The organism is Luteimonas sp. gir (genome assembly GCF_037198055.1).
Lineage (GTDB): Bacteria > Pseudomonadota > Gammaproteobacteria > Xanthomonadales > Xanthomonadaceae > Luteimonas > Luteimonas citri_A.
On sequence record NZ_JBBAXQ010000011.1, the window covers coordinates 1 to 110,053 of the forward strand.

Annotated in this window: 108 protein-coding genes and 3 pseudogenes (1 of these 111 cut by a window edge); 50 read left to right on the plus strand and 61 right to left on the minus strand. The window is 68.3% G+C overall.

The genetic code is table 11. The features are described from left to right. Together WAF18_RS13305 and WAF18_RS13310 are read left to right on the plus strand one after the other, a co-directional pair. Positions 1 to 352: pseudogene (locus WAF18_RS13305) on the plus strand (sugar isomerase); the annotation flags it as partial. Then, positions 349 to 1,314, plus strand: a complete 966-nt coding sequence (locus WAF18_RS13310; RefSeq protein ID WP_337245541.1) for a BadF/BadG/BcrA/BcrD ATPase family protein — start codon at positions 349 to 351, stop codon at positions 1,312 to 1,314. The pseudogene WAF18_RS13305 and the gene WAF18_RS13310, both read left to right, overlap by 4 nt. A gap of 39 nt (positions 1,315 to 1,353) precedes the next feature. Here the strand turns inward: WAF18_RS13310 and WAF18_RS13315 are convergent, their stop codons facing one another. Continuing rightward, on the minus strand, positions 1,354 to 2,184 hold the full coding sequence (locus WAF18_RS13315) for a plasmid replication/partition related protein (protein WP_337245542.1): 831 nt from the start codon (positions 2,182 to 2,184) through the stop codon (positions 1,354 to 1,356). Positions 2,185 to 2,342: 158 nt separating this feature from the next. Between WAF18_RS13315 and WAF18_RS13320 the strand changes: the two genes are divergently transcribed. Beyond that, complete coding sequence (locus tag WAF18_RS13320) at positions 2,343 to 3,617, plus strand: acyltransferase family protein (RefSeq protein WP_337245543.1); 1,275 nt, start codon at positions 2,343 to 2,345, stop codon at positions 3,615 to 3,617. A gap of 341 nt (positions 3,618 to 3,958) precedes the next feature. Continuing rightward, the gene (locus WAF18_RS13325; RefSeq protein ID WP_337245544.1) at positions 3,959 to 4,870 is read left to right on the plus strand and encodes a manganese catalase family protein; all 912 of its coding nucleotides are present in this window, start codon (positions 3,959 to 3,961) and stop codon (positions 4,868 to 4,870) included. Between the two features lie 35 nt (positions 4,871 to 4,905). Here WAF18_RS13325 and WAF18_RS13330 read toward each other — a convergent pair whose 3' ends face one another. Both WAF18_RS13330 and WAF18_RS13335 read right to left on the minus strand, forming a co-directional pair. Continuing rightward, positions 4,906 to 5,871 (minus strand): DMT family transporter, encoded by a 966-nt coding sequence (locus WAF18_RS13330; RefSeq protein WP_337245545.1) that lies wholly within the window; start codon positions 5,869 to 5,871, stop codon positions 4,906 to 4,908. 76 nt (positions 5,872 to 5,947) lie between these two features. Further along, positions 5,948 to 6,691: an AraC family transcriptional regulator gene (locus WAF18_RS13335; protein WP_337245546.1), complete on the minus strand. Its 744-nt coding sequence runs from the start codon at positions 6,689 to 6,691 to the stop codon at positions 5,948 to 5,950. A gap of 256 nt (positions 6,692 to 6,947) precedes the next feature. On the opposite strand from WAF18_RS13335, the gene WAF18_RS13340 reads away from it, so the two are divergent. Continuing rightward, complete coding sequence (locus tag WAF18_RS13340; protein WP_337245547.1) at positions 6,948 to 7,631, plus strand: DUF4142 domain-containing protein; 684 nt, start codon at positions 6,948 to 6,950, stop codon at positions 7,629 to 7,631. Positions 7,632 to 7,909: 278 nt separating this feature from the next. Here WAF18_RS13340 and WAF18_RS13345 read toward each other — a convergent pair whose 3' ends face one another. Then, positions 7,910 to 8,470, minus strand: a complete 561-nt coding sequence (locus WAF18_RS13345) for a DUF488 domain-containing protein (protein ID WP_337245548.1) — start codon at positions 8,468 to 8,470, stop codon at positions 7,910 to 7,912. A gap of 99 nt (positions 8,471 to 8,569) precedes the next feature. On the opposite strand from WAF18_RS13345, the gene WAF18_RS13350 reads away from it, so the two are divergent. Continuing rightward, positions 8,570 to 8,980, plus strand: coding sequence for a hemerythrin domain-containing protein (locus WAF18_RS13350; RefSeq protein WP_337245549.1), 411 nt, complete (start codon positions 8,570 to 8,572; stop codon positions 8,978 to 8,980). 37 nt (positions 8,981 to 9,017) lie between these two features. Further along, positions 9,018 to 9,893, plus strand: a complete 876-nt coding sequence (locus tag WAF18_RS13355) for an aldo/keto reductase family oxidoreductase (RefSeq protein ID WP_337245550.1) — start codon at positions 9,018 to 9,020, stop codon at positions 9,891 to 9,893. A gap of 22 nt (positions 9,894 to 9,915) precedes the next feature. Here the strand turns inward: WAF18_RS13355 and WAF18_RS13360 are convergent, their stop codons facing one another. Both WAF18_RS13360 and WAF18_RS13365 read right to left on the minus strand, forming a co-directional pair. Then, positions 9,916 to 10,386 carry a YaiI/YqxD family protein gene (locus WAF18_RS13360; RefSeq protein WP_337245551.1) on the minus strand — a complete coding sequence of 157 codons (471 nt, stop codon included), beginning with the start codon at positions 10,384 to 10,386 and terminating at the stop codon, positions 9,916 to 9,918. Continuing rightward, positions 10,383 to 10,526, minus strand: coding sequence for a hypothetical protein (locus WAF18_RS13365; RefSeq protein ID WP_183425498.1), 144 nt, complete (start codon positions 10,524 to 10,526; stop codon positions 10,383 to 10,385). The genes WAF18_RS13360 and WAF18_RS13365 overlap by 4 nt, the downstream gene beginning before the upstream one ends. 322 nt (positions 10,527 to 10,848) lie before the next feature. Here WAF18_RS13365 and ccoN point away from each other — a divergent pair, with 322 nt between their 5' ends. The 10 genes from ccoN (at position 10,849) to WAF18_RS13415 (ending at position 19,903) form a co-directional block, all read left to right on the plus strand. Then, complete coding sequence (gene ccoN, locus WAF18_RS13370; RefSeq protein ID WP_337245552.1) at positions 10,849 to 12,327, plus strand: cytochrome-c oxidase, cbb3-type subunit I; 1,479 nt, start codon at positions 10,849 to 10,851, stop codon at positions 12,325 to 12,327. Further along, positions 12,324 to 12,959 carry a cytochrome-c oxidase, cbb3-type subunit II gene (ccoO, locus tag WAF18_RS13375; RefSeq protein ID WP_337245553.1) on the plus strand — a complete coding sequence of 212 codons (636 nt, stop codon included), beginning with the start codon at positions 12,324 to 12,326 and terminating at the stop codon, positions 12,957 to 12,959. The genes ccoN and ccoO overlap by 4 nt, the downstream gene beginning before the upstream one ends. After that, entirely contained in the window at positions 12,956 to 13,096 is a 141-nt protein-coding gene (locus WAF18_RS13380; RefSeq protein WP_183425495.1) for a CcoQ/FixQ family Cbb3-type cytochrome c oxidase assembly chaperone, read from the plus strand. Before ccoO ends, WAF18_RS13380 begins: the two co-directional genes overlap by 4 nt. After that, positions 13,093 to 14,034, plus strand: coding sequence for a cytochrome-c oxidase, cbb3-type subunit III (gene ccoP, locus WAF18_RS13385; RefSeq protein WP_183425494.1), 942 nt, complete (start codon positions 13,093 to 13,095; stop codon positions 14,032 to 14,034). Before WAF18_RS13380 ends, ccoP begins: the two co-directional genes overlap by 4 nt. Then, the gene (locus WAF18_RS13390; RefSeq protein ID WP_183425493.1) at positions 14,031 to 14,327 is read left to right on the plus strand and encodes a hypothetical protein; all 297 of its coding nucleotides are present in this window, start codon (positions 14,031 to 14,033) and stop codon (positions 14,325 to 14,327) included. The genes ccoP and WAF18_RS13390 overlap by 4 nt, the downstream gene beginning before the upstream one ends. Positions 14,328 to 14,521: 194 nt before the next feature. Beyond that, the gene (locus WAF18_RS13395) at positions 14,522 to 16,066 is read left to right on the plus strand and encodes a 4Fe-4S dicluster domain-containing protein (RefSeq protein ID WP_337245554.1); all 1,545 of its coding nucleotides are present in this window, start codon (positions 14,522 to 14,524) and stop codon (positions 16,064 to 16,066) included. Continuing rightward, the gene (locus tag WAF18_RS13400; protein WP_337245555.1) at positions 16,066 to 16,563 is read left to right on the plus strand and encodes a FixH family protein; all 498 of its coding nucleotides are present in this window, start codon (positions 16,066 to 16,068) and stop codon (positions 16,561 to 16,563) included. Before WAF18_RS13395 ends, WAF18_RS13400 begins: the two co-directional genes overlap by 1 nt. A 7-nt stretch (positions 16,564 to 16,570) precedes the next feature. After that, positions 16,571 to 18,967 (plus strand): heavy metal translocating P-type ATPase, encoded by a 2,397-nt coding sequence (locus WAF18_RS13405; RefSeq protein WP_337245556.1) that lies wholly within the window; start codon positions 16,571 to 16,573, stop codon positions 18,965 to 18,967. After that, positions 18,964 to 19,191: a cbb3-type cytochrome oxidase assembly protein CcoS gene (gene ccoS / locus WAF18_RS13410; protein ID WP_337245557.1), complete on the plus strand. Its 228-nt coding sequence runs from the start codon at positions 18,964 to 18,966 to the stop codon at positions 19,189 to 19,191. Before WAF18_RS13405 ends, ccoS begins: the two co-directional genes overlap by 4 nt. Next, positions 19,181 to 19,903, plus strand: coding sequence for a sulfite exporter TauE/SafE family protein (locus tag WAF18_RS13415; RefSeq protein ID WP_337245558.1), 723 nt, complete (start codon positions 19,181 to 19,183; stop codon positions 19,901 to 19,903). Before ccoS ends, WAF18_RS13415 begins: the two co-directional genes overlap by 11 nt. Before the next feature lie 19 nt (positions 19,904 to 19,922). On the opposite strand, the gene WAF18_RS13420 is transcribed toward WAF18_RS13415, so the two are convergent. Then, positions 19,923 to 20,879: a glutathione S-transferase family protein gene (locus WAF18_RS13420; RefSeq protein ID WP_337245559.1), complete on the minus strand. Its 957-nt coding sequence runs from the start codon at positions 20,877 to 20,879 to the stop codon at positions 19,923 to 19,925. Between the two features lie 132 nt (positions 20,880 to 21,011). Between WAF18_RS13420 and WAF18_RS13425 the strand changes: the two genes are divergently transcribed. After that, entirely contained in the window at positions 21,012 to 21,971 is a 960-nt protein-coding gene (locus WAF18_RS13425; protein WP_337245560.1) for a glutaminase, read from the plus strand. 42 nt (positions 21,972 to 22,013) lie between these two features. Here the strand turns inward: WAF18_RS13425 and WAF18_RS13430 are convergent, their stop codons facing one another. Beyond that, complete coding sequence (locus WAF18_RS13430; protein ID WP_337245561.1) at positions 22,014 to 23,372, minus strand: glycoside hydrolase family 16 protein; 1,359 nt, start codon at positions 23,370 to 23,372, stop codon at positions 22,014 to 22,016. Positions 23,373 to 23,923: 551 nt separating this feature from the next. Between WAF18_RS13430 and WAF18_RS13435 the strand changes: the two are divergent. Continuing rightward, a pseudogene (locus tag WAF18_RS13435) lies at positions 23,924 to 24,742 on the plus strand (D-hexose-6-phosphate mutarotase); the annotation flags it as partial. Between the two features lie 117 nt (positions 24,743 to 24,859). Then, complete coding sequence (locus WAF18_RS13440; protein WP_337245562.1) at positions 24,860 to 26,983, plus strand: M13-type metalloendopeptidase; 2,124 nt, start codon at positions 24,860 to 24,862, stop codon at positions 26,981 to 26,983. 596 nt (positions 26,984 to 27,579) lie between these two features. On the opposite strand, the gene WAF18_RS13445 is transcribed toward WAF18_RS13440, so the two are convergent. The 7 genes from WAF18_RS13445 to WAF18_RS13475 all read right to left on the minus strand — a co-directional run bounded on the left by WAF18_RS13445 (position 27,580) and on the right by WAF18_RS13475 (position 33,009). Then, entirely contained in the window at positions 27,580 to 28,884 is a 1,305-nt protein-coding gene (locus WAF18_RS13445; protein ID WP_337245563.1) for a TIGR00366 family protein, read from the minus strand. A gap of 144 nt (positions 28,885 to 29,028) precedes the next feature. Next, positions 29,029 to 29,631, minus strand: a complete 603-nt coding sequence (locus WAF18_RS13450) for a nitroreductase family protein (protein WP_337245564.1) — start codon at positions 29,629 to 29,631, stop codon at positions 29,029 to 29,031. A gap of 166 nt (positions 29,632 to 29,797) precedes the next feature. Then, on the minus strand, positions 29,798 to 30,163 hold the full coding sequence (locus WAF18_RS13455) for a glycine zipper 2TM domain-containing protein (protein WP_337245565.1): 366 nt from the start codon (positions 30,161 to 30,163) through the stop codon (positions 29,798 to 29,800). Between the two features lie 123 nt (positions 30,164 to 30,286). After that, positions 30,287 to 31,087 carry an SDR family oxidoreductase gene (locus WAF18_RS13460; RefSeq protein ID WP_337245566.1) on the minus strand — a complete coding sequence of 267 codons (801 nt, stop codon included), beginning with the start codon at positions 31,085 to 31,087 and terminating at the stop codon, positions 30,287 to 30,289. 64 nt (positions 31,088 to 31,151) lie between these two features. Beyond that, positions 31,152 to 31,418 carry a hypothetical protein gene (locus WAF18_RS13465; protein ID WP_255492646.1) on the minus strand — a complete coding sequence of 89 codons (267 nt, stop codon included), beginning with the start codon at positions 31,416 to 31,418 and terminating at the stop codon, positions 31,152 to 31,154. 12 nt (positions 31,419 to 31,430) lie between these two features. Next, positions 31,431 to 31,736: a YkgJ family cysteine cluster protein gene (locus tag WAF18_RS13470; RefSeq protein ID WP_337245567.1), complete on the minus strand. Its 306-nt coding sequence runs from the start codon at positions 31,734 to 31,736 to the stop codon at positions 31,431 to 31,433. A 220-nt stretch (positions 31,737 to 31,956) separates the two neighbouring features. Further along, positions 31,957 to 33,009 (minus strand): ROK family protein, encoded by a 1,053-nt coding sequence (locus WAF18_RS13475; protein ID WP_337245568.1) that lies wholly within the window; start codon positions 33,007 to 33,009, stop codon positions 31,957 to 31,959. 117 nt (positions 33,010 to 33,126) lie between these two features. On the opposite strand from WAF18_RS13475, the pseudogene WAF18_RS13480 reads away from it, so the two are divergent. From WAF18_RS13480 to WAF18_RS13490, 3 genes and pseudogenes are all read left to right on the plus strand, one after another. After that, positions 33,127 to 33,729 (plus strand): annotated as a pseudogene (locus tag WAF18_RS13480) (DUF998 domain-containing protein); the annotation flags it as partial. A gap of 144 nt (positions 33,730 to 33,873) precedes the next feature. Further along, complete coding sequence (locus WAF18_RS13485) at positions 33,874 to 34,050, plus strand: DUF1328 domain-containing protein (RefSeq protein WP_047135909.1); 177 nt, start codon at positions 33,874 to 33,876, stop codon at positions 34,048 to 34,050. Between the two features lie 265 nt (positions 34,051 to 34,315). After that, on the plus strand, positions 34,316 to 34,561 hold the full coding sequence (locus tag WAF18_RS13490) for a DUF2789 domain-containing protein (RefSeq protein ID WP_183425476.1): 246 nt from the start codon (positions 34,316 to 34,318) through the stop codon (positions 34,559 to 34,561). Between the two features lie 182 nt (positions 34,562 to 34,743). On the opposite strand, the gene WAF18_RS13495 is transcribed toward WAF18_RS13490, so the two are convergent. Continuing rightward, entirely contained in the window at positions 34,744 to 35,163 is a 420-nt protein-coding gene (locus WAF18_RS13495; protein WP_337245569.1) for an MliC family protein, read from the minus strand. A 106-nt stretch (positions 35,164 to 35,269) separates the two neighbouring features. Then, the gene (locus tag WAF18_RS13500; protein ID WP_337245570.1) at positions 35,270 to 35,692 is read right to left on the minus strand and encodes an MliC family protein; all 423 of its coding nucleotides are present in this window, start codon (positions 35,690 to 35,692) and stop codon (positions 35,270 to 35,272) included. 211 nt (positions 35,693 to 35,903) lie between these two features. Here WAF18_RS13500 and WAF18_RS13505 point away from each other — a divergent pair, with 211 nt between their 5' ends. Further along, positions 35,904 to 36,335 carry a hypothetical protein gene (locus tag WAF18_RS13505; RefSeq protein WP_337245571.1) on the plus strand — a complete coding sequence of 144 codons (432 nt, stop codon included), beginning with the start codon at positions 35,904 to 35,906 and terminating at the stop codon, positions 36,333 to 36,335. A 141-nt stretch (positions 36,336 to 36,476) separates the two neighbouring features. Here the strand turns inward: WAF18_RS13505 and WAF18_RS13510 are convergent, their stop codons facing one another. Further along, a complete protein-coding gene (locus tag WAF18_RS13510) occupies positions 36,477 to 36,764 on the minus strand; it encodes a DUF3247 family protein (RefSeq protein WP_337245572.1) in 288 nt (95 codons plus the stop codon). Between the two features lie 70 nt (positions 36,765 to 36,834). Then, entirely contained in the window at positions 36,835 to 37,563 is a 729-nt protein-coding gene (locus WAF18_RS13515) for a Crp/Fnr family transcriptional regulator (protein WP_337245573.1), read from the minus strand. Positions 37,564 to 37,760: 197 nt separating this feature from the next. Here WAF18_RS13515 and WAF18_RS13520 point away from each other — a divergent pair, with 197 nt between their 5' ends. Continuing rightward, positions 37,761 to 37,949, plus strand: a complete 189-nt coding sequence (locus WAF18_RS13520) for a hypothetical protein (protein ID WP_337245574.1) — start codon at positions 37,761 to 37,763, stop codon at positions 37,947 to 37,949. A gap of 136 nt (positions 37,950 to 38,085) precedes the next feature. Further along, positions 38,086 to 40,404: an FdhF/YdeP family oxidoreductase gene (locus tag WAF18_RS13525; RefSeq protein WP_337245575.1), complete on the plus strand. Its 2,319-nt coding sequence runs from the start codon at positions 38,086 to 38,088 to the stop codon at positions 40,402 to 40,404. Positions 40,405 to 40,463: 59 nt separating this feature from the next. Here WAF18_RS13525 and WAF18_RS13530 read toward each other — a convergent pair whose 3' ends face one another. From WAF18_RS13530 to WAF18_RS13540, 3 genes are read right to left on the minus strand one after another with little or no spacing between them, the layout of a single operon-like run. Then, positions 40,464 to 41,534 (minus strand): glutathione synthetase, encoded by a 1,071-nt coding sequence (locus WAF18_RS13530; protein ID WP_337245576.1) that lies wholly within the window; start codon positions 41,532 to 41,534, stop codon positions 40,464 to 40,466. After that, positions 41,531 to 42,751, minus strand: coding sequence for a tyrosine/phenylalanine carboxypeptidase domain-containing protein (locus WAF18_RS13535; protein ID WP_337245577.1), 1,221 nt, complete (start codon positions 42,749 to 42,751; stop codon positions 41,531 to 41,533). The genes WAF18_RS13530 and WAF18_RS13535 overlap by 4 nt, the downstream gene beginning before the upstream one ends. Further along, complete coding sequence (locus WAF18_RS13540) at positions 42,748 to 43,605, minus strand: N-formylglutamate amidohydrolase (RefSeq protein WP_337245578.1); 858 nt, start codon at positions 43,603 to 43,605, stop codon at positions 42,748 to 42,750. Before WAF18_RS13540 ends, WAF18_RS13535 begins: the two co-directional genes overlap by 4 nt. Positions 43,606 to 43,766: 161 nt before the next feature. Between WAF18_RS13540 and WAF18_RS13545 the strand changes: the two genes are divergently transcribed. From WAF18_RS13545 to WAF18_RS13555, 3 genes are all read left to right on the plus strand, one after another. Further along, on the plus strand, positions 43,767 to 45,914 hold the full coding sequence (locus WAF18_RS13545; RefSeq protein ID WP_337245579.1) for a S46 family peptidase: 2,148 nt from the start codon (positions 43,767 to 43,769) through the stop codon (positions 45,912 to 45,914). A gap of 19 nt (positions 45,915 to 45,933) precedes the next feature. Then, a complete protein-coding gene (locus tag WAF18_RS13550) occupies positions 45,934 to 46,824 on the plus strand; it encodes a pseudouridine synthase (protein WP_337245580.1) in 891 nt (296 codons plus the stop codon). Positions 46,825 to 46,894: 70 nt separating this feature from the next. Continuing rightward, the gene (locus tag WAF18_RS13555; protein ID WP_337245581.1) at positions 46,895 to 48,454 is read left to right on the plus strand and encodes a calcineurin-like phosphoesterase C-terminal domain-containing protein; all 1,560 of its coding nucleotides are present in this window, start codon (positions 46,895 to 46,897) and stop codon (positions 48,452 to 48,454) included. Between the two features lie 79 nt (positions 48,455 to 48,533). Here WAF18_RS13555 and WAF18_RS13560 read toward each other — a convergent pair whose 3' ends face one another. Both WAF18_RS13560 and WAF18_RS13565 read right to left on the minus strand, forming a co-directional pair. Continuing rightward, positions 48,534 to 49,106 (minus strand): response regulator, encoded by a 573-nt coding sequence (locus tag WAF18_RS13560; protein ID WP_337245582.1) that lies wholly within the window; start codon positions 49,104 to 49,106, stop codon positions 48,534 to 48,536. Further along, on the minus strand, positions 49,103 to 50,344 hold the full coding sequence (locus WAF18_RS13565) for an ATP-binding protein (protein WP_337245583.1): 1,242 nt from the start codon (positions 50,342 to 50,344) through the stop codon (positions 49,103 to 49,105). The genes WAF18_RS13560 and WAF18_RS13565 overlap by 4 nt, the downstream gene beginning before the upstream one ends. Before the next feature lie 107 nt (positions 50,345 to 50,451). On the opposite strand from WAF18_RS13565, the gene ispG reads away from it, so the two are divergent. Next, a complete protein-coding gene (ispG, locus tag WAF18_RS13570; protein ID WP_337245584.1) occupies positions 50,452 to 51,750 on the plus strand; it encodes a flavodoxin-dependent (E)-4-hydroxy-3-methylbut-2-enyl-diphosphate synthase in 1,299 nt (432 codons plus the stop codon). Further along, the gene (locus WAF18_RS13575) at positions 51,740 to 52,447 is read left to right on the plus strand and encodes a phosphatase PAP2 family protein (RefSeq protein ID WP_337245585.1); all 708 of its coding nucleotides are present in this window, start codon (positions 51,740 to 51,742) and stop codon (positions 52,445 to 52,447) included. Before ispG ends, WAF18_RS13575 begins: the two co-directional genes overlap by 11 nt. Positions 52,448 to 52,508: 61 nt before the next feature. On the opposite strand, the gene WAF18_RS13580 is transcribed toward WAF18_RS13575, so the two are convergent. The 15 genes from WAF18_RS13580 to WAF18_RS13650 all read right to left on the minus strand — a co-directional run bounded on the left by WAF18_RS13580 (position 52,509) and on the right by WAF18_RS13650 (position 65,614). Beyond that, entirely contained in the window at positions 52,509 to 53,042 is a 534-nt protein-coding gene (locus WAF18_RS13580; RefSeq protein WP_337245586.1) for a DUF2939 domain-containing protein, read from the minus strand. Between the two features lie 79 nt (positions 53,043 to 53,121). After that, complete coding sequence (locus WAF18_RS13585) at positions 53,122 to 53,808, minus strand: DUF2461 domain-containing protein (RefSeq protein ID WP_337245587.1); 687 nt, start codon at positions 53,806 to 53,808, stop codon at positions 53,122 to 53,124. Beyond that, positions 53,805 to 55,262 (minus strand): exodeoxyribonuclease I, encoded by a 1,458-nt coding sequence (sbcB, locus tag WAF18_RS13590; RefSeq protein WP_337245588.1) that lies wholly within the window; start codon positions 55,260 to 55,262, stop codon positions 53,805 to 53,807. Before sbcB ends, WAF18_RS13585 begins: the two co-directional genes overlap by 4 nt. A 271-nt stretch (positions 55,263 to 55,533) precedes the next feature. Further along, positions 55,534 to 56,913, minus strand: coding sequence for an NAD(P)/FAD-dependent oxidoreductase (locus WAF18_RS13595; RefSeq protein WP_337245589.1), 1,380 nt, complete (start codon positions 56,911 to 56,913; stop codon positions 55,534 to 55,536). Next, positions 56,910 to 58,190, minus strand: coding sequence for a kynureninase (gene kynU / locus WAF18_RS13600; protein ID WP_337245590.1), 1,281 nt, complete (start codon positions 58,188 to 58,190; stop codon positions 56,910 to 56,912). Before kynU ends, WAF18_RS13595 begins: the two co-directional genes overlap by 4 nt. A 44-nt stretch (positions 58,191 to 58,234) precedes the next feature. After that, entirely contained in the window at positions 58,235 to 59,245 is a 1,011-nt protein-coding gene (locus tag WAF18_RS13605) for an amidohydrolase family protein (RefSeq protein ID WP_337245591.1), read from the minus strand. A gap of 55 nt (positions 59,246 to 59,300) precedes the next feature. Further along, positions 59,301 to 59,927 (minus strand): hypothetical protein, encoded by a 627-nt coding sequence (locus WAF18_RS13610; RefSeq protein WP_337245592.1) that lies wholly within the window; start codon positions 59,925 to 59,927, stop codon positions 59,301 to 59,303. A gap of 31 nt (positions 59,928 to 59,958) precedes the next feature. Further along, positions 59,959 to 60,501, minus strand: a complete 543-nt coding sequence (locus tag WAF18_RS13615; RefSeq protein ID WP_337245593.1) for a 3-hydroxyanthranilate 3,4-dioxygenase — start codon at positions 60,499 to 60,501, stop codon at positions 59,959 to 59,961. A gap of 4 nt (positions 60,502 to 60,505) precedes the next feature. Continuing rightward, positions 60,506 to 61,033 (minus strand): RidA family protein, encoded by a 528-nt coding sequence (locus WAF18_RS13620; protein WP_337245594.1) that lies wholly within the window; start codon positions 61,031 to 61,033, stop codon positions 60,506 to 60,508. Continuing rightward, complete coding sequence (can, locus tag WAF18_RS13625; RefSeq protein ID WP_337245595.1) at positions 61,026 to 61,700, minus strand: carbonate dehydratase; 675 nt, start codon at positions 61,698 to 61,700, stop codon at positions 61,026 to 61,028. Before can ends, WAF18_RS13620 begins: the two co-directional genes overlap by 8 nt. 7 nt (positions 61,701 to 61,707) lie before the next feature. Next, entirely contained in the window at positions 61,708 to 63,135 is a 1,428-nt protein-coding gene (locus WAF18_RS13630) for an aldehyde dehydrogenase (protein ID WP_337245596.1), read from the minus strand. A 59-nt stretch (positions 63,136 to 63,194) separates the two neighbouring features. Then, positions 63,195 to 64,004: a DNA-formamidopyrimidine glycosylase family protein gene (locus WAF18_RS13635; RefSeq protein ID WP_337245597.1), complete on the minus strand. Its 810-nt coding sequence runs from the start codon at positions 64,002 to 64,004 to the stop codon at positions 63,195 to 63,197. A gap of 78 nt (positions 64,005 to 64,082) precedes the next feature. Continuing rightward, a complete protein-coding gene (locus WAF18_RS13640) occupies positions 64,083 to 64,868 on the minus strand; it encodes an SDR family oxidoreductase (RefSeq protein ID WP_337245598.1) in 786 nt (261 codons plus the stop codon). Between the two features lie 124 nt (positions 64,869 to 64,992). Continuing rightward, complete coding sequence (locus WAF18_RS13645; protein ID WP_337245599.1) at positions 64,993 to 65,292, minus strand: hypothetical protein; 300 nt, start codon at positions 65,290 to 65,292, stop codon at positions 64,993 to 64,995. A gap of 19 nt (positions 65,293 to 65,311) precedes the next feature. Then, positions 65,312 to 65,614: a hypothetical protein gene (locus WAF18_RS13650; RefSeq protein WP_337245600.1), complete on the minus strand. Its 303-nt coding sequence runs from the start codon at positions 65,612 to 65,614 to the stop codon at positions 65,312 to 65,314. A 131-nt stretch (positions 65,615 to 65,745) separates the two neighbouring features. On the opposite strand from WAF18_RS13650, the gene WAF18_RS13655 reads away from it, so the two are divergent. Then, entirely contained in the window at positions 65,746 to 66,015 is a 270-nt protein-coding gene (locus tag WAF18_RS13655; protein ID WP_337245601.1) for a hypothetical protein, read from the plus strand. Between the two features lie 93 nt (positions 66,016 to 66,108). Here the strand turns inward: WAF18_RS13655 and asnS are convergent, their stop codons facing one another. Then, positions 66,109 to 67,506 carry an asparagine--tRNA ligase gene (gene asnS, locus WAF18_RS13660; RefSeq protein WP_337245602.1) on the minus strand — a complete coding sequence of 466 codons (1,398 nt, stop codon included), beginning with the start codon at positions 67,504 to 67,506 and terminating at the stop codon, positions 66,109 to 66,111. A 114-nt stretch (positions 67,507 to 67,620) separates the two neighbouring features. Here asnS and WAF18_RS13665 point away from each other — a divergent pair, with 114 nt between their 5' ends. The 6 genes from WAF18_RS13665 (at position 67,621) to WAF18_RS13690 (ending at position 73,273) form a co-directional block, all read left to right on the plus strand. Then, positions 67,621 to 67,971, plus strand: coding sequence for an iron-sulfur cluster assembly accessory protein (locus tag WAF18_RS13665; RefSeq protein WP_337245603.1), 351 nt, complete (start codon positions 67,621 to 67,623; stop codon positions 67,969 to 67,971). A 305-nt stretch (positions 67,972 to 68,276) separates the two neighbouring features. Next, a complete protein-coding gene (locus tag WAF18_RS13670; RefSeq protein ID WP_337245604.1) occupies positions 68,277 to 70,019 on the plus strand; it encodes an RHS repeat-associated core domain-containing protein in 1,743 nt (580 codons plus the stop codon). Between the two features lie 4 nt (positions 70,020 to 70,023). Beyond that, a complete protein-coding gene (locus tag WAF18_RS13675) occupies positions 70,024 to 70,455 on the plus strand; it encodes a hypothetical protein (protein ID WP_337245605.1) in 432 nt (143 codons plus the stop codon). A 1,055-nt stretch (positions 70,456 to 71,510) separates the two neighbouring features. Next, on the plus strand, positions 71,511 to 71,945 hold the full coding sequence (locus WAF18_RS13680; protein WP_337245606.1) for a hypothetical protein: 435 nt from the start codon (positions 71,511 to 71,513) through the stop codon (positions 71,943 to 71,945). A 36-nt stretch (positions 71,946 to 71,981) separates the two neighbouring features. Beyond that, the gene (locus tag WAF18_RS13685; protein ID WP_337245607.1) at positions 71,982 to 72,371 is read left to right on the plus strand and encodes a prepilin-type N-terminal cleavage/methylation domain-containing protein; all 390 of its coding nucleotides are present in this window, start codon (positions 71,982 to 71,984) and stop codon (positions 72,369 to 72,371) included. After that, entirely contained in the window at positions 72,368 to 73,273 is a 906-nt protein-coding gene (locus tag WAF18_RS13690; RefSeq protein WP_337245608.1) for a type II secretion system protein, read from the plus strand. The genes WAF18_RS13685 and WAF18_RS13690 overlap by 4 nt, the downstream gene beginning before the upstream one ends. Positions 73,274 to 74,007: 734 nt before the next feature. On the opposite strand, the gene WAF18_RS13695 is transcribed toward WAF18_RS13690, so the two are convergent. From WAF18_RS13695 to cyoA, 5 genes are read right to left on the minus strand one after another with little or no spacing between them, the layout of a single operon-like run. After that, a complete protein-coding gene (locus tag WAF18_RS13695; protein WP_337245609.1) occupies positions 74,008 to 74,760 on the minus strand; it encodes an SURF1 family protein in 753 nt (250 codons plus the stop codon). Between the two features lie 19 nt (positions 74,761 to 74,779). Continuing rightward, entirely contained in the window at positions 74,780 to 75,163 is a 384-nt protein-coding gene (gene cyoD, locus WAF18_RS13700; protein ID WP_183425440.1) for a cytochrome o ubiquinol oxidase subunit IV, read from the minus strand. After that, complete coding sequence (cyoC, locus tag WAF18_RS13705; RefSeq protein ID WP_337245610.1) at positions 75,160 to 75,810, minus strand: cytochrome o ubiquinol oxidase subunit III; 651 nt, start codon at positions 75,808 to 75,810, stop codon at positions 75,160 to 75,162. The genes cyoD and cyoC overlap by 4 nt, the downstream gene beginning before the upstream one ends. A gap of 1 nt (position 75,811) precedes the next feature. Next, a complete protein-coding gene (gene cyoB / locus WAF18_RS13710) occupies positions 75,812 to 77,824 on the minus strand; it encodes a cytochrome o ubiquinol oxidase subunit I (RefSeq protein ID WP_183425438.1) in 2,013 nt (670 codons plus the stop codon). Between the two features lie 42 nt (positions 77,825 to 77,866). Next, positions 77,867 to 79,069 carry a ubiquinol oxidase subunit II gene (gene cyoA, locus WAF18_RS13715; RefSeq protein ID WP_337245611.1) on the minus strand — a complete coding sequence of 401 codons (1,203 nt, stop codon included), beginning with the start codon at positions 79,067 to 79,069 and terminating at the stop codon, positions 77,867 to 77,869. 178 nt (positions 79,070 to 79,247) lie between these two features. On the opposite strand from cyoA, the gene WAF18_RS13720 reads away from it, so the two are divergent. From WAF18_RS13720 to WAF18_RS13740, 5 genes are all read left to right on the plus strand, one after another. Continuing rightward, positions 79,248 to 80,582 carry an MFS transporter gene (locus WAF18_RS13720; RefSeq protein WP_337245612.1) on the plus strand — a complete coding sequence of 445 codons (1,335 nt, stop codon included), beginning with the start codon at positions 79,248 to 79,250 and terminating at the stop codon, positions 80,580 to 80,582. A 397-nt stretch (positions 80,583 to 80,979) separates the two neighbouring features. Further along, positions 80,980 to 81,423 carry a 30S ribosomal protein S6 gene (gene rpsF, locus WAF18_RS13725; protein WP_183425435.1) on the plus strand — a complete coding sequence of 148 codons (444 nt, stop codon included), beginning with the start codon at positions 80,980 to 80,982 and terminating at the stop codon, positions 81,421 to 81,423. A gap of 11 nt (positions 81,424 to 81,434) precedes the next feature. Beyond that, complete coding sequence (gene rpsR, locus WAF18_RS13730) at positions 81,435 to 81,665, plus strand: 30S ribosomal protein S18 (protein WP_047135782.1); 231 nt, start codon at positions 81,435 to 81,437, stop codon at positions 81,663 to 81,665. Positions 81,666 to 81,817: 152 nt separating this feature from the next. Continuing rightward, positions 81,818 to 82,270, plus strand: a complete 453-nt coding sequence (rplI, locus tag WAF18_RS13735; protein ID WP_183425434.1) for a 50S ribosomal protein L9 — start codon at positions 81,818 to 81,820, stop codon at positions 82,268 to 82,270. A 576-nt stretch (positions 82,271 to 82,846) separates the two neighbouring features. Continuing rightward, on the plus strand, positions 82,847 to 84,247 hold the full coding sequence (locus WAF18_RS13740; protein ID WP_047135784.1) for a replicative DNA helicase: 1,401 nt from the start codon (positions 82,847 to 82,849) through the stop codon (positions 84,245 to 84,247). 131 nt (positions 84,248 to 84,378) lie between these two features. Here the strand turns inward: WAF18_RS13740 and WAF18_RS13745 are convergent, their stop codons facing one another. The 3 genes from WAF18_RS13745 to WAF18_RS13755 all read right to left on the minus strand — a co-directional run bounded on the left by WAF18_RS13745 (position 84,379) and on the right by WAF18_RS13755 (position 87,577). Continuing rightward, complete coding sequence (locus tag WAF18_RS13745) at positions 84,379 to 84,849, minus strand: YbaY family lipoprotein (RefSeq protein ID WP_337245613.1); 471 nt, start codon at positions 84,847 to 84,849, stop codon at positions 84,379 to 84,381. Between the two features lie 80 nt (positions 84,850 to 84,929). Continuing rightward, positions 84,930 to 85,784 carry an endonuclease/exonuclease/phosphatase family protein gene (locus tag WAF18_RS13750; RefSeq protein ID WP_337245614.1) on the minus strand — a complete coding sequence of 285 codons (855 nt, stop codon included), beginning with the start codon at positions 85,782 to 85,784 and terminating at the stop codon, positions 84,930 to 84,932. Between the two features lie 11 nt (positions 85,785 to 85,795). Then, positions 85,796 to 87,577 carry a M14 family metallopeptidase gene (locus WAF18_RS13755; RefSeq protein WP_337245615.1) on the minus strand — a complete coding sequence of 594 codons (1,782 nt, stop codon included), beginning with the start codon at positions 87,575 to 87,577 and terminating at the stop codon, positions 85,796 to 85,798. 182 nt (positions 87,578 to 87,759) lie between these two features. Between WAF18_RS13755 and WAF18_RS13760 the strand changes: the two genes are divergently transcribed. From WAF18_RS13760 to WAF18_RS13780, 5 genes are all read left to right on the plus strand, one after another. Then, complete coding sequence (locus tag WAF18_RS13760) at positions 87,760 to 89,382, plus strand: oligopeptide:H+ symporter (RefSeq protein ID WP_255492638.1); 1,623 nt, start codon at positions 87,760 to 87,762, stop codon at positions 89,380 to 89,382. A 24-nt stretch (positions 89,383 to 89,406) separates the two neighbouring features. Beyond that, positions 89,407 to 90,024, plus strand: a complete 618-nt coding sequence (locus WAF18_RS13765) for a rhomboid family intramembrane serine protease (RefSeq protein ID WP_337245616.1) — start codon at positions 89,407 to 89,409, stop codon at positions 90,022 to 90,024. A 115-nt stretch (positions 90,025 to 90,139) separates the two neighbouring features. Next, positions 90,140 to 91,060 (plus strand): hypothetical protein, encoded by a 921-nt coding sequence (locus WAF18_RS13770; RefSeq protein ID WP_337245617.1) that lies wholly within the window; start codon positions 90,140 to 90,142, stop codon positions 91,058 to 91,060. A 368-nt stretch (positions 91,061 to 91,428) separates the two neighbouring features. Next, a complete protein-coding gene (locus WAF18_RS13775) occupies positions 91,429 to 91,638 on the plus strand; it encodes a cold-shock protein (protein ID WP_047135789.1) in 210 nt (69 codons plus the stop codon). 154 nt (positions 91,639 to 91,792) lie between these two features. Next, the gene (locus WAF18_RS13780; protein WP_337245618.1) at positions 91,793 to 92,611 is read left to right on the plus strand and encodes a DUF3298 domain-containing protein; all 819 of its coding nucleotides are present in this window, start codon (positions 91,793 to 91,795) and stop codon (positions 92,609 to 92,611) included. Here WAF18_RS13780 and WAF18_RS13785 read toward each other — a convergent pair. Together WAF18_RS13785 and WAF18_RS13790 are read right to left on the minus strand one after the other, a co-directional pair. Next, positions 92,594 to 93,451: an NAD-dependent protein deacetylase gene (locus WAF18_RS13785; protein ID WP_337245619.1), complete on the minus strand. Its 858-nt coding sequence runs from the start codon at positions 93,449 to 93,451 to the stop codon at positions 92,594 to 92,596. The genes WAF18_RS13780 and WAF18_RS13785 overlap by 18 nt on opposite strands. Positions 93,452 to 94,037: 586 nt before the next feature. Further along, positions 94,038 to 96,191, minus strand: coding sequence for a M3 family metallopeptidase (locus WAF18_RS13790; RefSeq protein WP_337245620.1), 2,154 nt, complete (start codon positions 96,189 to 96,191; stop codon positions 94,038 to 94,040). 263 nt (positions 96,192 to 96,454) lie between these two features. On the opposite strand from WAF18_RS13790, the gene WAF18_RS13795 reads away from it, so the two are divergent. Continuing rightward, the gene (locus WAF18_RS13795; RefSeq protein WP_337245621.1) at positions 96,455 to 96,961 is read left to right on the plus strand and encodes a glutathione peroxidase; all 507 of its coding nucleotides are present in this window, start codon (positions 96,455 to 96,457) and stop codon (positions 96,959 to 96,961) included. Between the two features lie 53 nt (positions 96,962 to 97,014). Here the strand turns inward: WAF18_RS13795 and WAF18_RS13800 are convergent, their stop codons facing one another. The 8 genes from WAF18_RS13800 to WAF18_RS13835 all read right to left on the minus strand — a co-directional run bounded on the left by WAF18_RS13800 (position 97,015) and on the right by WAF18_RS13835 (position 105,266). Continuing rightward, on the minus strand, positions 97,015 to 97,809 hold the full coding sequence (locus WAF18_RS13800; protein WP_337245622.1) for a ferredoxin--NADP reductase: 795 nt from the start codon (positions 97,807 to 97,809) through the stop codon (positions 97,015 to 97,017). Positions 97,810 to 97,917: 108 nt separating this feature from the next. After that, positions 97,918 to 99,594: an AarF/UbiB family protein gene (locus tag WAF18_RS13805; protein ID WP_337245623.1), complete on the minus strand. Its 1,677-nt coding sequence runs from the start codon at positions 99,592 to 99,594 to the stop codon at positions 97,918 to 97,920. Between the two features lie 103 nt (positions 99,595 to 99,697). Then, positions 99,698 to 101,572 carry an ABC transporter ATP-binding protein gene (locus WAF18_RS13810; RefSeq protein ID WP_337245624.1) on the minus strand — a complete coding sequence of 625 codons (1,875 nt, stop codon included), beginning with the start codon at positions 101,570 to 101,572 and terminating at the stop codon, positions 99,698 to 99,700. Positions 101,573 to 101,685: 113 nt separating this feature from the next. After that, a complete protein-coding gene (locus tag WAF18_RS13815) occupies positions 101,686 to 101,922 on the minus strand; it encodes a hypothetical protein (protein WP_183425422.1) in 237 nt (78 codons plus the stop codon). A 106-nt stretch (positions 101,923 to 102,028) separates the two neighbouring features. Next, positions 102,029 to 103,294, minus strand: a complete 1,266-nt coding sequence (locus WAF18_RS13820; RefSeq protein WP_337245625.1) for a hypothetical protein — start codon at positions 103,292 to 103,294, stop codon at positions 102,029 to 102,031. Continuing rightward, positions 103,291 to 103,551: a DUF2249 domain-containing protein gene (locus WAF18_RS13825; protein ID WP_337245626.1), complete on the minus strand. Its 261-nt coding sequence runs from the start codon at positions 103,549 to 103,551 to the stop codon at positions 103,291 to 103,293. The genes WAF18_RS13820 and WAF18_RS13825 overlap by 4 nt, the downstream gene beginning before the upstream one ends. An 87-nt stretch (positions 103,552 to 103,638) precedes the next feature. Next, positions 103,639 to 104,499 carry a pyridoxine/pyridoxal/pyridoxamine kinase gene (pdxK, locus tag WAF18_RS13830; protein WP_337245627.1) on the minus strand — a complete coding sequence of 287 codons (861 nt, stop codon included), beginning with the start codon at positions 104,497 to 104,499 and terminating at the stop codon, positions 103,639 to 103,641. Further along, the gene (locus tag WAF18_RS13835) at positions 104,496 to 105,266 is read right to left on the minus strand and encodes a YggS family pyridoxal phosphate-dependent enzyme (RefSeq protein WP_337245628.1); all 771 of its coding nucleotides are present in this window, start codon (positions 105,264 to 105,266) and stop codon (positions 104,496 to 104,498) included. Before WAF18_RS13835 ends, pdxK begins: the two co-directional genes overlap by 4 nt. Positions 105,267 to 105,493: 227 nt before the next feature. On the opposite strand from WAF18_RS13835, the gene WAF18_RS13840 reads away from it, so the two are divergent. Further along, the gene (locus WAF18_RS13840) at positions 105,494 to 107,008 is read left to right on the plus strand and encodes a fumarate hydratase (protein ID WP_337245661.1); all 1,515 of its coding nucleotides are present in this window, start codon (positions 105,494 to 105,496) and stop codon (positions 107,006 to 107,008) included. A 73-nt stretch (positions 107,009 to 107,081) separates the two neighbouring features. Here WAF18_RS13840 and WAF18_RS13845 read toward each other — a convergent pair whose 3' ends face one another. The 3 genes from WAF18_RS13845 to WAF18_RS13855 form a co-directional block, all read right to left on the minus strand. Continuing rightward, the gene (locus WAF18_RS13845) at positions 107,082 to 108,281 is read right to left on the minus strand and encodes a sterol desaturase family protein (RefSeq protein WP_337245629.1); all 1,200 of its coding nucleotides are present in this window, start codon (positions 108,279 to 108,281) and stop codon (positions 107,082 to 107,084) included. Positions 108,282 to 108,364: 83 nt separating this feature from the next. Next, positions 108,365 to 109,513, minus strand: coding sequence for a phospholipase A (locus tag WAF18_RS13850; RefSeq protein ID WP_337245630.1), 1,149 nt, complete (start codon positions 109,511 to 109,513; stop codon positions 108,365 to 108,367). Continuing rightward, positions 109,510 to 110,053: the 3' portion of a mechanosensitive ion channel domain-containing protein gene (locus WAF18_RS13855; RefSeq protein ID WP_337245631.1), read on the minus strand. 671 nt of this gene lie beyond the right edge of the window; only the last 544 of its 1,215 coding nucleotides appear in the window; its start codon lies off the right edge, out of view; its stop codon occupies positions 109,510 to 109,512. Before WAF18_RS13855 ends, WAF18_RS13850 begins: the two co-directional genes overlap by 4 nt.

Sequence of the window (110,053 nt, forward strand, 5' to 3'; positions counted from 1 at the left end):
CCCCAAGACCTTCGTCAATGCACGCACGCTCGTCGTGGTGTTCGTGTCCAATGACCCGCTGACCCGGCGCTACGATCTCGACCTGCTCGACGAGTTGCGTGGCGATGGCGTGGCCGCGCGCGTGATCGAGGTCACCGCCGCCCAACCGCATGGCCCGGCGCGCGATGCGGTGCCCGTGCCCGGGCTCGCGCGCGCCCACGATCTCGACCTGCTGTGGCCCTATGTCGCCGTGGCGCAGCTGTTCGCCTTTCACGCTTCGCGGGCGCTGGGCGTGCGGCCCGACAGCCCGAATGCACAGGGCACGGTGAACCGGGTCGTGCAGGGCGTGCGCCTGTACCCGCTGGTGCCATGAGCGGCGCGTCCTACTACCTGGGCGTCGATGGCGGCGGCACCAAGACCCGCTTCGTGCTGCTCGATGGCGAAGGCGGCGTGCGCGCCGAGGTCCAGCGCGGCACGGCCTATCACCCGCAGATCGGGCTCGACGGCGTGCGTGCGTTGCTGGCCGACGGCATCGACGCGGTCACCCGGCAGGCGCAGGCGACACCGGACAGGATCGCCTATGCCTTCTTCGGTCTGCCGGCGCATGGCGAGGACGCCGTGGCCACGCCGCAGCTCGATGCGATGCCCGAGGCGCTGCTTGGCCATCGGCGCTATCGCTGCGACAACGACATGGTCTGCGGCTGGGCGGGATCGCTGGCCTGCGCGGACGGCATCAATATCGTCGCGGGCACCGGCTCGATCGCCTACGGCCAGCGGCAGGGACGCCAGGCGCGGGCCGGCGGCTGGGGTGAGGTGTTCTCCGACGAGGGCTCGGCGTACTGGATCGCGATCCAGGGCCTCAACACGTTCTCGCGCATGAGCGATGGCCGGCTGCCGCGCGGCCCCTTGCATGCGGCGCTGCGTGCGCATTTCGATCTCGCCGACGACCTCGATCTGTGTGCGCGGGTGTACGGCGCGCAGGCGTTGACGCGCGACCGGATCGCGCAGCTGTCGCTGCAGGTCGCCCAGGCGGCCGAAGCCGGCGACGAGGCGGCCCGCGCGATCTACGAACGGGCAGGGCAGGAACTGGCGGCGATCATCGATGCGGTGCGCCGCGCGCTCGAATTCGACGATGACGCCCAGGTGCCCGTGACCTGCTCAGGCGGTGCCTTCGGTGCGGGCGCGCTGCTGCAGACGCCATTGGCTGCGGCCTTGCAGGCGACCGGCGTCGACTTCGAACTGCGGGCACCCCGCTACGCGCCGCATCACGGCGCGGCGCTGTATGCGATGCGGCTGGCAGGGCACCCGTTGCCCGGCACGATCGTGGCCCCCTGAGCAGGCGGCCGCAGAGCGCGCCAGCGCCGGCCACGCCGGTCAGCTGCGCAGGCGCAGCAACTGCGCCTGCAGTGTCTCGACCTGGGCGCGCAGTTGCGCGTTCTCGCGCTCGAGCACGTCGACGCGCCGCTGCAATGCGCGCGCGTCCGGGGCGGTGTCGCCCTCGGCGGTCTCGCCGTCCTCACCTTCGCGGGGCGTGCGCGGGCGCTTCTTCGCCTCGCGGGCACGCTTGGCGGCCTGCTTGAGTTCTGCCTTGCCGGCCTGCGCCGCGCTGCGTTGCTCGTCCTCGGGCAGGCTGGCGACCGCGGCGGCGGCGCTGATCGAGATCTCGCCGGCCTTCAGCGCCTCGACCACCTCGGGCGTCGCCTGCGCGTGGATGCGCTCGATCATCATGACCTGGTTGGCGCTGAGCCTGGCCTCGCGCGCCAGATCGGCGCGGGTGGCGGGTACGGGGGTGTCGTCCCACGGCGGACTGTCGTCGTCTTCGGTCGCCGTGGCGGCCTCTTCGCCGCTCGCAGCCGGGGGCGATTCGAGCCGGGCCTGCTGGCGCGCTTCCAGGATCGTGCGCTTGCGCAGCGCGAGCACGCCGCGCTGGTAGTCCGACACGCTGCGCCGGCCCAGGTGCTGCTCGATCATCCACAGGTGGACATCGTCCATCGACTTGAAACGGGTGTTCTGCACGGTCTGGAATGGAATGCCGTGCTTCTGGCAGATGCCGTAACGGTTGTGACCGTCGACGAGCACGTTGCCCCACAGCACCAGCGCATCGCGGCATCCCTCGGCAAGCAGACTGCGCTCCAGCGCCTCGTGCTCGTCGGGCGTCAGCGGATCGATGTAGGCCTTCAGGGCGTCGACGACGACGATGTTCATGCAGCTCCGGGGGCAGCGGGGGGCGCGCATTGTAGGCGGCGTGGCCGGCGCCGGGCAGCGGGCGCCTTCGCGCGGGCGGTGCGGGGCCGGCATGACGCGCTGCGCCGCGGCGCCTGGGTATGCTCGTCGGCGTGCCGAGCCCAGGAGCTGCGCCGCCGATGACGCCGTCTTCCCGCGACCCGTACCCCGATGCGCTGCGCGCCGGCGCCTTGCTGCTGGTCGTGTTCGGGCACTGGATGGCGACCTTGCCGCGCCTGGTCGACGGCGTACTGGTCGACACCGAGCACCTGCTCGCGGCCTGGGACGCGGCCGGCTGGTTGACCTGGATCGTGCAGGTCGTGCCCCTGTTTGTGTTCGTCTCGGCGGCGGTCAGTGCCGACAGCGTGGCCCGGCGGGCGGCGCAGGGCGCGCAGGTGCAATGGTGGGCGGGCCGAGCGCTGGGTCTGGCGCGGCCGACGTTGACCTACCTGGGGGTCCTGACCGCGATCGCGATGTTTTCATGGCTGTCGGGCGGTCATCTGTTGGCGGTATTCGAGCGCTCGCTGACGATCCACTTGTGGTTCCTGTTGATGCTGCTCACCGTGCAGGCGCTGCTGCCCTGGAGTCTGCGCCTGGATGCGCGCCTGGGCCTGGGCGCGGTCGCCGGGCTGGTCGTGGTGGCCGGCATTCTCGACATCGCCCGCGCCGGGGCGACATCGATCGGTGCGCTGCGCACGCTCGGTCAGCTGGCGACCGAGCGGCCGGCCGGCATCGCCTGGCTCAACATGCTGGTGGTGTGGCTGATTCCGCAGCAACTGGGCATCGCGTGGAAGCGCGGGCGCTTCCGCGGGCCGGCGACCGGTGCCGGCCTGCTGCTGCTCGGCGTGGTCTGGCTGGCGCTGGCGATCGCCGCCGGCTATCCGGTCGCGATGGTCGGGGTGACGCTGGCCGGCAACAACATGCTGCCGCCGACGCTGGCATTGATCGGGGTGATGTGGCTGCAGGTGGGCCTGGTGCTGCTGTGCGAGCCGCTGGCGCGGCGCGTGCTCGCAGGCCGTGCGCCGGCGAAGGCGATCGCGGTGCTCGGCGCGCTCGGCATGCCGCTGTATCTGTGGCACAAGCTCGCCGAGCTGCCGGCCGCCTGGCTGGGCGAGCGACTGGGACTGCCGATCGACGCCGGGTTGCCGGGCGAGGCGGGCTTCTGGCTCGGGCGCGCAGGCTGGATTGCGCTGTGCCTGGTGATGGTCGCACCGCTGCTCGCACTGGTCGTGCGTTTCGAACTGCGGCGTGATCGCGATGTGGCGGCGACCGATCGGCGCGTCGATGTGATGCTCGGCGGCGTGGCGTTGTACGCCGGCCTGGGCGCTGCGTTGGGATTGGGCGCGTGGCCGGGCGCCGCGATCGGGACGGTCGCAGTGGCCCTGGCGTCGTGGCGCCTGCGCGCATTGAGGTGACGTGTACTGAGCAGTGCTGCCAGCTTGAACCCTGGGGGCAAAGCGCCATACGCGCGGCATGTGGCGAGCGCGTTCCAGTGACGTCCATTGTGCGCCGGTCCCCGCACGCGTCATGGCGCGGTGGCCGGCATGTGAGCGCCGACGGAGGTGGGATCACGATGCGTGCATGCGTGTCGCAGCGACGCGGTCGAACGGGGCGGGTTGGGGGGTGTCGGCATCGCTGACCCTGCAGTTGTTGCGCCGGATCGCGGTAGGCAGGCGCGCCGCGTACGCGGCCATGATTGTCACGCGACCAGGGTGGGCGCCGACCCATCGAAGCGGCGCCGCCGCAGGAGACCCCGATGTTCATGCACAACAAGCGCCTGCAATACACGGTCCGCGTCGAACGCGGCGATCCCGTCCTGGCCACGCTCATGCTCGAGCAGTTCGGTGGTCCGCAGGGCGAGCTCGCAGCGGCCATGCGCTACTTCACCCAGGCGTTGGCCGAGGACGATCCGGGGCGCAAGGACATGCTCTACGACATCGCCACCGAGGAACTCAGTCATCTGGAGATCATCGGCTCGATCATCGCCATGCTCAACAAGGGCGCCAAGGGCGAACTGGCCGAAGGCATGGAGGAAATGGCCGAGATGCGCGTGCTCAGCGGCAACAGCACCAGCCAGACGGAGGCGATCCTGTACGGGAACGGCCCGGCGCTGGTCAACTCGAGCGGCGTGCCGTGGACGGCGGCCTACATCGACACCATCGGCGATCCGACGGCCGACCTGCGCTCCAATATCGCGGCCGAGTCGCGCGCCAAGCTGGTCTATGAGCGGTTGATCAATGTCACCAACGATCCAGGCATCAAGGACGCACTGATCTTCCTGATGACGCGCGAGGTCGCGCACCAGAAGAGCTTCGAAAAAGCGCTGTATGCGATCAGCCCGAACTTCCCGCCGGGCAAGCTGCCCGGGCATCCTGCTTTCACGGATGTCTATTACGACATGTCGCAGGGCCCAGGCGACCAGGCGGGGCCGTGGAACAGCGGTCCGGCCTGGGACCGCGTCGAGGATCGGCAAGCGCAGGCGGCCGTCGACGGCGGCGACGGCAGTGCATCGGTCGTGGTGAGCGAATCCCAGCAGGCTGCACTGGAGGCGCTTGCCGTGCGCACGCAGTCCGATCCCGGCATCGATCCGCTGACCGGTGCCGAGCTTGGCGCCGGACCCGGTGCCGGCAAGGTTGGGCAGGGCGACGTGGACGACGCTGCGCCTTGAGTGATGCCGCGGTCCGTGTGTCCGGACACGCCGGTTCAGCCTGATGCAGGCACCGACGTGGCCGGTGCGCGGTGCGCGGCCAGGCAGGTGACCACGCTCAGCGCCACCAGCACGAACGCGACGGCCTCCAGCAGCGTGGGCAGGCGGCGTTCCCAGACAAAGCCGTAGAGCAGGGCGAACAGCGTCTCGAACAGGATCATCTGCCCGACCAGGGTCAGCGGCAGCAGGCGGCTCATGCGGTTCCACAGTGCGTTGCCGACCATCGACGCCAGCAAGGCCACGCCGGCGGATACGCCGATCAGCAAGGCCCAGGCCGAGGGCGGCTGCGGCACGCGCGGCAGCGCCCACGCCAGTGGCAGCAGCAGCGCGGTCAGGCCACAGGTGACCACGCCGGTGAGCAGGTTCCACTCGTGGAAGCTGACGTGCTGCAGCCGGGCCAGCCAGCGCGCATTGTTCACCGCAAAGCACGTCCAGGCGGCCAGCGCGCCCACGCCGCACGCCAGCCCCAGCAACTGCCGACCGACGGTGTCCGCCGCCGGCATTGCCAGTGCCTGCCAGCCGATGCACAGCACCCCGGCCGCCGCCAGCAGCAGCGACGGCGCGAGCCGACGCAGCGGCACCGCGCCGTGGTCGCGGCTGCCCACCACGGTGACAGCGACGGGCAGAAAGCCGATGACCAGCGAGGTCATCGCGATGCCGCCCAACTGCACCGCGCTCGCCAGCAGCAGGTAGTAGAGGACGTTGCCGGTGAATGCCAGCCAGACCAGGCCGCGCCATTCCTTGCGACCGAGCAGGCCCACCAGCCGCGTCCAATGCGGTGCAATCAGCAGGATCGAGAACAGGCCATAGAACAGGTAGCGGCCGATGGTCAGGTCCAGCGGCCGGAAGTCGCGTACCAGCGCCGGTGCCAAGAAGACCAGGCCCCACACCGCGCCTGCGCCGATGCCGCAGGCGACGCCGGCGAGGGTGTCGTGTCGGGGACGGGGGCGCGTTATGTCCATGCGCCGCACGATAGGTGCGATCGGAAACGCCGTCTTGACCTGGTCTCGCGTCGTTCTGGGCCGGGGCTCGTGTCCGTCAGCCGCGCGTTTGGCGGCGCAGTTGCGCGGGCGTTTGGCCGTTCGCGCGCCGCATCGCACGGGTCAGCGCGCTCTGGTCGGCGTAACCGCAGCAGTAGGCGACCTCGGCGATCGGCAGCGCCGTGCGCACGAGCAGGTCGCGGGCCCGCCCGAGCCGCAGTGCCGACAGCCAGGCACGTGGCGTGGTGCCCAGTTCCTGCTGAAACAGCGCATGCACACGACTGGCGCTCACGCCGAGCTGGGCGGCCATCGTCTGGGCGGTCCAGGCACGCGCCGGCTGCGCCTCGACTCTCGCCAACAATGGCGCAAGCCGGGCGCGCGGCTGCGGTGGCTCGCCGAGCAGGGTGTCGAGCAGCAGCGGGATCCACAACCCGAGGCGATGCGCGGACAGGTTGCCGCGCAAGGTCAGCGCTTCCATGTAGTCGATGAGGCTGCGCGCTTCGGGGGCCAGCGCGATATAGGGCCGACGCGCCAGACAATCGGCGATCCGGGGGTCGAGGTCGCCGGCGTGCAGATCGAGAATGATCGAGCGATTCGCGGCGTCGCTGATCTGGTCGTGCCGGGCGCCGGCCTCGACGAAGGCACCGAGACTGCGATCGAGCCGGGCCCCGGCCCCGGCGATGTCCATGTGCAACTGGCCGTCGAGAGGCAGCACCACCTGCGCGAAATCGTGGCGATCGACCTGGCTGTCCGCGCCGTAGGAGCGGATGGCGATCGGCAGGGTTGGAGCGGGGAGGGCCATGGGGATGCGCAAGGCGGGACGGGCCGATGCTAGCGCAGGGGCCTGGCACGATGCAGGCCGGACGGCATGCGGAGGTCGTGACCTGCGGGGCGCGACAGGGACCTGTGCACGGCGCGATCGGCGTCCTCGCACGACATGAACGGGGCAGAGGAAGGCGGGTGCGCAGAAAGTGCCGTGGCGCTGGCGCGCGGCTTCACCGCCTGCGGCGGGCATGACGCCCAGCATCGCGGTTCCTGTCCTGCTATGGAGTGCGACCATGAATCTTCGTCCGACCCTGCTGGTGGCTTCGCTCGCGTTCGCGCTGTCGGCATGCGGTGACCGCGCCGCCGATGATCACCAGGCTGCCGCCACACCGGGCACCCCGCCTGCTGCCGGGCCGACCGCCGACGGCAGCGCGGCCATGGGCACCGGCCCGGCCGACACGATGGCCCCAGGCGATGCCCAGACTGGGGCCGGCGCCACGAGTGCACTGGCACCGGCGGATCGCAAGGCGCTGCTGGCAGTGATCGAGGTCGATCGCCACGAGATCGCAGCCGCGCAGGATGCACTGAAGAAAGGCGTCGGCGAGCGCGCGCGCGCGTACGCCGAGCAATTGCGCACCGACCACGAGCGCAGCATGCAGGCCACCCAGGCGATGCTCGACGGCAAAAACGAAAGCGCATCCCCGCAGCCGGCAGCGTCTGACGACCCGGCGCTGACCGCCGAGCGTCGCCAGCACGACACCGAGCGCCAGCGTCTGGAGGGACTCGATGGCGAGGCCTTCGAGACCGCGTGGATCGACGCGATGGTCAAGGGCCACCAGGCCGCACTGGACAAGCTCGATCGCGAGCTGATCCCGCAGGCCAGTGCCGGCGAGGTGCGCAGCCATCTGGAGAGCACGCGCAAGACGATCGCCGGCCACCTCGAGCAGGCCCAGGCGCTGCAGAAGCCCGCGTCCTGAGCTACCCCCACCCCGACCCTCCCCCGCAGGCGGGGGAGGGCGCTTGCAAGCACATCGCCACGGCTGCCGCAGGGGGAGGGTGCTTGCAAGCAGATCGCGACTGCTGCTGCAGGGAGAGGGAGCTTGCAAGCAGATCGCGACGGCTGCTGCAGGGAGAGGAAGCTTGCAAGCACATCGCCACGGCCGCGCTTGCGGGGAAAGGGCTGGCAAGCATGAGGAAGTACCTCCCCCGCGTGCGGGGGAGGTCGGCGCGCCTGGCGCGCCGGGTGGGGGCCGCTCTACGTCTGTCGCCCGAACAAGTCGTCCTGTGGCGGCGCAGGCGCACTGTAGTCCAGTCGTCCATCGACGATGCGCGCGGCTGCGGTCCAGGGATGCGGCTGCGATTTGCCAGGTGCCATCAGGTGCACCACCTCCCAGCCTCGGGCCTTGAAGTCGTCGGCGATCAGGCTGCGATGGCAACTCCACCACATCGCCTCGGCGCACATGCAGGCGGTGCGCTGCGCGTGGGCGAGATCCATCAGCCGCGTGCGGGCCTGGGCGTACTCGGCGGTGTCCATGTAGTCGGCGTAGCCGCGAAAACTGGCGTTGCGCCAGGCTGTGTGCGGCGAATCGGCAAGCGCCCGTCGGCGGCCGCCCAACTCGGGCATCGGCACGAAGACGATGCCGGCTTCGGGCAGGCTATGCGCGAGCGATTGCGCGGAAAAATGCGGATGGCGGCGCGAGCCAGGATGGCGACGGACGTCGACCAGCGCGGTGATGCCGTCGGCGCGCAACATGTCGATGAAGACCTCGATCGGCCGTGTCGAATGACCGATCGTCCACAACTGAGGCGTGTGCATGCAGGCAGGCTAGCGCGTGTCGTGTGGAGGCCGTGCTCAAGCCGTCGGCCCGTCGGCCGCTAACGACAGGCAACCCGCAGGTTTTTTTCGGAGGGTCGGATGGACATCCGCCGCTACCACCATGACCACGGCGAGATCGCCGCCCAGATCGATGCGCTGCGTGCGCTCGCCCATGCCGGCGTCGCCGACAACGCCGAAGCGATCTCCAGCCACATCATCGCCTTCGCCAGCCGCGTCAAGTTCCATCTCGCGGCCGAGGACCAGGTGCTCTATCCCACGCTCGCGCGCGCCGGCGATCCGGCGGTCGCGGCGATGGGCGCGCATTACCAGCAGGAGATGCAGGGGATCGCCGCTGAATTTGCCGAGTTCGTTGGCCAGTGGCGCGTGCCGGCCCGGGTCAAGGCCGACCCGGAGGGCTTCCGTGCCGGCGCCAACACGGTGCTGCGCGGCCTGTTCGAGCGGCTACAGCGCGAGAACCGCGAGCTCTACCCGGCCGCCGAGCACGTTTAGCGGCGCATACTGGCGCCTTCCGACCCGAGAGTGCCGCATGCCCCCGATCGACAACGCCGGTACGTTCCCCTTGGGCGATCGCCGCGTGAAGCGGCTGGGCTATGGCGCGATGCAACTCGCCGGCCCTGGCGTATTCGGACCGCCAAAGGACCATGCCGCAGCACTCGCGGTGTTGCGCGAGGCGGTCGCCCTGGGCGTCGACCATATCGACACCAGCGATTTCTACGGCCCGCATGTCACCAACCGGATCATCCGCGAGGCACTGCACCCGTATCCCGACGACCTGACGATCGTGACCAAGATCGGCGCCCGCCGCGGCGACGACGCGTCTTGGCTGCCCGCGTTCTCGGTCGATGCGCTGACCCAGGCAGTGCACGACAACTTGCGCAACCTCGGCCTCGACGTGCTCGATGTGGTCAACCTCAGGATCATGTTGTCGGCGCACGGTCCGGCGGAAGGTTCGATCGAGGCACCGCTCGCGGTGCTGGCCGATCTGCAGCGACAAGGGCTGGTGCGGCATATCGGCCTGAGCAACGTCACCGCGACCCAGGTGGCGCAGGCGCGCGGAATGGTCGAGGTGGTGTGCGTGCAGAATCTCTACAACATCGCGCACCGCGACGACGATGCGCTGATCGACGCGCTGGCCGCCGACGGTATCGCCTACGTGCCGTTCTTCCCGCTGGGCGGATTCACGCCGCTGCAGTCCTCGACCCTGTCGGCGGTCGCCGATACGCTGGGCGCGACGCCGATGCAGGTCGCGCTGGCCTGGTTGCTGCGCCGCGCGCCGAATCTGCTGTTGATTCCCGGCACCTCATCGGTCGCGCACCTGCGCGAAAACCTGGCTGCCGCGGACCTGGTGCTGCCGGCCGCTGCGGTCGCGACCCTCGACGGCATCGCCGCCGGTTCGGCGTAGCGCATCAGGTCGGGCGGGCCGGTCAGCGTCGCCTGGCCAGCCAGCGGTCGAGCTGCCCGGCGAACGCCTGGCGGTCGCGGGCGTGAAAGGCGGCCGGCCCGCCGGTCTGTACGCCGGCGCCGCGCAGTTCGTCCATGAAGTCGCGGATCGACAGGCGCTCGGCGATGCTGTCGGATGTGAACGGCTGGCCGCGCGGGTCGATGGCCTGGGCGCCCAGCGCGAGCACGCGGGCGGCCAGCGGGATGTCCTGGGTCACCACCAGATCGCCGGCCCTCACGCGGGCGACGATGGCATCGTCAGCGGCATCGGGGCTGCCTTCGACCTGAAGCGCGCGCACGTGGCGCGAGGGTGGGGTGCGCAGCCACTGGTTGGCGACCAGCGTGACCGCGACCTGGGCGCGTTCGGCGGCGCGAAACAGGATGTCCTTGACCGGGCCCGGACAGGCGTCGGCATCGACCCAGATCCGCACGGGATCCGCGGCCGGCGCGGTCACTCGGCGGCGTCGGGCGTGGCCGGTGTGTCGCTGCGGGTCGCGTCGCGCTCGGCGCGCTTCTTGGCGTCCTTCTCGTCTTTCTTCTTCTTCTTGGCGAGTTCGCGCTGGCGTTTTTCGAACGAGTAGTTGGGCTTTGCCATGGGGCCTTCGTGGTTGGACGAGCCCCCAGTGTACCGCCCCGCCCAGAACCGGGGTCCAGAACCGCGGTCAGAGTGCACTTCTCGCTCAACGAGAAGTGCACTCTGACCCCGGTTCTGGATGGGTGCGCTGATCGGTCGCAGATGGGCGGCGAGCGCCGGGCCAGCAAATGAATGGGCGACTGTCTATGATGGGCGCGTTCATGTCCCCCGGCTGCCGGGGCATGGACAGGGCACACCGCTCGCAGGGGCACCTTGATCGAGATCAAGGTAGAGCGACATCACGGGCGCCTAACATTCTTCTATCCAAGAAAGGGGGCGGCGAATGCACGCCATGACTGAAACCTATAATGACAAAGTAGTCCGCCAGTTCGCGGTGATGACCGTGGTCTGGGGCATCGTGGGCATGCTGGTGGGGGTGATCATCGCCGCCCAGCTCTACGCGCCTGCGCTGAATCTCGACATCCCGTGGCTGAGCTACGGCCGTCTGCGTCCGCTGCACACCAATGCGGTGATCTTCGCGTTCGGTGGCTGTGCGCTGTTTGCGACCAGCCTGCACGTGGTCCAGCGCACCTGCCATGTGCGGTTGCTGTCCGACAAGCTGGCCGCCTTCGTGTTCTGGGGCTGGCAGGCGGTCATCGTCGCCGCGGCGATCACCCTGCCGCTGGGCCTGACCCAGGGCAAGGAGTACGCCGAGCTCGAGTGGCCGATCGACCTGCTGATCACCGTGGTCTGGGTCGCCTATGCGGTGCTCTACCTGGGCACGATCGCCAAGCGCCGGGTCAAGCACATCTATGTGGCCAACTGGTTCTTCGCGGCGTTCATCATCGCCGTGGCGCTGCTGCACATCGTCAACAACATCGCGATCCCGGTCGGCCCGCTGAAGTCCTATCCGGTCTACAGCGGTGCGGTCGATGCGATGGTGCAGTGGTGGTACGGCCACAACGCGGTCGGCTTCTTCCTGACCGCCGGCTTCCTGGGCATGATGTACTACTACGTGCCCAAGCAGGCCGGCCGGCCGATCTACTCCTACCGGTTGTCGATCGTGCACTTCTGGGCGCTGATCGCGGTCTATATGTGGGCCGGCCCGCACCACCTGCAGTACACCGCGCTGCCGGACTGGGCGCAGTCGCTGGGCATGGTGTTCTCGCTGATCCTGCTGGCGCCCAGCTGGGGCGGTGCGATCAACGGCGTGATGACGCTCTCGGGCGTGTGGCACAAGCTGCGCACCGATCCGATCCTCAAGTTCCTGATCGTCGCGATCTCGTTCTACATGATCGCCACGTTCGAGGGACCGATGATGTCGATCAAGACCGTCAACTCGCTCTCGCACTACACCGACTGGACCGTGGGCCATGTGCACGCCGGTGCGCTGGGCTGGGTGGCGATGATCTCGATCGGCTCGATCTACGCGCTGATGCCGCGCCTGCTGGGCCTCAAGGAGATGTACTCGACCAAGTGGATCGACCTGCACTTCTGGCTGCACACCGTGGGCGTGGTGCTCTACATCGCCTCGATGTGGATCGCCGGCGTCATGCAGGGCCTGATGTGGCGCGCCACCAATGAGGACGGCACGCTGACCTACAGCTTCGTCGAAGGCCTCAGCGCGACCTATCCGTACTACCTGGTGCGTCTGTTAGGTGGCCTGGTCATCCTGTCGGGCATGTTCCTGATGGCCTTCAACTTCTGGAAGACCTACCGCCAGAGTCAGGTCGTGACGGCCGACCAGCCGGTGCTTCCGCCCGACGTCTCCCACAACCCCGCCCCGGTGGCCGCGCAGGTCTCCGCAGGAGGCCAGGCATGAGCGGCGAAAACAAGAACGCGCACGAGAAAGTCGAGAAGAACGTCGGCTTGATGGCGGTGCTGATTGCGGTGGCGGTGTCGTTCGGCGGTCTGGCCGAGATCGTGCCGCTGATGTACCAGGCCGAGGCCATCGAGCCACTGCCGGGCGTGGAACCGTACCCGGCGCTGGAGCTGGCCGGACGCGACGTGTACGTCCGCGAGGGTTGTTACAACTGCCACTCGCAGATGGTGCGCACGCTGCGCTTCGAGTCCGAGCGCTATGGCCACTACTCGCTGGCCGGTGAGTCGGTCTACGACCGGCCCTTCCAGTGGGGCAGTAAGCGCACCGGGCCGGATCTGGCCCGCGTCGGTGGCCGCTACCCCGACGACTGGCACCGCGTGCATCTGAACAACCCGCGCGACGTGGTGCCCGAGTCGAACATGCCGGCGTACTCGTGGCTGGCCAAGGCCACGCTCGATGGCGAACAGGTCAGCCGCCGCATGCGCGCCCTGCAGCGCCTGGGCGATCCCTACTCGGACGAGCAGGTGGCGCAGGCCGTAGAGGACGTTTCAGGCAAGACCGAACTCGATGCCGTGGTCGCCTACCTGCAGGGCCTCGGTCGCCACGCCCCCAAGGGAGGGGATAGCCAATGATTTCCGGAATCGTCACCGCGATCCTGCTGCTGTGCTTCATCAGCGGCTGGGTCTGGGCGTGGAGCCCGAAGCGCAAAACCGAATTCGAGGCAGCCGCGCAACTGCCGCTGGACGATGACGAGGAGCAGGGGTCATGAGCAACGCTTGGTCGTGGTATGTCATCGCCATCGTGGCGTTGAACATCGTCGGCTGCGTCTGGCTGCTGATCTGGACGTCGCGGCGCCGCCCCGGCGACCCGAAGCCTGATGACACCAGCCATGTCTGGGACGGCGACATCACCGAGTACAACAAGCCGCTGCCCAAGTGGTGGATCAACTTGTTCTACCTGACTGTGGTGTTCGCGATCGGCTACCTGATCTGGTATCCCGGCCTGGGCAACTTCGCAGGCACCAGCGGCTGGACCTCGGCGCGCGAGCACGATGCCGACAAGGCCCGTCGTGATGCACAACTCGAGGAGACCTTCGGTGCATTCGCCGGCAAGCCCCTCGAGCAGTTGGCCGGCGATCCGCGGGCGATGGACCTGGGCCGTTCGATCTTCGTCAACACCTGTGCGGCCTGCCACGGCTCGACTGCGCAGGGCGCACCCGGCTACCCGAACCTGACCGACGATGTCTGGAACTGGGGCGGCGAACCGGAGCGGATCCTGGAGACGGTGCTCGATGGCCGGCAGGGCATCATGCCGCCGCTGGGCTCGGTGCTGGCCGGGATCGGCGGCGATGTCGCGGTGACCCAGACGGCTGCCTATGTGCGGGCGCTGCGTTCGCCGGACCTGGAGCAGACGCTGAGTACCGACTACATGGCGGCACGCGGCGAGCAGCACTTCCAGGGCCTGTGCGTGGCCTGTCATGGCGTCGATGGCAAGGGCAATCAGGCGTTGGGCGCTCCGAACCTCACGGCGCGCAACACCCTGTATCCGAACACGCTCGAGAGCATCCGCCAGACGATCAACGAGGGCCGGCACGGGGTCATGCCCGCGCATCGCGAGCTGCTGGGCGAGACCCGCTCGCGCCTGGTTGCAGCCTACGTCTGGTCGTTGTCCAATAAGCCGGCAGCGGACACCACGGCACGCCAATGACGGATTTCACGGAACCGCGCTTCGACCACCCGCCACGTCCGCTGGCGCAGCGGGTGGGCGCGATTCTGTGGCCGAGCTTCTTCGCGGCGGGCGTGTGCACCATGGTGTTCTTCGCCTTCGTCGATCCGCTCGCGCTTCGCGACATGACCTTCCCGGATCTGTCGATGTCGCGCGAGCTGGGATACACCCTCGGGTTCTTCATGTTCTGGCTGGCGACTGCGGCCTCCAGCCTGTTCACATGGATCCTTCTGCGGCCTGCGAGCCGCTTCAACCGACCGTTGTCGCCGGACTGAGCCGGCGGCAACCCTCGGCGTGGCGCGGTCCGTTGCGCGCTGCGACAACGGGTCGCATTCCGACGCCCTGAACGGGGCGGACAATAGTGTTCATCACCGAACGCTCACGTCGGTCGCACCCCTATCGGTAGCCAGATGAATCGCATCCAGCCCAAGTTCCCCTCGTCCTTCGTCCCGCTGCCGGGAGCGACGACGTGAAGGGGTCGATCCCGCTCGAAGTCGTCGACGACGGCGGTTCTGTCTACCAGAGCGAGCGCAAGGTCTATCCGCGCGATGTATCGGGCCGGCTCAACCGGCTGCGCGTGGCGGCGGTGGTCTGGCTGCTGGGCATGTTCTACGTGTTCCCCTGGCTGCGCTGGGACGGGCGCCAGGCGGTGTTGTTCGATCTGCCGGCGCGCAAGTTCCATGTCTTCGGCCTGACCTTCTGGCCGCAGGACTTCCTGTTTCTGGCGTTGCTGCTGATCATCGCGGCGCTGGCGCTGTTTTTCTTCACCGCGCTCGCCGGGCGCCTGTTCTGCGGCTACGCCTGCCCGCAGACGGTGTGGACCGAAGTGTTCCTGTGGATGGAGCGCTGGACCGAAGGCGACCGCTCCAAGCGGATGAAGCTCGACGCCGGTCCCTGGACCGGTGAGAAGGTAATGCGCAAGGGCGGCAAGCACCTGATCTGGGCGGTGTTCGCGCTGTGGACCGGCTTCACCTTCGTCGGCTTCTTCACCCCGATCACCGACCTGGGCGCGCGCGCGACGACACTGTCGTGGGGCGGCTGGGAAACGTTCTGGGTGCTGTTCTACGCCTTGGCCACCTGGGGCAACGCCGGCTTCCTGCGCGAGCAGGTCTGCAAGTACATGTGTCCCTATGCGCGCTTCCAGAGCGCGATGTTCGACCGCAATACCCTGATCATCGCCTACGACCCGATGCGCGGCGAACCGCGCGGTCCGCGCAAGCGTGGCCTGGGCAGTGTGCTCGAGCGCGGCCGCGGCCTGCTCGACAAGCTGGTCGCCTACGACTACGTGTTCCGCGCCGGGCGCCACCCGTCGGCCGCCAGCCAGAACGCGCAAGCGCGCGGCACCATCACCTGGGACGGCGATCTGGGCGCGATCGAACCGCTGCCCAAGTTCGCCCCCGAGGCGCTGGGCGACTGCATCGACTGCACGATCTGCGTGCAGGTCTGTCCGACCGGCATCGACATCCGCAATGGGCTGCAGTACGAGTGCATCGCCTGCGGTGCCTGCATCGACGCCTGCGACAGCGTCATGGACAAGATGGGCTATCCGCGTGGGCTGATCCGCTACTCCACGCAGAACGCGATCGACGGCAAGGCCACCAAGGTGCTGCGCCCGCGCATCTTCGTCTACGGCGCACTGCTGGTCGCGCTGTGCGTGGCCTGGGCGGTCGGCGTGGGCACCCGCAGCGACCTGATCGTCGAAGTGCTGCGCGACCGCAATGCGCTTTACCGCGAAGCCGGCGACGGCAGCACCGAGAACGCCTACACGCTCAAGCTGGTCAACAAGTCCGACGCGGCGCGCGAATTCCGCATCGTGGTCGAATCCGCGACGCCGGGCATCGAACTGCGCGACAATGCCCAGGCCGTGCCGGTGCGTGCGGAAGAGGTGGTCTCGTTCCCGCTGGTGCTGGTGGCGCCTGAGGATGTGCGGGGCCGCCATGAGGTGCGGTTCGTCGTCGAGGACGGCGACGGCACGCGCCAGACAGTCGACAGCAGCTTCTTTGGACCGATGTGATGAATGACAGCAAGCGCCCGCTGTGGCGGATCCCGGTGATGTGGCTGGTCATCGGCCTGCCGCTGGCCTCCATCGTCGCCGGCGTGGGGCTGGTGGTCATCGCCACCCGTTCGGGCGGCGCCGATGTCGTCAACGATGAGGTCCGCCGCGTTTCGCAGATCCAGACCACCGATCTCGGTCCGGACGCGAAAGCGCAGCAGCTGGGGCTCAGTGCGATCGTGCGGATCGACGAGACGATGGTCGAGGCGATCCCGGCGACCGGCGAGTTCCCGCGCGAGGCGAGCTTGCGATTGCGCCTGCAGCATCCGACCCAGTCGCAGGACGACCTGACGCTGGAGCTGGCACCGACGGACACCGGGTGGCGCTCGACCACGCCGATCGACGACGGCCACGACTGGATCGTGCAGCTGGCACCGGCCGACGGCAGCTGGCGCCTGCAAGGCCGCCTGCCCAAGCAGCAGCACGCCGCCCGCCTGGCGCCGTCGCTGCAGCCCTGATGCAGACGTGAACGCCGCTGCGCAACCCGCACCTGCGGGCTGCTTCCACTGTGGCGAGCCGCTGACCGCGCATGCGGTGCAGGCGCCGATCGACGGCGCCACGCAGGCGTTCTGTTGCGACGGCTGCGCGGCCGCCGCGCAATGGATCCGCCACGCCGATCTTGGCGATTACTACCGCCTGCGCAGTGCGATGCCGGCACCGGTCGGCAACGAGGCGATCGACTTCGGCATCTGGGATCGCGAGGACCTGCTGCGCGAGCACGCCAACCCGGTGCCCGGCGGCCGTGCACTCACGCTGCTGACCGACGGCATGCGCTGCGCCGCATGCGCCTGGCTGATCGACCGCGCATTGCGCCGCGAGAATGGCGTGCTCGATGTCACCGCCAACGCAGTGACCGGCCGCATCCGCATCGCCTGGGACCCGGCGCGCACCGCGCTGTCGAAGGTGCTGCAGCGGCTGGCCGCGCTCGGGTATCGCCCGTACCTGGCCGGCGGCGAGGCGCGCGAGCGCGCCCGGGTGCGCGAGCGCCGGCGCTGGCTGCTGCGCCTGGGCATCGCCGGGCTGGGCACGCTGCAGGCGATGATGTTCGCCGAGGCGCTGTATCTGGATTTCGACCAGCAGATGCCGCACGCCACGCGCGACTTCTTCCGCTGGATCACCTTCCTGGTGTCGACCCCGGTGGTGTTCTACGCCGGCTGGCCGTTCCTGGCGGGCATGGCGCGCGAACTGCGCCAACGTCATGTCGGCATGGACACGCTGATCGCGACCTCGACCCTGCTGGCCTACCTGGCCAGCCTGTGGGAGACGATCCGCGGCGGTACCCACGTCTGGTACGACGCGGCGGTGATGTTCGTGTTCCTGCTGCTGGCCGCGCGCATGCTCGAGCAACGCGCGCGCAACGTCGCCACCGCCCAGGTCGATGCGCTGGCGCGCGCGCGGCCGTCGCTGGCGGTGCGCGAGCGCGCCGACGGCGCACGCGAGTCGGTGCCGGCTGCCGAGCTCGTTGCCGGCGACGTCGTCTGTGTCGCGGCCGGCGATGTCCTGCCCGCCGATGGCGTGCTGCTCGATGGCGAGGCGGTGTTCGAGGAATCGCTGCTGACCGGCGAGTCGGCGCCGGTGCGCCGCGTCGCCGGCGAGCCGCTGTACGCCGGTACGGTCTGCCGCGAGTGGCCGGTGCGGGTACGCGTGACCTGTATCGGCACCGATACGCGGCTGTCGCAGCTGACCCGACTCGTCGAACAGGCGCAGTCGCACCGGCCGCGTCTGGCGCGTCTGGCCGATGGCATCGGCAGCCGCTTCGTCGCCGGTCTGCTGCTGACCGCGCTGGCGGTGTACGTGGGCTGGCGCATCCATGATCCGGCGCGCGCGTTCGAGGTCACGCTGGCGCTGCTGGTGGTCAGCTGCCCCTGTGCGCTGTCGCTGGCGGTGCCCACGGCGCTGGCCACGGCGCACGGCGCACTGGCCCGGCTCGGAGTGCTGGCGACCCGGGCCGATGCGCTGGAGACGCTGGCCAGCGCCACCGATATGGTCTTCGACAAGACCGGCACATTGACCGACACGCGCCCCGAGCTCGACGAGGCGACCGGCTTCGACGGCTTCGATCCGGCGCATGCACTGCGGATCGCGGCTGCGCTCGAACGTGACGCCAATCATCCGATTGCCCGGGCCTTCGCGCACGTTGCTGCCGATGCCGCCGCCGACGCCATGGTGGTGGTGCCGGGGCAGGGCGTGGAGGGGAGCGTCGAGGGCGTGCGCTGGCGGTTGGGCCAGGCGGCGTTCGCTGCAGGACGCGCAGACGATGGCGCGCTATGGCTCGGCGACGGCCACCGCGCGATGGCCAGGTTCACGCTGCGCGAACACGTGCGCGAGGACGCGGCTGCCGCGTTGCAGGGCCTGCGCGAACTGGGTCTGGCGCTGCATCTGGCCAGTGGCGATGCGCAGGCACCGGTCACCGCGCTGGCCGCGCGGCTGGGCATCGACGACGCGCATGCGCGCCAGACGCCGGAGGACAAGCTGGCGCGGGTCCGGGCGCTGCAGGCCGAGGGCCGCACCGTGGCAATGATCGGCGACGGCCTCAACGATGCGCCGGTGCTGGCCGGCGCCGACGTCTCGATCGCGATGGGCGAGGGCGCGTCCTTGGCCCAGCGCGCCGCCGACCTGGTCACCACCGGGCCGACCCTGCGCCGCATCCCGGCGACGATCGCCGTGGCACGGCGCGCCAGGCGGGTCATCCGGCAGAACCTGGGCTGGGCACTGGCTTACAACCTGCTGGCGATTCCGGTGGCGGCGGCCGGGCTGGTGACACCGTGGCTGGCGGCGCTGGGCATGGCATTGTCGTCGCTGCTCGTCACCGCCAATGCGCTGCGCCTGACGCGGGTGCCGGCGACCGGAGAACCGAGATGAGAAGTCTGCTGCTGTTGGTCCCGATCAGCCTGGTGCTGCTCGGCATCGCGATCGCCGCCTTCGTCTGGGCGGTCAGGCGCGGCCAGTTCGACGACATGGACACCCCGGCGCTCGACATCCTGGTCGACGACGACGGCCGCGACGAGGGCGGGCACCTTCGGGACGCGCGGCCCACGCCTGCGCCGCCGGCGGCGTCGCCGCAGGATCGGCCGCGTGCCGATTGACTGGCTGGTGGTGCTGGCCGCGCTGACCAGCGGCCTGCTCGGCGGTCTGCACTGCGCGGCGATGTGCGGCGGCATCGCGACCGGCTTCTCGGCCGCGTCGCCGGCCGGCGGCTGGCCGCATGCGCTGCAGGTCAACCTGGGCCGTGTGGGCGGCTATGTGCTGGCCGGGGCGATCGTCGGTGGCTTCGGCCACGGTCTGGTCGGCGTGTTCGGCAACCCGTGGATCGGCTTCGGGCTGCGCATGTTGCTGGGCGCGGCGCTGGTGCTGGTGGCGCTGCGGCTGTTCGGCCGCGGCGGCTTCGACCTGCTGCGCCGGCCTGGCGCACGCCTGTGGACCTGGTTGCAGCCGCTGCAGCGGCGCCTGTTGCCGGCCGAGACGGCGCCGCGCCGGATCGCGTTGGGCATGCTGTGGGGCTGGTTGCCCTGCGGGCTCAGCCTGAGCCTGCTGACGGTGGCCTGGATGCAGGCCAGCGTGCCGGGCGGCGCGCTGACAATGGCCGCCTTCGGCCTGGGCACCCTGCCGGTGATGCTGCCACTGACCTGGTCGGGCCAGCGCGTGGGCCGGTGGCTGCAGCGCCCGCGGCTGCGCGCGCTGGCGGCGTCACTGGTACTGGCGGCCGGCCTGCTGACGCTGGCTGGCCCGTGGTTGATGCAGGTGCCAGCCTTGCATGGACCGCTGTCGGCGATCGGCTGCGTGCCGCCGCCGCTGTAGCCGCGACGCGTCCGCGGCGCTAGCGTCCGAACGGCGGCACCGGCCCGGCGGGCACGATGCCGGTCGGATTGATCTGCCGGTGGCTCTGGTAGTAGTGCCGCTTGATGTGGTCGAAGTCGACCGTCGGTGCGACCGCCGGGTGGCGGTACAGTCGTTGGGTGTAGGCGAGCAGGGCGGGGTAGTCGATCAGCCGCCGCAGGTTGCACTTGAAGTGGCCGTGGTAGACCGCGTCGAAGCGCAGCAGCGTGGTGAACAGCCGCCAGTCGGCCTCGGTTAGCGTGTGGCCGCACAGGAACGGCTCGCCCGACAGCCGCAACTCCAGCCAGTCGAGGGTCGCGAACACCGCCTCGACGGCCTCGTCGTAGGCCGCCTGTTGAGTTGCGAAGCCCGCCTTGTAGACACCGTTGTTGAGCCCGTCGTAGATGCGCGCATTGACCGCGTCGATCTCCTCGCGCAGGTCGGGCGGGTAGTAGTCGCCCTCGGCCGCGCCGACCTCGTCGAAGGCGCTGTTGAACATGCGGATGATGTCGGCCGACTCGTTGCTGACGATCGTGGCGCGCTGGGTGTCCCACAGCACCGGCACGCTGACCCGCCCGGTGTAGCGCGGGTCGGCGGCGGTGTAGAGCTGCCACACCGTGTCCACGCCGTTGACCCGGTCGGGCACGACACCCGGCCCCTGCGCGAAGGTCCAGCCGTCGTCGGCCATCAGCCAGTGGGTGACCGACAGCCCAATCATGCCCTGCAGGCCCTTGAGTTCGCGGAACAGGGTCGTGCGGTGCGCCCAAGGGCAGGCGCGTGCCACGTAGAGGTGGTAGCGGCCAGGCTGCGCGGCGAACCCGCCTTCGCCAGTGGGACCGGCGCGGCCGTCGACGGTGATCCAGTTGCGGAACTGCGTCTGCGGCCGGGCCAGGCGTCCATCGCCATCGACCAGTCCGTCGTCGTCGCGATGCCAGCGGCCTTCGATCAGCATGCCCATCGTGCGGCGTCTCCAAGCGGTGAGGCCTGCAGTGTGCCGGCTGCGGCATCAAGCGCGCGTGCCCTGAAGCGCGGCGACCCGCGCTTGACGCCTCCATGCGCAGACTGCCTGTCCGCCACCACGAGCCCACCGATGCATAGTCCGCCGCAGAACCCGCACGACCTCTCGGGTCACGACATCCCCGGCATTCTGGCGACGATCGATGCGGAGGTGCGCGCGCGCTTCGATGCGCGTGAGGGCAAGGTCGCCGATTACATCCCGGCGCTGGCCTCGGTGCCACGCGAGCGCTTCGGCATGGCGGTCGCCACGCTCGATGGCGATGTCTACAGCGTCGGCGATGCCCAGGTCCCGTTCTCGATCCAGAGCATCTCCAAGGTGCATACACTCACGCTCGGCCTCGACGCGGCGGGCGATGCGCTGTGGAAGCGGGTCGGACGCGAGCCCTCGGGGGATCCGTTCAACTCGCTGGTGCAGCTCGAACACGAGTGCGGGATCCCGCGCAATCCCTTCATCAACGCCGGCGCGCTGGTCGTGGCCGATGTGCTGCTGTCGCACTACGACGATCCGGAGGCGGCGCTGCTGGCGTTCATGCGCGAGCGTTCGGGCAACGCCGAGGTCGGCCGCGACGAGGAGATCTGGACCTCGGAGCGGCGCAGCGGCTATCGCAACATCGCACTGGCGAATTTCATCCGCAGCTTCGGCAACATCGACAACGAGGTCGACGCCGTGCTCGACCTGTACTTCTTCCAGTGCGCGCTGCGCATGAACTGTGTGGATCTGGCGCGCAGCGTGCGCTACCTGGCCGGCCGCGGCGTGTGTCCGGGCACCGGCACGCGCGTGACCAGCGTCGAGCGCAGCACGCGCATCAATGCGGTGATGATGACCTGCGGCACCTACGACGCTGCGGGCGAGTTCGCCTTCCACGTCGGCCTGCCGGCCAAGAGCGGCGTCGGCGGCGGCATCGTCGCAGTGGTGCCCAATGTGCTCAGTCTGTGCGTCTGGTCGCCGCCGCTCGACGACAAGGGCAATTCGCTGCTCGGCGCATACGCGCTGCACCGCTTCACGCGGATGACCGGACTGTCGGTGTTCTAGGGCATCGCGCGCACCGCCCGGGGACGGTGCGCGCGTTTGCAATCACGGGCTCTGGTAGTAGACGTCGTCGATGAACAGGTCGACCGGCTGGCCGGGCGCATCGCCGGCGAGCATGAAGAACTGCTTGACCGCGTGCAGGTCGAGGTCATGGAACGCCGAGAACGGAATGCTGACTTCGTGCCAGGCGCCGTCGCGGACCAGGCCGTACTGCTGGCCGCCCGGCGCGAAGGGGATCCAGCTGTCGCCGAACGAGGTGTTGATACCGACGCGGAACGGTGCCTGGCTGGCGGTGCGCATGCGGAACTTCAGACTGCCGCCGGCGTAGGCGCCCATGTTGCGCACGTCGGTGATGATGCCCAATCCGAACCAGTTGCCGGGATTGGCGCGGAAGGCCATCAGCTCGTTGCCCTCGAACGGCGCAGCGGCGATCGGGGTCAGGTTGTTCCACAGGAACAGGTCGGTGTTGCTGCCGAAGTCCAGAGCGCCGGCCAGGCCGCTGCGCTCGGTGTACACGCCGAACTGGCCGGCCGGCGTCGCGTTGTTGCTGCCCAGGTACAACTCGCTGTCGGGATGGTCCTGGTAGAGCCGGATCCAGTCGACTTCCATGCGGCCGGGCAGCGGCGCGGTGACATCCTGTGGAGTGTGCACACCGGTGTAGGTGCCGCCGACGGCGATGTTGAGCAGCAGGAAGTGCGGGGCGTGGAACTCGTGCACCTGCGGCCCTTCGACATCGGAGATGTCGAATTCGAAGTACTGCTGGCCGTCGATCGAGACACGGATGAAGTTCGGGTCCCAGGTCAGCTTGTAGATATGGAAGTCCTGATGCAGGGCGACCGGGCTGTCGTACACCGTGGCGTGCGAGGCGTACGAGCCGTTGTAGTCCCAGTGCACGGCGGCGCCGATCCGGCGATTGGCCATGCCGTCGGCGATGGCCTGGGCGGAGCCTGCCTCCATCATGTCGATCTCGCCGCGCGCCGGCCACACGCCGACCGCGCCGAGCATCCAGTAGGCCGGCCACACGCCATTGCCGGCCTCGGGGATCTTGATCCGTGCCTCGAGCGTGCCGTACTTGAACTGCACGCGTCCCTCGGTCTTCAGTCGCGCGGACGTGAACGGGCTGCCATCGAAGTTCTCGCGGCGCGCCTCGATGATCAGACGACCGTTCTCGATGCGCGCGTTCTCCGGGCGGCTGGTGTAGTACTGCATCTCGGCATTGCCCCAGCCACACAGGCCGATCTGGCACCCCGTGCCCACGTCGTAGGTCCAGGTGTTGCCGTCGATCGATGGGCCGTCGAAGTTCTCCTGCCAGACAGGCGCCTGGGCATGTGCGGCGGGGGCGAATGTGGCGGCCGCGCCGAGGCAGGCGACGAGCGGCAGGGCGAACAGGCGTACGCAATCCATGACGGACTCCTTGCATTCGAAAGGGAAGCGGCGCGGCGGGGGACGGCCGGCTTCGAGCCTGCGTGCACTTGACAGCGCTGTCAGCCATCTCGGCCCGCGATGTCGCGTTCCGCGAACGAGATCACGGATTGGCGTCTGCGCCGGGTGAAATCGCGGTTGTGCCTGGGGCGAGCATGTTGCGCGGCAGCACACAGATGCGCAGATGCGCACGTTTCAGGGCCGGTGCGCCGCGCGCAGTCGTGCGGCGCGCTGCACGTCCGGCACGCAGCCAGCTAAGCTGGGCGATCCGACGTTCACCCGTTGCCCCAATGCCGATTCGCTTACTCGTTCTGTGTTGCGGACTGCTCGCCGGATGCGCCGGCGGCAGTGCGTCGCGCGACCCGCGTCCGGCGCAGGAGACCGCCTTGCCGACGACACCGTCCATCTCCGAGACCGCGTTCGCCGTGCCCAGCGGCTATCCAGCCGCACTCGCCGCTGCGGCGACGGCGACCGCGCCGCCCGCATTGCCCGAGGTCGAGGGCCTGCGGCTGGGGCGGCATGCCGGCATCGAGGCACTGTTGGTGGAGACCCCGCTGGCAACGGCGGCGATCGCGCTGCACGGCGGGCATCTGCTGTCGTATGTGCCGGCCGGGCAGGAGGACGCGTTGTGGCTGTCGCCGTCGGCCAAGCCGCCGCCGGATGCGATCCGCGGCGGCACGCCGGTGGTCTGGCCATACTTCGGCCGGCAGGGGCAGACCGGCGAGGTGCCGGCGCATGGCTTCGTGCGCACCGTGCGCTGGCAGGTGCTCGCGGCCTCGCGTGCCGACGACGGCAGCGTCGCCATCGAACTGGCACCGCCCGATTTCCCGGAGCTGGGCCTGCAACTGCGGATGACGTTGCGCATCGGCCAAGCGCTGGAGCAGACGCTGGCGACCACCAACACCGGTGTGCGTCCGGTCGCGATCACTCAGGCGCTGCACACCTACTTCCGTGTCTCCGACGTCGCCCAGGTCCGCGTCCGCGGCCTCGACGGCCTGAGCTATCTCGACAAGAACGACGGCTATGCCGCGCATGCGCAGGCCGGGGACTGGACGCTCGACGACCCACGCGACCCCGGTCGCAGCGACTACATCTACACCGATGCGCCCGGGCGCTACGTCCTCGACGATCCGGGCCTGGGCCGCCGGATCGCGCTCGACGTCGCCGGCAGTCGGTCGCTGGTGGTCTGGAATCCCGGTGCAACGGCCGCGGCGCGCATGGACGACATCGGTCAGGCCTGGCGCGGCTTCCTGTGTCTGGAGGCGGCCAATGCCGGGCCCGATGTCGTCGCGCTGGCGCCCGGTGCCACGCACCGGCTGACCCAGACCGTGCGCGTGCTCGCGGGCGGCTGAGCGCGCGGGTGACCAATGGCCGGGGCACGGCCGCAGCGTGCCCGGTATGCTTGGCAGTCGGCCGCCCGGTATCTCGCCGTTGACGGCTTTCCGACCGTGTTTCGATGGAGATCGCGCTTGAAGAAGACCCTGCTGTCCGCGGCGACCGCCGTGGCGATGACGATGGCGGCCACCGCCGCTGCCCACGACCACCGCTGTCTCGAGGAGACCTGCACGCTGCAGGCGTTGTTCGCGAGCGAGCCCGGCGCTGGCGGCGCCTCCACCTCGGGCGATCCGGTCGCCGCGCAGCGCATGGGCAGTTGGGGCATCGACACCGCCGGCATGGACACCTCGGTGCGGCCGGGTGAGGACTTCTTCGGCTACGTGAGCGGCAACTGGGCCAAGACCACGCAGATCCCGTCCGACAAGTCGAGCTACGGTGCGTTCCTGGTGCTGCGCGATCTGTCGGAGGCGCGCGTGCGTCAGTTGGTCGAGGGCTATGACGTGGCCGACGCTGCGCATCCCGATCGCGCCAAGGTCGCCACGCTCTATGCCGGCTTCATGGACCAGGCCGCGATCGAGGCGCTGGGCGCCCAGCCGCTCGCCCCCAAGCTCGCTGCGATCCGCGCCGCCGGCGACAAGGACGCACTGGCCCGGCTGATGGGTCAGAGCCAGGGCGACTTCGGTCGCAGCTTCTTCGGCCTGGGCGTGTCCGACGACCAGCGCGACCCCGACCGCTACACGCTGTACATGAGCCAGTCGGGCCTGGGTTTGGGCGATCGCGAGATGTACCTGCGTGAGACCTTCGCGCCGCAGCGCGAGCGGTATCAGGCCTACATCGCGCAGATGCTCGAACTGGGCGGCTGGGAGAACCCGCAGCGCAATGCCGAAGCGATCCTCGCGCTGGAGACCAAGATCGCCGAGGCGCACTGGACCCGCGCCGAAAGCCGCGACCGCGACAAGACCTACAACCCGGTCGAGCTGTCGGCGTTCGCCACCACCGCGCCGGGCTTCCCGTGGGCCACGTACTTCGCCGCCGCCGGTGTGCCGCAGGCGCCGCGTGCGGTGGTGCGCCAGAGCACCGCGATTCCGAAATTGGCCGCGATCTTCGGCCAGACCGACGTCGCCACGCTGCAGGCCTGGCAGGCGTTCCACACCATCGACAATGCCGCGCCGCTGCTGTCGAAGGCGTTCTCCGATGCGCGCTTCGAGTTCCGCAACAAGTTCCTGTCCGGCCAGCCCGAGGAGCAGGAGCGCTGGAAGCGCGGCGTGGCGTTCGCCGAGAACACGATGGGCGAGGCGATCGGCCGCGACTACGTCGCGCTGTACTTCCCGGCCGATGCCAAGGCCAAGATGGACGCGCTGGTTGCCAACGTGAAGGTGGCGATGGGCGCGCGGCTCGAGCAGCTCGACTGGATGGGCCCGGCGACCAAGGCTGAGGCGCGCAGGAAGCTTGACGGGTTCGGGCTGAAGATCGGCCATCCCGACGAATGGCGCGACTACAGCGGCCTGGTGGTCGAGCCTGGCGACGTGTTCGGCAATGCCGAGCGCTCGATGGCGTTCGAGTGGGACTACCGCCGCAACCGCCTGGGCAAGGAGGTCGACAAGGGCGAGTGGGGCATGACCCCGCAGACGGTCAACGCCTACTACAACTCGGTCAAGAACGAGATCGTGTTTCCGGCCGCGATCCTGCAGCCGCCGTTCTTCGATCCCGAGGCCGATCCGGCGGTCAACTACGGCGCGATCGGCGGCGTGATCGGCCACGAGATCATCCACGGCTTCGACGACCAGGGCCGCAAGTCCGACGGCGAGGGTGTGCTGCGCGACTGGTGGACGGCCGAAGATGCGGCCAAGTTCGAGGCGCAGGCGGCCAAGCTCGGCGCGCAGTACGAGGCCTACACCTTCCCGCAGCTGCCGGGCATGCACATCAACGGCAAGGTCGCGATGGGCGAGAACATCGGTGACCTGGGCGGTATCACGATCGCGCTGGAGGCCTACCGTCGTTCGCTGGACGGCAAGCCGGCGCCGCAGATCGACGGCTTCAGCGGCGAGCAGCGGCTGTTCATGGGCTGGGCGCAGGTGTGGCGCACGCTGTGGCGTGACGATGCACTGCGCCAGCAGCTGGTCAACGGCACTCACTCGCCGGGCCACATCCGCGCCTTCGCACCGCTGCGCAACGTCGATGCGTGGTACGACGCATTCGACGTGCGCGAGGGCGATGCACTATGGATCGCGCCCGAGGACCGCGTGCGGATCTGGTGACCGCCCGCCCGCAGTGACGGACCCCAAGCCGCCGGACGATCCCCGGCGGCTTTCTCGTATCCGCTCCCGCCCGCGTGTAGTGATCCGATCGACGCCGCGAAGCCCTCCCTGCACGCGTGGAGGTGGCGCGCCGCCCGACGCGCGCAGCGATCCGATCGAGCCCGCGTAAAAGCCTCCCCCGCGTGCGGGGGAGGGTTGGGTGGGGGCACAGGCCGATGCAATGGCGTTCGGCCTGGGCTGCAAAAAGCCCCGGCCCCCACCCGACGCCTTTCGGCGTCGACCTCCACCCGCAAGCGGGGGAGGTGTTGCGCTACGCGACGCGCGCAGCGATCTAATCGAGACTGGGAAAAGCCCTCCCCCGCGTGCGGGGGAGGGTTGGGTGGGGGCACAGGCCGATGCGACGGCGTTCGGCCTTGGTCGCCAAAAGCCCCAGCCCCCACCCGACGCCTTCGGCGTCGACCTCCACCCGCAAGCGGGGGAGGTGGCGCACCACCTGACGCGCACAGCGATCCGATCGAGACTGGGAAAAGCCCTCCCCTGCATGCGGGGGAGGGTTGGGTGGGGGTGCAGGCCGATGCGATGGTGTTCGGCCTTGGTTAGGCGAGCAGCAGCACCGCGCCGATGATCACGCCCGATGCGAACAGCAGCATCAGGCAGTAGCCCATGATGTCCTTGATCTTCAGTCCCGCGATCGCCAGCAGCGGCAACGCGAAAAATGGCTGCAGCATGCTCGTCCACGCATCGCCCCAGGCGACCGCCATCGCCACGCGCGCAAGATCGGCGTCGAGTGCCTGCGCGGCGGGCACCATCACCGGTGCCTGCACCGCCCACTGGCCGCCGCCGGACGGCACGAACATGTTGATCAGGCCGGCGGACAGGAACGTCCACAGCGGCAGCGTCGACGCGCTCGCGAACGAGACGAACCATTCCGACAGCGTCGTGGCCAGCCCCGAGCCGACCAGGATCGCCATGATTCCGGCGTAAAACGGGAACTGCACCACGATGCCGGCACCGCCCTTGATCGCTTCCTGCAGCGCGGCGAGCAATCGGGCGGGCGTGCGATGCAGCACGATGCCCAGCATCAGGAAGCCGTAGTTGACGATGTTGAGATTGAGGCCGCCACCGGTGGCGAAATGGTCGACCAGGTAGACCAGGCCCGCGGCACCGATCGCCAGCGACAGGAGCCAGCCGTGCTCGAGACGCACGGCCGGCGTGGCGTCGTGTGCCAGTGCGGGCGGCGCGGGGTCGTCGGGCGGCGAGAAGAGCACCGCGTCGTGGTCGCTGGGCGTCATCGCGCGGTTGATCAGCGGCACCGCGATCGCCAGCAGCGCGACGATCATCAGGTTGAACGGGGCAAAGATCGTTTCGCTGGTCGGGATCAGCCCCATCGTCTCCTGCAGGAAGTGGCCCTCGGTCGCGATGGTCAACGGGATCGACCCCGATAGCCCGCCATGCCAGACGAGAAAGCCGGAGTAGGCACTGGCGACCAGCAGCCGGTAGTCCACGCGCACATGGCGGGCGACCTCGCGTGCGAACAGTGCGCCGATCACCAGCCCGAAGCCCCAGTTGATCCAGTTGGCAACCAGCGCGACCAGCGTGACGACGACGATCGCGTTGCGCGGCGTGCGGCAGCGCGAGGCCAGCGCAGTGAGCATCCGTGCGACGGGCGGGGTGCGGGCGAGGATGAAGCCGGTCACCAGCACCAGCAGCATCTGCATCGAGAAGCCGAGCAGCTCCCAGAAGCCGTTGCCCCAATGGCGCACGAGCGCCAGGGGCGCTGTGCGTTCGATCGCGAGCGCGGCCACAGCGGCGATCGCAGTGAAGATCAGCACGAAGACGTAGGCATCGGGCAGGTAGCGTTCGACCAGGCGAACGGATAGGCGCGTGGCGCGCTGGAACATGCGGGCGGCTCCGGAACACGGAAAAGCCGCCGACGATACCCTGGGAATGCGGTGCGAGGCGTTGGGACGATGGTCGTAGCCGGTGGGGTCCCCGCCATCGCGATGGCCGCGGCGCCGTCGTTCGACGCCGCAAGCCGGTGGTGCTCAGCCGTGCACGCGGAACCGCACCGCGTCGTCAATGAACGCCTTGTCGCCGAACGGCGCTTCGTTCGAGCCGAACGGCATCTGCGCGCGCAAGGTCCAGCTTGCCGGCAGCGACCACTGCGCAGCCGCGGCAGTGTCGGGCAGCGGGTTGTAATGCTGCAGGCTGGCGCCGATGCCGGCATTGGCGAGCGCGGTCCAGACCGAGAACTGCGCCATCGCACTCGCGTGCTCGGACCACACCGGGAAGTTGTCCGCATAGAGCGGGAACTGCTGCTGCAACCCGCGGACCACGTCCTGGTCCTCGTAGAACAGCACCGTGCCGGCGCCCGCGGCGAAGCTGTCGATCTTCGCCTCGGTGGCGGCGAAGCCGCCGGCCGGGACGATGGCGCGCAGCGCGTCCTTGACGATGTCCCAGAAGGTCTGGCTCTGATCGCCGAACAGGATCACCGCCCGCGAGCTCTGCGAGTTGAACGACGACGGGCTCAGGCGCACGGCCTCCTGGATCAGCTCGGTGGTCGCCTGCTGTGAAATTGGCAGCGTACGCCCGAGGCTGTACTGGCTGCGGCGACGACGCGAGGCTTCAAGGAACGGGTTGCTGGACATGCTGGGCTTTCCTGGTTGAGAGAGAGACGGGCCGCAATGCGGCAACCGGGAAAGTGTGGCGTCAGAGACGCGCGGCGGTAGCGCGGGGGACGGAAAGGATCGTTTCAGGCACAAAAAAGCCGGCATCCCAGAAGGCACGCCGGCTCGTTTGGAGGATGGGCGAGGCTCAGCGATACACGCGATCGCAGCGCGTCTCGACGATGCGGTCGCCGCGGCTTTCCTGGCGGTTGCCCTGGACGTTGCGGCCGATCGCACCACCGGCCACGGCACCGCCGACAGTCGCAAGCTTGCGGCCGTTGCCGCCGCCGATCTGGTTGCCGATCAGGCCGCCGATGACCGCGCCCGCGGCCGTGCCACCGATGCGATTGGGGTCGGAGCTGTTGCGTTGGACTTCGACATCCTTGCAGACCACGCGGCTGCCGTCGTTGAAACGGCGCCCTTCGTCCTGCGGGCCGTAATGCTGGGCGTGGGCGGTTCCGGCCGCAGCCAGCGAAAACAGGCCGAGACAGGCAAGTGTGCGCAACGTGTTCATGACGATCTCCACGGGGGTGATGCCGCGATGCTTGCAGTGCACCGGGCAACCGCACATGAAATTCGGCGTCTGGGGGCGTCTTGGTTCAGCCGCGGGCACGTCGCGTGACGCCTGCGTCGTCGCTCAGGCGTACTGCATCTTGCGGACCATGCCGCCGTCGACGACGACGTGCTGCCCGGTCACGAAGCCCGATGCGGGCGAGAGTAGATATACCGCGAGCACCGCGACGTCCTCCGGGGTGCCGACCCGCCCGACCGGATGCTGTGCGTGGTCACGCTTGGACAGCTTCGGGCGACGGCGCGCTGCCGGCCGCTGCCAGTCGTCGGTCGCGATCCAGCCGGGGCTGATCGCATTGACACGGACCCGTGGCCCTTCGCTGATCGCCAAGGCATGGGTGAACGCGACCACGCCGCCCTTGGCGGCGGCATAGGCTTCGGTGTGGGCTTCGGACTGGAGTACACGGCTGGAGGCGATCGACACGATCGCGCCCTGTCGCGCGCGCAGCGCGGGCAGGGCGTACTTGCAGCACAGGAAGGCGCCAGTGAGGTGGGCGTCGATGAATCGCCGCCACTGCGACAGCGGCAGACGTGCCAGGTCCGTCACGTGCGGATCGGCCGGGCCCGCATTGTTGACCAGGCCGTCGAGACCTTTCATGCGCGCGATGGCCTTGGCGAAAAAACCGCGCACCGACGCCTCGCGAGCGACATCGAGCGGGAAAAAGCACGCCCGATCGCCGACATCCCACTCGGCCAGGCAGGCAGCGCCGGCGTCGCGGTCCAGGTCGCCGATCGCCACGCGACCGCCGGCACCGAGCACGGCCTGGGCGATTGCGCGACCGATGCCTTGCGCGCCGCCGGTGATCGCGACCACGCGGTCGCGCAATGGCGACGGGTCGAGCGGCAGCACGGGCGGGGTGAGGGACATGGCCGCTCCCAAGGCGAGATCGGCCGCAGGGTCGCACGCCCGGCATCGCGGCCGGGTGCAGGCCTCAGCCGCCGCGGGCCTTCTTCGGTGCGTTGGCGGCAACCTTCGGCGCTTCGGCATCGACGCGCATCAGTGTGCGGGTGACGCCCAGCACCTCGATCCGGCCGCCGGCCGCGCGAAAGCGCGCCAGGTCGGCTGCGATCCGGTCGCTGGTCACGCTCGCGCCGCGGTCGCCGGGCTTGCGCGGGCCGGCGAACAGATGGCCGGTGCTCGACGCCGTCGTCGGGGTGGCCGCTGCGGCCGGGGCCGCTGTCTTCTTGGTACGGGACATCGAACGCTCCTTTCAGTACATCGCCAGGGGAATGCCGCGTCGTCCGCGGTCTTCGTAGTCGTCGCGGACCGAGCGGCAGTAGGGGCCTGCCATCTCGAAACGCCGGCAGATCTCCGGTCGGGTGTCGTAGATCGAACAGCACATCCGCGCCGGATCGATGGCCACGCACCAGCCTTCCTCGTCGCGGGCCATGACCTCCAGGCCGGCCTCGGTGACGTCGACGAACCGGGCGGGCACATCGTCGTCGCTCTGCAGCACCACCGTCAGCCGGCAGCAGACCGCGTCGCAGCGCGCGCAGTCGATGTCCGATACGGTCATCGGCCCAGGACCGGGCGGCGGATCGGGGACGGTGCGAATGGGGTGGGGACGCAGCGGGTCATCACGCTTCCTGGGGAGCGTCGCCCGGAGCGGGCGGTCACACGTGGGGGAAGCGAGGCGGCGGCCAGGGCGGTCGCGCGTGACGCACGGATGGGCGAAGGGCCCGGCGCCTAGCATAACACCGCCCGCCTGTGGGGCCGTCGGCGGCGGGTCGGGCGGTTCAGGAACGTCGGTTCGTGTAGCTGGCGTTGCCCAGCCCGGTGCCGATCGTCAGCACGCCCCAGCGGCGCACACCGGTCATGCGTGGGCGCTCGCTCAGGCCCTGGACGACAGCGTCGTTGTGCAAGCGCACCAGGGGCGCGCGGCCGCCGATCCGGTCCAGGCGGGCCTGCAAGGCGTCGGCGACGCGGAACTCAGCGGCCTCCCAGTCGCCGGGCAGATTGTGCGCACCGTGCAGGATGGCACCGTCGGGCGCGATTTCGCCTGGACAGGCGACCCCGACGAATGGGGCCAATCGCAGGTCGCGGGTGCGGGCGTGGGCGATCAGGCCGTTGAGCATCGCGGCGGTCCGGGTCATCGCGGTCTCGCGATCGGGCGCGTCATTGGCATGCCGCCACTGCGTGCGCTCGAGCACATGCGCGCCACTGCCGTCCTCACGTTGGTCCAGGCGCGGTGCGACCAGGCCACAACGGATGTTGGTGCCGCCGATATCGACCGCGAGGAAGGCGTCGTAGCGCTGGATTCTCGCAGGCGCCAGCGGCACCCAGCCCAGCAGGCCGGCATCATCGCCGTCGTGGCGCAACAGGGTCAGGTCGACACCGGCGCGTGCGAGCTTGAGCAGGCGCGCGGCGCGGCGCACCGACAACGCACCGGTGCGGTTGCCGGGGAAGCCGCCGCCGATGACGATGCGCTTGACGCCGTCCCATTCGGGCTGCGCGAGAAAGCAGCGGATCACCCCGGCCAGCCGCTCGGCGTGGTCTTCGATCGCGGCGTGGATCAGATGCGCCGCATCGGGGTCGCCGCCGACCAGCACCAGGTCGATCTCCTTCTTGCCGATCGCGTCGGTCGGCGTGCGTCCGAACGGATCGCGGCCGCCGGTGAAATGGTGGCGGCGGCGATGATCGAGCAGGGCGCGGAACGCGCGCTGGCTGGCGCGGTCGCCGATGAAGCCCCCGCCTTCGGCATCGCGCAAGGCCAGGTTGCAGCTGTCGATCGTCAGCCCGGGCAGATGGGCGGCGGCGTGGCGGTTGCGATCGTCGCGTGGGCGGGCCATCGGGTCGGGTCGGCCGGACAGAGGCGCCCATCGTGCCTGCCATCGTGTCGCGCGGCGTGACGATGGCGTGCCGGCACAGCGCGCCTAGAATGGCGCCCCCTGCGCGATCGTCCTGCCATGTCCCCGCCTGCTGCCGTCATCGATAGTCCCCTCGACCAGACCTGTGCCGGGGCCTGCGCACTGGTGGCGCTGGCGAGCCTGGCGACGTTCTGCGCGAGCGCGCTGGCGCTGCACGGCCTGCGCCCCGACCTCGATCCGGTGCACAGCCAAATGAGCCTGTACCTGATCGGCGACTGGGGTCCGCTGCTGCAGGCGGCCTATGTCGTGCTCGCGGTCGGAATGACCGCGTTGGGTTGGGGACTGCGGCAGACGAGCAGCGGTGCCTGCCGCAGCGCCGCGCCGCTGTTGCTGTTCGCGCTTGGCGGGCTGTCGCTGGCGACGACCGCCTATGCCTGGATGGATCTGCCCGGCATCGACAGCACGCTCGAAGGCCTGATCCATGGCGTCTCGGCGCAGGGCGCGTTCCTGTTCGCGACCGCCGGCATGGTGCTGCAGGCGTTGCGCCTGCGCCGCGATGTCGCCTGGCAGGCGACTGCGCGCTGGGCGCTGCCGTGGGCCTTGCTGTGCTTCGCATCGATCTGGGTGCTGGCGCTCTGGCGCGACGCACCGCGTGGGCTCGCCCAGAAGACCGTGGTGGTGTTGATCCTGGGCTGGCTCGCCGCTGTCTCGACAGCGTTGTGGCGCAGAGCGGCCGCTTCGCGTGGCGGGGTGTGTTCACGCCAGCCGCACCGCCCCGGTCACAGACTGCGGTCCGCCGACGCGACGAATGCCACGTCGTGCAATTACCGACGTATGGAGAACGACATGATCAAGTGGGCCATTATTTTCGCCGTCATCGGCCTGATCGCAGGTGCCCTCGGGTTCACCGGCGTCGCCGGTGCCTCGATGGGCATTGCCAAGTTCCTGTTCTGGGCAGCGATCATCATCGCCGTCGTGCTGTTCGTGCTCGGCCTGACGGTCGCCAAGAAAGTGACGAGTTGACGACGCTGTCGATCGCAGTGCCACGACCGCCGGCTTGCCGGCGGTTTTTTTATGTCCATCCCAAAGGCGGGCGGGCCTTCGCCGCAAGAAACCGGGGTCAGAGTGCAATTCGCCTTGCGAAATTGCACTCTGACCCCGGTTTTGGGGGTGTCGACGACGCGCCTTTTTGGCAAGCCGAATCGCGTGGAGCACGTTCGATACTCAAGCCACGTTGACGCGGGCGCGGCTAGGGTGGGCGTCACCGCTTGCCCCACCGAGGATGTCCGTGGAACCGACTGTGCACCCTTTCTCCGAACTCTTCGCCCAGCTCGGGCTGCCCGATGACGAAGCGTCGATCCGCGCCTTCATCGCCCGCCATGCGCCTTTGCCCGACGACATGCGGCTGGAGGAAGCGCCGTTCTGGACGCCCGCGCAGGCGCAGTTGCTGCGCGAGGAGCGCCTCGAGGATGCCGACTGGATCGTGGTCATCGACCAGCTCAATGTCGCGATGCACGCGACACCCGACCCATGAGGCGGCCCGGCCGGGCGTTGCTGACGCTGTTGGCGACTGCGTTCGCCGCGTGCGCAGCGCAAGACGCGGCACGCAACGGACTCGATTGAATGCGGTCGCCCCGCATGCCAGTCGCATGCGGGGCAATGGCACGCACGTGGCGTGATCCGCAGCTCAACACCGTCTGCCGGGAGGCGCGGGGATCAGGGCGTGCCCGGTGTCCCGGTGCACACCCGGTCGGGATGGCCGCTGCGCAGCAGGATCGCGTCGTTCGCGCCGCGGGTCCACAGCACCGTGCCTTGATCGTCGGCGTAACGGGCGCCTTGCATCGCCGGGTCGCTCTCGGTGCGCAGCACCACGTGGCCACCGTCGATGGCCACGCTGGCCTGACCGCGGCCGTCGAAGGTCGCATCGACCTGCGTGCCCTCGCAGTCGTAATGCACCACGCGTGCGATGGGTGCAGCATCGGTCGACGGCGTTTCGGGATCCGGCGGCGTCATCGCAGCGGAGGACGCATCGGTTGAAGGCGGCGGCACGGTGTCGTCGGCTGGCGCCTGTGCAGGCGAGCAGCCGGCGAGGGCGAAACCCAGGACTGCGATGAGCAGGGGTGGGGCGTGGCGCATGATCGTCTCCTTGCGTGTGGACACCTGGGACGGACATGGGGGGGAGGCGCGTTCGCAGGCTACCCCTCCCCTGCGCGCCGGGTGTGAAGGCCGCGTGGACACCCGGTCAGCCGGCGGTCTCTACCGATGTCCGACAGGTCTGCGCCGGCAGGCCGTCGACGGTGATGTCGGCCTCGTCCGCCCCCTTGGTCCACAGCACATTGCCGTCGTCGTCCGCATAGCGGGCACCGCTTGCGGCCGGCGTCGTGCGCAAGGTTAGGGTGCGGCCGTCCAGCTGCATCAGCGCGGTGTCGCCGTCGTCTTCGTAGGCGACGGTATAGGTGCGGTCGTCGCAGTGGTAGCTGACCGTCGATGGCGGCGCGCCCTCCGCTTCGCGGGCGGCGAGCGAGCCGGTGGGGGTTGGTGCCTCCATCGCCGCAGGGGCGGGGGGCGGCGAGGCGGGATTGGCGGGCGTCTGGTCGACGCGGTCGTTGGAACAGGCGGCAAGGGCCAATCCAAGCAGGGCGACGGGCAGGGCGGCGTGGCGCATGGCGAGTCCTCGTTCGTGGTCGAACGCCGCCGGGCGCACCCGGTGACGTGCCGCCATCGTGGACCGGCCCACGTCAATGCCAGGTGCGCAGGGGCCTCGATGGCGTCGTGACCGGATGCGAACATCCTGGCCTGCACCCTCTGTGGCCACCCTGACGAGGCAACCCATGCGCACACATCGTGTTTTCGCCTGTTCCCTCGCGCTGTGCGCGGTGTCGCTGGCCGCCTGCCAGCCGAGCGGCGAGACTGCCGCACGTTCCGACCCATCGGCGGCGACCGAAGACGTCGGCGAACGCGCCGAGGTCGCGGCCGTGGAGGGGGATGTCGTCGTCTCGACCAACGAGCCGTTCTGGCAGGCCCGGATCGAAGGCGACACGGTCTTGGTCACCGGCATCGACGGGCCGGCACGCCGGTTCGCGAACGCGTCGTCGTCGATGACCGCGGATGGTCGGCGCATCGAGGCCCGGGACGACGCAGGCGAGGTGGTCCTCATCGTCCGCCGCATGCGCTGCGAGGACGACATGTCCGGCGCACGGTTTCCGCTGACGGCGTTGCTGACGCTCGACGGCGACGGTCCCCGCCACGGATGCGCGCGGCCGGCATCGATGCCGCCACCGCAGCCGACCGACGCCGCAGCGCCATAACCGTCCGATGTCGACCGGGAGGGCGAGGCCACGGTGGCGTGTGGGCGCGAATGCGCCGGCGCGCGAGCTGTTGGACGATGGTGCGGCCTCTCGCTTGAGCCGGCTGCGCAAGGGCAGGTCGCTTGTCGCGCGCCTGCAGGCTCAGGCGCTGCCGATCTGTTCGATCGCGATGATGTCGCCGACCCAGACGTAGTGCGGCACCGCCGGGTCTTCCAGGTCGTCGAGCCGCAACCGCGCATTGTGGCCTTCGTCGCCGTCGGCGGTGCGGAATGTTTCCAGTGTCGGCCGCACCGACACGACGCCTTCGACCTGGGTGCCGTCGGCCAGGGTCACCTGGACGATGGCTTCGTCATGCAGCAGTCGGATATGACGTTCGAGCGCATCGATCTCGGTGCGCGCGACGTGGATGCGCGGCGGCGTCTGGCTCATTGCAAACCTCCGGTCGGGAGGCCGCATGATGCCGCAGCGCCAGGCCAACGGCGGGTGAGGACGGCCTGCTTCAGCGCTCGGGTTCGAGCGGTTCGCGCAACAGGCGGTCGTACTCGCTGCGGATGACCTCGTAGCACTCGCAGGCGCGGTCAAGCAGCGAGGCCGGCTCGAGCACCTGGATCAGCCCCCGGCTATAGCGGATGCATCCTTCGTCCTGCAGCCGGCGTGCGGCTTCGGTCACGCCCTCGCGGCGCACGCCCAGCAGGTGCGCGATCTGCTCCTGGGTCATCTTGATCTCGGTGGTGCCGATGCGATCGTTGACCAGCAACAGCCAGCGCGACAGCTGGCGGTCCACCGTGTGGTGGCGATTGCAGACCCCGGTCATCGCCGTCTGCGTCAGCAGCGCCTGCATGTAGCGCAGAATGATGGCCTGGAACGCGCCGCCGAGCTGGAACTCGCGCTGCGCGGCCTCGGCCCGGAGCGCAAGCGCTTCTCCACCGACCTGGACCACTGCGCGCAACGGCACGCTGCGTGCGCCGGCCAGCAGGCCGGCGCCGACCACGCCCTCGTTGCCGATCATCGCCACTTCGCTGGTGTCGCCGTTTTCCAGTGCGTACAGGATCGAGACGATGCCCTCGCGGGGGAAATACAGCGTGGAGCGGCTTGCGCCCGCCTCGTGCAGGACCTTGCCCACCGGCAGCTCGACCAGCTGCAAATCCTTGCCCATGCGATCGCAGACCTCCGGCGGCAGGTCCTGAAGCAGTCCATTGAGCGGCGCCCAGGGCGCATTCCTGTTCATGCGGTGCACTTGGATCCGAAGCATTCAGTAAACGATGGATTCTCGTTGCTGAATGGGGTGTCGTATGTGCGAAACCGCGCATACGCAGGCTGAATACGTTCGGTATCGCACAGACCCGCCGAGCACAAGGTTGCAAGCTCGAGGCAGGCTGCCGCGGATGGTGTGGCCTCGGGGATCGCAGACGACAGGAGCGTCGCATGGGCACCGATGATGTCGAACTGTGTTGCATCTATGGACAGATGGCGCGCGAGTACCTGGGCACAGTGCCTTGGGAGGACTGCGCCGCGCGCCTGGAGGCTGGTTGGTTGCGCTTGCGCCACGACGACAGCGTGGCCTGGGACGAGGCCGAACCGTTGATCCGCGCCTTCTGGGAACTCGCCGATTGAGTGTCTGCCTGCCATGGCAACGTACTGTCCGGGTGACATGGGTCTGGTCACATCGAGGTGTTCACCGCGATGTGTTCACGTATGCGTGAGCGCCGGCGCGTTAGCGTCAGCTGTCATTCGCTCGTAAGGACGGACGATGGCACAGATCCGGATCGGCGGCTACGAAGGCCCCGCAGGCGGTTGGGGCTCGGTCCAGTCGCTGGCGCGGCACGGCCTGGGTCCCGACGCTCCCAGTGTCGAAGGCGCGCGCCAGTTGGCGCGGCAGAACAAGGTTGACGGCTTTGCCTGCGTCAGCTGCTCTTGGGCCAAGCCTGCCCAGGCGCACGCCTTCGAGTTCTGTGAGAACGGCGCCAAGGCGACGATGTGGGAACTCGACGAAGCGCGCGCCGACGCCGCGTTCTTCGAGGCCCACTCGCTGTCCGAACTGCGGCAGTGGGCCGACTACGACCTAGAAGCGCAAGGCCGATTGGTCGAGCCGATGTGCTACGACGCGCAACGCGATCGCTATGTGCCGATCTCGTGGGAAGACGCCTTCGCGCTGATCGGGCGCGAGCTGCGCGCGCTCGAACCCGAGCGTGTGGTGTTCTACGCGTCCGGCCGTGCGTCGCTGGAGACCTCGTACATGTACGGGTTGCTGGCGCGTGTCTACGGCAACAACAACCTGCCCGACAGCTCCAATATGTGCCACGAAAGCACGTCGGTGGGACTGCCCAGAAGCATCGGCGTGCCGGTGGGCACGGTGTTGCTGGACGACTTCGAGCATTGCGATTGCATCCTATCGTTCGGCCAGAATGTCGGCGTCAACAGTCCGCGCATGCTGCATCCGTTGCAGGACGCCAGCCGGCGCGGCGCGGAGATCATCACCTTCAATCCGCTGTACGAGCGCGGCTGGGAGCGGTTCACCAATCCGCAGGAGCCGTTGGCGATGGCGACCGGCCAGTCGACGCGGATCAGTAACGCCTACTTCCAGGTGCGGGCCGGCGGCGACCTGTCGGTGCTGCAGGGCATCGCCAAGGCCGTGCTGGCGCTCGACGATGCCGCGGTGGCGGCCGGCGAGGCGCGCGTGCTCGACGTGGACTTCATCGCCGAGCACACGCATGGCTTCGAGGCGTTCGCAGCGTCGCTGCGGGCCAGCGACTGGGCGGAGCTGGAGCGCGAATCGGGCCTGTCGCGGGCCGACATGGAAGCCGCCGCCGGTGTCTATGCGCGCGCCAAGGCCACCATCCTGGTCTACGGCATGGGCCTGACCCAGCATCGCCACGGCGTCGACAACGTCCGCATGCTGTGCAACCTGGCCTTGATGCGCGGCAATGTCGGCCGCCCGGGCGCCGGCATCTGCCCGGTGCGCGGTCACTCCAACGTCCAAGGCCAGCGCACGGTCGGTATCTCCGAAAAGCCCGAGCTGGTACCGCTCGACCGCCTGGAGGCGCAGTACGGGTTCCAGGCGCCGCGCAAGAAGGGCCGCGATACGGTCTCGACCGTCGAGGGCATTCTCGACGGCTCGGTCCATGCATTCATCGGGCTGGGCGGCAACTTCGCACGGGCCGCACCCGAGACCGGGCCGCTAGAGGCGCACTGGGGCAACATGGCGCTGACCGTGCAGGTGGCCACCAAGCTCAACCGCAGCCATTTGCTGTGCGGGCGTACCGCGCTGTTGCTGCCGTGCCTGGGCAGGCTCGAGCAAGATGTGCAGGCGAGCGGGCCGCAGCGGGTCACTGTCGAGGACAGCACCACCTGCATCCACGGCTCGCTGGGCACCAGTCGTCCGGCCAGTCCGCATCTGCGCTCGGAACCGGCGATCGTCGCCGGCATCGCGCTGGCGACGGTCGCCGATCGATCGCAGGTGCCCTGGCAGGCCTGGGTGGACGACTACGCCAAGATCCGCGACGCGATCGAGGCGACCTATCCCGAGCAGTTCCCGGATTTCAATGCGCGGCTGCACGTGCCCGGCGGTTTCCCGCGTCCGGTCGCGGCGCGCGAGCGGCGCTGGCAGACCGAAAGCGGCAAGGCCGAGTTCCATGTGCCGGAGGTGCTGTCGGCGACCGGCTTCGAGGATCGTCCCGGGCGCTACCGGCTGCTGACGGTCCGCAGCAACGACCAGTTCAACACCACGGTCTACGGCTATCGCGACCGGTTCCGCGGGATCGAGGGCACGCGCCGCGTTGTGCTGATGAATGCCGACGACATCCGTGCGCTCGGCATCGAGGAGGGCGAGCAGATCGCGCTGGTCACCGATGTCGACGATGGTGTGCGCCGCGAAGTCGGCGGCCTGCGCGCGGTGCCGTATCTGATTCCGTCCGGGTGCATCGCCGCCTACTATCCCGAATGCAATCCGCTGATCCCGGTCGCCCACCACGCGATCGACAGCCACGTGCCGGCCGCGAAATCGGTGCCGGTCCGGATCGTGCGCGGACGCAGCGATGCGCCGGTGCCCGCCGGCCCGGCCCCGGAATGATTGGTTGTCGTTGAGGCGGTGCGCGCCGCACGGTCCTGCCACCGTGCGGCGTGCGGCTTTTAGAGCATCGCCAGTTCGGCGTTGCCGAGCGTGCGGCCGTAATGGCGACGCAGACGCAGCTTGCGCTCGAGGTCGTCGAGGATCGCGCCGCTGAAGTCCAGGCCGGTCAGCTCTTCGACCATGTTGATCCCGCCCGGCGTGTCGACGTTCACTTCCATCAACTTGTTGCCGACGATGTCCAAGCCGACAAAGTACATGCCGTCACGGATCAACTTCGGTGCGACCAGCTCGGCCAGGCGCAACGCGTCGGCATCGGGCACCGCCATCTCGTACTTGCCGCCGGCGCTGATGTTGCTGCGTGCATCGCCGCTGTCGTTGTAGCGGCGGATGCAGGCATAGGTTCCATCGACCTCCAGAGGGCGGCCGTTGAGCATCAGCAAGCGCAGGTCGCCGTTCTTGGCGCCGGGCAGGTATTCCTGCGCGATCGCGTAGCCGTCGCGGGTCACCGCATCGATCATCTGGTTGAGGTTGCCGGCGCCGTTGCCGTCGACGACGAATACGCCCTGGCCGCCAGATCCCTGCAACGGCTTGATCACGCCGCAGCCGTCGTGGGCGGCGAGGAAGGCCTTGATCTCCTCGGCGTCGCGGCTGATGCAGGTGACCGGGCGTACGTCCTCGGGGAAATGCTGGAAATAGGTCTTGTTGGACGCGTCGGTCAGGTGCGTGGGGTCGTTGACGACGAGCACATCGTGCAGCGCCACCAACTGAGCGAACAGCAGCGCGCTGCTCGGCGCCCATGGGCGTTCGACCAGTTCTTCGGCCGGGTCGCTGCGCAGCATCAGCACATCCAGGTCCTGCACCGAGATCCGTTCGGTCTGACGCTCGGGACCCTGGAGGTCGGCGAGCAGCGCACGATCATCTTCGTAGCGTTCCAGGCGCGGAATGCGTGCGCAGGCGCGGATGGTGCCGCCAGCATCGTAAGTGAAGTCGCCCAGGCCGATCAGCGCGACCTGATGGCCGCGATGGACCGCCTGACGCGCGAGGCGAATGGTGGTGTAGTTGTCCTGCTCGGTGTCGACGTCGTTGACGACGAAGCCCAATCGCATCGGGGCGTGCTCGCTGGCGCTCATGGTGTGGGTTCCGGGGGGCGGTGGGTCTGATGGAGGCATTCGACCGGCGTGCGGCGGCATGCGTCGAGACGGGCGGAAAAATCGTCGGCCGCGGCGTAGCGCGGCAGCAGTGCGGGCGGCACCACCCAGCCGTCATCGACCAGGCTCTCGAGCAGCTCCAATTGCGACAGGGCGAACTTGCCCAGGAACAGCGCATCGAACTCGCCGTCTGCGGCCAAATACGCCAACAGGTCGCGCACCCCGCGCAGATAGACCGCGTCCTTGGTCAGTCCGCCGCCGCGGCGCGCACGCAGTGCTACATCGAAGGCATCGTCGGTCGGCAGCGCATGGTGGGTATGCAGCCGGTCGAAGATCGCCGGCAGGCCCTCGCCGTTGGCGGCCATCGCTGCGGCGACCACACGGGCGGCGAGCACGCGCAGGCGTTCGCCGGGCAGGTAGCCGGCGAGAAACTCCGCCAGGACGCCCAGGCCTTCCTGGGTCGGGTCGTACTGCGCCAGCCCGACCTGCAATTGACGCAGCGCCTGCTGCTGGCCGTTGTGACGGGTCACGACATGCGTGCCGATTTCGTGCTGGATCAAGGGATCGACGCGCGCGTGCGGCAGACGGATGTTGCCGTCGATGTAGAACGTGCCGTGGGACACCATCAGCATCGAGCTGATGTCGGTATCGACCACGACCTCGATATGGAAATCGGGCGCCTGTGCGCGATACCAGTCGATCTCCGACTCCACCGCCGCGCGCACGTCGTCGATGCCGGCATCGGCCACCAGCGGCTCGCCGGCCGGGACGTCGGCGAGGATGCGTCGGGCCAGGTCCAGCAGATCGGACTCGACGGCGCCGAACAGCGCGATGCTGGCGGCGATGAAGTCCGGTTGGTCGCGCGCCTGGACCAGGTCGATCATGCGGCTGAGTTCGCGTTGTTTCTCGGCCAGCAGGGCCTGCAGGGCGGGCGGCGCGACCTCGCCGATCGGCAGCGCATCGAGCGTGCGGCGGGCGGCCGCCAGATCGGTCTCCAGATCGACGTAACGCAGTTGCGGCTCGACCATCCGACCGGTGGCGTCGAACTGGCGCCACAGGGCCTCGCCGTCGAGCGGTGACAGGGCGATCAGCCAGTCCAGTTGCGCGTCCATGCGCGCCAGCGTTGCGTCGATCTGCGCCGCTACCGGGGGCAGGGCGCGCGCCCGGGGCCGGGCCATCGCGATGGCGTCGGCGCTCATGCCAGGAACTCCGGACGGACCGCCTCCACGGCCTGCTGCAGCCCGTCGCGCAGGGCATAGAGCGCGGGGATGTCGACCTGCCCGGTCCATTCGTCCATAAAGATCTTCTTGTACTCGGGCGAGATCGTGCAGACGCGATCGCCCCAGTGCGCATAGACCCATTCGGGGAAATGGCCGCCGGTCGGGAACCGCACATTGCAGCGCACGTCGGGCAGCACGCCACGCACCGGATGCCGACGCAGTACATTGGCGAAGCGGCGCGCGGTGCCGCCCCAGCGGGCGTGGTCGAGCGTGGTCACGCCCAGCTCGATATCTGGATTGTCGGCCTGCGGCGCCGGATCGGCGTGGGCGTCGTCGCGGCGATGGTTGTAGCTGTGGAGGTCGATCAGCAGGGCACAGCCCCAGCGGTCGACGGTCCGATCGATCAGCTCGCCGACCATCGCGTAGAAGCGGTCGTACAGCGCCAGCGACGCTGCGCGTTCGGCCTCGGTCAGCGGCGAAGCCCAGACCTGCAGGCCCCAAGCCGCCTCGGGCGTGGCGTAGATGGCCTGGTCGCGGGGCCGGTTGAGGTCGACCTCGAAGCGCGAGGTGCGCACACGCAAGCGCACATCGCCGACCTGGCCGAGCAGACTGGTCAGTGGATCTTCTTCGCGCCAACGCGCGTCCTCGTCGAGCGCGACACGATCGTGCAATGCCGGACGCAGCAAGTGACCGTCGTGGATCGCAGTCGTGATGACCGGGCCGTCGGCGGCGATCAGATCCCAGGCATCCTCGCGTAGCCGCAGGGCGGGCGGGGTGCTCGGAGTCAGGAACGTTTCGGAATGGGGGCGACGTGGATCGGGAGCGACTGGCATGGCGCGCATGCTCGCAAGCTGCCTATGATGTGGACGTGACCGCACAGGTCGCTGCGCTTGACGGGGCATTAACCGTGGGCGTGACCGATGGGCGTTGTCGGCGCGCGCCGGGCTGGCTATGGTCGCCGACTGTGCCGTCGTGCTCTTTTCGGATCCTCGCCATGCTTTCCAAACGCCCACTGACTGCCGCCCTCGCGGCCGGCCTGCTGTTGTCCGCCACCGCCCATGCCGATGAAGGCATGTGGTTGCCCGGTCAATTGCCCGATATCGCCGCGCAGATGCGTCAGGCCGGTTTCCGTGGCGACGCGCGGGCGCTGGCCGACGTGACCCGCCCGCCGCTCAGCGCGGTGGTCCGCGTTGGCGGTGGCACCGGCGCCTTCGTCTCCGGCGATGGCCTGCTGTTGACCAATCACCACGTCGCCTACGGCGTGATCCAGTACAACAGCAGCCCCGAGCGCGACATCATCGATGCGGGCTTCATTGCCGACGGCCGCGCCGACGAACGCCCGTCCAATCCCGATTTCCGCGTGCTGGTGACCGTCGGTTTCGACCGGGTGACCGACACGGTGCTCGCCGATGCGCGCGGCCTGGACGGCCGCGCCTACCACGATGCGGTCGAGGCGGCCGGCAAGCGCCTGGTCGCCGATTGCGAGCAGGGGGGCGAGGTCCGTTGCAGCGTCGCCAACATGGACTACGGCAGCGACTTCTACCTGATCCGGCAACTGGAACTGCGCGATGTGCGCCTGGTCTATGCACCGCCGCGCGCAATCGGCAACTACGGCGACGAGATCGACAATTTCATGTGGCCCCGGCACAGCGGCGACTTCACGCTGCTGCGTGCCTACGTCGGGCGCGACGGACGTCCGGCCGACTACAGCCCGGACAACGTGCCCTATGCGCCGCCGGCGCACCTCCAGATCGCCCGCAACGGTCTGCATGCCGGCGACTACGCGATGCTCGCCGGCTATCCGGGCACGACGTTCCGCCATCGCACGGCGGCCGAGTTCGAAGCGCAGGTCGGGCAGGTGCTGCCGCAGCGGGTCGCGGTGTTCGATGCCTTGATCGCGGCCGTCGAGGCGGTCGGCCGCGACGATGCCGAAGTCCGGACGCGCTACGCCGCGCAGTTGCAGACCTTGAAGAACCGCCGCAAGCGTGCGGCCGGCGAGCTTGAGGGCCTGGTGCGTAGTGATGCGGTGCGCCAGCGTCGCGCCGACGAGGACGCGATGCTCGCTGCGACCGGCGGCGAGGACGCGCGCGACATCGCCGCGCTGCAGGCGGTGCTTGCGCAGGGCAATGCCGCCGGCGAGGGCGAGCAACTGCTCGAACTGATTGCCAGCCAGACCCAGGTGCTGCGCAGTGCGCTGCTGCTCGAGCGCCTGCGCATCGAGTCGGCCAAACCCGACGCGCAGCGCGAGCGCGGCTACCAGCAGCGCGACCACGCGCTGATCGAAGGCGTGCTGCGCCAGGCGCAGCGACGTTACGCGCCCGAGGGCGAGAAGGCGCTGCTGACGGTGCTGCTCGGCCGCTACCAGCAGTTGCCCGACGCGCAGCGGCTGCCGGCGTTCGACGCGGCGTTCGGGCGCACGCCCGCCGCCCTGGCGAGCGCGCTCGACGCGCTCTATGCAGGCACCGCGCTGGGTGAGGAAGCGCAGCGGCTGTCGCGCTTCGAGGCGGCGCGCGAGGGCCGGGCGCTGGCCCACGATCCACTCGTCGCGCTGGCCGGGCCGCTGGTCGCCGCGCAACTGCAGGCCGAGGACGCCCGCAAGACCCGCGAGGGCGAGCAGCTGCGGCTGCGCCCGGCCTATATGCGCGCCCTGGTCGCCTGGCGCGCCTCGCAGGGGCGCGCGGTCTATCCCGATGCCAATGGCACCTTGCGGGTCAGCTTCGGCCGGGTCGAACCGCTGGCCCCGCGCGATGCGGTCGCCTACGCGCCGGTCACCACGGTGGCCGGCATCGTCGAAAAGCACACCGGACAGGCGCCGTTCGATGCCCCGGCCCCGCTGCTCGATGCGATCGCGCGTGGCGACTTCGCCGGCACCGACGAGCCAACGCTGGGCAGCCAGCCGGTCAACTTCCTGACCAACCTCGACACCACGGGCGGCAACTCCGGCTCGCCGGTGCTCGATGCCCGCGGTGAGCTGGTCGGACTGAACTTCGACAGCAACTGGGAGTCGGTCAGTGCCAGCTGGTGGTTCGACCCGCGCAGCAAGCGCGCCATCCATGTCGACATGCGCTACATGCGCTGGCTGATGGCCAAGGTCTATCCGGCGCCGGCGCTGCTGGAGGAAATGGGGCTGCCGACCCGATGACCGGGGCCGGGACGCGGGCATGATACGGCGGCCGCTGCCGCTGTACGACGGCGTGTCCGCAAGCCGGTTGCAGCTGCCGCCCGGGCCCTGGCGCACGGTGCTCGAGGCCTTGTGCGCGCGGTTCCCGCAGATTCCGCGATCGACTTGGGAATCGCGCTTCGCGCGCGGACGGGTGCTGGCGGCCGACGAGGTGACGCCGCTGGCGATGGATGCGGCCTATCGCGTGGGCCTGGAGGTCGCCTATTACCGCGAGGTCGAAGAGGAGCCGATCGTCGCGGCGGTCGAGCGCATCGTGCATATCGATGCGCATCTGGTGGTCGCCGACAAGCCGCACGGCTTGCCGGTGGTGCCGGCAGGTGGCTTCGTCCGGCAGACCTTGCTGCACCGGTTGATCGAACGGCTGGACAATCCGCATCTGGTGCCATTGCACCGGATCGATCGCGCGACCGCCGGGTTGGTGCTGTTCTCGGCCGAGCCTGGAACGCGCGCGGCCTATCACGCGCTGTTTCGCGAGGGGCGCATCGACAAATCCTATGAGGCACTCGCGCCGCCGTTGCCGCATCTGACGTTCCCGTACGTTCACCGCAGCCGCATCGAGCGCGGCGTGCCATTCTTCCGCATGCGCGAATGCGCCGGCGCGCTTAACAGCGAAACCCGGATCGACGTGCGCGAGCGCATGCCCGATTGCTGGCGCTATCGGCTCGAGCCGGTCACGGGCCGCAAGCACCAGTTGCGCGTGCATCTTGCCGCGCTCGGTGCGCCGATCCTGCATGACCCCTGGTATCCGGAGCTGCGTGAGGCCGACGACCACGCGCCCATGCTGCAACTGCTCGCCGCATCGCTGGCGTTCGAGGACCCGCTCGACGGCCGTCGCCGACGCTTCGATTCCCAACTGCGCCTGCAGCCATGAGGCGGCTCGGGATCGGCGGTCAGAGGCGCGGTGCATAATCGGCGCGCTTGTTCGCTGCCGGATGTCTGCCATGTTGCGCTCGTGTTCGTTGTTGTCGTTGCCCGCCCTGCTCGCATTGCTGGGCGGGATGTCCACGCCCACGCTGGCCTGCGATAGCGGCATCGTGTTCGAGGATCGCAACGGCAATGGCCGGCAGGATGCAGACGAGCCCGGTATCGCGGCCATTGGCGTGTCCGATGGCGTGCGGATCGTCGAGACCGATGCCGACGGACGATTCGGCGGCCTGACCGGTGGTTCGGCGTTCGTCATCAAGCCGGCCGGCTACGCGCTCGCGCGCGACGGTGCGTTGCCGCGGCACTGGGCGTCGCCGGGCCGCGGCGATGATTGTCACTTTGCGCTGCGCCCGTGGCCCCCGGCCGCCGATGCGCTGGACGTGCTGGTGTTCGCCGATCCGCAAGCCGGCCGCGAGGCGGAAGTCGACTACTACGCGCGCAGCGTGGTCGCCGCAGCAGCGCGGACACCGGCGGCGCTCGGCCTGGTGCTGGGCGATGTCGGCAACGATGTGCCGGCGCTGTATCCGGCGATCAATGCCGCGACCGCGCAGCTCGATGTGCCGTGGCTGCACGTGCCGGGCAACCATGACCTGGATGTCGAGGCGACTGACGACCCCGGCTCGACGGCGTCCTATCGCGCGGTCTATGGGCCCGAGACCTATGCCTGGGAGGAGCCGCAGGCCAGTTTCCTGATGCTCGACAACGTCCTCCACCAGCCCGGCCAGCGTCCTTCTTATGTCGGTGGTCTACGCGAGGACCAGTTCGCGTTCGTCGAGGCCTATCTGGCGCGCGCCCGCACCGATCGGCTGCTGGTTGTCGGCGCGCACATTCCCTGGTTCGACACCGCCGCAGAGGGTGCGCCAGAGACCGTCCGCAGCGCCGACCGCGCGCGCTTGTTCGCGTTGTTGGCGCGCTTCCCGCGCGTGCTGCTGCTCACAGGGCACCGGCACACTCAGCGCCACGTGCGTCACGGCGCGGCGCAAGGCTGGGAGGGCGCCACCCCCTTGCACGAATACAACGTCGGCGCCGCGAGCGGGGCGTTCTGGAGCGGCGCACCCGATGCCGATGGCATTCCGGCGGCGACCATGGCCGACGGCACACCGAACGGCTTCGCCACGCTGCGCGTCCAGGCCGATGGCAGCTATCAGCTGGCCTGGCAGCCGGCACGGCTGCCGGCCGACGAGCCCGCGACCACTGCGGCGATGGCGCTGCATGCGCCGGGCGTGCTGCGCCAGGGCGCGTATCCGGCCTGGGGTGTCTACGCCAATGTCTACATGGGGCAGCCGGACACGCGGGTCGAGTACCGCATCGGCGATGGCGACTGGCGGCCGATGCGCCGGGTCGAACGCGCCGACCCGCGACTGGTGCTCGAGAATGCGCGCGACGATCTCGCCGACAGCCTGCGCGGACGCGACCGCTCGCCCGAGGCCGACCTGTCGCCGCACCTGTGGCGCGGTGCGCTCGCGACCGATCTGCCGGTCGGCACACATCGAGTGGAGGTGCGCGCGTTCGATCCCTGGCAGGGCGAACAGCGGGCATCGACGGTTTATCGGCTGGCGGCCGCGCCGGGCGATTGATCCGCGCCCGGCGCGCAGGGCCTAAGCGCGGGCGCGTATCGGCCTCGGTCAAACGCAACGGCGGCGCGCGGCCGCCGGTTCACTCCGACAGCGGGCGCCGCTCGGGGCCGGGCCGCTTGGCGAGTTTGCGCTGCAACGACCTGCGATGCATGCCGAGCAGGCGCGCGGTCGCGGAAATATTGCCGCCGGTCTCGGCCAGCGCCTGCTGAATGTGCTCCCACTCCAGCCGGTGCAGCGGGATCATCGTCGGGCTCTCGACGCTCGGCCCGTCATCGAGGTCGCTCGCGGCGGCGGTCGGCACCGGCTCGGTGTTGTGCAGGATCCGCAGCAGGGTGTCGGCCGATACCGGCTTGGGCAGGTAGTCGTCGGCGCCGCGCTTGATCGCCTCGACCGCGGTCGCGATGCTGGCGTAGCCGGTGACCAGCAGGATGCGCATGTCGGCACGGATCGCGCGCAGCGGCTCGATCAACGACAGCCCGGAGGCATCGGCGAGCTTGAGATCGACCAGCGCGAAGTCGGGCGCGATGCGCGCGGCAACCTCGAGCGCGGTCGGGATGTCGGGCGCGACCTCGCAGTCGATCCCGCGGCGGGTCAGGGCGCGCCGCAGCGCTTCCAGGTACAGGGTGTCGTCGTCGACCAGCAGGCCTTTCATCGTGTCGTTTCCTTGGGAGCGTCGGCATGGCGCGCGTCGACCGGGACGCGGAAGTGCAGCACCGCACCGCCGCCGTCCGCCTCCTCCAGGTCGAGTTCGCCACCCAGTTGTTCGATCGCCGCATGCGAAAGCGCCAGACCGACGCCGAGGCCGTCGGGCTTGCCGCTGCGGAACAGGACCGGCAGGAACGGCGCCTGGGCGTCGAATCCGGTGCCGTAATCGCGGATCGCACCATCGAGCATGCCGTCGTCGAGCTGCAGGCGCAGATCGACCTGCTGGCTGCCGTTGGCTGCGCTGGCGTCGGCGGCATTGTTGAGCAGCGCCAGCAGCAGGTGGCCGATCGTGCGGTCGACCCGCAGTTGCGGCTCGACGTTGCCGCTGCGCACCAACACCACGGTCGGACGCACGAGTTGCCAGTGGTCGAGCACCCGGCCGATATCGACCAGCCGGCTGGCGGCCGGGTCGGCGGGATTGGCGAGCGAGCGCACGCGATCGCGGCAGGTATCCACCAGCCGCCGCAGCATCGCGATGTCTTCGGCGGTGGTGGCGGGCAGGGCCGCGGTGTCGACGTCGTCGAGCACCAGCGTCATCGTGCCCAGCGGGGTATTGAGCTCGTGGGCGACCGACGCGGCGTGAGTGGCAAGCGCGAGGATGCCCTCGTTGCGGACGAAGCGGTCGCGCAGGTCGCCAAGTTCGCGTTCCCGGCGATCGCGGGCGCTCGCCAGCCGGGTCAGGAAGTACAGCACCAGCGCCACGGAGACGAAGAAGTTGACCGCCATGCCGGCCAGGTGCAGATCGAACCGGTCATGCAGGTGGGGTAAGGGCTGGCCGAAGTGCACCGACAGCATGTAGCCGCTCACGCACGACAACGCCGCGGCGACCGCCCAGGCCGGCGGCAGCGCCATCGCCGTCAGTGCGATCGGCAGCAGGAACAGCGAGGCGAAGGGGTTGGCGATGCCGCCGGTCCAGGCGACCAGCCAGGTCAGCACCGCGGTATCGACCAGCACATGCGCGAAGGCTTCGGCCGGCGCCGCATCGCGGCTGCTGCGCAGGCGCAGGTGCACCGCGACGTTGAACACCGCCAGCACCGCCACCGCGGTCCACAGCGGCCAGGCCGGCAGGCCCATGTCGAAGCCGCGCGTCGCCCACAGGATGGTCAGCGACTGCCCACCCACCGCAGCCCAGCGCAGGCTGTAGAGGGTGCGCAGCAGGGCGGTGGCGGGGGGTTGCGATTGCATGGGGCGCCATCGTAGTGCACCGGCGCGCGGGCGCCTATCGCGACGGCGCCGCGGCGACGTTTTGGCGGGCGTCAGCGCCGCTCGGGCCAAGCCGGTAAACTGCGCGGATGTCCGCCCAGCCCGACGCTCCGACGTTCTCCGATCTCCGTCCCGAATCCGCGGCCACGCCGCCGTTCGGGCCCGCGCCGCGCCGCGCCACGCGCCAGGTCCGGGTGGGCAGCGTCGCCGTCGGCGGCGATGCGCCGGTGGTCGTGCAGTCGATGACCAACACCGACACTGCCGACGTGGTGTCCACCGCGCGACAGATCGGCGAACTGTGGCGGGCGGGCTCCGAACTGGTGCGCATCACCGTCAATACGCCCGAGGCCGCCGCCGCGGTGCCGCGGATCGTCGAGCGGCTGGCGATGCAGGGCATCGAAGTGCCGATCATCGGCGACTTCCACTACAACGGTCACCAGTTGCTGGCCGGCGAGCCGGCCTGTGCGCAGGCGCTGGCCAAGTACCGGATCAACCCGGGCAATGTCGGCTTCGGCAAGAAGAAGGACCTGCAGTTCGCGCAGCTGATCGAGTTCGCGATCCGCTACGGCAAGCCGGTGCGCATCGGCGCGAACTGGGGCTCGCTCGATCAGTCGCTCGCCGCGACCCTGATGGACGAGAACGCCCGCCGCGCCGTGCCCTGGGATGCGGGGCGCGTGCTGCGCGAGGCCCTGATCCGCTCGGCAGTCGATTCGGCCGAACGCGCGGTGGAGCTGGGCCTGGGGCGCGACCGCATCGTGCTCTCGGCCAAGGTCAGCGGCGTGCAGGAGCTGGTCGCGGTCTATCGCGACCTGTCGGCGCGCTGCGATTTCGCGCTGCACCTCGGGCTCACCGAGGCCGGCATCGGCAGCAAGGGCATGGTCGCCTCCAGCGCCGCGCTGGCGCTGCTGATGCAGGAAGGCATCGGCGACACGATCCGCATCTCGCTGACCCCCGAACCCGGTGCGTCGCGCACCAAGGAAGTCGTGGTCGCCCAGGAACTGCTGCAGACCATGGGCCTGCGCGCGTTCACGCCGATGGTCACCGCATGCCCGGGCTGCGGCCGCACGACCTCGGAGTTCTTCCAGGAACTGGCCGGCGTGGTGCAGGACCATGTGCGCGAGAAGATGCCCGAGTGGAAGATCACCCACCCGGGGGCTGAGAACATGACGCTCGCGGTGATGGGCTGCGTGGTCAACGGCCCCGGGGAGTCGCGGCACGCCAATATCGGCATCTCGTTGCCGGGGACTGGCGAGGCGCCGTCGGCGCCGGTGTTCATCGACGGCGAGAAGGCCGTCACGTTGCGCGGCGAGACCATCGCCCAGGACTTCGTCGCGCTGGTCGACGAGTACGTGCACCGGACCTACGGTCGCGGTGCCGATGCCGGCTGACCACCCGCTGGCGCGCGAGGCCGCGCACGAAACCGGCGGCCTGTTGCGCCAGCACGGCTGGAAGCTGGCGCTGCTGTTTGCCGGCGTGCTGCTGCCGATGTGGGGCTTCATGGAGCTGGCCGACGAGGTCCACGAGGCCGAGGCGATCCCGTTCGACGAGCCGTTGCTGCTGTACGCCAACCAGATGGCGCGCGACGGCTTCGACCGGGTGTTTCTGTTCTTCTCGCAGATCGGCTATGCGCGCGGCGTGGTGCCGGTCGACATCGGTCTGGTCGTGCTGCTGCTGGCGCTGCGGCGCTGGCGCGATGGCCTGTTCGCGGCCTTGGCGACCGGCGGCTCGGCGCTGCTGAACCTGGGGACCAAGCAGTTGTTCGCGCGTGACCGGCCCAGCCTGTGGGAGTCGATCGCGCCCGAGGCGACCTACAGCTTTCCCAGTGGCCATGCGATGGGCTCGATGACCCTGGCATTGGTGCTGGTGCTGCTGACGTGGCCGACGCGCACGCGCTGGTGGACGGTCGCGGCGATGGCGGTGTTCGTGCCGATGGTCGGACTGTCGCGCATCTACCTGGGCGTGCATTACCCCTCCGACATCCTCGCCGGCTGGGCCGCGGCCTCGGTCTGGGTGGTCGGTGTGTACCTGCTGCTCTACCACCCGCCGCTGGGCCGCGGCGGGCGCATCGGGCCTTCGGGCCGGTAGTCAGACGACACAGTCCGCGGTCGGGGCCAGTCCTGCGACGCGTCGCCGCCAGGGGGCGGATCTACAGCGGCAACTGGATGTCCGACAGTCGCCAGCGCAGCCCCGTGCGCGTGAGCACGAAAACGATCGGCCGGCCTTCCTCGTCGCGCACGGTGGCGGTGAATCGCGACGGCGAGTGATAGCGCCAGTGCGCATCGGCCAGGGGGTCGGATACCGGCGCGCGCGCCCCACCGATCGGCGGTGTGGCGCCGCTCGACAGGTCCCACAGCCGCCGGCCACGCATCAGCGCGCTCAGTCCGATCGGCGTGACCATCATGTCCACGCCCGTGCCCACGGTGCCGCCGGCCGCCCGCAACGCGAGCGCACCGAGCAGACTCGATTGCACGTCGACACCGGCATGTCGGACCAGCGCGTCCGACAGCTGCAGACGCAGGCTCTGGCGCAATGCCGGGAAATCCACCTGCTTGGACAGCGCTCTGGAATCCTCGCGCTGGACCGCGTCCCGGATGGCGTGCATCGTCAGGAACGGCCCGGCCGCGGTATACGCCAGCAGCAGGGCGGTGACGAGTGCGGACAACCAGGCGAGCTTCTTCATCGGGCGACGGGCCGAACAGGGGGCGACACCATTGTGGGACCGCGTGCCAGCGAGCGGCTGAACACTGCCGCGCCGGGGCTCAGAACTCCAGGTCCAGCGCTGCGCACAGATAGTCGACGAACGGTGCCAGCACGGCGAGGTCGGCGGCGATCGTGCGGTCGAGGCCGGGCGCGGCCATCGCCGCATCGTCGAGCGGTCGCAGGAACGCCCAGTTGCGATGGCGCAGATCGTCGATGTAGGTGAAGTCGGCCGGAAAGCCGCGCGGCGGGCGGACCAGCATCTGGCTGTCGTCGAGCGCGAAGCGGCGCCGCAACTTGGGCGCGTGCGCGGCTGCCTTCCAACTGCCGGGGTTTTCCAGGATGAACTGGCGCACCTTGAGTTGCGTGTGGGGTTCGGGATGCCAGAGCCCGGCGCCGACGAAGCTCGCGCCCGGCTCCAGGTGCACGTAGAACGAGGGCGCGGCAACTTCGCGACGCCGCTCGTGGAACAGCCGGGCGCCCTGCCAGGTCTTGTACGGCGATTTGTCGTGCGAGAAACGGGCGTCGCGATGGATGCGGAACAACGAGCCGCCGACGGTGCGGGTGTCGGCGCGGAAATGCGGGCTGATCGCGGCGACGTCGGGCTGCAGGTCTCCGACCAGCCGCAGAAACGGCTGGCGCACGTGCGCCTCGTAATCCTTGCGGTGGGCCTCGAACCAGGCCTTGTCGTTGTGGCGCGCAAGCGCGCGCAGGAATCGGAAGCTCTTCTCGCTGAAATAGGCGGTCATGCGGGGGCGGTGGGGTAGAGGTGCGAATGCAGGCCACGGCCCCAGTCGACGAGCGCGTCGAGCAAGGCCTGGTGCGCGGGGGACTGTGCATGGTCGGCGCGCAGCGTGTCGATCTGCGTGAAGTAGCCGTCGAAGTCCTGTTCCGACGCGGTCGTACCGGGGCCGAGCCGCAGGCGGCGGTACTCGTCCCAGCGGTGGCGCTCATCCGGGGACAGTGTGTGGGGCCAGTTGCGGGCGCGGTAGCGGAACAGCAACTCGTCCAGGCGCGGGTCCTCGAAGCCGAAATCCGCCCCGTGCAGCTGCGCCGGCGGCGTGGCCCGGACCCGGGCGACCCGGCGGCGGTCGCCGTCGCCCAGGAAGCCGTCGTACAGCGAGCCGTCGGCATCCGATGGCCCATGCGCGCGCTCGGCCGCGAAGACCGCGCGGATCTTCGCCGCCAGTGCCGGACCGGCTGCGCGCAGTTGCGCGGCGCGCCGCTCGACCAGCGCCGGATCGATCGACAGACGCGCGAAATCCTCCGCGCGCAGGTGCGACCAGGCGACCAGAGCCGGGCAACGGTTGCTGTGCACTTCCTTGAGCGGGATGCGGGCGACGCCCTCGGGCAGGTCGGCGCCGCGCACGAACACGCGCGCCGCGATGGTATCGGCGTCGAGATCGAGCAGGGCGTCGGGCTCGGCGTCGAGGTCGAACACCACGATGCGGCTGTCGATCGTCGGGTGGCGCGCCAGCGGCAGCACCGGCGCTGCGCACAGCCGTGCGGCCGGATAGCGCTGGGAGACGTGCAGCACCGGACTCATCGCGACCGGGTCGAGCATCGCGGCCGCGTGGCGCTTGTCGCGCAGTTTGGCGGCGTAGTCCCACAGCCGTGGCTGGGCGCTGCGCATTCGCCGGGCCAGGCCGATCAGCGCACGCACGTCCGACAGCGCCTCGTGGGCATCACCGGTGCGCACATCGTTGGCCAGGGCCAGGTGTTCGAGCTTGAACGAGGTCGCGCCGTCGTCGCGCGTGGGCCAGACCAGCCCCTCGGGCCGCAAGGCATGCCACAGGCGCATCACATCGAGCAGGTCCCAGCGGCAGTTGCCGCCCCGCCATTCGCGCTCATAGGGATCGTGGAAGTTGCGGAACAGCCCGAAGCGGACGAATTCGTCGTCGAAGCGCAGCGAGTTGTAGCCCAGCGTGCAGGTGCGCGGGCGCGCCATCTCCTCGAAGATCCGCGCGAACGCCTCGGCCTCGGGCATGCCGTCGCGCAGCGCCTGCTGCGGTGTGATGCCGGTGATCAGTGTGGCGACCGGCGAGGGCAGCAGGTCGTCGGCCGGCCGTACGAAGAAGTCGATCGGGTCCTCGATCTGCACCAGCTCGGCATCGGTGCGGATCGCCGCGAACTGGGCGATCCGGCTGCGGCGCGGGTCGGCGCCGAAGGTTTCGAGATCGTAGAAGAGAAAGCTATCGGTCATAAGCGGTGCTGCTGGCGCCTCATTGCTGCAAGCCGTGGCGACGGCCTTATTGCCATGGGGTGCGGCGGGTTCGTCGAGGCGCAATCGTAGAAGAGAAAACTATCAGTCGTAAGCGGTGCTATCGGCCCTTCTTTGCTGCAGGCCGTTGCGACGGCCTTATTGCGATGGGGGCGGCAGGTTCGTCGAGGCGCGATCGTAGAAGAGAAAACTATCAGTCATAAGCGGTGTTATCGGCGCTTGGTTACTGCGAGCCGTTGCGACGGCGGCACGATCATGCGGGTGTGTCCTCCAGCGGCGTCAGCTGCGCCCGCACTTCGGCATCGATCGCCGGCCAGTCCAGCGTATCGAGCGTGGTGTGGCCGGCCGTTGCGCGTTCGAGGATGCCGCGTTGCAGATCGGTGCGGCGCATCGCCAGCGAGTACGGGATGCGCATGAAGGTCACCATCGCGTAGTGCGGGACGAAGCGGCCCGGGTGACGCGCCTGCAAGGCGAGTTCGAGTTCGCGCTGCAGCAGGTAGTCGGCATCGTCGACCCGGTCGCGCATCTCCAGATAGTTGTCGAGCGCCATGCGCTGGATCGCGGCGGCGTCGGGTCGGCGCTGCGCCTCGAACGCGGCGAATGCGTCGGCGGTATCGGCATGCGCGTCGAGCTGATCGGCCAGCACCACGCAGTCCTCGAAGGCGCAGTTCATGCCCTGGCCGTGGAACGGCACCATCGCGTGCGCGGCATCGCCCAGCAGCACCGCGCGGCCGTCGAGATGCCAACGGTCGAGATACAGCGTGGCCAGCTGGCCGACCGGATTGGCGGCCCAGTGCGCGCGGAACTCGGGCATCAGCGCCAGCGCGTCGGGGAATTCGCGCGCGAAGAACGCCTGCGCCGCCTCCACATCGTGGATCTGGTCGAACGCCGGGCCGCCGTCGGTGCCTGCGCGGTGCGGGAGGAACAGGGTGACGGTGAACGTGCGCTCGTCGTTGGGCAGGGCGATGCACATGTAGTGGCCGCGGGGCCAGATGTGCAGGGCGTGCGGCTCGATGCGGAAGCCGCCGTCGGCCGACGGTGGGATTTCCAGTTCCTTGTAGCCATGATCGAGCACATCGACCCGCTCACCGAGGTCGCGCACGCGCTGCATCGCCGCGCGCAGCGCCGAGCCGGCACCGTCGGCACCGACCAGTGCATGGAAGTGGACCTCGCGGGTTGCGCCGCTGCCGGGATTGCGGAACACCGCGTGCCGGGAGTCGAAGTTGACCGCATCCAGGCCGGCATCGAAATGCAGCCGGGCGCCGGCGGCCTGCGCCAGGTCGAGCAGCACGACATTCAGATCGCCACGATGCACCGACCAGATCACCTCGTCGTCGTCGCGACCGTAGCGTTGCAACTGCGGCGCGGCGGCGCCGGTGTGGACCATGCGCCCGCGCATCATGATCGCGTGCCGCATCACCGCATCGTCGGCATCGGCCGCGCGCAGCGCATGCCGGCCGCGCTCGGCCAGCGCCAGGTTGATCGAACGCCCACCAGCGTAGCCCAGACGCCGCGGATCGCCACGCTTCTCGTACAGGTCGACCTCCCAGCCCCGGCGTCGGAGCAGGATGCCGAGCAGTGCACCGGCCAGGCCTGCGCCGACGATGGTCAGCTGGCGTGCCGCGCCGCTCACGCTGCGTCGCGCCAGCGCTTCACCGCGCGCACGAACCGCAACACGTCGCCGTGGTGGTTGTACAGCGGTGCCGGCGAGATGCGGATCACATCGGGTTCGCGCCAGTCGCCGAGCACGCCGTTGTCGGACAGGTGCTGGAACAGCGCGCGGCCTTGCTCGCGACCGCCGCGCACGCGCAGCGACAGCTGCGCACCGCGCCGTGCAGGATCGGCGGGCGTGACGATCTCGAGCACCTCCGACAGCTGCGCGTGGATCAGCGCTTCCAGATAGCCGGTCAGGCGCTCGGACTTGGCGCGCAGCGCCGGCATCCCGGCCTCGGTGAACAGGTCGAGCGAGGCCCGCAGCGGCGCCAGGCCGAGGATCGGCGGATTGCTGAGCTGCCAGCCCTCGGCGCCGGGCGTGGGCTGGAAGTCCGGCCCCATGCGGAAGCGCGTCGCCGCGTCGTGGCCCCACCAGCCGGCAAAGCGCGGACGATCGGTCTGGGCGTGGCGCGCATGCACGAAAGCCCCGGCCACGGCGCCGGGACCGCTGTTGAGATACTTGTAATGGCACCACACCGCGAAATCGGCGTCGCTGTCGTGCAGCCGCAGCGGCAGGTTGCCGGCGGCGTGCGCCAGGTCGAAGCCGACCACCGCACCCGCCGCGTGGCCCAGGCGCACGATTTCCGCCAGGTCGAACGCCTCGCCGGTGCGGTACTGGACCCCGGGCCACAGCACCAGCGCCATTCGGTGTCCGTGCTCGGCGATCGCCGCGGCGATCGCGTCCGTGCCGAACAGGCCGTCGGCGCCGGGCTGCACTTCGATCAGATCGGTCGCCGGGTCGAAGCCGTGGAAGCGGACCTGCGATTCGAGCGCGTAGCGGTCGGACGGAAACGCGCCGGCTTCCATCAGGATCGCCGGCCGTTCGGTGGTCGGGCGGTAGAAGCCGACCATCAGAAAATGCAGGTTCGCGGTCAGCGAGTTCATCGCGACCACTTCCTCCGGTTGCGCGCCCACGACCTCGGCCAGCTGCGCGCCGACCAGCGCGTGATAGGTCATCCATTGCGAGTTGCCGCGAAAATGGCCTTCGACCGCCTCCATCGCCCATTTGTCGAGCACGTCCTCGACCTGCGCGCGGGCACCGCGCGGCTGCAAGCCCAGCGAATTGCCGACGAAGTACGCCTGTTCGACCTCGCCGAAGCGCGGCATGTGGAACTGCGCGCGGAAGCGCCGGAGCGGGTCGGCGGCGTCGGCGGTCGCGGCGTAGTCGTCGGTGAACAGGGCGTGGGTGTCGGTCATCGTGAAAAGCCGGTGGGGTCGCGTGGGGATGCGAAAGAGGGACTTCAGGCGAAGCGGTTGGCCGGCAGGCCCAGCCAATCGAGCGCGGTGCCGTGGTAGAGCCGGGCGCGGGCCACGTCGTCGAGCGCGAGCTGCTCGATCCCTGCGCCGGGTTCCTGTTCGCCGAGCGGAAAGGGATAGTCGGTGCCGAGCATCACCCGGTCCGCGCCGCAGGTGTCGAGCAGGTACTGCAGCGCCCGCGGGTCGGCGACCCAGGAGTCGAAGTACAGCCGCTTGAGGTAGCGACGCGGATTGTGCGGATTGTCGGTGGCGACCAGATCCGGACGCATGTTGAACCCGTGCTCGATGCGCCCGATCGTGTACGGGAAACTGCCGCCGCCGTGCGCCATGCAGATGCGCAGCTTGGGCAAGCGCTCGAGCACGCCGCCAAAGACCAGGCAACAGGCCGCACGCGCCTGCTCGGCCGGCATGCCGACCAGCCAGGGCAACCAGTACTTGGGCATCGACTCGCTGCCCATCATGTCCCAGGGATGGACCAGGATCGCTGCGCCCAGGTCGGCGGCGGCCTCGAAGAACGGGAACAACTCCGGCGCGTCGAGGTTCCAGTCGCCGACGTGGCTGCCGATCTGCACGCCCTGCAGGCCGAGCTGGTCGACGCAGCGCTCCAGCTCCTGGATCGCCAGCCGCGGCGACTGCAGCGGCACCGTGCCGATGCCGGCGTAGTGCCGCGGATGGGCGGCGACCGTGGCGGCCATGTGGTCGTTGAGCGCCTGGTGCAGCTCCAGCGCGTGCGCGGGCTTGGCCCAGTAGCCGAACATCACCGGTACGGTGCTGATCACCTGGACCTGCACGCCGAAGCGCGCGTAGTCGTCGATGCGCTCGCGCGCGTCCCAGGTCCGCGACCAGATCTCGCGGAAGAACCGCCCGTCCTTGTAGATCCGGTGGCGCCCGTCGGCGGTGTGGTGGATGACAGGAAACCGCGCCTCGCCGTACTTGGCCGCCAGGTCCGGCCAGTCGCGCGGCAGGTAATGGGCGTGGATGTCGATCTTCAGCATGTCGCCATCCTAGACGAGCGGCCCGTGCCGATCACGCCGCAGGCGCACAGCGGGTTCAGGGGCTGGCTGTGCGGCCCGCACCGCGTTCGAGCCGCAGTTGTTCGATCGATGGAGGAACTGGCCGCGGCTGCTGGCCCACCGATGCCGCCATCTCGCCGACCTTGGCCTGCGATTGGGCGAGCGTCGGTACGCCCATCCGCGTGCGCTCCGCATCGTCGACTGCATCCTCGGCGACCGGGTACAGGAACAGACCCTCATCGCTGCCCTGGAACTGGGTGCCGTACCACTGCGGTTGCAACTGCGCCGTCATCATGCGGTCCCAGGACGCGGCAACGAGCCAGCGATAGTTCGCCCGCTCGGGGTCGAGCGTCGCGGCCAGCGTCGCTAGGGCGTGTGCGATGCGATAGTCCGCCAGGTCGCTGCCGTGCTGGAACACCAATGCGGCGTTGAAGTAATCGGTCGCTGTCCGCAACTGGCCTTCACCGAGCAGCACGAGCACGCGCGCACGCCGTTGTGCGTCTTCGTGCGACACCACGGTCCAGTCGATATCCGTGCTGTCGCGGACCTTCTGGTCGTCGCGGTACAGACTCGCCAGTTCGGCGTTGTCGGCCACCTGGGCATGCAGAGGCGCGATCGTGGCAAGCAATCCGGACAGCAGGAGCGTCGTGATGGTGTTGCACATGGTCAATCTCCAATCCATTGGATCGATGGGGTCAGGTGATATCTGCTGGCGTTTCGAGGTCGTATCGGGCGGGGCGCGGATTGACGTGGCCACAGGCCTCGCAGGTGCGCAGGTCGATCGCGCCGTAGAAGCGATCGAACACCGGCGGGAAGTCCTGCTCGATGTCGTGCAGCGTGAAGTAGTGCTCGAACAACGTGTGGTTGCAGCGCTCGCAGAACCACAACAGACCGTCGCGCTCATGCGGCAGGCGCTTGCGCTCGATCACCAGTCCGACCGAGCCGGCGCTGCGCTGCGGCGAATGCGGCACCTTGGGCGGCAGCAGGAAGGTCTCGCCGGCGCGGATCGGGATGTCGCGCGGGCGGCCGTCCTCCTGGATGCGCAGCACCATCTCGCCCTCGAGCTGGAAGAACCACTCCGGGCCCTCGTCGTAGTGGTAGTCGGTCCGCGCATTGGGCCCGCCGACGATCATCACGATGAAGTCGCCATCGTGGATGCACTTGTTGCCGACCGGAGGCTTGAGCAGCTCGCGGTGCGTGTCGATCCAGGCCTGCAGGTTGATCGGTCCCGGGATCATTGGCTTATTCCTTCATGGATGCTGGTGCGTCGGCGTCCGTGGCCCTCACCCCACCATCGGCTCCGCCGATGGTCCCCCCCTCTCCCGCAGGGCGGGAGAGGGACGTGGGATGGCGGCCAATGGCCGCCACACACTTCATTTCGATCGCGATCGGCGTGGGCAGCGCATCGATGCCGAGCGTCGTGCGGCAGGGCGCGGCGGCGGGGTCGGGGAAATGCTCGGCCCAGACCGCGTTGTAGACGGCGAAGTCCGCCATGTCGGTCAGGTAGACGGTCACGTCGACCAGGTCTTCCCAACACGCGCCGCTGGCCTGGAGCACGGTGCGGACATTGGCGAGCACCGCGCGGGTCTGCGCTGCGATGTCGCGCGCGACCACGCGGCCGTCGGCATCGAGCACGTTGCCCGGCACCGCGTCGGTCGCCGGGTCGCGCGGGCCGATGCCCGACAGGAACAGCAGGCCACCGGCACGGCGCGCATGCGGGTAGCGCCCGACCGGGGCGGGCGCGGAAGCGGCGTGGACCGCCTCAGTCATCGCGCTCGCCGCGCGCGGCGACCGAGGCCACCTTGGCGACGGCGGCGCGGTAGGCGGGGGTGATCTGCTCGGGGCCGGACACGTCCATCGACAGTTCGCGCACGCGGCCGTCGCCCAGGGCGTACACCCAGCCATGGACCGCCAGCGGCTGTCCACGCGCCCAGGCATCGCGCACCACCGTGGTCTGGCAGACGTTGAGCGCCTGCTCGATCGCGTTGAGCTCGCACATCCGCGCGTGGCGCTGGGTGTCGTCCTGGACCGATGCCAGCAGATCCTCGTGCTTGTAGGCGAGATCGGAAACGTGGCGCAGCCAGTTGTCGACCAGGCCGACCCGCGTGCCGGTCAGGGCGGCCTGGACGCCGCCGCAGCCGTAATGACCGACCAGCAGGATGTGCTCGACCTTGAGCACGTCGACAGCGAACTGGATCACCGACAGTGCATTGAGGTCGCCGTGCGAAAGCACATTGGCCACATTGCGATGCACGAAGACCTCGCCGGGGTCGAGCCCCAGGATCTGGTTGGCCGGCACGCGCGAATCGGAACAGCCGATCCACAGGTACTTGGGGGTCTGCTGGCTGGACAGACGGTTGAAGAAATCCGGGTCGTCGCGCGAAACGCGTTCGGCCCAGTCGCGGTTGCGTTGCAGGAGGTTGTCGAGTTCGCCCATCGCGCCATTATTCCAGAGACAGGCCAATGTTCTTCGCCTCGGTGAAGAATCGCATGGCCTCCAGCCCGCCTTCGCGGCCCAGCCCCGAGTCGCCGCTGCCGCCGAACGGGGTGCGCAGGTCGCGCAGCATCCAGCCGTTGATCCAGACCATGCCCGCACGCAGCGCGGCTGCCAGGCGGTGGGCGCGGGCCAGGTCGCGGGTCCACAGCGTCGCGGCCAGGCCGTAGCGGCCGGCATTGGCGAGTGCCAGCGCCTCGGCGTCGTCGTCGAAGGTCTGCAACGTGACCACCGGCCCGAAGATCTCGTCCTGGTTGGTTGCGCAGTCCGGACCGAGGCCGTCGATGACCGTCGGCGCGACGAACCAGCCGGGGCGGTCGAGCGCGTGGCCGCCGCACAACACCCGGCCGCCTTCATCGCGGGCCCGCTGCAGCGCGGCGAGCACCTTGTCGAAATGCGCCTGCGACACCAGCGGGCCCATGCGCACGTCCGGGGCCATCGGGTCGCCGACGCGCAGCGCCGCGGCCTCGGCGACGAAGCGCTCGGTGAACTGCACCGCGATGCGCCGTTCGACCAGGATCCGCGAGCCGCACAGACAGATCTGGCCGCTGTTCTGGAACGCCGAGCGCACCAGGGTGTCGAGCCGGTCTTCCCAGTCGCTGTCGGCGAAGACCAGCGTGGCGTTCTTGCCGCCGAGCTCGAGAGAGGTCTTCTTCAGCAAGCCGCCGGCGAGCGCGCCGATCCGCCGCCCGACCGCGGTGCTGCCGGTGAACGACACCGCCCGCACCCGCGAATCGACGACAAGCACCTCGCCGACCCCGGCGCCGCTGCCGTGGACGAGGTTGAGCACGCCCGGCGGCAATCCGGCCTCGGCCGACAGCGCGGCCAGTAACGTCGCGGTCGCAGGGGTGATCTCCGACGGCTTGGCGACCACCGTGTTGCCCGCCGCCAGCGCCGGCGCGATCTTCCAGGTGAACAGGTACAGCGGCAGGTTCCACGGCGAGATCGTCGCGACCGTGCCCAGCGGCTGGCGCAGGGTGTAGTGCAGGCCGGCCTCGCCGTGGTGCGATTCGCTGGCGAACTGGGTCGCGGCATGCGCGAAGAAGCGCAGGTTGGCGACCGCACGCGGGATCTCGGCATCGCGCGCCAGTGCGAACGGCTTGCCGCCGTCCAGGGACTCGGCGTGGGCGAACTCGTCGTTGCGGGCCTCCAGCAGCGCCGCCAGACGCTCGAGCAGGGCCGCGCGCTTGCTGTTGGGCAGCGCCGCCCAGCCGGGGGCGGCGCGCTCGGCAGCCTGCAGTGCGAGATCGACGTCGGTGGCATCGCCCGCGGCGACCTCGGCATACACCCGGCCGGTGGCAGGGGCGTGGACCGGCAACCAGCGATCCGCCGCCGGGGTCCGTGCTGCGCCATCGATCCAGTGGGTCAGCCGCTGCATGGCGCCAGCTTAGCCGAATGCGCGTCCGGTCCGGGGTGGTGGTCGCACGCCGATCGAGGTCAGTGCTGGCAGCCTGGACACCAGTACAGCCGGCGGCCGGCCAGACGGATCTCGGCGATGGTGCCGTCGCCACGCGGGCAGGGCGCGCCGGCGCGCTCGAACACCGCGAAGCCGAAGCTCGCGCGGGTCCGTGCCAGGTAGTCCTTGCCGGGTGGCAGCGCGTCGTCGAGCTTGGCGCGGTAGGCGCGCCGGGGCACGTCGAGCAGCGCGTTGGCCAGTCGCCGTCGCTCGCCGACCGTCAGATCCTGGAGGATCCGGTGCGGCGACAGCCGCGCCTGGAACAGCACCTCCGAGCGCAGGTAGTTGCCCATCCCGGCCGCGAAGTCCTGCGCCAGCAGCAGCGCGGCCAGCGTGCGCTTGCCGAAGCGCGGGTCGCGCATGTGCGCAAGCAGCGCCTTGGCGTCGACGGCCGGATCGAGCACGTCGGGGCCGAGCTTGGCGAGGTAAGGCTGGTCGCCGAGCGCATCGGTGCGCCACAGCGAGACCGACGGCGCGGCATAGAGCGCGGCGACGCCGCGCACCGTGACCAGCAGCACCCGCGGCCGGGTCTCGTCGGGCAGGGCCTCGGGCGCGTCGACGAACCGCCAGAAGCCGAACAGATGACTATGCGTGTACAGCGTCCAGCCGCCATCGACGGCGGTCAGCAGTGCCTTGCCGCGCGCTTTGACTGCCAACACTCGATGGCCTTCGAGCAGGCGGCGGCGTCGCTGCAGCACCGGATCGACGAATCGCACCCGGGTCAGTGTCTCGTCGACGAGCAACTGCGACAGGCGGTCGGCGAGGGCGTGGGTTTCCGGACCTTCGGGCATGTGCGCATCGGAGCAGCCCGCGCGTCGCGGTCTCGTGACTCTGCTGTGGCGGAAGGGCGGGTGAGGTGCCTGTGTTGCTCAGATCGAGGCCATGCGCCCGCCGTCCACCGGCAGGCTAACGCCGTTGACGTAGGCGGCGGCCGGCGAGCAGAGAAACGCGATCACGCCCGCGGTCTCCTCGGCCTCGGCGAAGCGTCCGGCTGGCACAGCGGCCTGCATCGCGGCGATGACCGCGTCCTCTGACTGGCCACTGCGCGCGGCGCGATCGGCGACGATCTGCGCGATGCGCTGGGTGCGCGTATAGCCGGGCAGCACGTTGTTGACCGTGATCCCGTCCGCAGCCAGTTCCCGGGAGAGCGTCTTGGCCCAGCCGGCCACCGCGCCGCGTACGGTGTTGGACACGCCCAGGCCCATGATCGGCTCACGCACCGAGGTCGACACCACGTTGACGATCCGTCCCCAGCCGGCGGCGCGCATGCCTGGCAGCAGCGTCTGGACCAGGATCTGTCCGGCGAGCAGGTGGCGCCGGAACGCGCTCAGATAGGCGTCGGCCGATGCGGTATGCGCCGGCCCGCCGGGCGGACCGCCGGTGTTGTTGACCAGGATCTGGGCTGGGACTGTGGCGACGTGCGTCTCCAGATGGGTCCGCAGGGTCTCCAGGTCGTCCATGTCGGCGACGAGCGCATGGTGCGCCTGGCCCGCGGGCGCCGGCAGCGATTCGCACACGGCTTGCAACACGTCGCTGCGCCGGGCGAGCACCGTGACGCTGGCGCCCAGCAGCGCAAGCTCGTGCGCGGTGGCGCGTCCGATGCCTTCGGAGGCGCCGCAGACGAGCGCGTGGCGGCCGGTCAGGTCGAGGTCCATGGGCGGTTCCCTGCGAGTGGACGGATTCGGTCCTCAGGCTGCCATGGTGGCCGCCGGATGCAAGCGAGACGGCGATCGCAGACGATCGTGTCCGATGTCCAGGCCGCCGCGGCCCGAGTCTGGATCAGGCGCGCGCGCCCAGCGACTGCACCATGCGGTCGCGCAGCCGGATGTCGTCCTCGGCCTGCGGCGGGGCGATCTCGCCGGGCGCGAAACCGCGCTCGAGCGCGTCCTCGGCGTCCAGCCCGTCCCAGGCCACGAACTCGGCATCGAGCAGCATCGAGCGCGCGGTGTCCTCGCTGTCGTAGGGCAGGGTGTTGCCGTCGCTGTCGAAGACTTCGGCGGTGCCGGCCTCGAGCACGCGCAGGCGCGCCCAGATCACCGTCCGCCCGATCGTCGCCAGCCACCATTCATCGCGGGTCATCGAACAGGTCCTTGCAGAGTCAGGGGGCGATCGACCACAGCCACAGCACCGCGCAGGCAGTCAGTGCGCCGAGGATCACGATCAGCGAGATCCGCGCCGGGGTTGCCAGACCGGTGAACTGGCGGTCGGGGACTTCGTAATAGTCGCCGGCCAGCAGCCAGCGCAGCGCCGCCGGCTGCAGGAACGCACCCTCCGCGAACCGCGCCCGCACCTGCGGATGGCGATCGCGCAGGTGCACCAGCGACAACGGCCAGAAGATCACGAACGCGGTCACCCCGCCGATCGCGACGCCGAAGAAGCACAGGGCGAGGAAGAGGGTCACGACGCGTCCGGTACGTGGGTATGCCGAAAGGATAATGGGTTCGAGCAGATCGCGCTTGACCCCGGCGCCCGCACGGAACTAGCGTCCCACGGGAGGGATACTCCCTCGAAAACGCCATTCAAGGAGGATGTATGAAGACCAGAACGTTGTGGGCAGGCGCGCTGATGTGCCTTGTCGCCGGATTGACGGTCGCGTCTGTCCAGGCTTCCAGCGTCGCGACCGAAGAACGCACCGCGCCGGAGGCCGTCGCCTCTGTTTCTCCCTCGCTTGCTGCACCCGTCAGGTTACTTCCTGACCTTGGCAGCGATCCCGAGATGAGCTGTATGCAGATTCGTGACCGCCAGTCTTGCCTGTTGAACATCGCGTGTCGGTGGCGCAACGAACGCTGCGTCGACGAGTAACGCAACGTGTTGCGCGGTCCCAGCACTCTCCACCGAGTGCTGGGACCGGTACTGGCTCAAGACGCAGGACCTGCGTTTCTTCGATTCCTGAACTCAGTATTCCGCCTGCCCCGGTGCGCGCGGGTAGGGGATTGCGTCGCGGATGTTGGACAGGCCGCAGACGTAGACGATCAGGCGCTCGAAGCCGAGGCCGAAGCCGGCGTGGGGCACGGTGCCGTAGCGGCGGAAGTCGCGGTACCAGCCGTAGTGCTCACGGTCGAGACCGAACTGGTCCATGCGCGCATCGAGCACGTCGAGGCGCTCCTCGCGCTGCGAGCCGCCGATGATCTCGCCGATACCCGGCGCCAGCACGTCCATCGCTGCAACGGTCTTGCCGTCATCGTTGAGGCGCATGTAGAACGCTTTGATGTGCTCGGGATAGTTCGCGACCACGACCGGCCGGCCGACATGCTGCTCGGTCAGCCAGCGCTCGTGCTCGGTCTGCAGGTCCAGGCCCCACTCGACCGGGAACTCGAACTTCTGCCCGGACTTGCGCAGCAACTCCACCGCCTCGGTGTACTCGATGCGCTCGAACGGGGCGTTGATGAACTTCTCCAGCCGCGTGACCGCATCCTTCTGCACGCGCTCGGCGATGAACGCCATGTCGTCGCTGCGCTCGTCGAGCACCGCGCGGAACAGGAACTTCAGGAAGTCCTCGGCCACGCGTGCGTCCTCGGCCAGATCGGCGAACGCGATCTCCGGCTCGATCATCCAGAACTCGGCCAGGTGGCGGGTGGTGTGGCTGTTCTCGGCGCGGAACGTCGGACCGAAGGTGTAGACCTTGCTCATCGCCAGGCAGAACGCCTCGACGTTGAGCTGGCCCGACACGGTCAGAAACGCTTCCTTGCCGAAGAAGTCGCGCGAGAAGTCAACCTTGCCATCGCGCAGCGGCAGGTTGGCCAGGTCCAGCGTCGAGATCCGGAACATCTGGCCCGCGCCCTCGGCATCGGACGTGGTCACGATGGGGGTGTTGATCCAGTAGTAGCCGTTCTGGTGGAAGTAGCGGTGCGCCGCCTGTGCCAAGCAGTGGCGGATGCGGGTGACCGCGCCGAACAGGTTGGTGCGCGGGCGCAGGTGCGCGACCTCGCGCAGGAACTCCAGCGAATGCGCCTTGGGCTGGATCGGGTAGGTCTCCGGGTCCTCGACCCAGCCCACGACCTCGATCTCGCGCGCCTGGATCTCGAAGCTCTGGCCCTGGCCCTGCGAGCGGACCAGGGTACCGGTGGCGATCACCGAGCAGCCGGCGGTCAGCCGCCGGATCTCCGATTCGTAGTTGTCCAGCGTCTGCGGCGCGACGACCTGGATCGGCGCAAAGCACGACCCGTCGCTGACGTTGACGAAGCTCAGGCCCGCCTTGGAATCGCGGCGGGTGCGGACCCAGCCACGGACGGTGACGTCGCCGCCTTCGGGAAGATGGCCGGCGAGGGCCTGTTGGACGCTGGTCGTGGTCATGCCTTGAATCCCGGGAATCCGCACCGATGAATGGCTGCACAGTCTACCGTGCCGCCGCCGCGCCGCGGATGCCCGCTCAGCTGCCGCTGCAGACCGAAGGAGTACACTCGTTCCATGGCCATCGCACTCGCTCCCGCCGCCCTCGAACGGGCCCGCCGCTTCCTCGCCGCCAGCCCCGACGCACTCGGGCTGCGCTTCGGCGTGACCAGGACCGGCTGCTCGGGCTGGGGCTATGTCGTCGACCTCGCCCACGAGGAACGGCCGGGGGACGCGGTCTGCGAACAGGACGGCGTACGGATCTACGTCGATGCGCAGAGCCAGCCGATGGTCGACGGCACCGAGATCGATTTTGAGCAGAAGGGGTTGAATCAGGAATTCGTGTTCCGCAATCCCAATGCCGCCGCCGAGTGTGGCTGCGGCGAGAGCTTCACGACTGACGATTCTTTCCGGGTGGCTGGGGCCTAGTTACGGCCGTAGCGCTTTGACTATGAATGCTTTATGTCTAGGGATCTCAGGAAGTCCCTGACATCTTGCTTGGTGTAGCACTGCGATCGCCTCTAGCCAAGCAATGTACTCCCGGTGCAATGCTGTTTCTTACAACACCGGAAGGTTCTGTTTTTCAGTTGCCACTCACTGCCTAGGCGAAGGCTCTCGACTTCCTGTGGGACGACGGGAATCGCCTCTCCCAGTGGGGCACACAGGGCCCCAACGGCACGCGCACGTACGACAATGCCAATCGGCTTCTCAGCGAGTCCGTCACGATAGACGGAGTGACGCTGACGCGACAGTACACGTATTACGCCAATGGCCAGGTGCACACGGCAACCGGACCTGATGGTGTCACCCAGACCTACGTCTATGACGGCAATGGCGAACTGGCTCGGGTAGAGATCCCCGGTGAGGGGGCGATCAGCGTAACCGATCGTCGATGGACCGCGCCGTCACGAGTCGTGCTGCCCGGTGGAACCGTGCAGGAGATCGAGTATAACGGTGTGCTCAATCCGACGCGTCTGCGCGTCCGAGGTCCGAATCAAACCACGCTGTTTGATCAACAGAGCGAGTACGGTGCTCTAGACGAGGTGCTTCGTCGAACCACCCAGAACTTGACCGTGGATTACCGCTACGACGCGGCGACACAGTTGACGCGCGCGCAGCCATCCAGCGGCAATACGGAAACGTTCGAGCTGGACGCCGCGGGTAACCGGCTGTCAGATAACGCCATACCCGACACTTGGCAATACGACGACGCCAATCGGCTGATCCAACGGGGCGCGTTCAATTGTCAGTACGACGCAGCCGGCAACCTTGTACAGAGAACCGATAACGGCAGGTCAGGTGCACAACGGGTCACCTCGTTCGTGTACGACGGCTACAACCGGATCACTGAGGTTCGCGATGGCGATGACGCGCTCATTGCCCGCTACGCCTACGATCCGTTCGGTCACAGGATCGTCAAGGAGATCACAGCGGTTGGTGCAGCCAACGGCGGCACGCTGGGCAAGCGGCTGTTCCTACATTCGGGCGCCGGCCTTTTGGCGGAAACGGACGCTTCAGGAACCGTACTGCAAAGCTATGGGTGGCAGCCGGAGGGCACCTACAGTACGGCGCCGCTGTTCATGCGTAACACGGACGGCTACTACTACTATCACAACGACCCACTGGGCCAACCGTGGCTGCTGACAAACAAGGCAGGCGCGGTGGTGTGGCAGGTAAGCCGCATCCAGGCATTCGGCACGGTGGCCCTAGCGCCGGGGGCGCAAGTGGTGCAGCCATGGCGGTTTCCCGGCCAGTACTTCGACGCCGAAACCGGGCTGCACTATAGCCTGCACCGCTACTACGATCCGGCGACCGGCCGGTACGTCACCGAGGATCCGCTCGGATTTTCGGGTGGCTTGAACTTTTACCTCTATGCAAACGCCAGTCCGACGAGATACACCGATGCGACGGGTGAGATCGCTTGGGTGGCCTTGGTGCCGATCGTCATCGGCGCGATCGAACTTGGCTTCACCCTTTATGACTTCTATCACCTCTACCATACGTTCAATGATCCATGCGCCACTGGATGGGACGTAACCGAGGCAGCTGGTTGGATTGCGGTTGGCGGCCTTCTCCCCGGTGGCGGTTACGGGGCGGCGAGTCGGAAGTTTCGTGGCGGCTCGCATCGGAACATGAGGAAGCCAAAAAATGATGGGCTTGAGTCCCATCATATGCCTGATCGGAAAGCTGACCCCAGTGTCAGTGAGAATCATGGGCCTGCTATCCAGATGGATCCTGCTGATTATGCCGCAACGCGTAGCCATGGTGGTCGACGTGATTCGGCGCAATATCTTCAGGAAACTGCTGACATGATTGCAGATGGAAGGTATCGTGATGCGATGGCCAGAGAAATACGCGATGTTCGTAGAGCTGCTAACGAGGTCTCTGGAGATCGAACTAAGTACAATCAAGCTATGCGCGAGATGCTCGATTATGCGAGGGACAGTGGTCAACTTCCGTCGCGGAATAGGAGATGACTAAGTGATTCAGCTGATTCCATATCGGTCGGTGAACGGGCTTCTGTTAGGTGATTATGTCGACAGGGCGAAAGAATTATTTGGAGATCCAGTTGTAGAAAGGAGGGATGGATCTGGAAATCTGATTGAGCAATATCGATCTCTAATCCTAGTTTTTCAGAAGGAGACGCTTCGATTGCAGGAGTGCGAGGTTCAGTGCGGCGTCAAAACTCAGGTTAACGGGCGCGATCTGGATTGGTCTCTTCCCGGGTTGAAGGCGCTATGCGAGGAGGATGGCGATCCCCAGGAATACTACGGATCTGTGATCTTGTTCAAAATTGGAATTGTAATGAGTGGGGTGGGGGAAGGGGCGGAGAGTGATCGCACTATTGGGATTTTTCTAAGAGATGTATGGGCTGATTTGAGGCCGAAGATGAAGCCTTTTACGCTCAGTTGATGGAAGTTGATTTGAGGTGTTGAGTGAGCTGTGGGCTGGCGACACCAGGCGTTTGTTCTGTTGAAACCTCCGATTTTATGCGGGCCTGCGGTCTCTTGGGGTGAATAAAAAGGCGAGATCTATTAAATTATCTGCGACGAGTGGCGATTGGTGGGGCTTTCTATGTAGTGCTGAAAGAGGAATGGATTTTTGTTACGTGCCATCTGGCGAGCTGGATGAGCAGGTCGGTCGGGTGAGTAGTTGTCTAGATATAGGAAAATTAGGATTTTATCATTCGGTAAAATCCAGAAGGGACTCGGCATATCTCTGCGTTTGTGATGGCGCTGATATTGAGGTCAGATGCGTCAAGCAGCGAGATGGTGGCAAATTTGTCGACCAGATGAGCAATGCTGACCTAGACTTCGCAGTCAGTTCCCGTTGCGGAGTTGGAGTAGCTAAGTGATTGAGCTGATTCCATATAGGTCGGTTAACGGACTTATGTTAGGTGACTTCGTCGACAGGGCGAAAGAGTTGTTCGGAGATCCAGTTGTAGAAAGGAAGAACAGATCTGGCGAGCTGGTAGTGCACTACCAGAACCTAATATTAATTTTTCATAAGGAAAAATTAAATTGCAAGAATGCGTTGTTCCGTATGGCGTGCCGACTCGGATAAGCGGTCGCGATCTGGATTGGTCGCTTTCCGGGCTGAAGGCGTTATGCAAGGAGGATGGCGCTCCCTTGGAGTACTACGGATCTGTGATTCTGTTCAATACTGGGATTGGAATGAGTGGGGTAGAGGAGGGCGCGGAGGATGATCGGACTATTGGAATTTTTTCAAGCGATGTATGGGTTGATTTGAGGCCGAAGATGAAGTCTTTTTCGCTCGATTGAGGGTCTAAGTTGATTATATTTTTTTTCATTGTAAGGTCGATTGTGGCGGGGAATTTGTGAGTCGGTTGAGTTTCACGATGTGCGCTGATGGCGGCAGAAGAAGAGTGTTTCGGGGTCAAGGGAAGTTTTGGGGGTGGATGAGCGGAACGCCGGGTGGGCTTTCGCTCGACAAGGGAGGTCGTCTTCATGCGCGTATTGGTGATCTTGTTGCTGGTCTGCGGGCTCTACGGCGCTTACCAATGGAGGCAGGACCGCAGTCCTTCGATCGAGGTGGCGGCGAGTTCGAACGGCTTTGTTCCGGTCGAGATGCCCGGCGGTGTCGGACGCAACTCGGTCCTGGTGCTCGCCCCGCGCAACTGTCCTTCGGAGCAGGCGCAGCGCACCGAGGCGCTCGTCCAGGCGTTCGCCCGGCAGGGGATTCCGGTCGTCCTGGGCGATTCGTTCTCGTTTGACGCGGCAGATCCCACGCCCGAGCAGATCGCGGGCATGGATCGTGCGGTCGAGGTGTTCAAGCGCGGTGCGCCGGCGGTTTTTGTCAACGGCATGGCCATGTCGAATCCCACCGCGGCGCAGACGATTGCGGAGTACAGGGCGACCAGGAGCGGGCGCTCGATCAACTGAAGGCCTGAGTGGCGTTGCGTATGGGGACTGGTAGGGATGGGATTGCATAGACGCATCGAGGGCTTCAGTCTCATCGAATTGATCGTCGTGGTCGCGATCGTCGCCGTGCTGCTGCTCATCGCCTATCCGCGCTACCAGTCGTCGGTCGATCGCGCCGAGGACGTCGCGCTGCTGGGCAACATCCAGAAGATCAGAACCACGATCGACCACTATTACGAGGACAAGGGCCACTACCCGGATTTCCTCGAGCGCCTTGTCGAGGGCAACTACCTGCGGTCCGTTCCGGTCGACCCGATCACCGGCAGCAACGGCACCTGGGTCCTGTTGCGCGGGACCGGCGTCGATTCCAACGGCGTCGTGGACGTTCGCAGCGGCGCGGCGGGGACCAGCTGGAGCGGGGTGGCGTACTCGGAGTTGACGCCGTGAATTGCCGGCAAGGCGGGTTCGCGTACCTGTACCTGCTCTTCGCCGTGGTGATCCTGTCGGTCATGCTGCTCGCCGGGGCGTCAGTGCGTCACTACGAAGTGCGCCGTCAGCAGGAGACGGAGTTGATCTGCATCGGTCGAGAGTTCAGGCAGGCACTCGTCAGCTATCGGGCAACCGGAAATTCTCGTGAGTTTCCGGCATCGCTCGAGGACCTGCTGCTGGACCGCAGGCTCGGCAACAACGATCGCCACCTGAGGCGGATCTACGTCGACCCGATGACGAGGTCCGACGAATGGGGCTTGATCCGCGAGCACGGCCGCATCGTCGGCGTGCATTCGCTGTCGTCCGCGGAGCCGATCAAGCTGGCCGGCTTCGAGCCAGAAGAAGCGCACTTCGAGGGCGCGCGCCGCTATAGCGAGTGGCGCTTCATGGTCGGCCCGCAAGGCGTCGAGCCGGTGGACGCGGTCAGAATCCCGGGCAGGTCTGACCATCGGGCCCTGCTGCCGGCGCTGCTCCTGGGCCAGGTGCGTGCCGATGAGGTTAGCGAGTCGATCAGGGGTTCCGGTCCAGTAGAGAGTCGTGTTCTGGCCGGCACGGCGTGTCAGCTTCGAGGCAATCAGGTTCCGGTCCGCACTCGGTTCGGCCAGTACAATCGTGCGCCCGCTCGGATGGGCGCCGGTCGCAGACGTGCCGAGGCCCCGGTCCCTGAGAATGGTCGAGAAACTGCCAGCGAGTGGAACGATCTTGCTGCCGCCTGCGACGAGCGCAGCCGATACCTCCGCATCGGACAACCGGCTGACGTCCGGGGCGCCAGGGGCGCGAGTCGACTGCGCCCACGCCGCAATGCCGCCGTCGATGACCTTGAAATCCCGCACGCCGTATCGCGCCAGGCGATTGCATAGCTGCAGCGCGTCCGAGCGGAACCTACCGTTGTCGTAGACGATCAGCGAGCCAGCGCCGGCATTCATCAGACTCTGGAGCGGCTGGTTGACAGCGCCGGGAATATGGAGCGGCGAATACTCCGCCCGGCTTCTGATATCGACGATCTTCGCGCCGGCGGGGCGCCGCGCGGCGGCGTCGATAAGGCAGTTGGCGCCCAGGTGGCCATTCTGTAGCGCTGTCTGTGACCGTGGCGCTGCAGGGCGCTCCGGCTTGGCGGACGAGGCGATACACGGCGTTTCCCGACGCGTTTCAGCCCCGAAAGAAACAGAGCCCACGAGTCGATAGTGTGAATACGACAACGGCCAGCACGCGGCGACGCGCCTTGCAGGACATTATCTTTTTCCCCTTCGCCGTCCCTGTCCCTCGGATCATGCCATACGCCTAAATGGCCTGTCGATTGGAGTATTTTCGGCTACTCATTCCCGAACGCTAATGCTCACGGCGCGCGGTGGCCGGTGCGGCACGATGACCTTGCCTGACCGGCTTTATCGCCCCGCATCCCTGGCGCTTCCAAACGCGGTCAAACGCTGCCCGTGACGCGCTTCCGAGTGCGGTGTTAATGATGACGCGCATCGGCGTATGCGCTGATTCTGCGGAGCGAGGTGTTATCGCCGATCTTCGCAAAGCAGGTGAGCATCGGACCTGGCGCTCTCTGCCATCGGGAGGGACTCAATCAGCCGGTGGCCGCACGCGCCTATGCGGCTGCGTCGGGCGCGCTGCGCCTGAACTCGCTGCGCAGCACGAAACCGATGGCCAGCAGCGTCAGCAGCGCCATGCCGAACCAGGTCAGCGCATAACTGAGGTGGTTGTCGCGGAACTGGACGATCGTCAGTCCGGGCACCGGCCAGTTGGCGCCGTCGATCGAGGTCTGGTCGTCGATGAAGAATAGCGCCACCGGCGCCGGGACCTGCCGCGCAGCGGTCATTTCCGCCGGAATACGCGCATACCAGCGGTCTTCGGCGGGCACGTTGGTGCGCACGAACAGGCCGGCGCGGTCGGGTTGGCGCAGCAGACCGGTGACTTCGACGACGTCGGCGGCGTCCACCCGGGCACGGCTGTCGCGTCGGCGATGCGCATTGTCGACGTAGCCGCGGTTGATCCACACCGCGCCGTCCGCGGTCGCCATCGGGGTCATGATCCAGTAGCCGGGACCACGTTCGGTGGAGGCGTAGACCGCGACTTCCTGATCGTGCAGCAGCCGCCCGCGGGCGGTCACGCGCAGGTATTCCGCATCGGCCGGATCGAGGCCGGCCCAGTCGGCCGCGGCCGGCAAGGGGACCGGGTCCGCATGGATCCGCGCCTCGACCCGTGCGATCAGCTCGCGCTTCCAGCCCAGACGCTCGACCTGCCACAGGCCCAGCGCGATGAAGCCCGCGGTTGCGGCGAGCAGGAACACCAGCAACGCCCAGCGTCGGGCCGGGCGTTGCGGGGCGCGTTGCGCAGTCATGACGGAGCGTCGCGCGCGATCAGGGCGCGACGCGCATCTGCTCGGGCGACATCGGCATCATGTTGTAGTTGAGGTGGTACATGACCCACAACGAGCCGACCAGCGCGATGACGATGATGATGCCGGTGAACAACAGCGACATCAGGATCCAGCCGCCCTCCGATTTCCGGTTCATGTGCAGGAAGTAGATCATGTGCACGACGATCTGGATGGCGCCGAACACCATGATCAGTGCGACCGTCCAGACGCGGCTCTCGATCACCTCGCCCATGACCAGCCAGAACGGGATGACGGTGAGGATCACCGACAGCACGAAGCCGATCACGTAATCGCGCATGCTGCCGTGGCCGTGCGCGTCGTGCGCCGCCTCGTGGGCGGGGTGGTGGTTGGTTTCGGTGCTCATCCCACGACTCCCATCAGGTACACATACGAGAACACGCCGATCCAGATCACATCCAGGAAGTGCCAGAACATCGACAGACACATCAGACGGCGGTGGTTGGCGGCGTTGAGCCCGTGCTTGCGTAGCTGGAACACCAGGGTCACCAGCCAGATCAGGCCGAACGTCACGTGCAGGCCGTGCGTGCCGACCAGCGTGAAGAACGACGACAGGAACGCGCTGCGCTGCGGGGTCGCGCCCAGGTGGGCGAGATGGTGGAACTCGTAGAGCTCGATGCCCAGAAAGCCCAGGCCGAAAAGGCCGGTCACCAGCAGCCAGACGATCGTGCCGCGGATGTTCTGCTTGTACGAGTTCAGCATCGCGAACCCGTAGGTGATCGACGAGAACAGCAGCATGAACGTCGCGACCAGGATCAGCTTCAGGTCGAACAAGTCGGCCGGCGACGGGCCGGCCGCGTAGTTGCGGCCGAGCACGGCGTAGATGGCGAACAGGATCGCGAAGATGAGGCAGTCGCTCATCAGGTAGATCCAGAAGCCGAGGTTGGTCCCGGTCTCGGGGTGATGCTCATGCCCGTCATGGGCATGGGGATCCTCGATCACGTGGTAAACGCGGGCGGTGTCGCCGGAAGTGGGTTGAATGCTGTGTGCCATATCAGAGCGCCTGCTGCGCGAGATCGCGCGTGCGTTGTTCCTCGGTGTCGATCACGTCCTGGGCGGGGATGTAGTACTCGCGGTCGTAGTTGAAGGTGTGCGCGATCGCCGCGACCACCAATGCCACGAACGACACGCCCGCCAGCCACCAGATGTGCCAGATCAGGCCGAAGGCCAGGGCGACACTGATCGCCGAGAGCACCACGCCCGCACCGGTATTGCGCGGCATGTGGATCGGAACGAAACCGGCGAGCGGACGCTTGTAGCCGTGACGCTTCATATCCGCCCAGGCATCGATCTCATGGACCACTGGGGTGAAGGCGAAGTTGTAGGCCGGCGGGGGCGAGGAGGTCGACCACTCCAGCGTGCGGCCGTCCCAGGGATCGCCGGTGACATCGCGCAGCGCCTTGCGCTTCCGCACGGCCTGGACGATCGACATGATGAACGCGCCGATGCCGGCCGCGACCAGCGCCGCGCCGATCGCCGCGACCACGAAGAACAGATGCAGCGAGGTGTCCTCGAACTGGCTCAGACGGCGCGTCACACCCATCAGACCCATGATGTAGAGCGGGGTGAACGCGACCCAGAAGCCGGTCAGCCAGCACCAGAACGACACCTTGCCCCAGAACTCGTCGAGCTTGAAGCCGAACGCCTTCGGGAACCAGTACACCATGCCGGCGAACAGGCCGAAGACCACGCCGCCGATGATGGTGTTATGGAAGTGGGCGATCAGGAACAGGCTGTTGTGCAGCACGAAGTCGGCCGGCGGCACTGCGAGCAGCACACCGGTCATGCCACCGATGACGAAGGTGAACATGAAGCCGATCGTCCACAGCATCGGGACGTCGAAGCGGATCCGTCCCTTGTACATCGTGAACAGCCAATTGAAGATCTTCGCGCCCGTGGGGATCGAAATGATCATCGTGGTGATGCCGAAGAACGCATTGACGCTTGCGCCCGAGCCCATCGTGAAGAAGTGGTGCAGCCACACCAGGTACGACAGGATCGTGATGACTGCGGTCGCGTAGACCATCGAGGTGTAGCCGAACAGCCGCTTGCCGCAGTACGTGGACACGACCTCGGAGAAGATGCCGAAGGCCGGCAGCACCAGGATGTAGACCTCCGGGTGGCCCCAGATCCAGATCAGGTTCACGTACATCATCGGGCTGCCGCCCAAGTCGTTGGTGAAAAAGTTGGTGCCGACGTAGCGGTCCATCGTCAGCAGCGCCAACGTCGCGGTGAGGATCGGGAACGTCGCGACGATCAGGATGTTGGTGCACAGCGAGGTCCAGGTGAAGATCGGCATGCGCATGTACTTCATGCCCGGCGCACGCATCTTGACGATCGTCACGATCAGGTTGATGCCCGACAACGTCGTGCCGACACCCGCAACCTGGAGTCCCCATAGGTAGTAGTCCATGCCGACGCCTGGACTGTAGTCGGCGCCCGACAACGGCGGGTAAGCCAGCCAACCGGTCCGCGCGAACTCACCGACGAACAGCGACAGCATGATCAGCACCGCACCGGCGGTGGTCATCCAGAAGCTGAAGTTGTTGAGAAACGGGAACGAGACGTCGCGCGCGCCGATCTGCAGCGGCACGATGTAGTTCATCAGGCCGGTCACCAGCGGCATCGCCACGAAGAAGATCATGATCACGCCGTGGGCGGTGAAGATCTGATCGTAGTGGTGCGGGGGCAGGAAGCCCTCGCCGCCGCCCGAGGCCAAGGCCTGGTGGGCGCGCATCAGCAGCGCGTCGGAGAAGCCGCGCAGCAGCATCACCAGCGCCAGGATGCAGTACATGATCCCGATCTTCTTGTGGTCGATGCTGGTGAACCACTCCTTCCACAGGTAGCCCCAGAGGCGGTACCGGGTGACGAGCACGAGCAGCGCGATGCCGCCGAGCGCGGTGCCGATGAAGGTCGCCGCGAGGATCGGGTCGTGGAGGAAGGCCAGGGACTCGAGCGAAAGACGCCCGAGCCATGGTGAGGTGAGTTGGTCCTGGGGTGCGGACATGGGGTTCCTGCCTAGTACTGGATTCGGTGATGCGATCCGGGATCAGCGGCCCGAGGGGCCGCCGTCGTCGTCCGGCTTGCCGGGCGCGCCTTGCTGCTGCGGCGCCTGTCCCGGTGGAATCGGCTGCACGCCCTGATCGTCGGCGCCTTCGCTCGAAGGCGTGGGTTGCGGCGTCGGTTCCTCGGGCGAGACGGCCCGCGGCTGGTGGCCCTGGGGCTCGTCGCCGCGCGCCTCGCGGCCGGCCTCGGGGAAGGTCGCGCCCGGCGCGGCCACCGGCTCTTCGGCGTGACGGTTGTCGTAGCGCAGGCGGGCGTAGTTGGCATGGCTGTCGACGCCGCCGCCGCCCGAGCGGTCGATATGCATCATCTCGTGGACGCACATCGAGCCCGGTGCCACGCACATGTTGAGGATCGCCTCGTACAGCGCCGGGTCGACATTGCCGAAGTAGCGCACCGGCTCACGCTCGGACGGCTTCTCGAGCACCAGATACTCCTGGCGGCCCAGCGGCGTCTGGTCGGCCTGCACCTTGCGCACCCAGGCATCGAAGCCGTCCTGGCTCATGCCATGGAAGTTGAAGTGCATGTGCGAGAAGCCGTCGCCGCTGTAGTTGCCCGAGAAGCCCTTGTACACGCCCTCTGCGTTGATCACGGCGTTGAGCTTGGTCTCCATGCCGGTCATCGCGTAGATCTGGCCGGCCAGCGCCGGGATGAAGAACGAATTCATCATCGACGAAGAGGTGATCTTGAACTCGATCGGCACGTTCACCGGCGCGGCGAGCTCGTTGACCGTCGCGATGCCCTGCTCGGGGTAGAGGAACAGCCACTTCCAGTCGAGCGCGACCACTTCGACCACCAGCGGCTTGACGCCCTCGGCGATCGGCGTGTTCGCGTCGATCCGGTCGAGCGGGCGGTAGGGATCGAGTTTGTGGGTGGCGATCCAGGTCACCGTGCCCAGCACCAGGATGATCGCCAGCGGCGCCGACCAGATGATCAGCTCCAGGCGCGTGGAGTGGTGCCAGTCCGGCGCGTACTCGGCGTCCTTGTTCGACGCGCGGTATTTCCAGGCGAAGAAGAACGTCAGGAAGATCACCGGGACGATGACCAGCAGCATCAGGCCGGTGGACAGCAGGATCAGATCGCGCTGCTGCATGGCGATGTCGCCGGACGGCCGCATGAGCACCCAGTCACAGCCGGACAGCAGCAGGGCGGTCCCGAACAGGACCGAGAATCGGAGGAAGGATTTCATTGGCGGGAGATCAACGACTGAAAAGGGAAACGGCTTGACGGAAGCGCCACGTCTGGGCGGCTAGCGTGGAATCAGGGCAGGGCGCGGGCGCGTGCTGCTGCGCACCTTGCGTGGTGGGCCCGTTTGGGGGTCACAATGCGGTGCATTATCCCCCATGACGACCGGAGACAGCGCGCAGATGAGCGAAACCGCACAGCAAGCCACCACCGGGCTGGATGACGCGCCGGAGACCGACGACCTGGAGATCTCGCCGGGGAAGATCGCCTTCCCGGTCGTGATGGGCCGCACGTCGGAGTTCTTCGACTTCTTCGTCTACGGCATCGCGTCGGTGATGGTCTTCCCTTATCTGTTTTTTCCCGACAGCGACCTGAGCCAGGCCGCGCAAGTGCAGGCCACACTCAAGTCGTTCGCGATCTTCTCGCTGGCGTTCATCGCCCGGCCGATCGGCTCGGCGGTGTTCATGGCCATCGACCGCAACTTCGGCCGGGCGGCGAAGCTGATCGTGGCGCTGTTCCTGCTGTGCGGCTCGACCATGGCGATCGCGTTCCTGCCCAGCTACGCCCAGGCAGGCCTGCTGGCGCCGGTGCTGCTGGCGGTCTTCCGCTTCGGTCAGGGCCTGGGCTGGGGCGGCGCCTGGGACGGGCTGCCGTCGCTGCTGTCGCTCAGCGCGCCGAGCGAACGCCGCGGCTGGTACGCCATGGTGCCGCAGCTGGGCGCGACGTTCGGCTTCATGCTCGCGGCGGGCATGTTCCTGGTATTCATCCGGGTCCTCGGCCATGAGGATTTCATGGCCTGGGGCTGGCGCTTCCCGTTCTTCGTGGCGCTGGCGCTGAACGTCGTCGCGCTGTTCGCGCGGCTGCGCCTGGTGGTCACGCCGGAGTTCGTGCAGCTGTTCCGGCAGCAGGAACTGCAGCCGCGCCGGATCGGCGAGACCATCCGCACGCATCCACGCCAGGTGCTGCTCGGTGCGCTGATCCCGCTGGCGAGTTACGCGATGTTCCATCTGGTGACGATCTTCCCGCTCAGCTGGGCCACGCTGTACACCGATCACAACGCCGGCGATTTCCTGGTCAGCCTGATGATGGGCGCGGTGGTGGGCGGGGTGGGCATCGTGCTGTCGGGCCTGCTGGCCGACCGGGTCGGCCGTCGCGGGCAACTGGCGATCGCGGCGGTGTTGATCGCGATCTTCAGCTTCTTCGCGTCCGGCCTGCTGGGCGACGACACGACCGCCGGCCGCACGACCTACGTCGTCGTGGGCTTCGCGCTGCTGGGGCTGTCGCTGGGGCAGGCGAGCAATGCGATCGCTTCGCGCTTTGAGAGCATCTACCGCTACACCGGTGCGGCGGTCACGTCCGACATCGCCTGGCTGCTGGGCGCGGGCTTCGCGCCGCTGGTCGCCCTGGGTGTGTGCAGCCGCTTCGGGCTGGAATACGTCGGCTACTACCTGCTTTCCGGTGCCGTCGTGACGCTGGCCGCGCTGGGCTTCAGCCGGACCCTGGAAACCGTGCGCTGATCGCCACGCACCGTGCGCCCGGGTGGGCGCGCGGTCGGTTCGGCGATGGGCGGTGGTCTGCACGATGCGATCGTCCGGGCCCGAGACATCCGGGCATGAAGAGGCGGGGGAGGGGCCTGCGGCTCGACTCGGGCGCGTCCGGTCGGGTGCGCTCCGTTGTCGCGGTGGCCGGGTGTCCATTTCACCATGCCCGCCTGCGACAGGGCTGCGACCGAGTGTCGCACCTGCGCGCAGGCCGGCCTGCGCATGTCCCCGCCCTTGCCCGGAGGCAGCGAATCTGTGAGAATCGCCGGCTCCCTGCGCTCAGGCGCTGAGGAGACCCTTGCCCCACCGCGCACGCGGGGGGCTATCCGGACCGCCGCCGACCGGCGCGGTCGATATCCGAAAGGAAACCACTATGCGTCATTACGAAGTCGTGTTCTTGGTCCACCCGGACCAGAGCGAGCAGGTGCCCGCGATGATCGAGCGTTACAAGTCGATGATCGAAGGCGCCGAGGGCACCATCCACCGTCTGGAAGATTGGGGCCGTCGTCAGCTGGCCTACCCGATCAACAATCTGGTCAAGGCCCACTACGTGCTGTTCAACATCGAGGTCGGCCAGGCCGGTCTCGATGAGCTCGTCGAGGCGTTCCGCTTCAACGATGCCGTGCTGCGTCACCTGGTGATCCGCCGCGAAGAGGCCGACACCGAGCAGTCGCTGATCATGAAGAACAAGGACGACAAGGGCGACAAGCCCGAGCGTGGCGAGCGTCGTCGTCGCGATGACGAGGGCGAGTCCACCGGCGGCGACGCCGACGGCGACAAGTCCGACAAGCCCGACACCAACGCCGAAGCCGCCTGAGGAGCACGTCCATGTCCAAGTTCTTCCGCCGCCGCAAGTTCTGCAAGTTCACCGCCGAGGGCGTCAAGGAGATCGATTACAAGGATCTCAACACCCTGCGCCAGAACCTGACCGAGAACGGCAAGATCGTGCCCAGCCGCATCACGGGCACCAAGTCGCGTTACCAGCGTCAGCTGGCCACGGCCGTCAAGCGCGCTCGTTACCTGGCGCTGATCCCGTACACCGACAACCACAATGTGTGAGGCCGGCGGGTCCCTGCGCTGAAGCCCGGCCTTCCATGGCCGGACTTTAGAAAAAAGCGGATGGCGGCACCGTTTTTCACCATCATTCCGTCCGGTTCGGACAGCACTCGTTGCGGCGCCTTGGGCGCCGCTAACGAATACGGAGCTACACCATGCAACTGATTCTGCTGCAGAAGGTCACCAATCTCGGCAACCTGGGTGACAAGGTCAACGTCAAGCCGGGCTATGGCCGCAACTACCTGGTGCCCCAGGGCAAGGCAGTGCCGGCGACCGAGGCCAATCTGGCCGAGTTCGAGACCCGCCGTGCCGAGTACGAGGCCAAGGCCAAGGCGCAGCTCGACGAGGCGCAGTCGCGTCTGGCCAAGCTCGAGGGTGCGAGCGTCACCGTCTACGCCAATGCATCGACCGAGGGCAAGCTGTACGGTTCGGTCGGTCCGCGCGAGATCGCCGATGCGCTGACCAAGGCGGTCACGCCGGTCAACAAGTCGGAAGTCGTGCTGGGCGAAGGCGCGTTCCGCAACACCGGTGAGTACGAGGTGGTCGTGCATCTGCACGCCGACGCCGAGACCACGGTCAAGGTGATCATCGAAGGCGAGGTCGCCTGATCCATCGGATCGGGTGGTCCTTAGACGGGCGCCGCAAGGCGCCCGTTTTCGTTTGGGCTGCCCGCAAAACCGGGGTCAGAGTGCAATTTCGTCTTGTGAAATTGCACTCTGACCCCGGTTTTAACCGAGCCGGCTCACCCGGGACGGGCTCGACGCGACCGCACCCCGCCAGTCCGCTGCTCGAGAACGTCCGGCTGGGCGACTTCTGTGACGCCTCGACGAAAGCGTGCGCGCACCGGGTTGGTGTTCGGGCGGCCAGTCTTTCGCCCAGTGAAAAGCCGTCCACGGATTCAGAGCGGTCAAGTTCCGGATCGCGAGCGAGGGCTCGGCCGGGCGTTGCGGAGAGCGGACCATGGATGGTCCGCGGCGGCGAGTCAGTCAGGGATGACTGACCGAGCCGAGGAGCAATCCCGGCCGGGTACTCGCAGCCTCCGAAGAAGTCGTCTCAGTCCGCGAGATAACCCGTTGTGAAGCTGCGCATCGTTAGGCTTATCCACAGGTTATGGGGTCGCGTGTCCACAGGCCCGCGCTCTAGCATGCCACTTGCCGTAATCCGTTCTTTCTGAAGTCCACGCCATGTCCGCACGTCCCGAATACCGCAATGACCACCGTGCCGATGCGCGCGTCGAACAGCTGCGCATCCCGCCGCAGTCGGTCGAGGCCGAGCAGGCCGTGCTCGGCGGCCTCATGCTGGTGCCCGATGCCTACGACCGCATCGCCGACCTGCTGGTGTCGGAGGATTTCTACCGGCGCGATCACCAGAAGATCTACGCCGCGATCCAGGAACTGGCCGAGAAGAACAAGCCGTTCGATGCGGTGACGCTGGGCGAGTGGTTCGAGTCCAATGGGCTGTCGGAACTGGTCGCTGGTGGCGCGTACCTGGGCGAGTTGGCGAGCACGACGCCGTCGGCGGCCAACATCCGCGCCTATGCCGAGATCGTGCGCGACAAGGCGATTTTGCGCCAGCTGATCGATGTCGGCACCGAGATCGTCAACGATGGCTTCCAGCCCGAGGGCCGCGACAGCAGCGAAATCCTGGCCAAGGCCGAGCAGCAGGTGTTCAAGATCGCCGAGGCCGGTGCCCAGGGGCGCAGCGACTTCACCGCGATCAACAAGGCGATGGCCGACGCCTTCGACGTGCTGCAGACGCGCTACAACAACGGCGGCGGGGTGACCGGTCTGCCGACCGGCTACACCGAGTTCGATGAGATGACCGCCGGCCTGCAGCCGACCGACCTGATCATCCTGGCCGCGCGTCCGGCGATGGGCAAGACGACGTTCGCGCTCAACATCGCCGAGTACGCCGCGATCAAGACCAAGAAGGCGGTTGGCGTGTTCTCGATGGAAATGTCGGCCAGTCAGCTCGCGCTGCGCCTGATTTCCTCCAATGGCCGGGTCAATGCGACGCGCCTGCGTACCGGCCAGCTCGAGGACGAGGACTGGAGCAGGGTGAGCAGTGCGATCCGCATGCTCAAGGAGACCAAGATCTTCATCGACGACACGCCGGGCCTGGGCCCGGATGTGCTGCGCGCCAAGTGTCGCCGCCTCAAGCGCGAACACGACCTGGGGCTGGTGGTGATCGATTACCTGCAGCTGATGTCGGTGCCGGGCAACAGCGAGAACCGCGCGACCGAGATCTCCGAGATCTCGCGCTCGCTCAAGGGGCTGGCCAAGGAGCTCAACGTGCCGGTGATCGCGCTGTCCCAGCTCAACCGTTCGCTGGAAACCCGCGCCGACAAGCGTCCGGTGATGGCCGACCTGCGCGAGTCGGGCGCCATCGAGCAGGACGCCGACATCATCATCTTCATCTACCGCGACGACTACTACAACAAGGAAACCTCGCCGGACAAAGGGCTGGCCGAGATCATCATCGGCAAGCAGCGAAGCGGTCCGACGGGGTCGGTGAAGCTGAAGTTCTTCGGTGAATACACCCGCTTCGACAATCTCTCGCACGACTCGATCGGCAGCTTCGAGTAACGCGCAGCAGTCGCGTCATCATTGCGTTGTCGGGGGCGTGCCGCGTCACGCGCCGAGGACGGCAAACAGATCTTGCCGATGCCCAGACCGCCGCCCGTCAGGCGGCGCGCAGCCTCGCGTCCAGCATCGCGTTACGGCTGGACATGATGCAGCCGGACGCGGCCGACGTGCAGGCCGGCGCTGGAGGGATCGATCGCGACCGGCATGGCATCCTCGGTGCGGAAGCGTGGCGCGCCGTCGGGCATCGACACGGTGATCTCCAGGGCGGCCGCGCCCGTCAGGCGCGCGCGCGGCACGTCGAGCGCGAACTCGTAGGGCCCGGCGCCGACGGTCGTGCTGCGTTCGGCCAGCACGCGCGCCTCGCCTGTGCGGGCGGGGTCGACCAGGCGGACATCGAGCCGGGACCCCTCTGGCATCAGGATCTTTTCGAAGTAGACGGCCTCGCCCTGCAGGGTGAGCGATGGCTGCGGCACGCTGTCGGTCATCGGCGGAGCTCCTGCGGCGACGGTCGGGGCGGGGGTCTGGCAGGCGCCGAGCAGCGCCACGGGTAGCACTGCGGCAGTGATGCGGGCCAATTTCGGGAACGGGCGGGTCGGGGACATGGGGTGGACTCCACAGCTGTGATGCCGCCCAGCATGCACGCCGCCGGCGCAATGGGCGCGCACTGCCGGGCTGGCGACGGTCACGGGCGCAGGCGTAGCCGGACCCAGGTGCCGAAATGGTCGGACGGCCAGGTGCCCTCGGCATCCGGGGTGTCGAGCACCACCTGCGCGTCGTCGATCTCGAAGCGACCCTGCTGCGCGAGCACCAGATCGATCCGTGACCGGTAGTCGAAGAAGTGCGGGTTGAGCGTGGTCACGCCGGCGCCGTCGGCCTCCGGGTGCTGCGTGCCGTACGCGTCGATGTAGCGCGCGCGCAGCCCCGCGAACTCGGGTGCGCCGGCCGGAGCGTTGAAGTCGCCCAGGATCAGCGACGGCACGTCGCCGGACGTGCGCGACACGAAGTCCAGCGCGTCGGCGACCTGCACTTCGCGGATCGCGCCGCCTTCGAGTGTCCAGTGCAGATGGGTGAAATAGACATCGAGCGGATGGCCGTCGACGTCGAGGCGCGCGTGGCCGATGCTGCGCGAGTCGTCGTGCGGCTGCAGCCGGTGCCAGTCCTGCGCCTTCACCGGCAGCCGAGTGAGCAGGGCGTTGCCGTAACGATGTGCCTGGTCGGCCGGATCGGTGGAAACGAACTGCACCGTGTAGCCGAGTTCGGCGGCGATGGTCTGCGCCTGGTTGTGCAGGGTCTGGGTCTGCAGCACTTCCTGCAGGGCGATGATGTCGGGATCGAGCGCACGCAGTTGCGCGACGATCAGCGGCAGCCGCTTCGGCCAGTCGGCCTTGTCGTGGTAGATGTTGAGCGTGACCACATCCAGTGTGCGTGGTGGCGCCGGTTCGGGCTTCGCGCCGCCGGTCCCGGTGCAGGCGGCGAGGACGAGCAGCGACAACGCCGCGGGCAGGCAGTGACGCATCAGGCGGGACAACGGGGACATGGCAGCTCCAGTCATTCGGGGACGACGTCGGTACGGACGATGGGGTAGAGGTTGTAGCGCGCATCCCAGGCGCTGTGTCGACGATAGAAGTACGTCAGGCGCGCGCTCGGGTCGGCGGCGAAGTCCGGATCGTCGCGCAGTCGGGTGCGGAAGTCCTCGGCGAGCGCCGGGTCGGCGGCCAGCATCTCGCGCGCGACCGCTTCGGCGACGTAGTCCTCCATGTACTCCTTGCGCTCGAAGTGGGTGTTGAAGCGGCCCCAGGCGGCCATCGAGTCGGGCGCCTGCGGCTCGAGCAGCGCGGCGACCAGGCGCGCCTTGGGTTGCGCGATCGGCACGTACAGTGCGCCGGTGCCGATGTCCTGCGGCTCGGTGCGCCAGCGGCCTTCGAGCGTGAGCCGCTGGTGGCCCTCGACCGGCGCGGTGCCGAATGCGGTGCGCTCGGCGCGGAAGGTCTCGACGGCGAGCTGGGGATGGGCGCGCGTGAGCGTCGAATAGGCGATGCCGTGCCGGTCGAGAGCCTGGGCGACGCTGGCTGCGTGGGCGGCGGGCACGATGTAGCCTGCACGCGGCAGCGTGACGGTCAGTGACGGCACGATCTCGTCGCGCAGCGGCACCCGCCAGATCTGCGGTGTGGTCTCGTCGTAGCGCGTCATCAGCGCGCCGGAGACCTCCGACAGCGTGCGGGTGTAGGCGTAGCCGCGGAAGTCGACCATCCGCGCGCGTGTCGTGGCCTGCCAGTCCAGCGGCAGCGGGGTGCCACCGAGTGCGGCGGCACGGGCGTCGGCATCGGCCGCCACCCGCATCCACGCGCGACCATGGCGGGCGATCTGTTCGAGCACCGAGACCACGGTGTTGCGGGTCAAGGCCACGCGGACCGGGTAGGGCTTCCACGAGTGGGTCTCGATCAGCATCGCCACCCGGTTGCGCAACGGGAAGTAGCCGGTCGAAAAGCGCGGCGGCGACACGCCGTCCTCGAAGCCCGAGGCCGGATCGTCGGATTCGACGAACGACGGGTAGTAGGGCAGCGGCAGCGCGCCCTGGCGCGCGAGGTCGTCGATGACCGCGTCACGGAACGTGCGCCCGACATCGCGCATCTGCGCATCGCCCGAATGTACCGGCTCGACCTGCACCGCGATGTCATGCTCGAACTGCGCGCCATTGGTCGCGTGCAGATCGACATAGGCGATCGGGTCCCAGGCTTCGACCAGCGCCAACATCGCCTGCATCTCCGGCGCCTCGGCCTTGGCGTAGTCGCGGTTGAGGTTGTAGTTCTGCGCCGTCGTGCGCCAGCCCATCTCGCGCGGGCCGCGCTGGTTGGGCCGGTTCCAGGCCGCGAAACGCTCGTGGCCATCGGCGCTGAACACCGGTACGAACACCCAGACCAGCGCGTCGAGCGCGCCGGGTGCGGCGTCGCCGTCGAGCACCTGGCGCAGCGCCAGAAAGCCGGCGTCCTTGCCGTCGATCTCGCCGGCGTGGATACCGCCCTGGATCAGTACGACCGGAATGCCCCGCGCACGCGCCTGCTCAGGATCGAGCGTGCCGCTGCGGCTGACGATCAGTGCCTGCATCGGCCGGCCTTCGGGCGTGGTGCCGAATTGCGTGCAGCGCACCGCATCGGGATGCAGGCGGGCGAAGGTGGCGCACAGGCGCACGACCTCATCATAGCGGCCGGTCTCGACGAAGCCGCTGCGCTCGGACACGGTGATGCGCGGATCGTTGGTTGCCGCCGCGGGCGACAGCGGCGCGGCGAGCGTGGCGGCAACCAACAACGGCAGGAGCGGGCGGCGGAACATGGCGGCGGTCCGGAAGAGAGCGACCGTGCATGATGCCCGGCCGGGCGCGCACGCCCAAGGGCGCGCATCGCGATCGCTGCCCAGCGCCCGGCACTTGCCGTCGATCGGCCGGCATGGCAGTCGTGGGCCGGGCGCGAGGATCGGGTAGGCTGTGGGGTTCCCAGACTGCCTTCGACGTGCCGATGACGACCGTCCAGACCACTGCGGGCCGCATGCCCCGCCAGATCTCCTACATCATCGGCAACGAAGCCTGCGAGCGCTTCAGCTTCTACGGCATGCGCAACATCCTGGTGCCGTTTCTGATCAGTTCGGTGCTGTTGGCCTATCTGCCCGAGGGGCCGGAGCGCGACGGCGCGGCCAAGGACATCTTCCACATGTTCGTGATCGGCGTGTACTTCTTCCCGCTGCTGGGCGGGTGGTTGTCCGACCGGTTCTTCGGCAAGTACCACACCATCCTGTGGTTCTCGCTGATCTACTGCGCCGGCCATGCGTGCCTGGCGCTGTTCGAGAACAACGCCGCGGGGTTCTACACCGGCCTGTTCCTGATCGCACTGGGCTCGGGCGGCATCAAACCGCTGGTGGTCTCGTTCTGCGGCGACCAGTTCGACCAGAGCAACAAGGACAAGGCCAAGCTGGTCTTCGACGCGTTCTATTGGATCATCAACTTCGGTTCGTTCTTCGCGTCGCTGCTGGCGCCGCTGTTCCTGCGCCATTTCGGGCCGGCGGTCGCCTTCGGCATCCCCGGCATCTTGATGTTCATCGCCACGTTCGTGTTCTGGCTCGGGCGTCGGCGCTATATCGACGTGCCGCCGGCCGGCCGCGATCCGCACGCCTTCTTCGAGGTCGTCAAGACCGCGCTGCGCGCCGAGCGTCCAGGTGCCGGCCGTCCGGGCCTGTTGGTCGCGCTGTTCGGTATCGCGGTCGCCGCGCTGTTGCTGGTGCTGTGGGCGCTGTCGGCGGTGGGCGTGGTGCCGCCAGCCTGGGCCGAGTCCTTCAACTTCGTGATCTCGGCGTGCCTGGCGCTGGGCGTGATCATTGCCGCCGGCGGCGTCGGCGCCTCGATGCAGCTCGAGCGCGCGCGCGGGTCGCACCCCGATGCCGCGGTCGACGGCGTGCGCGCGGTGCTGCGGATCCTGATCGTGTTCGCGCTGGTCACGCCGTTCTGGTCGCTGTTCGACCAGAAGGCCTCGACCTGGATCATCCAGGGCCGCGAGATGGTGATCCCGCACGCGGCGTGGTGGTGGCCGAGCTGGCTGATCCAGGACGCGGCGCAGATGCAGGCGCTCAACCCGTTGTTGGTAATGCTGCTGATCCCGTTCAACAACCTGGTGCTGTACCCGGCGCTGCGTGCGATGGGGCTGTCGGTGACGCCGCTGCGCCGCATGGGCTGGGGCATCGCGTTCTCGGGCGTGGCGTGGATCGCCGCCGGTGCGATCCAGCTGTGGATCGATGGCGGCGAGCAGGTCTCGCTGGCCTGGCAGTCGTTGCCGTATCTGTTGCTGACCTTCGGCGAGGTCCTGGTGTCGGCAACCGCGCTGGAGTTCGCTTACAGCCAGGCGCCGCAGGCGATGAAGGGCGTGATCATGGCGTTCTGGTACCTGACCAGCACCTTCGGCAGCCTGTGGGTGCTGCTGACCAACGCCGGCGTGCGCAACGAGGCGGTGACCGCGTACATCGCCTCGTCGGGACTGAGCGAAAACGCATTCCTGATGTTCTTCTTCGCCGGGTTCGCGTTCCTGGCGGCCTTGGCGTTCGCGGCGTATGCGCGGCGCTATCCCATGCAGGACAACTATCGTGTTGCCTGATCCGTCCTTCCGGAAGCCCGTCCGATGAACCTCGCTCCCGTCACGCTGCTGCTGATCGTCGTCACCGCCGTGGTGTCGTGGCAGGCGTTCGAAAAGCCGCAATTGCTCGCCCGGCTGATTCTGTGGCCGCCGGCGGTGGACCGATATCGCCAGTACGACCGGCTGCTGACGCATGGCTTCATCCATGCCGACTGGCAGCACCTGCTCTTCAACATGATCACGCTGTTCTTCTTCGGCGGCGGCATCGAGCGCGCGTTCGCGCCATACATCGGCCCGGTCGGCTTTCTGCTGTTCTACCTGTCGGCGATCCTGGTGGCGATCCTGCCGACCTATCTGCGTCACCGGCGCGACCCGCACTATCGCAGTCTGGGGGCTTCGGGCGCGGTGTCGGCGGTGCTGTTCGCGTCGATCCTGCTCAACCCGTGGTCGAGGTTGCTGGTGTTCTTCATCCCGATGCCGGCGATCGTGTTCGGCGTGTGCTATGTCGGCTACAGCATCTGGATGGACCGCCGAGGCGGCGACAACATCAACCACAGCGCGCATCTGTGGGGCGCGGGTTACGGTGTGTTGTTCACCGTGATGATGGAGCCCCGCGTGCTCGGCAGCTTCGTCGATCGCCTGATGTCGCCGTCGTTCTTCTAACGGCGCCGTTGTTCTTCTAACGGCGCGCACAGCGCGGCTTGCGTCCGCGCTCACCGGCCTTGCATGCGATGCGTGATATCCCTGCACGCACATCCATCAAACGGAGTGCATGTCCATGGCCGTGACCCGAGCGAAAGCCACCAGCCTGCTCAACAAGACCGAGATGGGCTTGTACGACGCCAGCCGCGCCAATGCAGTGCGCGGTCTGAGCGACGCCCAACTCGCCAAGCTGGTGACCCGCGCGCGCACCGCCCGCGATCGTGCGCGCGATCTGGAGAAGCGACAGCGTCTGGCTTCGCGCAAGTCGACCGGCAGCAAGACCGGACGGACCGGGCAGGCGAACGCGCGCACGGGTGAGAAGGCCGAACTGCTCGCCGACATCCTCGGCCGCCTCGAAACGCGCCAGAAGGACAACGCGAAGGCGGCCAAGGCGGCGGCGACGGCGGCACGCAAGTCCGCAAAGAAGACGAGCGCGACGGGCGCACGCAAGCCGGCTGCCAAGTCGGCCGCTGCTGCCAGCGCGGCAGGCACGCGCACGAAGTCTGTTAAGTCCGCCAAGACCGCCACGACCAGCAAGGCCGCCAAGGCGGCGACCAAGACCTCGGCAACGTCGGCCACCTCACGGCGTGCGGCGTCCGCAACGACATCGACCAGTGTCGGCAAGACCACGGCCAAGCCGGCATCGGCCCGGTCGCGCAAGACGGCCACGGCGCGCTCGCCGGATGCCGCGGACAAGCCGGCGGCGCCCGCGCGCAAGTCGCGCCGTGGTACGCGTATTTCGCCCGAGCGCGCGCTCGACAATACGCGGCAGTTGCTGGAACAGCACGAAGCGCAGGCGCGCACGCCCAAGCCCTGGGAAGAGATCGGCCACGATGGTGCAGCGCCGGCGACGCCGGGCTTCCAGTCGCCGCAGGCCCGTGCCAAGGCGCTGGAACTGCACGCTGCCGAAAGCCGGCAGGCCTCGATCAACGGCAGCAGCAGTACGCGCGACCGCAAGAACCAGGGCAAGCGCGATCGCCGGGCGGCGACGGACTGAGCGGCCTGTTGCTGGGGGCCGCGGTGTTCCACGCCTCATCCGCAGCCGGCATGGCGGCGCTGGGCCAGCCGGCCCAGGCAGCCGCCGGCCATCCCCTTGGCACCGACGGGGAGGGTGGCATCGTCGTCCCCCTATTCACATTTCAGTCGATAATTGCGGTATCGTGCGCGGACTGTTCAAGGCGGGATCACGGTACATCGTGGCTCCGATGCGGTAGATCCAATCTCACGACGGCCGGAGCTTTTCGGTCGGGACGATCCGCTCCATCGCTTTCGCGTTACCCCTTGCTAGACAGTCGCGGCAACCGGCCATCCAAACAACGCCGGTCGTCGTGTTCCAATGACCACACTGCTTCAAGGAGTAACACCATGTCAGAGCGCCAGACCGGAACCGTCAAGTGGTTCAACGATGCCAAGGGCTTCGGCTTCATCACCCCGGAAAGCGGCCAGGACCTGTTCGTCCACTTCCGCTCGATCCAGGGCACCGGCTTCAAGTCGCTGCAGGAAGGCCAGAAGGTCTCCTTCAAGGTCGTGCAGGGCCAGAAGGGCCTGCAGGCTGACGAGGTGCAGGCGATCTAATCGCCCGCAGCGTCTGCCAGATCCGGCCCCGGACGGTAACGTCCGGGGCTTTTTCGTATGCGTCGGCCTGGCGTCCGTCGTTCACGACCAGGCCACGTCGATGTCGTTAGCGTTTCGTGAGTTCCATGCCGCTGGGCGGCCCCGAGGATCGATGATGAGACGGATGGTGCTGTGCGTATTGCCGCTGTTGCTGCTGGCCTGCCAGCGTGAGGCGCCCGTGCCGGCGCAGCCGGCGGCCGGATCCGGGGGCGCCGATGCCGAGGCAGTGCAGCCGCTGGCCGAAACGCCAGTCAAGCTCGAGGATGTGGTCGAGATGGACCCGCGCTACATCGTGGGCATCAGCTACCCGCCCGAAGCCAACAAGTACCCGGGGCTTGCCGCCGAGCTGCATCGCTTCGCCGAGGCGGCCCGCGACGAGCTCAAGCAGGCCTTGCCGGGCACCGAGCTGCAGCCGGGTGTGACCTACGATCTGTCGTTGAGTTTCACCACGCTGCTCGACACCCCGCGTGTGCTCGCCATCGCCGCCGATGGTGGCAGCTACACCGGCGGGGCACACGACAACCCGATCATCGCGCGTTTCTTCTGGCTCGTCCGCGAGGAGCACTTGCTCACCGCCGACGAACTCGTCACCGACGCGGGCGATTGGCAGGCGATTTCGGACTACGTGCGCGAGCAACTGCATGCCGCACTGTCGCAGCGCATCGACGCCGATGAGCTCGATCCGGCCGAGCGCAGTCGGATGATGCAGACCGCAGGCCGGATGATCGATGAAGGTGCGCGGCCGGACGTGGCCAACTTCCAGCAGTTCGAGCCGATCGCCGGGCAGGGCGGCAAGCTGGCGGGTCTGCGTTTCGTGTTTCCGCCCTACCAGGTCGGCCCTTACTCGGACGGGATGCAGACCGTCGAGGTGCCGGCGTCGGTGCTGGTGCCGCACGTGGCGCCGGCGTATCGCGATCTATTCGTCGCCGGCTGAGGCGTCGCGCGCAAGCGCGCCCAAGGTGCGGCCGATCTCGGCATCGAGCCGCAACGTGGCCAGTGGGTCGGCGCGCGTGACCCCGCGGTTGAGGATCGCCAGCGGCAGCCCGGCCTCGTGGGCCATCTTGGCGAAACGGAAGCCCGAGTAGACCATCAGCGACGAGCCGACGACGAACATCGCGTCGCTTGCCGCCAATGCCGTCCTTGCGGCTTGCACGCGCGCTGTCGGCACGTTCTCACCGAAGAACACGACGTCGGGTTTGAGCAGGCCGCCGCAGTGCAGGCACTGTGGCGGCACGAAGATGGCTTCGGACTCGGTGGCGATGTCGGCGTCGCCATCGGGCGCCATCGCGGCCGCACCCGGATGCCAGTCGGGGTTGTCGGCGACGAGTCTGGGCTGCAGCGCATCGCGCGGCATCGCCGTGCCGCAACCCAAGCAGACGACGCGGTCGAGCCGGCCGTGCAGGTCGATCACCGAGCGGCTGCCGGCGGCCTGGTGCAGGCCGTCGACGTTCTGAGTCAGGAGGGTCGCGATCGGACCGCCATCGCCCAGTGCCGCCAGCGCGCGATGCGCGACGTTGGGGCGTGCGACGGAGAATCGCGGCCAGCCGACGAAGCTGCGCGCCCAATAGCGGCGGTAGATCGCCGGGTCGCCGGTGAACGCCTGCCAGGTCACCGGGGCAGGGCGCTTCCAGGCGCCTTCGGTATCGCGGTAGTCGGGAATGCCCGAGCCTGTGCTGATGCCGGCGCCGGTGAGCACGAAGACACGGCGGAAGCCGCCAAGCCAGTCGCGCAGGCGTTCGGTGGCTTCGGTGTCGTCGAGGCGGATCGCGGACATGCGGCCATGCTACCGCGGACCCTCTGTGTGTCGTAGGCGTGCGCAAGGGATGGCCTCTACGAGACACGCCGGCCGCGCGAATGGACCCGTAGAAGAGAGGGCTCTTTTCCCAAGTGCGGAAGTAGGAGCCCACGTCGGAGAGGCAGCCGCCTGCCAGCCGGAAGCCGCTCTTCCCTCGGTCAGGACATCCTGTCCTGACTCGGGCGCGCGCCATCCCTGGCGCGCTCGACGCGGCCCCTGGCCGCCAGTCTGCTGCGCTGGGCGCTCGCAACCCGACTTCGGATCGACGACGAGTCCCCCGCTGGGAGAAGTCGCCCACTGTCGGCCTCAGTGCCTCGCGCTGGCTGGGGATTGCGATAGCGCGACCGGGGAAGAGATGCCCTGCGTGGCACGCTGCGCATCCATGCAAACGCCACGCGTGTTTCGCGTAGCTGGACCGCGAAGCGGCCTTGACCGAGGGGAGAGCGGCTTCCGGCTGGCAGGCCGCTGCCCATCCGAAGCGGAACGCCCATTCCGGTATTTGGGGAGGAACCAAAAAGAACGCCCGGCGCGGGGCCGGGCGTTGGTCACGCATCGCGATAAGCGATCAGTTCGTCGCGTCCTTCGGATCGGGCGCCAGGCCACGCTTGATCAGCAGAGGCTCGATCTGCGGCTCGTGGCCCGTGAAATCCACGAACAGCTGCTTGGCGTCCTTGCTGCCGCCACGCGAGAGCAGGGTGCTGCGGAAGCGATCGCCGTTGGCGCGGGTCAGGCCGCCGTTCTGCTCGATCCACTGCACGGTGTTGGCGTCCAGCACTTCCGACCAGATGTAGGCGTAGTAGCCGGCCGCGTAGCCGCCGTTGATGTGGCTGAAGTACGGCGTGCGATAGCGCGGCGGCACCGGCGGGTAGTCCAGGCCGGCCGCCTTGAGCGCGGCAGCTTCGGTCGCCATGACCTCCGACGCCTCCGGCAACTGGTCGGCCGGCAGTTGGTGCAGGTACTGGTCGAGCATCGCCGAGCCCAGGTATTCGGTGGTCGCGAAGCCCTGGTTGAACTTGGCGGCGGCCTGCACCTTCTCGAGCAACTCGGCGGGCATCGGCGCGCCGGTGCGGTAGTCCTTGGCGTAGTTGGCCAGCACTTCCGGCCAGTCGGCCCACATCTCGTTGACCTGCGAGGGGAACTCGACGAAGTCGCGCGGCACACTGGTCCCGCTGAAGAACGGGTACTTCACGTCCGAGAACATGCCGTGCAGTGCATGGCCGAACTCGTGGAACATCGTGGTCACCTCATCCCAGGTCAGCAGCGTCGGCTGGCCGGCCTGCGGCTTGGGGATGTTCTGGTGGTTGGCGGTGACCGTCAGCGTGCCGTCGAGCTCGGACTGCGAGACGTAGGAGTTCATCCAGGCGCCGCCGCGCTTGGACGGGCGCGCGTAGGGATCGTAGATGAAGATCGCCAACTGGCTGCCGTCCTCGTTGAAGACGTCGTAGGTCCAGGTATCGGGGTGGTACTTGGGCAGGTCGGTGCGTTCCTTGAACGTGATGCCGTAGAGCTTGGTCGCGGCGAAGAACACGCCGTTCTCGAGCACGTTCTTCATCTCGAAGTAGGGCTTGAGCTGGGCATCGTCGAAGCTGTACTTGTCCTGCCGGACCTTTTCCGAGTAGTAGGCCCAGTCCCACGGCTCGAGCTGGAACGTGGGCTCGCCCTTGGCCGCCTGTTCGCGGTCGATCATCGCCTGCAGCTCGGCGGCTTCGCGCTTGGCGTTGGCCACGGCGGCCGGCGCCAGCTGGCCGAGCATGCCATTGACGGCCTCGACCGTGCCGGCGGTCGAATCCTCGAGGATGAAGGCGGCCTGGTTCGGATACCCCATCAGGTTGGCGCGCTCGGCGCGCAGCTTGAGGATCTGGGCGATCACGCCGGTGTTGTCGTACTGGTTGCCGCGGCTGCCACGGGCGACCGAGGCCTTGTGGATGCGCTCGCGCAGCGCCCGGTTGTTGATCTGCGGCAGCGGCGGCTGGCCGGTGGTGTTGAGCAGGGTGATGACGTACTTGCCGTCCAGCCCACGCGCCTTGGCGGCTTCGGCAGCGGCGGCGATCTGCGCCTCGCTCAGGCCGTCGAGCTCGGCCACGGTGTCGACCACGACGGCCGAGTCGTTGACCTCGTTGAGCACGTTCTGGCTGAACGTGGTCGAGAGCTTGGCCGACTCGGCGTTGATGCGTCGCATCTGCTCCTTCTGCGCATCGCTCAGGTTGGCGCCGGCGCGGACGAACATGGTGTGGTAGCGCTCGACCAGACGCTGGGCCTCGGCATCCAGGCCGAGCGAGCCGACGTTCTTGTACAGTGTGTCGACCCGGGCGAAGAGCTTGGGATTGAGCATGATCGCGTCGCGGTGCGCGGCGAACTTCGGCGCGTAGTCGGCGTCGATCTGCTTGCGCGTGTCGTTGGTGTCGGTGCCGTTGAGGTTGCCGAAGATCCGGCGTGCGCGCGACAGCAGTTCGCCGGACTTCTCAAGCGCGACGATCGTGTTGTCGAAGGTCGGCGGCTCGGGATTGTTGGCGATCGCCTCGATCTCGCGCAGGTTCTCGGCCATGCCGGCGTCGAAGGCGGGGCCGAAGTGCGCGTCCTGGATCAGGTCGAAGCGCGGGTAGCGCAGATCGAGCGTGCTCTCGACGAACAGCGGATTGTCGGCCGGGCGCTGGGCGCTTGCAGCAGGGGCGGTCGTGGCGATGCCCGAAGACTGGGCGAAGACGGGCAGGGCGGACACGGCAAGGGCCGCACACAGTGCAGCGGCAAGCGGGTGCTTGAGCAAGGGTGACTCTCCGGGTGACGTGACCGCCTAGGCTAGCCCATCGGGCGCCGCGATGACTGTGCCGGAAGTCCACACTGGGCATGTGCAAGCCATTCAATGGGATGCAGCTCACTGTTCGCGTGTTGCATGATGGCGATCCGCCGACGCGAGCGATGCGCGACGCCGTCGACGCTGGAACTGCGGCAGACTGCGGGTCATGTTCCCACCCCGTCACTGCCATGACCACGGTCCACGACTTCACTGCCCGCACCCTTGATGGCGCCGACCAGCCGCTGTCGGATTTCGCCGATCGCGTGCTGCTGATCGTCAACGTCGCCTCGCGCTGCGGATTCACGCCGCAGTACGCGGGCCTGCAAGGCCTGTGGCAGGACTACCGCGATCGGGGTCTGGTCGTGCTCGGGTTTCCGTGTGATCAGTTCGGTCATCAGGAGCCGGGCGACGCGGACGCGATCCGCAACTTCTGCGCGCTCAACTATGCGGTCGACTTCCCGATGTTCGCCAAGGTCGAGGTCAACGGTCCGAATGCGCATCCGCTGTGGGCCTGGCTGCGCGGACAGAAGCGCGGACTGCTCGGCAGCCGGCGGATCAAGTGGAACTTCACCAAGTTCCTGGTCGGTCGCGACGGTTGCGTGCGGGCACGCTACGCGCCATCGACCGCGCCGGATGCGTTGCGTGGACGGATCGAGGCGATCCTGGATGAAGAGGCGAGCGCCCAGCGGCGCTGAGCACCACCGATCGTGGGGCACGGCACGCCTGCGTGTCGCACCGCCGTCCGGTCTTACTTCTCGACGAAGGCGCGCTCGAACACGTACTGCCCCGGCGTGCCGATGCGCGGCGCGGCCTCGAAGCCGCGGGCATCGAGCAGGCCGCGGAAATCGGCCAGCATCTGCGGGCTGCCGCAGATCATCGCGCGATCAAAGGCGGGGTCGAGCGGGGGCAGGCCGAGGTCGGCAGCCATGCGCCCGCTGTCGAGCAGTTCGGTCAGCCGGCCGCGGTGACTGTGGCCGTCGAACATGAAGTCCTCGCGGGTGACGGCCGGGTAGTACAGCAGTTGGCGCGAGATCTGCTCGCCGAGGAATTCGTGCCGCGGCAGCTCGTTGACGATGTAGTCGCGGTAGGCCAGGTCCTGCGCCGAGCGTACGCCGTGGGTGACGATCACCTTTTCGAAGCGCTCGTAGGTCTCGGGGTCCTTGATCACCGACAGCCACGGCGCAAAGCCGGTGCCCGTGCCCAGCAGGTACAGATTGCGGCCCGGATGCAGGTCGTGGATCAGCAGCGTGCCGGTCGGCTTGCGGCCCACCAGGATCTGGTCGCCCGGCTGGATGTGCTGCAAGCGCGAGGTCAGCGGGCCGTTGTCGACCTTGATGCTGAAGAACTCGAGCTGCTCTTCCCAGTTCGCGCTGGCGATCGAGTAGGCGCGCAGCAGCGGCTTGCCCTCGACTTGCAGGCCGATCATCACGAACTGGCCGTTGTCGAAACGGAAGCCGTCGTCGCGAGTCGTGGTGAAGCTGAAGTACGCGTCCGTCCAGTGGCGGACGTCGAGCACCGTTTCGGAACCAAAGGCGGAGGACATAGAAGGCAAGACGAGGCGCGGAGCCGCCCATCTTAACAGAGCGATGAGACCGGTTCTCATCTGCGACATGCTGTCGCAGCCCGACACCCGCGCGAACGCGGGACGCCGCTAATGTGGCCCGCTTTCCTCGTTCGGACGCGCGCGGCGGTCGCCGAGCAGGGCACTGAGCACGATCGCGATGCCCAGGCCCGCGCCGGTCAGGAACAGCAGCAGCGCGATCGCCGGGTAGCCGAACAACCGAGGACCGCCGGGGTTGTCCATCATCAGCGCCGAGGCCAGGATCAGCGCGGCGGTGACCACGCCCGCGGCGATGCGATTGGCGATCTTGTGCAGACTCTCGAGCAGATGCGATTCCTCGAGTCCGGTCAGGCGCACGCGCAGGCGGTTCTCGGCCAGCAGCGACAACACGTTGGATACCTTGCGGGGCGCCTCGCGGACCAATTCCTGCAGATCCATCATCTCGCTGGCGAGATTGGCCGGCGACAGCGACTTGCGCAGGCGTTGGCGCATCATGTCGTTGAGGTGGTCCTCGACGACGCGCTTCATGTCCAGCTCGGGGGCCAATGTGCGCACGACCGATTCGAGGTGCAGCAGCGTCTTGCCCAACAGGCTCATCTCCGGCGCGGTGCGCAGCCCGCAAGCGGTGGCCAGGCGGACCAGGTCGAGCACCAGCCGGCCCTCGGTCTGGCCGGTGGCGCCCGATTGCGCGGCATAGCGCGCGACCAACTGGCCGACATCGCGGTAGTAGCGTTCTTCGTCGAAGTCCTCCAGGCGCGTGCCCATCGCGATGCCTTCGGCGGCGACCTGTTCGCCGCGACCATCGACCGCAGCGAACAGCAGCTTGAGCAGGCGCTCACGGGTCCGGGGCGGCACGTGCGCCACCATGCCCAGATCGAGCAGCGCCAGTCGACCGTCGCGGGTGTAGAGCAGGTTGCCCGGATGCGGGTCGGCATGGATCTCGCCGTGTACAAACACTTGGTCGAGATAGCCGTGCAGCAGCGCGGTGGCCAGCGGCGCCATGTCACGCTCGGTGCGCTGCAGGCCGCTGATCGCGGTGACCTTGGTGCCCTCGACCAGTTCCATCGTCAGCAACCGCGGTCGGGTCAGGTCCCAGATCGGCTTGGGCACGAACAGCGATGGGTAGGCGGCGAAGTGCGCATCGAAGCGGTCGAGGTTCTCGGCCTCGACACGATAGTCGAGCTCGGCCAGCAGCGTGCGCCGGAATTCGTGCACCCAGTCGGCGAAGCGCACGCGGCGGCCGAGGTCAGTGACCCGGTCGATGCCACCGGCCAGCCGGGCGAGGGTGTCGAGGTCGTCGCGGATCTGCTCCACGATGCCCGGGCGCTGCACCTTGACCGCGATGTTGCGGCCGTCGCGCAACGTCGCGCGGTGCACCTGCGCCAGCGAGGCGCTGCCCAGCGGGGTCTCGTCGAAGCTGTCGAAAACCTTGTTGATGCGTACACCCAGCGCGTCCTCGACCGCGGCATGGATCACCTGAAACGGCACCGGCGCGACATCGTCCTGCATCCGCTCCAGCGCGGCCAGATAGGCCGGCGGCACCATGTCCGGGCGCGTCGACAGCGCCTGGCCGATCTTGATGAAGGTCGGGCCGAGCGCCTCGAGATCGTCGACGAACGCTTCCGGCTGACCGGCGACGTCGACCTCGTCGACCTCCACCGTTGCCGCGTCCAGGTCGAAGCCGGTCAACACGCCGGCCTTGCGGTACTTCATCAGGAAACGCAGGATCTGCGCGTTGCGCGCGAGCGCCTGGCGGGTATCGGTCATCGCGGGGCTCCGTTGATGCGGGCAGCGTACGCAGCGCCGCGTCAACGCCGTCTCACGGCAGCGGTGCGGCCGCGGGCAACCCGCGCCGTTTCGACCCGCCGCCTCAGCGGTAGCCCGCAGCCTGCAGCTCGAACAGCTCGGCGTAGCGGCCGCCCTCGGCCATCAGCTCGGCGTGCGAGCCGCTGGCTTCGATCCGGCCCTGTTCGAGGACCAGGATGCGATCGGCCATGCGCACGCTGGAGAACCGGTGCGAGATCAGCACCGCGGTGCGCTGGTGCGAGAGTTCCTTGAAGCGGCGGAACACCTCGTACTCGCTGCGCGCATCGAGCGCGGCGGTCGGCTCGTCGAGGATCATGACCTGGGCCTCGCGCATGTAGGCCCGTGCTATCGCGATCTTCTGCCACTGCCCGCCCGACAGATCGACGCCGTTACGGAAGCGCCGGCCGATGACCTGGTCGTAGCCGTCGGGCAGGCCGGCGATGATCTCATCGGCCATCGCCCGGCGCGCGGCATCGTGGATGCGTGCATCATCGTCCATCGCCTCGATCCGGCCCACGCCGATGTTCTCGCCGGCGGTCAGGTGATAGCGCACGAAGTCCTGGAAGATCACGCCGGTGTTGGCGCGCAGCGCATCGAGGTCGTAGTCGCGCAGGTCGTGGCCGTCGAGCAGGATCCGCCCCTCGTCGGGGTCGTAGAGCCGCGCCAGCAGCTTGACCAGCGTGGTCTTGCCGGCGCCGTTCTCGCCCACCAGCGCCAGGACCTCGCCCGCGTGCAAGGTGAAATCCAGATGCCGGACCGCCCAACGCTCGCTGCCCGGATAGCGGAAGCCCACGTTCTCGAACGTGAAGCCCTGGCGGATCGGCTGCGGGAACGGCACCGGAACGCGTGGCGAGGCGATCTCCGGTTCGATCGCGAAGAACGAGAACAGGTCGTCCAGGTACAGGGCCTGGCCGGCGACCTGCGAGAAGCCGACCAGCAGACCTTCGAGCAACTGGCGCAGGCGCAGGAAGCTGCCGGCCAGAAAGGTCAGGTCGCCGATGCTGAAATCGCCGCGCACCGTGCGCCAGGCGATGTAGCCGTAGGCGACGTAGTAGCCCAGCGAGCCGAGTGCCGCCAGCAGCGTGCCCCACAGCGCCCGGCGCCTGGCGAGCGCGCGGTTGGCGAGGAAGAAGCGGTCGGCCAGCGTGCGGTAGCGGTCGATCAAGAACCGGTGCAGGCCGAAGATCTTCACTTCCTTTGCGGTCTCGACGCTGGCGCCGCTCTGGCGCACGTACTCGAGCTGGCGCCGTTCGGGCGTCCACTGGAAGTTGAGCGAGTAACCCAGCGCGTTGAAATGCGATTCGCCGATGAAGGCCGGCACCAGGGCGACGGCCAGCAGCAGGATCAACCAGGGCGCGTAGACCAGCAGGCCGACCGCGAAGCTGGCGACGGTGATCGCATCCTGCACTTGGCCGAACAACTGGCCCATCAGGTTCATGCGGCCCATGGTCTGGCGGCGCGCGCGGTCGAGCTTGTCCTGGAGTTCGGGGTCCTCGAAGTCTTCGAGGTCGAGCGTCGCCGCGTGCTCCATCAGCCGGACGCTGGTGGCGTTGGTGAACAGTTCCGACAACAGCGTGTCGGCATAGCTGACCAACCGTCCGAGCAGATCGGAGCCGATCGCCAACGCGAACTCCAGCGCCAGCAGCCCGGCGAGCGTGTCGAGCGCACCGCTCGACCAGGCCTGCGCCAGGGTGGTGAAACCGCCGTCCAGACCGACGACGCGGATCGCCTCGTCGATAATCAGCTTGCCGACGTAGAGCATCGCCACCGGCAGGAAAGCGCGGACCAGGCGCAGGCCGAGGCTGGCGAGGGTCAGCGGCCGGCTGGTCTGCCAGATCATGCGCAGGAACGGCCGCAGGTTGCGCATCGCGTCGAAGCGCTCGCGCAGGGTAGGGCGGCCGTCGGTACGGTGGGGCTTGGCGGGAGCGGAGGCGGGCATGGCCCATTGTCGCGCCGACGGCGTCGACGCGCAGGCATGCCCGTGCATCCTGCTCATGCCAGCCGCTCATGCCGGATGCGGAAGACGCCGCCAGCGGCGGCGCGGATTCGCGGTCAGCCGCTGCAGCCGCCGCAGCACACCGAGGCCACGCGCTCGATCTGGCTCGGGCGGATCGGATGGCCGGCCTTGGCGAGGATCGTCACCAGATCGTCGTCGGAGGCGGTGGTCGAGACCCGCAGCACGCCGGTGATATCGACATCGGCCAGACCGGCGGGATCGAGGGTCTGCAGCAGGCGCTCGACGGCGTCGATGTCGATCTGCGGTCGGTCGAGATGGATGTTGAATTGCATCGCGGTGTCCTCTGGACGATGGGAGTGGGCGGTGCGGCCATGCTGGGCCGGCCGGCGGCCGGACGCGCTGATCTGGATCAAGGCGTGTTCCGTAGCCGTCGAGCGCTCAGAGGGGGCGGATCGCGGTGCGTGCGAATCGGCGTGCATGCCGTGCGCAGCGCAGCGCGCAGGCAAGCGTTGCGCCATGCGCGGCCAGCAACGCGAGGCCGGCGGCGGGCGCCGCTCGGGGCCACAGCACGGCAGCCGGGAGCGCCACCGCGCACATCAGGTGCGCGCCGAGCGCGGCCGCCTTCCAGCGATCGGGCAACAGTTGAGCGGTTCCCGGCACGCGCACACCACGCGGGCATGCTGCACGGACCTCCAGCCAGGCCAGGAACGCGACGATCTCCAGCAGCATCCCTGAGAGCATCATCGGCAACCCGACGCCGAGCCCGAGGGCGCCGGCGAGCAGGCCCGCGGCCGGCGGCAGCAAGTCGGCCGCGACCAGCGGCGCCAGCGCACAGGCCGCGCCGGTCGCCAAGGTGCCGCAGCGCCAGAACGCCACCAAGGCCGGATTGCGCCGCCGCGGCGCGCGCGCCGGCAACCCCAGCGAGACCGCGACGAAGGCCAGCGCCGGTGAGGCGGCCGCGACAGCAAGCCCGACCTGCGTATCGAGCGCCATGCGCAGCACGGCGCCTGCGATCAGCGCCACGCCGACCGCCGTGCACCAGACCAGCAGCCAGCGGGATGCGATCGTGGTCGTGCCCTGGAACATCGGCAGCACCACGCTGCCGACCGCGGCCATCAGGCCCAACACCCAGCCCAGCACGCCGGTCGCGGCATGGAGGTCGGCCAGCGGCACCAGCGCCAGCGCCAGATCGCCGCGCAGCGTCGCCACCAGCAGGCCGCCCAGGCAGACCGTGACCGCCAGCGCCAGCAGCGACAGCGCAATGCCGCCACGCAACGCTCGCAACGCGCCGCGGCGCAGCAGGCCCGGCAATGCGGCGGTCGCGAACGCCAACGGCGGCGCGGCGAGCAACAGGGCGGCCAGGCCCAGCAGCGCGGGCGCGGGCAGCAGCAGTCCGGTGACGAACAGCACCAGTCCGGCGTTGAATGCGACGTGCAGCCACGCGGTCGATCGCTGCAGCGGCATCGGCACGCCCGCGGCGACCGGCAGGAACTGCAACAGGCTGCCGAGCATCGCGTTGCCGAGCACGCCGAGGGTGAACGCGTGCACCAGCGCGACAGTCTGCGGGGCCCATCGGCTGGTGAACGCTTCGTCGCCCAGCACCAGCACACCGACGCCTGCAGCCAAGCCCCACAGCGGCGCGCTCAGCAGCCAGCGCAATGGGCGCGCAGGCGGCGGCGCCTGCGCCAGGTCGAGTGCGGTCACGGTGGTGCGAACGCGTCGCTTGCGGCTGCGGCTGCGGCATCGGCCTGTCGCCAGATCGCCATGCGCGCATGGCCCGGCGCCTCGTGCAGCAGACGCCACGCAAACCCGTCGCGCGCGAGCAACGCCCACAGCGGCACGGGACGCATGGGCGTGGAGGCGTCCAGCCAATGCCCGGGCGACAGTGTGACCAACGCGTCGAGGATGCGTTCCATCGGCTCGGGCGGCGGCAGGTCACGCAGATCGAGGCGAATGCGCATGGCGGCGGCGTCCGGGAGGCGGTGCACGACTGTGCGCCGCGCATGCCGGCAGCGCCTTGACCTGGGTCAGCGCTGCCCGCGCCGGGCTCAGCCCAGGCGTCGTCCGATCTCGCGCGGCAGCGCCAGTTCCTGCCAGCCTTGCGCCTGGACATGCCGCAGCACCGCGACCACGTCGTCGCAGGCGCGGCGCACGGCATCGCCGAGCGCGGCGCCGGTCATCATCCGGCCGCCGACCAGCGCAGCGAACATGTCGCCAGTGCCCTTGACCGCATGCGCGACCGCGGGGTGCTCGAACGTCTCCCAGCCCTGCGTCGAGACCGCGAGCACCTGGACCACGCCAGGCGGGCAGGTCTCGGGCGCGGCGCTGGTCACCACGACCCATTCGGTGACCGGGCCGAGCAGGCCGGCTGCAGCCTGGGCGCAGTCCTCGAGCGTGCGCAGTGCGCGGCCGCAGAGCTGTTCGAGCTCGAAATGGTTCGGAGTCAGGCCATGGGCGCGTGGCAGCAGATGGTCGCGCCACACCGGGACCAGCGCCGGATCGGTGTAGATGCCGGTGTCGTGGTCGCCGATGACCGGGTCGATCTGCATCCGCAGTGCCGGGTTGCGCACGCGCATGCGATCCAGCCAGGCCGCCAGCGCCAGGCCCTGGGCCGGCGAGCCGAGATAGCCGACCAGCAGATGCCGCGCGCGGGTGACCACCTCGCGCGCCTCCAGGTCCTCGAGCAGGCCCTCGAACCAGTCCAGCGGCAACGGCGCGCCATGCATCGTCGGATAGTGCGGCGTGTTGCCGAACACCAAGGTCGGCACCGGCGCCACCTGCAGCCCGAGCGCCTGCAGCACGGGCACCGCAATGCTGTTGCCGACACTGCCGTAGACGACCTGCGACTGCACCGACACGACGTCGATGATGCGCGTGCCGACGGGCGGCGCATGGAGCAGGGCGCTCATCGGGTCTGCGCCGCGGAGGCGAGCCCGGGCCAGTAATGGCTGTCGGGCAGGCCGCGGTCGCCGAAGATCGCCGTGCCCACGCGCACCGTGGTCGCGCCCTCGGCAATCGCCAGTGCGAAATCGCCGGACATGCCCATCGACAGCTCGTCCATCGTCACGCCTGCCGGCGCCTCTTGGCGCAGCCGGTCGCGCAACGTGCGCATGCGCACAAAGCAGGGGCGCACCAGTGCCGGATCGGGCGAGAACAAGGCCAGCGTCATCAGGCCGCGCACGCGCAGCGACGAGAACGCACCCAGTTGCCGCACGAAGCCTGCGACCTCGTCGGGCGCCAGACCGAACTTGCTTGGCTCGGCCGAGGTGTTGACCTGGACCAGCACGTCCAGCGCACGTCCCTTGGCCTGCAACTGGCGGTCGAGCGCTTCGGCGACCCGCAGGCTGTCGAGCGCCTGGAACTCGCTGGCAAAGCGCGCGACATACTTGGCCTTGTTGGTCTGCAGATGGCCGATCAGCACCCAGCGCAGGTCGTCGAGATCGGCCATCGCCTCGGCCTTGCCCAGCGCTTCCTGCACCTTGTTCTCGCCCAGCTCTCGCAGGCCGATCGCGTGCGCCAGGCGCAACCGCGTCTCGTCGACGGTCTTGCTGACCGGCAGCAGGCGCACCTGCGCCGGGTCGCGTCCGGCGGCATGGCAGGCATCGTGGATGCGCGCGCGCACCGCGTCGAGGCGGCTGCGCAGCGCGGCGGCGGAGTCGTTCGGGGTATCGGTCATCAGAACGGGGGCGTGGTGGATCGGCGCCGGCCGCAGGCTGCAGCCGGAAGCCGACAAGGATACGCCTGGCGGATTGGCGCCGCGCGGGGCCGGGTCGTTGCGCCGGCGGTGTGGACGGTCGGCTGCCGTGGCCGGTCGGAAGGCCTAGAATGGGCGGGTTTTCCGCCAGCCTCGAGCCAGCCGTGTCCGCAAGCCACTCCCCGCATGCCGCGCCGTCGGGCGCGCCCGTGTCGATCCGCCAGGACGACCTGATCCAGTCGGTCGCCGATGCGCTGCAGTACATCAGCTACTACCACCCGGTCGATTACATCCGCAATCTCGCCGATGCCTATGAGCGCGAGGCGTCGCCCGCGGCGAAGGATGCGATGGCGCAGATCCTGATCAACTCGCGCATGTGCGCCGAGGGCCACCGCCCGATCTGTCAGGACACCGGCATCGTGACCGTGTTCCTTGCGATCGGCATGCAGGTGCGCTGGGACGATGCCACGATGGGTGTCGAGGACATGGTCAACGAGGGCGTGCGCCGCGCCTACAACGATCCCGACAACAAGCTACGTGCCAGCGTGCTGGCCGATCCGGCCGGTGCGCGCCGCAACACCCGCGACAACACGCCGGCGGTGGTCAACGTCAAGGTCGTGCCCGGCAACACGGTCGAGGTGATCGTGGCCGCCAAGGGCGGCGGCTCGGAGGCCAAGTCGAAGTTCGCGATGCTCAATCCGTCCGACTCGATCGTCGACTGGGTGCTCAAGACCGTGCCGACGATGGGCGCGGGCTGGTGTCCGCCGGGCATGCTCGGCATCGGCATCGGCGGCACCGCCGAGAAGGCGATGCTGCTGGCCAAGGAATCGCTGATGGAGCCGATCGACATCCAGGACCTGATCGCACGCGGGCCGTCGAACCGGATCGAGGAACTGCGCGTCGAGCTCTACCAGAAGGTCAATGCGCTGGGCATCGGCGCGCAGGGGCTCGGCGGCCTGACCACCGTGCTCGATATCAAGATCAAGGATTACCCGACCCATGCGGCGAACCTGCCGGTGGCGATGATCCCCAACTGCGCGGCGACCCGGCACGCGCACTTCACCCTCGACGGCAGCGGCCCGGTAACCCTCGACCCGCCGTCGCTCGCCGACTGGCCCGAGCTCACCTACAACCCGCGCAATGCGCGCCGGGTCGATCTGGACACGATCACCCGGGAAGAGGTCGCCAGCTTCCGGCCGGGCGAGGTGGTGCTGCTCAACGGCAAGTTGCTGACCGGGCGCGACGCCGCCCACAAGCGCATGGTCGACATGCTCAACCGCGGCGAGACGCTGCCGGTGGACTTCACCAACCGCTTCATCTACTACGTCGGCCCGGTCGACCCGGTGCGCGAAGAGGTCGTGGGCCCGGCCGGACCGACCACCGCCACGCGCATGGACAAGTTCACCCGGCAGATGCTCGAGCAGACCGGTCTGCTGGGCATGGTCGGCAAGGCCGAACGCGGCCCGGCGGCGATCGAGGCGATCCGCGACAACCGCGCGGTGTACTTGATGGCGGTCGGCGGCTCGGCCTATCTGGTGTCCAAGGCGATCAAGGCCAGCCGCGTCGTCGCGTTCGAGGACCTGGGCATGGAAGCGATCTACGAGTTCGAGGTCAAGGACATGCCGGTGACGGTGGCCGTGGATGCGAACGGCGAATCGGTGCACGAGACCGGCCCGCGGACCTGGAAGGCCAAGATCGCCGGCATCCCGCTCGAAGTCGTGTGATCGGCGACGACGCGACAGCGGATCGGACGGCGCCTGCGGGCGCCGTTCGCACTTGCGCAGGCGACCTTCGCGTTCAGTCGACGTAGTCGTCGAAGGTCTTGCGCCGACGGAACGGCATCAGATGCTGGCTGACGATGCCGCGCGGCACCGTCTCGAGTTTCATCACGCCGTACTCTTGCGGCCAGGCATCGCGCTCGGGCGGCAGCTTGAACGTGCCCATCAGCATGTCGACCAGCGGCAGGTGGATCGCGTAGTTGACGTCGATGTACGCCTGCTCACGGGCGTGGTGCCAGTGGTGATAACGCGGCAGCACCAGCACGTACTCCAGCCAGCCGAAACGCACGCCGATGTTGGCGTGGGCGACGACCGCCTGCAGGCCGACGAGGATGACGTAGGCATTGACCGCCGCGGTCGAGAAGCCGAGCACCAGCAAGGGCAGCAGCACGACGCTGCGCGTGAGCACGATCTCGACGAAATGGATCCGCGAGCCGGCCAGCCAGTCCATCTGGCGGCTTGAGTGATGCACGGCGTGGAAGCGCCAGAGCCAGGGAATGTTGTGGTAGGCGCGGTGCAGCAGCGCCTGGGCCAGGTCGGCCACGAACACCGCGATCAGGAACTGCGCCCACACCGGCAGCGACTGGATCGCCCGCTCCAGCGCCGGGAACGCGGCGAAGCTGGCAATCGTGGAGGTCGAGGCCGTGACCAGGATCAGGATGAACTGCACCAGCACATGGCTCATGAAGAAGTACGTCAGGTCGGTGCGCCAGCCCGGGCGCAGCGGCGAGACACGACGCTTGCCCAGGTAGTGCTCCAGCGGGACGAACACCAGCGCCGAGAAGAACAGCGAGATCACGAACCAGTCCAGGCCCAGCGAGTAGGGCGTGTGGCCGATGGCGTCGAATTGCACATTGGTACCGCCCAGCAGCACCGCCAGCGTCGCACCGGCGACGCCGATCGTAGCGATGCGCTTGTTGCGGTCGCGCAGGATCGCCACCGTGCCCAGCACGAACGCCGCGACCAGGCCGATCAGCAACAGGTTGCGCGCGAAGCCCTCGTCGTAGACGGCGCGAAACTCCTTGCTGGTCAGCAACTCGGGAAAATGGAAGCACACGACGCCGAAGACGCTCAGCAGCCCCAGCAGCGCCGAGGCGTAGGCGAAGAACGAGCGGCGCGGACGCGCGAGCGGGGCGGCGTCTTGCGGTGGGGGCGGGGTGGCAGCGGCCTCCATGCGCGGGTCCTTGGCATGCGGCAGCGCCGCGGGCGAGCCGATCATAGCCGCTCGCGGCGGTGGCGCCGCAAGCCCCGGATCGGCGCCTGCGGTGCCTGGCGGCGCGGGCCGGGCGCCCGCGCCGTCGGTCAGAACCAGTCCATCAACGAGATGCCCAGGCCGACGTAGGTGGCCCTGTGGTTATAGTCGATCAGGCTTTCGCCGTAGCCGTCGAACACCTGCAGATGGCCGCGGAAATTGCGGTGGATCGGAAAGCCCCAGTCGAACTGCAGCGCGCCGTGCGAGCGGTCGCCGCCGCGCAGCGAATGCCGGGCCATCAGCGTGAACTGGTGGCCGTCGCGGACGTGGCTCAGGGTCAGGTCGCCGCGCCCCATGTAGTCGGCGATATCGGGGTTGTCGCTGTCGCTGCCTTCGCCGAGCACGATCCACGGCCGTGCGGTCAGCGCCCAGTTCTGCCGGTCGAAGCCGAAGTTGAACATCACCCGGTTCCAACTGCGCGACAGCGGGTCGCCGCGGCCGTTGGACTGGTGGTTGATGCCGATGCCGGTCATGCGCCCGCGCCAGCCGCCCGGCAGGCCATAGTTGTTGCGGAAGACCATCAGGATCTCGGGCTCGTAGTTGGTCTCGCGGAACGGGCGCGAGGCCTCGCTGTTGTAGACCTGCCAGCGCGAGCTCTGGGTGTAGCCCATCCAGATGTCGCCGTTGTTGCCGAACAGGTTCTCGACCGCCTTGGTCTTGAAGCTGATCTGGAACTTGGCCTCGGTGCTGTCGAGCGCGATCGGGTCGGTGACCGTATTGGCCGGATTGGGCGAGCTGGGCGTGCGGTTGACGTCCGAGGTCCAGAACACCGGCAGCAGATACAGCGGCTTGTAGGCACGCAGGTTGAAGATGCCCAGCTTGGAATCCTTGGCCAGTTCCCAGCGGCTGTCGAGCAGCGAGCCCTGGCCCGCGTTGGCGATGGCGTCCTCCAGGCCGCGGGTGGTGTCGCGCGCGTAGAGGTTGCGGCTGGCCGGTTCGGCGGACAGCACCTCGGCGAGCGCGGCCGGATCGCGGCGCAGCTCGCGCGCGCGCTCGGCGGTGACGTCGGCCTGCGGCGTCGGCGGCGCCTGGCGGCCGGCAAAGGCGTCGTAGCACGCCAGACGCTGCGCGTCCTGCTCGACCGCCAGGCAGGCCTCCAGGCTGGCGGGGGCCGACGGTGCGACCGATGGCGCCTGCGCCAGGGCGTGCGTGGACAGGCTCGCGAGCGCGGCCGGGAGCAGGGCGAGACGGACATTCATTGCGGGGCGTCCTTTGCGATCAGCAGGTTCTGGGGATCGGCATTGACGACTTCGGCGACGTGCTCGTCGATGTCGCGGTTGACCGAGGTGTCGACGCCGACGCTGGTCGCCGGTTCGATGTCGTGATGATCGGGGAGCGCGTCCGTGTCCCGCGTGAGGACGACGTGGGTGGTGCTGCGCGGGCCCTGGATGCCGGCGCGCCAGAAAGCGCCCTTGACCCGGCGGATCGCCTCGCCGCGGGTCTTGCCCAGGTCGCTCTTGCGCTGGTCCACCCAGCCGAAGAAACGCAGCACACTGCCCGAGGGGCCGAACTCGACCAGTGTCCACGACGGACCGGGATCGGTGAGCACGTCATCGATCGCCGCGATCTCGGCCAGACCGATCGCCTGCGCCTGGCGGATCGAATGGCTGGCGTCGATGTTCATCGCAAAATCGAAGCGACGGCGCGGGTTGCTGCTGTAGTTGAGGATCACCGCCTTGAACACCAACGCATTGGGCAGGCGCAGCTCGTTGCCTTCGGCGGTGACCAGCACCATCGCG

What these genes read in the sequence shown, in the direction of transcription:
- WAF18_RS13815 (WP_183425422.1), bottom strand. Translation starts at nt 101,922, where the DNA reads ATGCAATTCAACATCCATCTCGACCGACCGCAGATCGACATCGACGCC.
- WAF18_RS13740 (WP_047135784.1), top strand. Translation starts at nt 82,847, where the DNA reads ATGTCCGCACGTCCCGAATACCGCAATGACCACCGTGCCGATGCGCGC.
- WAF18_RS13695 (WP_337245609.1), bottom strand. Translation starts at nt 74,760, where the DNA reads ATGACTGCGCAACGCGCCCCGCAACGCCCGGCCCGACGCTGGGCGTTG.
- WAF18_RS13550 (WP_337245580.1), top strand. Translation starts at nt 45,934, where the DNA reads ATGATACGGCGGCCGCTGCCGCTGTACGACGGCGTGTCCGCAAGCCGG.
- ccoO (WP_337245553.1), top strand. Translation starts at nt 12,324, where the DNA reads ATGAGCGGCGAAAACAAGAACGCGCACGAGAAAGTCGAGAAGAACGTC.
- WAF18_RS13320 (WP_337245543.1), top strand. Translation starts at nt 2,343, where the DNA reads ATGACGCCGTCTTCCCGCGACCCGTACCCCGATGCGCTGCGCGCCGGC.
- WAF18_RS13610 (WP_337245592.1), bottom strand. Translation starts at nt 59,927, where the DNA reads ATGTGCAACACCATCACGACGCTCCTGCTGTCCGGATTGCTTGCCACG.
- WAF18_RS13500 (WP_337245570.1), bottom strand. Translation starts at nt 35,692, where the DNA reads ATGCGCCACGCCGCCCTGCCCGTCGCCCTGCTTGGATTGGCCCTTGCC.
- WAF18_RS13525 (WP_337245575.1), top strand. Translation starts at nt 38,086, where the DNA reads ATGGCACAGATCCGGATCGGCGGCTACGAAGGCCCCGCAGGCGGTTGG.
- WAF18_RS13575 (WP_337245585.1), top strand. Translation starts at nt 51,740, where the DNA reads ATGCCGGCTGACCACCCGCTGGCGCGCGAGGCCGCGCACGAAACCGGC.
- WAF18_RS13340 (WP_337245547.1), top strand. Translation starts at nt 6,948, where the DNA reads ATGAATCTTCGTCCGACCCTGCTGGTGGCTTCGCTCGCGTTCGCGCTG.
- WAF18_RS13475 (WP_337245568.1), bottom strand. Translation starts at nt 33,009, where the DNA reads ATGGCCCGCCCACGCGACGATCGCAACCGCCACGCCGCCGCCCATCTG.
- WAF18_RS13720 (WP_337245612.1), top strand. Translation starts at nt 79,248, where the DNA reads ATGAGCGAAACCGCACAGCAAGCCACCACCGGGCTGGATGACGCGCCG.
- WAF18_RS13745 (WP_337245613.1), bottom strand. Translation starts at nt 84,849, where the DNA reads ATGTCCCCGACCCGCCCGTTCCCGAAATTGGCCCGCATCACTGCCGCA.
- WAF18_RS13420 (WP_337245559.1), bottom strand. Translation starts at nt 20,879, where the DNA reads ATGGGCATGCTGATCGAAGGCCGCTGGCATCGCGACGACGACGGACTG.
- WAF18_RS13535 (WP_337245577.1), bottom strand. Translation starts at nt 42,751, where the DNA reads ATGAGCGCCGACGCCATCGCGATGGCCCGGCCCCGGGCGCGCGCCCTG.
- WAF18_RS13620 (WP_337245594.1), bottom strand. Translation starts at nt 61,033, where the DNA reads ATGACTGAGGCGGTCCACGCCGCTTCCGCGCCCGCCCCGGTCGGGCGC.
- WAF18_RS13565 (WP_337245583.1), bottom strand. Translation starts at nt 50,344, where the DNA reads ATGCAATCGCAACCCCCCGCCACCGCCCTGCTGCGCACCCTCTACAGC.
- WAF18_RS13645 (WP_337245599.1), bottom strand. Translation starts at nt 65,292, where the DNA reads ATGACCCGCGATGAATGGTGGCTGGCGACGATCGGGCGGACGGTGATC.
- WAF18_RS13805 (WP_337245623.1), bottom strand. Translation starts at nt 99,594, where the DNA reads ATGACCGATACCCGCCAGGCGCTCGCGCGCAACGCGCAGATCCTGCGT.
- WAF18_RS13460 (WP_337245566.1), bottom strand. Translation starts at nt 31,087, where the DNA reads ATGTCCCTCACCCCGCCCGTGCTGCCGCTCGACCCGTCGCCATTGCGC.
- pdxK (WP_337245627.1), bottom strand. Translation starts at nt 104,499, where the DNA reads ATGAGCGCCCTGCTCCATGCGCCGCCCGTCGGCACGCGCATCATCGAC.
- sbcB (WP_337245588.1), bottom strand. Translation starts at nt 55,262, where the DNA reads ATGACCGATAGCTTTCTCTTCTACGATCTCGAAACCTTCGGCGCCGAC.
- cyoC (WP_337245610.1), bottom strand. Translation starts at nt 75,810, where the DNA reads ATGGCACACAGCATTCAACCCACTTCCGGCGACACCGCCCGCGTTTAC.
- WAF18_RS13685 (WP_337245607.1), top strand. Translation starts at nt 71,982, where the DNA reads ATGGGATTGCATAGACGCATCGAGGGCTTCAGTCTCATCGAATTGATC.
- WAF18_RS13765 (WP_337245616.1), top strand. Translation starts at nt 89,407, where the DNA reads ATGAACCTCGCTCCCGTCACGCTGCTGCTGATCGTCGTCACCGCCGTG.
- WAF18_RS13520 (WP_337245574.1), top strand. Translation starts at nt 37,761, where the DNA reads ATGGGCACCGATGATGTCGAACTGTGTTGCATCTATGGACAGATGGCG.
- WAF18_RS13345 (WP_337245548.1), bottom strand. Translation starts at nt 8,470, where the DNA reads ATGCACACGCCTCAGTTGTGGACGATCGGTCATTCGACACGGCCGATC.
- WAF18_RS13380 (WP_183425495.1), top strand. Translation starts at nt 12,956, where the DNA reads ATGATTTCCGGAATCGTCACCGCGATCCTGCTGCTGTGCTTCATCAGC.
- WAF18_RS13355 (WP_337245550.1), top strand. Translation starts at nt 9,018, where the DNA reads ATGCCCCCGATCGACAACGCCGGTACGTTCCCCTTGGGCGATCGCCGC.
- WAF18_RS13365 (WP_183425498.1), bottom strand. Translation starts at nt 10,526, where the DNA reads ATGGCAAAGCCCAACTACTCGTTCGAAAAACGCCAGCGCGAACTCGCC.
- ccoS (WP_337245557.1), top strand. Translation starts at nt 18,964, where the DNA reads ATGAGAAGTCTGCTGCTGTTGGTCCCGATCAGCCTGGTGCTGCTCGGC.
- WAF18_RS13775 (WP_047135789.1), top strand. Translation starts at nt 91,429, where the DNA reads ATGTCAGAGCGCCAGACCGGAACCGTCAAGTGGTTCAACGATGCCAAG.
- ccoN (WP_337245552.1), top strand. Translation starts at nt 10,849, where the DNA reads ATGCACGCCATGACTGAAACCTATAATGACAAAGTAGTCCGCCAGTTC.
- WAF18_RS13465 (WP_255492646.1), bottom strand. Translation starts at nt 31,418, where the DNA reads ATGTCCCGTACCAAGAAGACAGCGGCCCCGGCCGCAGCGGCCACCCCG.
- WAF18_RS13450 (WP_337245564.1), bottom strand. Translation starts at nt 29,631, where the DNA reads ATGTCCAGCAACCCGTTCCTTGAAGCCTCGCGTCGTCGCCGCAGCCAG.
- WAF18_RS13750 (WP_337245614.1), bottom strand. Translation starts at nt 85,784, where the DNA reads ATGTCCCCGTTGTCCCGCCTGATGCGTCACTGCCTGCCCGCGGCGTTG.
- rpsR (WP_047135782.1), top strand. Translation starts at nt 81,435, where the DNA reads ATGTCCAAGTTCTTCCGCCGCCGCAAGTTCTGCAAGTTCACCGCCGAG.
- WAF18_RS13470 (WP_337245567.1), bottom strand. Translation starts at nt 31,736, where the DNA reads ATGACCGTATCGGACATCGACTGCGCGCGCTGCGACGCGGTCTGCTGC.
- WAF18_RS13640 (WP_337245598.1), bottom strand. Translation starts at nt 64,868, where the DNA reads ATGGACCTCGACCTGACCGGCCGCCACGCGCTCGTCTGCGGCGCCTCC.
- can (WP_337245595.1), bottom strand. Translation starts at nt 61,700, where the DNA reads ATGGGCGAACTCGACAACCTCCTGCAACGCAACCGCGACTGGGCCGAA.
- WAF18_RS13615 (WP_337245593.1), bottom strand. Translation starts at nt 60,501, where the DNA reads ATGATCCCGGGACCGATCAACCTGCAGGCCTGGATCGACACGCACCGC.
- asnS (WP_337245602.1), bottom strand. Translation starts at nt 67,506, where the DNA reads ATGACCACGACCAGCGTCCAACAGGCCCTCGCCGGCCATCTTCCCGAA.
- WAF18_RS13825 (WP_337245626.1), bottom strand. Translation starts at nt 103,551, where the DNA reads ATGCGCATTCGCCTCGATCTGCGTGACCTGCCGCCGCCCGAGCCGATG.
- WAF18_RS13510 (WP_337245572.1), bottom strand. Translation starts at nt 36,764, where the DNA reads ATGAGCCAGACGCCGCCGCGCATCCACGTCGCGCGCACCGAGATCGAT.
- cyoB (WP_183425438.1), bottom strand. Translation starts at nt 77,824, where the DNA reads ATGTCCGCACCCCAGGACCAACTCACCTCACCATGGCTCGGGCGTCTT.
- WAF18_RS13455 (WP_337245565.1), bottom strand. Translation starts at nt 30,163, where the DNA reads ATGAACACGTTGCGCACACTTGCCTGTCTCGGCCTGTTTTCGCTGGCT.
- WAF18_RS13845 (WP_337245629.1), bottom strand. Translation starts at nt 108,281, where the DNA reads ATGATCGGCTCGCCCGCGGCGCTGCCGCATGCCAAGGACCCGCGCATG.
- WAF18_RS13850 (WP_337245630.1), bottom strand. Translation starts at nt 109,513, where the DNA reads ATGAATGTCCGTCTCGCCCTGCTCCCGGCCGCGCTCGCGAGCCTGTCC.
- WAF18_RS13390 (WP_183425493.1), top strand. Translation starts at nt 14,031, where the DNA reads ATGACGGATTTCACGGAACCGCGCTTCGACCACCCGCCACGTCCGCTG.
- WAF18_RS13330 (WP_337245545.1), bottom strand. Translation starts at nt 5,871, where the DNA reads ATGGACATAACGCGCCCCCGTCCCCGACACGACACCCTCGCCGGCGTC.
- WAF18_RS13680 (WP_337245606.1), top strand. Translation starts at nt 71,511, where the DNA reads ATGCGCGTATTGGTGATCTTGTTGCTGGTCTGCGGGCTCTACGGCGCT.
- WAF18_RS13325 (WP_337245544.1), top strand. Translation starts at nt 3,959, where the DNA reads ATGTTCATGCACAACAAGCGCCTGCAATACACGGTCCGCGTCGAACGC.
- WAF18_RS13335 (WP_337245546.1), bottom strand. Translation starts at nt 6,691, where the DNA reads ATGGCCCTCCCCGCTCCAACCCTGCCGATCGCCATCCGCTCCTACGGC.
- WAF18_RS13540 (WP_337245578.1), bottom strand. Translation starts at nt 43,605, where the DNA reads ATGCCAGTCGCTCCCGATCCACGTCGCCCCCATTCCGAAACGTTCCTG.
- WAF18_RS13495 (WP_337245569.1), bottom strand. Translation starts at nt 35,163, where the DNA reads ATGCGCCACGCCCCACCCCTGCTCATCGCAGTCCTGGGTTTCGCCCTC.
- WAF18_RS13350 (WP_337245549.1), top strand. Translation starts at nt 8,570, where the DNA reads ATGGACATCCGCCGCTACCACCATGACCACGGCGAGATCGCCGCCCAG.
- WAF18_RS13770 (WP_337245617.1), top strand. Translation starts at nt 90,140, where the DNA reads ATGGCCGTGACCCGAGCGAAAGCCACCAGCCTGCTCAACAAGACCGAG.
- WAF18_RS13605 (WP_337245591.1), bottom strand. Translation starts at nt 59,245, where the DNA reads ATGCTGAAGATCGACATCCACGCCCATTACCTGCCGCGCGACTGGCCG.
- cyoD (WP_183425440.1), bottom strand. Translation starts at nt 75,163, where the DNA reads ATGAGCACCGAAACCAACCACCACCCCGCCCACGAGGCGGCGCACGAC.
- WAF18_RS13555 (WP_337245581.1), top strand. Translation starts at nt 46,895, where the DNA reads ATGTTGCGCTCGTGTTCGTTGTTGTCGTTGCCCGCCCTGCTCGCATTG.
- rplI (WP_183425434.1), top strand. Translation starts at nt 81,818, where the DNA reads ATGCAACTGATTCTGCTGCAGAAGGTCACCAATCTCGGCAACCTGGGT.
- ispG (WP_337245584.1), top strand. Translation starts at nt 50,452, where the DNA reads ATGTCCGCCCAGCCCGACGCTCCGACGTTCTCCGATCTCCGTCCCGAA.
- WAF18_RS13430 (WP_337245561.1), bottom strand. Translation starts at nt 23,372, where the DNA reads ATGGATTGCGTACGCCTGTTCGCCCTGCCGCTCGTCGCCTGCCTCGGC.
- WAF18_RS13445 (WP_337245563.1), bottom strand. Translation starts at nt 28,884, where the DNA reads ATGTTCCAGCGCGCCACGCGCCTATCCGTTCGCCTGGTCGAACGCTAC.
- WAF18_RS13630 (WP_337245596.1), bottom strand. Translation starts at nt 63,135, where the DNA reads ATGCAGCGGCTGACCCACTGGATCGATGGCGCAGCACGGACCCCGGCG.
- cyoA (WP_337245611.1), bottom strand. Translation starts at nt 79,069, where the DNA reads ATGAAATCCTTCCTCCGATTCTCGGTCCTGTTCGGGACCGCCCTGCTG.
- WAF18_RS13515 (WP_337245573.1), bottom strand. Translation starts at nt 37,563, where the DNA reads ATGAACAGGAATGCGCCCTGGGCGCCGCTCAATGGACTGCTTCAGGAC.
- WAF18_RS13800 (WP_337245622.1), bottom strand. Translation starts at nt 97,809, where the DNA reads ATGTCCTCCGCCTTTGGTTCCGAAACGGTGCTCGACGTCCGCCACTGG.
- WAF18_RS13835 (WP_337245628.1), bottom strand. Translation starts at nt 105,266, where the DNA reads ATGACCGATACCCCGAACGACTCCGCCGCCGCGCTGCGCAGCCGCCTC.
- WAF18_RS13760 (WP_255492638.1), top strand. Translation starts at nt 87,760, where the DNA reads ATGACGACCGTCCAGACCACTGCGGGCCGCATGCCCCGCCAGATCTCC.
- WAF18_RS13665 (WP_337245603.1), top strand. Translation starts at nt 67,621, where the DNA reads ATGGCCATCGCACTCGCTCCCGCCGCCCTCGAACGGGCCCGCCGCTTC.
- WAF18_RS13785 (WP_337245619.1), bottom strand. Translation starts at nt 93,451, where the DNA reads ATGTCCGCGATCCGCCTCGACGACACCGAAGCCACCGAACGCCTGCGC.
- WAF18_RS13580 (WP_337245586.1), bottom strand. Translation starts at nt 53,042, where the DNA reads ATGAAGAAGCTCGCCTGGTTGTCCGCACTCGTCACCGCCCTGCTGCTG.
- WAF18_RS13755 (WP_337245615.1), bottom strand. Translation starts at nt 87,577, where the DNA reads ATGTTCCGCCGCCCGCTCCTGCCGTTGTTGGTTGCCGCCACGCTCGCC.
- kynU (WP_337245590.1), bottom strand. Translation starts at nt 58,190, where the DNA reads ATGACCGACACCCACGCCCTGTTCACCGACGACTACGCCGCGACCGCC.
- WAF18_RS13400 (WP_337245555.1), top strand. Translation starts at nt 16,066, where the DNA reads ATGAATGACAGCAAGCGCCCGCTGTGGCGGATCCCGGTGATGTGGCTG.
- WAF18_RS13315 (WP_337245542.1), bottom strand. Translation starts at nt 2,184, where the DNA reads ATGAACATCGTCGTCGTCGACGCCCTGAAGGCCTACATCGATCCGCTG.
- WAF18_RS13485 (WP_047135909.1), top strand. Translation starts at nt 33,874, where the DNA reads ATGATCAAGTGGGCCATTATTTTCGCCGTCATCGGCCTGATCGCAGGT.
- WAF18_RS13530 (WP_337245576.1), bottom strand. Translation starts at nt 41,534, where the DNA reads ATGAGCGCCAGCGAGCACGCCCCGATGCGATTGGGCTTCGTCGTCAAC.
- WAF18_RS13560 (WP_337245582.1), bottom strand. Translation starts at nt 49,106, where the DNA reads ATGAAAGGCCTGCTGGTCGACGACGACACCCTGTACCTGGAAGCGCTG.
- WAF18_RS13585 (WP_337245587.1), bottom strand. Translation starts at nt 53,808, where the DNA reads ATGACCGCCTATTTCAGCGAGAAGAGCTTCCGATTCCTGCGCGCGCTT.
- WAF18_RS13545 (WP_337245579.1), top strand. Translation starts at nt 43,767, where the DNA reads ATGCTTTCCAAACGCCCACTGACTGCCGCCCTCGCGGCCGGCCTGCTG.
- rpsF (WP_183425435.1), top strand. Translation starts at nt 80,980, where the DNA reads ATGCGTCATTACGAAGTCGTGTTCTTGGTCCACCCGGACCAGAGCGAG.
- WAF18_RS13810 (WP_337245624.1), bottom strand. Translation starts at nt 101,572, where the DNA reads ATGCCCGCCTCCGCTCCCGCCAAGCCCCACCGTACCGACGGCCGCCCT.
- WAF18_RS13795 (WP_337245621.1), top strand. Translation starts at nt 96,455, where the DNA reads ATGACCACGGTCCACGACTTCACTGCCCGCACCCTTGATGGCGCCGAC.
- WAF18_RS13780 (WP_337245618.1), top strand. Translation starts at nt 91,793, where the DNA reads ATGAGACGGATGGTGCTGTGCGTATTGCCGCTGTTGCTGCTGGCCTGC.
- WAF18_RS13635 (WP_337245597.1), bottom strand. Translation starts at nt 64,004, where the DNA reads ATGCCCGAAGGTCCGGAAACCCACGCCCTCGCCGACCGCCTGTCGCAG.
- ccoP (WP_183425494.1), top strand. Translation starts at nt 13,093, where the DNA reads ATGAGCAACGCTTGGTCGTGGTATGTCATCGCCATCGTGGCGTTGAAC.
- WAF18_RS13425 (WP_337245560.1), top strand. Translation starts at nt 21,012, where the DNA reads ATGCATAGTCCGCCGCAGAACCCGCACGACCTCTCGGGTCACGACATC.
- WAF18_RS13655 (WP_337245601.1), top strand. Translation starts at nt 65,746, where the DNA reads ATGAAGACCAGAACGTTGTGGGCAGGCGCGCTGATGTGCCTTGTCGCC.
- WAF18_RS13310 (WP_337245541.1), top strand. Translation starts at nt 349, where the DNA reads ATGAGCGGCGCGTCCTACTACCTGGGCGTCGATGGCGGCGGCACCAAG.